This window comes from Paeniglutamicibacter sp. GQ140, from assembly GCF_059759235.1.
The window spans coordinates 115,343-230,685 of sequence record NZ_JCAXDW010000006.1 but is presented as its reverse complement, the minus strand read 5'-3'; the positions used below and the strand labels follow the sequence as shown (position 1 = coordinate 230,685).

94 protein-coding genes, 1 pseudogene and 1 riboswitch (2 of these 96 running past the window's edge) are annotated in these 115,343 nt (G+C 66.3%); of the genes and pseudogenes, 45 read left to right on the top strand and 50 right to left on the bottom strand.

The genetic code is table 11. From position 1 onward, the window contains the following. Positions 1-140: the 5' end (the start) of a DUF4126 domain-containing protein gene (locus tag AC6CHY_RS10985; protein ID WP_217390634.1), read on the bottom strand. Its footprint begins 451 nt before the window's first position; 140 of the gene's 591 nt are visible here — the first part of the coding sequence; it begins with the start codon at positions 138-140; its stop codon lies off the left edge, out of view. 194 nt (positions 141-334) lie between these two features. Further along, positions 335-1,060, bottom strand: coding sequence for a queuosine precursor transporter (locus tag AC6CHY_RS10980; RefSeq protein WP_217390633.1), 726 nt, complete (start codon positions 1,058-1,060; stop codon positions 335-337). A 291-nt stretch (positions 1,061-1,351) separates the two neighbouring features. Between AC6CHY_RS10980 and AC6CHY_RS10975 the strand changes: the two genes are divergently transcribed. From AC6CHY_RS10975 to AC6CHY_RS10955, 5 genes are all read left to right on the top strand, one after another. After that, entirely contained in the window at positions 1,352-1,999 is a 648-nt protein-coding gene (locus AC6CHY_RS10975; RefSeq protein ID WP_217390632.1) for a TetR/AcrR family transcriptional regulator, read from the top strand. A 179-nt stretch (positions 2,000-2,178) separates the two neighbouring features. Next, a complete protein-coding gene (locus AC6CHY_RS10970) occupies positions 2,179-2,835 on the top strand; it encodes a hypothetical protein (RefSeq protein ID WP_217390631.1) in 657 nt (218 codons plus the stop codon). A gap of 80 nt (positions 2,836-2,915) precedes the next feature. Next, positions 2,916-3,740 carry a bifunctional hydroxymethylpyrimidine kinase/phosphomethylpyrimidine kinase gene (thiD, locus tag AC6CHY_RS10965; RefSeq protein ID WP_217390630.1) on the top strand — a complete coding sequence of 275 codons (825 nt, stop codon included), beginning with the start codon at positions 2,916-2,918 and terminating at the stop codon, positions 3,738-3,740. Positions 3,741-4,206: 466 nt separating this feature from the next. After that, positions 4,207-7,494 (top strand): S8 family peptidase, encoded by a 3,288-nt coding sequence (locus AC6CHY_RS10960; protein ID WP_217390629.1) that lies wholly within the window; start codon positions 4,207-4,209, stop codon positions 7,492-7,494. A gap of 431 nt (positions 7,495-7,925) precedes the next feature. Continuing rightward, the gene (locus AC6CHY_RS10955) at positions 7,926-8,159 is read left to right on the top strand and encodes a hypothetical protein (protein ID WP_217390628.1); all 234 of its coding nucleotides are present in this window, start codon (positions 7,926-7,928) and stop codon (positions 8,157-8,159) included. 40 nt (positions 8,160-8,199) lie between these two features. Here AC6CHY_RS10955 and AC6CHY_RS10950 read toward each other — a convergent pair whose 3' ends face one another. Beyond that, complete coding sequence (locus tag AC6CHY_RS10950) at positions 8,200-9,207, bottom strand: glycoside hydrolase family 3 N-terminal domain-containing protein (protein WP_254456371.1); 1,008 nt, start codon at positions 9,205-9,207, stop codon at positions 8,200-8,202. A 520-nt stretch (positions 9,208-9,727) separates the two neighbouring features. Between AC6CHY_RS10950 and AC6CHY_RS10945 the strand changes: the two genes are divergently transcribed. Beyond that, on the top strand, positions 9,728-10,177 hold the full coding sequence (locus AC6CHY_RS10945) for a hypothetical protein (protein ID WP_498226720.1): 450 nt from the start codon (positions 9,728-9,730) through the stop codon (positions 10,175-10,177). Here AC6CHY_RS10945 and AC6CHY_RS10940 read toward each other — a convergent pair. The 7 genes from AC6CHY_RS10940 to AC6CHY_RS10910 all read right to left on the bottom strand — a co-directional run bounded on the left by AC6CHY_RS10940 (position 10,174) and on the right by AC6CHY_RS10910 (position 18,632). Continuing rightward, positions 10,174-11,448 (bottom strand): Y-family DNA polymerase, encoded by a 1,275-nt coding sequence (locus AC6CHY_RS10940; protein WP_217388744.1) that lies wholly within the window; start codon positions 11,446-11,448, stop codon positions 10,174-10,176. The two genes, AC6CHY_RS10945 and AC6CHY_RS10940, sit on opposite strands and share 4 nt — an antisense overlap. Positions 11,449-11,924: 476 nt before the next feature. Beyond that, entirely contained in the window at positions 11,925-12,272 is a 348-nt protein-coding gene (locus tag AC6CHY_RS10935) for a LexA family protein (RefSeq protein ID WP_254456049.1), read from the bottom strand. Between the two features lie 146 nt (positions 12,273-12,418). Then, on the bottom strand, positions 12,419-13,312 hold the full coding sequence (locus AC6CHY_RS10930; RefSeq protein WP_217388746.1) for a cytochrome c biogenesis CcdA family protein: 894 nt from the start codon (positions 13,310-13,312) through the stop codon (positions 12,419-12,421). 18 nt (positions 13,313-13,330) lie between these two features. Next, positions 13,331-14,068, bottom strand: coding sequence for a DsbA family protein (locus AC6CHY_RS10925; RefSeq protein ID WP_217388747.1), 738 nt, complete (start codon positions 14,066-14,068; stop codon positions 13,331-13,333). 279 nt (positions 14,069-14,347) lie between these two features. Next, positions 14,348-16,186: an SH3 domain-containing protein gene (locus AC6CHY_RS10920; RefSeq protein WP_217388748.1), complete on the bottom strand. Its 1,839-nt coding sequence runs from the start codon at positions 16,184-16,186 to the stop codon at positions 14,348-14,350. Between the two features lie 196 nt (positions 16,187-16,382). Then, a complete protein-coding gene (locus AC6CHY_RS10915) occupies positions 16,383-17,972 on the bottom strand; it encodes an AMP-binding protein (protein WP_498226755.1) in 1,590 nt (529 codons plus the stop codon). A 108-nt stretch (positions 17,973-18,080) separates the two neighbouring features. Continuing rightward, positions 18,081-18,632, bottom strand: coding sequence for a nucleoside deaminase (locus AC6CHY_RS10910; RefSeq protein ID WP_217388750.1), 552 nt, complete (start codon positions 18,630-18,632; stop codon positions 18,081-18,083). A gap of 113 nt (positions 18,633-18,745) precedes the next feature. Here AC6CHY_RS10910 and AC6CHY_RS10905 point away from each other — a divergent pair, with 113 nt between their 5' ends. Beyond that, complete coding sequence (locus AC6CHY_RS10905) at positions 18,746-19,375, top strand: uracil-DNA glycosylase family protein (RefSeq protein ID WP_217388751.1); 630 nt, start codon at positions 18,746-18,748, stop codon at positions 19,373-19,375. Beyond that, positions 19,372-20,226 (top strand): SDR family oxidoreductase, encoded by an 855-nt coding sequence (locus tag AC6CHY_RS10900; protein ID WP_217388752.1) that lies wholly within the window; start codon positions 19,372-19,374, stop codon positions 20,224-20,226. The genes AC6CHY_RS10905 and AC6CHY_RS10900 overlap by 4 nt, the downstream gene beginning before the upstream one ends. 383 nt (positions 20,227-20,609) lie before the next feature. Here the strand turns inward: AC6CHY_RS10900 and AC6CHY_RS10895 are convergent, their stop codons facing one another. Further along, positions 20,610-21,887, bottom strand: coding sequence for an NAD(P)/FAD-dependent oxidoreductase (locus AC6CHY_RS10895; RefSeq protein ID WP_498226719.1), 1,278 nt, complete (start codon positions 21,885-21,887; stop codon positions 20,610-20,612). 386 nt (positions 21,888-22,273) lie between these two features. Next, positions 22,274-22,693 carry a hypothetical protein gene (locus tag AC6CHY_RS10890; protein WP_217388754.1) on the bottom strand — a complete coding sequence of 140 codons (420 nt, stop codon included), beginning with the start codon at positions 22,691-22,693 and terminating at the stop codon, positions 22,274-22,276. A gap of 138 nt (positions 22,694-22,831) precedes the next feature. On the opposite strand from AC6CHY_RS10890, the gene AC6CHY_RS10885 reads away from it, so the two are divergent. Further along, positions 22,832-26,209 (top strand): DEAD/DEAH box helicase, encoded by a 3,378-nt coding sequence (locus AC6CHY_RS10885; RefSeq protein WP_217388755.1) that lies wholly within the window; start codon positions 22,832-22,834, stop codon positions 26,207-26,209. A 161-nt stretch (positions 26,210-26,370) separates the two neighbouring features. Continuing rightward, positions 26,371-27,450, top strand: a complete 1,080-nt coding sequence (locus tag AC6CHY_RS10880) for a hypothetical protein (protein WP_217388756.1) — start codon at positions 26,371-26,373, stop codon at positions 27,448-27,450. 86 nt (positions 27,451-27,536) lie between these two features. Here AC6CHY_RS10880 and AC6CHY_RS10875 read toward each other — a convergent pair whose 3' ends face one another. Beyond that, positions 27,537-28,160: a malonic semialdehyde reductase gene (locus tag AC6CHY_RS10875; protein ID WP_217388757.1), complete on the bottom strand. Its 624-nt coding sequence runs from the start codon at positions 28,158-28,160 to the stop codon at positions 27,537-27,539. Between the two features lie 446 nt (positions 28,161-28,606). Beyond that, positions 28,607-29,743 carry a sensor histidine kinase gene (locus tag AC6CHY_RS10870; protein WP_217388758.1) on the bottom strand — a complete coding sequence of 379 codons (1,137 nt, stop codon included), beginning with the start codon at positions 29,741-29,743 and terminating at the stop codon, positions 28,607-28,609. A 215-nt stretch (positions 29,744-29,958) separates the two neighbouring features. Here AC6CHY_RS10870 and AC6CHY_RS10865 point away from each other — a divergent pair, with 215 nt between their 5' ends. The 3 genes from AC6CHY_RS10865 (at position 29,959) to AC6CHY_RS10855 (ending at position 32,953) form a co-directional block, all read left to right on the top strand. Further along, the gene (locus tag AC6CHY_RS10865) at positions 29,959-30,216 is read left to right on the top strand and encodes a hypothetical protein (RefSeq protein ID WP_217388759.1); all 258 of its coding nucleotides are present in this window, start codon (positions 29,959-29,961) and stop codon (positions 30,214-30,216) included. 10 nt (positions 30,217-30,226) lie between these two features. Then, positions 30,227-30,898, top strand: coding sequence for a response regulator (locus AC6CHY_RS10860; protein WP_217388760.1), 672 nt, complete (start codon positions 30,227-30,229; stop codon positions 30,896-30,898). Positions 30,899-31,171: 273 nt separating this feature from the next. Continuing rightward, the gene (locus tag AC6CHY_RS10855) at positions 31,172-32,953 is read left to right on the top strand and encodes a BCCT family transporter (protein WP_217388761.1); all 1,782 of its coding nucleotides are present in this window, start codon (positions 31,172-31,174) and stop codon (positions 32,951-32,953) included. 262 nt (positions 32,954-33,215) lie between these two features. On the opposite strand, the gene AC6CHY_RS10850 is transcribed toward AC6CHY_RS10855, so the two are convergent. After that, complete coding sequence (locus tag AC6CHY_RS10850; protein ID WP_217388762.1) at positions 33,216-34,469, bottom strand: APC family permease; 1,254 nt, start codon at positions 34,467-34,469, stop codon at positions 33,216-33,218. A gap of 218 nt (positions 34,470-34,687) precedes the next feature. On the opposite strand from AC6CHY_RS10850, the gene AC6CHY_RS10845 reads away from it, so the two are divergent. Both AC6CHY_RS10845 and AC6CHY_RS10840 read left to right on the top strand, forming a co-directional pair. Continuing rightward, positions 34,688-35,935 (top strand): exonuclease domain-containing protein, encoded by a 1,248-nt coding sequence (locus AC6CHY_RS10845; protein ID WP_217388763.1) that lies wholly within the window; start codon positions 34,688-34,690, stop codon positions 35,933-35,935. Between the two features lie 122 nt (positions 35,936-36,057). Beyond that, positions 36,058-37,302, top strand: coding sequence for a hypothetical protein (locus tag AC6CHY_RS10840; protein ID WP_498226718.1), 1,245 nt, complete (start codon positions 36,058-36,060; stop codon positions 37,300-37,302). Positions 37,303-37,400: 98 nt separating this feature from the next. On the opposite strand, the gene lhgD is transcribed toward AC6CHY_RS10840, so the two are convergent. Together lhgD and AC6CHY_RS10830 are read right to left on the bottom strand one after the other, a co-directional pair. After that, positions 37,401-38,600, bottom strand: coding sequence for an L-2-hydroxyglutarate dehydrogenase (lhgD, locus tag AC6CHY_RS10835; protein ID WP_217388765.1), 1,200 nt, complete (start codon positions 38,598-38,600; stop codon positions 37,401-37,403). 139 nt (positions 38,601-38,739) lie between these two features. Continuing rightward, positions 38,740-39,309 carry a histidine phosphatase family protein gene (locus AC6CHY_RS10830; protein WP_217388766.1) on the bottom strand — a complete coding sequence of 190 codons (570 nt, stop codon included), beginning with the start codon at positions 39,307-39,309 and terminating at the stop codon, positions 38,740-38,742. Positions 39,310-39,471: 162 nt separating this feature from the next. On the opposite strand from AC6CHY_RS10830, the gene AC6CHY_RS10825 reads away from it, so the two are divergent. The 3 genes from AC6CHY_RS10825 to AC6CHY_RS10815 all read left to right on the top strand — a co-directional run bounded on the left by AC6CHY_RS10825 (position 39,472) and on the right by AC6CHY_RS10815 (position 45,030). Continuing rightward, positions 39,472-40,632, top strand: coding sequence for a GAF domain-containing protein (locus tag AC6CHY_RS10825; RefSeq protein WP_254456040.1), 1,161 nt, complete (start codon positions 39,472-39,474; stop codon positions 40,630-40,632). Positions 40,633-40,728: 96 nt separating this feature from the next. Beyond that, positions 40,729-42,519, top strand: coding sequence for an NAD(P)-binding domain-containing protein (locus AC6CHY_RS10820; protein WP_498226717.1), 1,791 nt, complete (start codon positions 40,729-40,731; stop codon positions 42,517-42,519). Between the two features lie 60 nt (positions 42,520-42,579). After that, positions 42,580-45,030 carry a TOTE conflict system archaeo-eukaryotic primase domain-containing protein gene (locus AC6CHY_RS10815; RefSeq protein WP_498226716.1) on the top strand — a complete coding sequence of 817 codons (2,451 nt, stop codon included), beginning with the start codon at positions 42,580-42,582 and terminating at the stop codon, positions 45,028-45,030. Between the two features lie 153 nt (positions 45,031-45,183). Here AC6CHY_RS10815 and AC6CHY_RS10810 read toward each other — a convergent pair whose 3' ends face one another. From AC6CHY_RS10810 to AC6CHY_RS10795, 4 genes are all read right to left on the bottom strand, one after another. Beyond that, positions 45,184-46,257, bottom strand: a complete 1,074-nt coding sequence (locus AC6CHY_RS10810; protein ID WP_498226715.1) for a substrate-binding domain-containing protein — start codon at positions 46,255-46,257, stop codon at positions 45,184-45,186. A 66-nt stretch (positions 46,258-46,323) separates the two neighbouring features. Further along, the gene (locus tag AC6CHY_RS10805; protein ID WP_498226714.1) at positions 46,324-47,340 is read right to left on the bottom strand and encodes an ABC transporter permease; all 1,017 of its coding nucleotides are present in this window, start codon (positions 47,338-47,340) and stop codon (positions 46,324-46,326) included. Continuing rightward, positions 47,333-48,871: a sugar ABC transporter ATP-binding protein gene (locus AC6CHY_RS10800; protein ID WP_498226713.1), complete on the bottom strand. Its 1,539-nt coding sequence runs from the start codon at positions 48,869-48,871 to the stop codon at positions 47,333-47,335. The genes AC6CHY_RS10805 and AC6CHY_RS10800 overlap by 8 nt, the downstream gene beginning before the upstream one ends. After that, positions 48,868-49,908, bottom strand: coding sequence for an NAD(P)-dependent alcohol dehydrogenase (locus AC6CHY_RS10795; protein WP_498226712.1), 1,041 nt, complete (start codon positions 49,906-49,908; stop codon positions 48,868-48,870). The genes AC6CHY_RS10800 and AC6CHY_RS10795 overlap by 4 nt, the downstream gene beginning before the upstream one ends. Before the next feature lie 172 nt (positions 49,909-50,080). Between AC6CHY_RS10795 and AC6CHY_RS10790 the strand changes: the two genes are divergently transcribed. The 3 genes from AC6CHY_RS10790 to AC6CHY_RS10780 are packed head-to-tail and all read left to right on the top strand — an operon-like array spanning position 50,081 to position 53,131. Further along, a complete protein-coding gene (locus AC6CHY_RS10790; protein WP_498226711.1) occupies positions 50,081-51,025 on the top strand; it encodes a sugar-binding transcriptional regulator in 945 nt (314 codons plus the stop codon). Next, positions 51,022-52,410, top strand: coding sequence for a xylulokinase (gene xylB, locus AC6CHY_RS10785; RefSeq protein ID WP_498226710.1), 1,389 nt, complete (start codon positions 51,022-51,024; stop codon positions 52,408-52,410). The genes AC6CHY_RS10790 and xylB overlap by 4 nt, the downstream gene beginning before the upstream one ends. A gap of 19 nt (positions 52,411-52,429) precedes the next feature. After that, a complete protein-coding gene (locus AC6CHY_RS10780) occupies positions 52,430-53,131 on the top strand; it encodes an HAD-IA family hydrolase (RefSeq protein WP_498226709.1) in 702 nt (233 codons plus the stop codon). 100 nt (positions 53,132-53,231) lie between these two features. Here the strand turns inward: AC6CHY_RS10780 and AC6CHY_RS10775 are convergent, their stop codons facing one another. Continuing rightward, on the bottom strand, positions 53,232-54,569 hold the full coding sequence (locus AC6CHY_RS10775; protein WP_217388768.1) for an NAD(P)/FAD-dependent oxidoreductase: 1,338 nt from the start codon (positions 54,567-54,569) through the stop codon (positions 53,232-53,234). A gap of 177 nt (positions 54,570-54,746) precedes the next feature. Continuing rightward, on the bottom strand, positions 54,747-56,552 hold the full coding sequence (xsc, locus tag AC6CHY_RS10770; RefSeq protein WP_498226708.1) for a sulfoacetaldehyde acetyltransferase: 1,806 nt from the start codon (positions 56,550-56,552) through the stop codon (positions 54,747-54,749). Between the two features lie 191 nt (positions 56,553-56,743). Here xsc and AC6CHY_RS10765 point away from each other — a divergent pair, with 191 nt between their 5' ends. The 5 genes from AC6CHY_RS10765 (at position 56,744) to AC6CHY_RS10745 (ending at position 61,462) form a co-directional block, all read left to right on the top strand. Next, positions 56,744-57,583 (top strand): IclR family transcriptional regulator, encoded by an 840-nt coding sequence (locus AC6CHY_RS10765; protein WP_217388770.1) that lies wholly within the window; start codon positions 56,744-56,746, stop codon positions 57,581-57,583. Positions 57,584-57,588: 5 nt separating this feature from the next. Beyond that, positions 57,589-58,575, top strand: a complete 987-nt coding sequence (locus tag AC6CHY_RS10760) for an AAA family ATPase (RefSeq protein WP_498226707.1) — start codon at positions 57,589-57,591, stop codon at positions 58,573-58,575. Between the two features lie 17 nt (positions 58,576-58,592). Further along, on the top strand, positions 58,593-60,311 hold the full coding sequence (locus tag AC6CHY_RS10755; RefSeq protein WP_498226706.1) for a cobaltochelatase CobT-related protein: 1,719 nt from the start codon (positions 58,593-58,595) through the stop codon (positions 60,309-60,311). 162 nt (positions 60,312-60,473) lie between these two features. Then, complete coding sequence (locus AC6CHY_RS10750; protein WP_217388773.1) at positions 60,474-60,896, top strand: DUF1801 domain-containing protein; 423 nt, start codon at positions 60,474-60,476, stop codon at positions 60,894-60,896. A gap of 98 nt (positions 60,897-60,994) precedes the next feature. Next, positions 60,995-61,462 (top strand): 2'-5' RNA ligase family protein, encoded by a 468-nt coding sequence (locus tag AC6CHY_RS10745; protein ID WP_217388774.1) that lies wholly within the window; start codon positions 60,995-60,997, stop codon positions 61,460-61,462. A gap of 70 nt (positions 61,463-61,532) precedes the next feature. Here AC6CHY_RS10745 and AC6CHY_RS10740 read toward each other — a convergent pair whose 3' ends face one another. From AC6CHY_RS10740 to AC6CHY_RS10700, 9 genes are all read right to left on the bottom strand, one after another. Beyond that, positions 61,533-62,996 (bottom strand): protein adenylyltransferase SelO, encoded by a 1,464-nt coding sequence (locus AC6CHY_RS10740; protein ID WP_498226705.1) that lies wholly within the window; start codon positions 62,994-62,996, stop codon positions 61,533-61,535. A 213-nt stretch (positions 62,997-63,209) separates the two neighbouring features. Continuing rightward, positions 63,210-64,292 carry a YeiH family protein gene (locus tag AC6CHY_RS10735; protein ID WP_498226704.1) on the bottom strand — a complete coding sequence of 361 codons (1,083 nt, stop codon included), beginning with the start codon at positions 64,290-64,292 and terminating at the stop codon, positions 63,210-63,212. A 123-nt stretch (positions 64,293-64,415) separates the two neighbouring features. After that, a complete protein-coding gene (locus AC6CHY_RS10730) occupies positions 64,416-65,936 on the bottom strand; it encodes an APC family permease (RefSeq protein WP_498226703.1) in 1,521 nt (506 codons plus the stop codon). Positions 65,937-66,051: 115 nt separating this feature from the next. Further along, positions 66,052-67,065, bottom strand: coding sequence for a phosphotransacetylase (locus AC6CHY_RS10725; RefSeq protein ID WP_498226702.1), 1,014 nt, complete (start codon positions 67,063-67,065; stop codon positions 66,052-66,054). Between the two features lie 22 nt (positions 67,066-67,087). Continuing rightward, positions 67,088-68,482 carry an aspartate aminotransferase family protein gene (locus AC6CHY_RS10720; protein WP_498226701.1) on the bottom strand — a complete coding sequence of 465 codons (1,395 nt, stop codon included), beginning with the start codon at positions 68,480-68,482 and terminating at the stop codon, positions 67,088-67,090. Between the two features lie 165 nt (positions 68,483-68,647). Further along, on the bottom strand, positions 68,648-69,829 hold the full coding sequence (gene alr / locus AC6CHY_RS10715) for an alanine racemase (RefSeq protein ID WP_498226700.1): 1,182 nt from the start codon (positions 69,827-69,829) through the stop codon (positions 68,648-68,650). Between the two features lie 164 nt (positions 69,830-69,993). Beyond that, positions 69,994-71,439, bottom strand: a complete 1,446-nt coding sequence (gene pdxR, locus AC6CHY_RS10710; protein ID WP_498226699.1) for a MocR-like pyridoxine biosynthesis transcription factor PdxR — start codon at positions 71,437-71,439, stop codon at positions 69,994-69,996. 76 nt (positions 71,440-71,515) lie between these two features. Further along, positions 71,516-72,412, bottom strand: coding sequence for a universal stress protein (locus tag AC6CHY_RS10705; RefSeq protein ID WP_498226698.1), 897 nt, complete (start codon positions 72,410-72,412; stop codon positions 71,516-71,518). Positions 72,413-72,517: 105 nt separating this feature from the next. Further along, positions 72,518-73,891 (bottom strand): helix-turn-helix domain-containing protein, encoded by a 1,374-nt coding sequence (locus tag AC6CHY_RS10700; RefSeq protein ID WP_498226754.1) that lies wholly within the window; start codon positions 73,889-73,891, stop codon positions 72,518-72,520. 270 nt (positions 73,892-74,161) lie between these two features. On the opposite strand from AC6CHY_RS10700, the gene AC6CHY_RS10695 reads away from it, so the two are divergent. Further along, positions 74,162-74,959, top strand: coding sequence for a GNAT family N-acetyltransferase (locus AC6CHY_RS10695; RefSeq protein WP_498226697.1), 798 nt, complete (start codon positions 74,162-74,164; stop codon positions 74,957-74,959). A 22-nt stretch (positions 74,960-74,981) separates the two neighbouring features. On the opposite strand, the gene AC6CHY_RS10690 is transcribed toward AC6CHY_RS10695, so the two are convergent. Beyond that, positions 74,982-76,220, bottom strand: coding sequence for an acyl-CoA dehydrogenase family protein (locus AC6CHY_RS10690; RefSeq protein WP_498226696.1), 1,239 nt, complete (start codon positions 76,218-76,220; stop codon positions 74,982-74,984). A 550-nt stretch (positions 76,221-76,770) separates the two neighbouring features. On the opposite strand from AC6CHY_RS10690, the gene AC6CHY_RS10685 reads away from it, so the two are divergent. From AC6CHY_RS10685 to AC6CHY_RS10675, 3 genes are all read left to right on the top strand, one after another. Beyond that, positions 76,771-77,073 (top strand): hypothetical protein, encoded by a 303-nt coding sequence (locus tag AC6CHY_RS10685; RefSeq protein WP_498226695.1) that lies wholly within the window; start codon positions 76,771-76,773, stop codon positions 77,071-77,073. Positions 77,074-77,216: 143 nt separating this feature from the next. Further along, positions 77,217-78,395, top strand: a complete 1,179-nt coding sequence (locus AC6CHY_RS10680; protein ID WP_498226694.1) for an MFS transporter — start codon at positions 77,217-77,219, stop codon at positions 78,393-78,395. A gap of 263 nt (positions 78,396-78,658) precedes the next feature. Continuing rightward, positions 78,659-80,482, top strand: a complete 1,824-nt coding sequence (locus AC6CHY_RS10675; RefSeq protein ID WP_498226693.1) for a calcineurin-like phosphoesterase C-terminal domain-containing protein — start codon at positions 78,659-78,661, stop codon at positions 80,480-80,482. 116 nt (positions 80,483-80,598) lie between these two features. Here the strand turns inward: AC6CHY_RS10675 and AC6CHY_RS10670 are convergent, their stop codons facing one another. Then, on the bottom strand, positions 80,599-81,426 hold the full coding sequence (locus tag AC6CHY_RS10670) for a shikimate 5-dehydrogenase (RefSeq protein WP_498226692.1): 828 nt from the start codon (positions 81,424-81,426) through the stop codon (positions 80,599-80,601). Positions 81,427-82,010: 584 nt separating this feature from the next. Here AC6CHY_RS10670 and AC6CHY_RS10665 point away from each other — a divergent pair. Then, positions 82,011-83,759, top strand: coding sequence for a calcineurin-like phosphoesterase C-terminal domain-containing protein (locus tag AC6CHY_RS10665; RefSeq protein ID WP_498226691.1), 1,749 nt, complete (start codon positions 82,011-82,013; stop codon positions 83,757-83,759). 78 nt (positions 83,760-83,837) lie between these two features. Here AC6CHY_RS10665 and AC6CHY_RS10660 read toward each other — a convergent pair whose 3' ends face one another. Next, positions 83,838-84,518, bottom strand: coding sequence for a FadR/GntR family transcriptional regulator (locus AC6CHY_RS10660; RefSeq protein WP_498226690.1), 681 nt, complete (start codon positions 84,516-84,518; stop codon positions 83,838-83,840). Beyond that, positions 84,515-85,828: an MFS transporter gene (locus tag AC6CHY_RS10655; RefSeq protein ID WP_498226689.1), complete on the bottom strand. Its 1,314-nt coding sequence runs from the start codon at positions 85,826-85,828 to the stop codon at positions 84,515-84,517. The genes AC6CHY_RS10660 and AC6CHY_RS10655 overlap by 4 nt, the downstream gene beginning before the upstream one ends. A 208-nt stretch (positions 85,829-86,036) precedes the next feature. Between AC6CHY_RS10655 and AC6CHY_RS10650 the strand changes: the two genes are divergently transcribed. The 3 genes from AC6CHY_RS10650 to AC6CHY_RS10640 all read left to right on the top strand — a co-directional run bounded on the left by AC6CHY_RS10650 (position 86,037) and on the right by AC6CHY_RS10640 (position 89,375). Next, a complete protein-coding gene (locus tag AC6CHY_RS10650; protein WP_336245079.1) occupies positions 86,037-87,224 on the top strand; it encodes an MFS transporter in 1,188 nt (395 codons plus the stop codon). A 124-nt stretch (positions 87,225-87,348) separates the two neighbouring features. After that, positions 87,349-88,371: an LLM class flavin-dependent oxidoreductase gene (locus AC6CHY_RS10645; RefSeq protein ID WP_498226688.1), complete on the top strand. Its 1,023-nt coding sequence runs from the start codon at positions 87,349-87,351 to the stop codon at positions 88,369-88,371. A 173-nt stretch (positions 88,372-88,544) separates the two neighbouring features. Then, entirely contained in the window at positions 88,545-89,375 is an 831-nt protein-coding gene (locus tag AC6CHY_RS10640; RefSeq protein ID WP_217388793.1) for a hypothetical protein, read from the top strand. A gap of 96 nt (positions 89,376-89,471) precedes the next feature. Here AC6CHY_RS10640 and AC6CHY_RS10635 read toward each other — a convergent pair whose 3' ends face one another. After that, positions 89,472-89,699 carry a hypothetical protein gene (locus tag AC6CHY_RS10635; RefSeq protein ID WP_498226687.1) on the bottom strand — a complete coding sequence of 76 codons (228 nt, stop codon included), beginning with the start codon at positions 89,697-89,699 and terminating at the stop codon, positions 89,472-89,474. Between the two features lie 93 nt (positions 89,700-89,792). On the opposite strand from AC6CHY_RS10635, the gene AC6CHY_RS10630 reads away from it, so the two are divergent. Then, a complete protein-coding gene (locus tag AC6CHY_RS10630) occupies positions 89,793-90,782 on the top strand; it encodes an ArsR/SmtB family transcription factor (RefSeq protein ID WP_498226686.1) in 990 nt (329 codons plus the stop codon). A gap of 48 nt (positions 90,783-90,830) precedes the next feature. Beyond that, the gene (locus tag AC6CHY_RS10625) at positions 90,831-91,205 is read left to right on the top strand and encodes a PH domain-containing protein (RefSeq protein ID WP_217388796.1); all 375 of its coding nucleotides are present in this window, start codon (positions 90,831-90,833) and stop codon (positions 91,203-91,205) included. Between the two features lie 91 nt (positions 91,206-91,296). Here the strand turns inward: AC6CHY_RS10625 and cycA are convergent. The 9 genes and pseudogenes from cycA to AC6CHY_RS10580 form a co-directional block, all read right to left on the bottom strand. Then, a pseudogene (gene cycA, locus AC6CHY_RS10620) lies at positions 91,297-92,778 on the bottom strand (D-serine/D-alanine/glycine transporter). Between the two features lie 55 nt (positions 92,779-92,833). Beyond that, positions 92,834-93,040 (bottom strand): hypothetical protein, encoded by a 207-nt coding sequence (locus AC6CHY_RS10615; protein ID WP_217388797.1) that lies wholly within the window; start codon positions 93,038-93,040, stop codon positions 92,834-92,836. A 156-nt stretch (positions 93,041-93,196) separates the two neighbouring features. Then, a riboswitch (glycine riboswitch) is annotated at positions 93,197-93,294 on the bottom strand. Positions 93,295-93,454: 160 nt separating this feature from the next. Next, positions 93,455-93,856 (bottom strand): DUF5956 family protein, encoded by a 402-nt coding sequence (locus tag AC6CHY_RS10610; protein ID WP_498226685.1) that lies wholly within the window; start codon positions 93,854-93,856, stop codon positions 93,455-93,457. Between the two features lie 128 nt (positions 93,857-93,984). Beyond that, the gene (locus AC6CHY_RS10605; protein ID WP_498226684.1) at positions 93,985-95,109 is read right to left on the bottom strand and encodes a YkvI family membrane protein; all 1,125 of its coding nucleotides are present in this window, start codon (positions 95,107-95,109) and stop codon (positions 93,985-93,987) included. Between the two features lie 184 nt (positions 95,110-95,293). Beyond that, positions 95,294-95,644 (bottom strand): DsrE family protein, encoded by a 351-nt coding sequence (locus AC6CHY_RS10600; protein ID WP_498226683.1) that lies wholly within the window; start codon positions 95,642-95,644, stop codon positions 95,294-95,296. 63 nt (positions 95,645-95,707) lie between these two features. After that, positions 95,708-96,934 (bottom strand): glycerate kinase family protein, encoded by a 1,227-nt coding sequence (locus tag AC6CHY_RS10595; protein WP_498226682.1) that lies wholly within the window; start codon positions 96,932-96,934, stop codon positions 95,708-95,710. Positions 96,935-96,975: 41 nt separating this feature from the next. After that, positions 96,976-98,553, bottom strand: a complete 1,578-nt coding sequence (locus AC6CHY_RS10590; RefSeq protein ID WP_498226681.1) for an SLC13 family permease — start codon at positions 98,551-98,553, stop codon at positions 96,976-96,978. Further along, the gene (locus AC6CHY_RS10585; protein ID WP_264269879.1) at positions 98,550-100,067 is read right to left on the bottom strand and encodes a sensor histidine kinase; all 1,518 of its coding nucleotides are present in this window, start codon (positions 100,065-100,067) and stop codon (positions 98,550-98,552) included. Before AC6CHY_RS10585 ends, AC6CHY_RS10590 begins: the two co-directional genes overlap by 4 nt. Further along, on the bottom strand, positions 100,060-100,251 hold the full coding sequence (locus tag AC6CHY_RS10580) for a hypothetical protein (RefSeq protein WP_264269878.1): 192 nt from the start codon (positions 100,249-100,251) through the stop codon (positions 100,060-100,062). Before AC6CHY_RS10580 ends, AC6CHY_RS10585 begins: the two co-directional genes overlap by 8 nt. Positions 100,252-100,490: 239 nt before the next feature. Here AC6CHY_RS10580 and AC6CHY_RS10575 point away from each other — a divergent pair, with 239 nt between their 5' ends. The 4 genes from AC6CHY_RS10575 to AC6CHY_RS10560 all read left to right on the top strand — a co-directional run bounded on the left by AC6CHY_RS10575 (position 100,491) and on the right by AC6CHY_RS10560 (position 106,256). Next, positions 100,491-101,144 (top strand): dTMP kinase, encoded by a 654-nt coding sequence (locus AC6CHY_RS10575; RefSeq protein WP_498226680.1) that lies wholly within the window; start codon positions 100,491-100,493, stop codon positions 101,142-101,144. 393 nt (positions 101,145-101,537) lie between these two features. Beyond that, positions 101,538-102,839, top strand: a complete 1,302-nt coding sequence (gene aceA / locus AC6CHY_RS10570; RefSeq protein WP_498226679.1) for an isocitrate lyase — start codon at positions 101,538-101,540, stop codon at positions 102,837-102,839. 145 nt (positions 102,840-102,984) lie between these two features. Further along, positions 102,985-104,622 (top strand): malate synthase A, encoded by a 1,638-nt coding sequence (gene aceB, locus AC6CHY_RS10565; protein WP_217388805.1) that lies wholly within the window; start codon positions 102,985-102,987, stop codon positions 104,620-104,622. Between the two features lie 422 nt (positions 104,623-105,044). Continuing rightward, complete coding sequence (locus AC6CHY_RS10560) at positions 105,045-106,256, top strand: MFS transporter (protein ID WP_498226678.1); 1,212 nt, start codon at positions 105,045-105,047, stop codon at positions 106,254-106,256. On the opposite strand, the gene AC6CHY_RS10555 is transcribed toward AC6CHY_RS10560, so the two are convergent. Continuing rightward, positions 106,253-106,921 carry a YoaK family protein gene (locus AC6CHY_RS10555; RefSeq protein ID WP_498226677.1) on the bottom strand — a complete coding sequence of 223 codons (669 nt, stop codon included), beginning with the start codon at positions 106,919-106,921 and terminating at the stop codon, positions 106,253-106,255. The genes AC6CHY_RS10560 and AC6CHY_RS10555 overlap by 4 nt on opposite strands. 341 nt (positions 106,922-107,262) lie before the next feature. Between AC6CHY_RS10555 and AC6CHY_RS10550 the strand changes: the two genes are divergently transcribed. Further along, a complete protein-coding gene (locus tag AC6CHY_RS10550) occupies positions 107,263-108,627 on the top strand; it encodes an amino acid permease (protein ID WP_498226753.1) in 1,365 nt (454 codons plus the stop codon). A gap of 951 nt (positions 108,628-109,578) precedes the next feature. Further along, on the top strand, positions 109,579-110,286 hold the full coding sequence (locus AC6CHY_RS10545) for a DsbA family oxidoreductase (RefSeq protein WP_498226676.1): 708 nt from the start codon (positions 109,579-109,581) through the stop codon (positions 110,284-110,286). A 3-nt stretch (positions 110,287-110,289) separates the two neighbouring features. Here AC6CHY_RS10545 and AC6CHY_RS10540 read toward each other — a convergent pair whose 3' ends face one another. Both AC6CHY_RS10540 and AC6CHY_RS10535 read right to left on the bottom strand, forming a co-directional pair. Then, positions 110,290-110,985: a LytR C-terminal domain-containing protein gene (locus AC6CHY_RS10540; RefSeq protein ID WP_498226675.1), complete on the bottom strand. Its 696-nt coding sequence runs from the start codon at positions 110,983-110,985 to the stop codon at positions 110,290-110,292. A gap of 8 nt (positions 110,986-110,993) precedes the next feature. Then, positions 110,994-111,293, bottom strand: coding sequence for a type II toxin-antitoxin system VapB family antitoxin (locus tag AC6CHY_RS10535; protein WP_217388812.1), 300 nt, complete (start codon positions 111,291-111,293; stop codon positions 110,994-110,996). 180 nt (positions 111,294-111,473) lie between these two features. Between AC6CHY_RS10535 and AC6CHY_RS10530 the strand changes: the two genes are divergently transcribed. The 3 genes from AC6CHY_RS10530 (at position 111,474) to AC6CHY_RS10520 (ending at position 115,093) form a co-directional block, all read left to right on the top strand. After that, complete coding sequence (locus AC6CHY_RS10530; protein ID WP_217388813.1) at positions 111,474-112,499, top strand: isopenicillin N synthase family dioxygenase; 1,026 nt, start codon at positions 111,474-111,476, stop codon at positions 112,497-112,499. Positions 112,500-112,600: 101 nt separating this feature from the next. Next, positions 112,601-114,370 carry a sensor histidine kinase gene (locus AC6CHY_RS10525; RefSeq protein ID WP_498226674.1) on the top strand — a complete coding sequence of 590 codons (1,770 nt, stop codon included), beginning with the start codon at positions 112,601-112,603 and terminating at the stop codon, positions 114,368-114,370. Between the two features lie 324 nt (positions 114,371-114,694). Continuing rightward, positions 114,695-115,093, top strand: a complete 399-nt coding sequence (locus AC6CHY_RS10520; RefSeq protein WP_498226673.1) for an Hpt domain-containing protein — start codon at positions 114,695-114,697, stop codon at positions 115,091-115,093. On the opposite strand, the gene AC6CHY_RS10515 is transcribed toward AC6CHY_RS10520, so the two are convergent. After that, positions 115,090-115,343, bottom strand: the 3' end of a protein-coding gene (locus AC6CHY_RS10515) for a response regulator transcription factor (RefSeq protein WP_498226672.1). It continues 523 nt past the right edge of the window; the window shows 254 of its 777 coding nt (coding positions 524-777); its start codon lies beyond the right edge, outside the window; the stop codon is at positions 115,090-115,092. The two genes, AC6CHY_RS10520 and AC6CHY_RS10515, sit on opposite strands and share 4 nt — an antisense overlap.

Sequence of the window (115,343 nt, the reverse complement as noted above, 5' to 3'; positions counted from 1 at the left end):
CAGCCGTTGGAGAGCCAGCCCCAGCCGTCCGGCAGCGCCACCCACGAGGTGAAGCGGTTGAGCAGCCCCAGAACCAGCAGGGGGATGTATGCGTTCAGTCCCGCGGCCGAGCTCAGCCCGGCGGCCGTGAGTAGTTCCATGTGCCCAGACTAGGCCCAGCCGCGGTGCAAGTGCCGCAACGTGCCGGTGGCATTTTGGCCGAAGCTCCGCCGCGGAAAGGATGCGCACTGGGTCGCACAGCGCATCCACCCACGGGAAGGCATCGAAAGAGGCGGTGGCCCTTCGCCACGCACAGGCGAAGGGCCACCGCCCCCGAAAATGTTTTGCCGCGTGCCTACGCAGGGGTTCCCGGCGTCGCGGCCTGCAGCTCGTAGCTGGGCTCGCGGCGCTTGAACCAGCGGATGACAAGCGTTGTCACCGGCACGAAGAGGAACTCCACCGCCGTCTTGTAGACGAATCCGACCAGTACGTAGTTGGCGAACGTGGGCAGGTCCGTGATGCCGATGACGGTGGCGGCGATCGAACAGAAGATCAGCGTGTCGGCGAATTCGCCCACCCCGGTCGAGCCCATCAGGCGGCCCACCAGGCCGCGTTCGCCGAATCGTTCCTTCATCTTCACCAGGACCCAGGAGTTCAGGGTCTGCCCCACCAGGAAGCCGAGCAGCGAGGCCAGGACGATGAGCCAGACCGGGCCCAGCGTGCGTTCGAGGGCCGCCTGCCCGTCATACCATTCGGCCGCGGGCAGGTGGATCATGATCCAGAAACACAGCGTCGAGAAGGCCGCCAGCGCAAAGGTGGTGACGATGGCCCGCCGGGCAACCTTGAATCCGTAGACCTCGGAAATGACATCACCGAGGATGTAGGCCAGCGGGAAGAGGAAGAATCCGCCGTCGGTGACGATGGGGCCGAAGGTGACTCCCTTGGCCGCACCGACGTTGGAAAGGATGACCACGACGGCCATCAGTGCAAGCACGGTTGAAAAGTAGTGGCTCCCCGCAGACGCAAAAACGGCGCGCGATGCCTTCGGACGTTGTGTAGTTGAGGCGCTGTTTTCGCCCATGGTGATTCCCAATCGAAGAAGTGGTTCGCCAAGCCGATCCCGGAGCAACGATTTCCGCCGCGGTCGACGCATGGGGGGAAATCGGGGCCGTGGGGACCACTCGCTGTATTAGCACTTGAGATCCAAGTATCCCATGTCTTCCCGGCCGCCGTTTTGGCATTTTTGCATTCCCGGGGTCCTCCCGGGCGGTCCCGACCGGCATTTCACCGCCCACGGCCCGGAAATCGCAGTTTTGAACATGTTCAAAAATGGCTATGATGGACACTGACGCCGAGTGCGGAAGGGAGCGCCATGAGGAAGCCGACGGCAAAGAGCGCCCAGACCCGACAGCTGCTGCTGGACACGGCCATGGAGCTCTTCGCCACCAAGGGGTTCGCCGGGACCACGATGCGCTCAATTGCCACGGAATCCGGGCTTTCCCTGGGCAACGCCTACTACTATTTCGAGTCCAAGGACTCCATCGTCCACGAGCTGTTCCGGGAACTGCTCGAGGAGCACCGCGGGGCCACGTGGCCGCTGTTGGTGCCGGGAAACAACCTGGAGACGAACCTGCGCATTGCGCTGGACAAGGCCCTGGAAATCATGTCGCCTTTCCACGAGTTCGGGCCTGCGTTTATCCGCACGGCCTTCGCCGGATCCAACGCGGAACTCGGCCATGTCCAGCGAGCCCTCGAACTTGGCCTGTGGCGGCAGGTGGTGGCAGCCAGCAGGCCCCTGCCCCCGATGGCCATCCGCACGGATCTCCCCCAGCTGCTGTGGCTGATTCAACGGGGCATTTTCCTTTTCTGGGCGTATGACACCTCCCCCGGTGCCGGACGCAGCCATCGGCTCATCAAGAACGTCGCCCCGGTGGTCGCCCGTCTGGTCGTGCTCTCGCGCATGCCCGTTGTCCGCAGCATTCTCGATGACGTCCTATCACTGGTGCGCGCCGCGTCCTGACCCAAGCGGCCCCCGTATTGGCACACTGCCCAACGTGCCCCGGAATCCGCCGCCGCAGGCGTAGAGTCGGTCTTGACCCCTTGCGAGGGGCGCGAAAGCGCAACGGCCACCACGGATCGGCACGCTTTTGGCGTCCCAAGTCGTTTGTCCCTTGCCGTCCTTGGAACAGGAGCCGCCAGATGCCATTCGAGTCCACAAGCCTCCCCCCGTGGGTCCGCTCCTTTGCCCTGCTTCGCGACCGCACGGTCGTCCGTGACGAATCGGGACGACTGCAAAGCCGCTCCGAAGACGGAAGCAACCACGAAATCACCTGTGCCTGGCCCACGCCGGAGGGGCTCCCAGCCCTGCTGGGCGACCCCAACCTAACGGAGCACCGAGGACAAACGAGGCTGACATTCCTGGGCGCCCCCGACGAGGCGGTCGTCCGGGAACTTACCTCGCGGGGCTGGAGCCTGAGCGATCGGCGCGTACTGCTGGTCGCCCTGGCCAGCGACGTGGAGCAAGTGGTGTCGCTGCCGGAAACGGCAACCCTCTTCGAGGCCCCCATGGACGACTATGACGTGGTCGAAATTGCAGATTTCGATGCCCCGGCAGGCAGGGGACGGATCCGCTTCGGTGAGGGCTTTGCCCTGCTCGGCGATCCGAGCATCACCGCAACCTCGAACGTCGAGCAATTCCGTGCCGCGATCCTGGCGAACCTTGCTGCCATGGCGGACGGCCAGGGGCTGCCGGTCCTTTTCATGGTCACCAACGCGGACACCGCCGCCGGAACGCGCGCCGAGCGCGCAGCCGGCTGGTCCAACGCGACGCAACTGACCACCTTCACCAAGGCATAGTCTGCGCCCGGCCTGCCCGGCACGGGCCGTGCGCTCGCGTGCGGGTCGGCGGGTGCGGGAAACCACCCTAAAATGAATGCATGACTTCTGCCTCCACCGGGATCCGTCCCGCCGTTACCCTGACCATCGCCGGCTCCGAAGCAACCGGTGGCGCCGGCGCCCAGGCCGACCTCAAGACCTTCCAGGAACTGGGAACCTACGGGATCGTCGCATTGACCTGCATCGTCTCCTTCAATCCGAAGGACAACTGGAACCACCGCTTCGTGCCGGTCGAGGCGCAGGTGATCGCCGACCAGCTCGAGGCGATCCAGACCTGCTACGCCGACGACCTGAAGACCGTCAAGCTCGGCATGATGGGCTCGCCCGCCACCATCGACACGGTGGCGGCCGCGCTGAAGGACCAGGCATGGGACAACGTCGTGCTGGACCCGGTGCTGATCTGCAAGGGCCAGGAGCCGGGCCACGCCCTGGACACCGACGAGGCCCTGAAAACGAACCTGCTGCCGCTGGCCACATTCGTCACGCCCAACCACTTTGAGGCAGAGTCCCTCTCCGGGATGAGCATCAACAACGTCGAGGACCTGGCCGAGGCCGCCAAGAAGATCCACGCGATCTCCGGCGCGGCGGTGCTGGCCAAGGGCGGAATCCGCTTGGCCGGCAGCGAGGCCGTGGATGTGTTCTACGACGGCGAGACCCTCGAAGTGCTTTCGGCCCCGAAGGTCGGCGAAGTCGCCGTGTCGGGTGCCGGATGTTCGCTTGCCGCGGCCATCACCGCCGAGCTGGCCAAGGGCGAGACGCCGCTGCAGGCCGCACGCAACGCCAAGGCCTTTGTCACCGAGGGCATCAAGAACCGCGTTTCCTCCGCAGCCCCCTTCGACGCTTTGTGGCAGGGTGGCGCACGCTAGGGTTCAACGCCCCCACATTCGGTAAAACGCTGGTCCCGTGCACGCACGGGACCAGCGTTTATTGCGTTTTCCCCGGAAACGCTTCCGAAGCACAGGCACTCTGCCCGCGGGATGCTGCGGTGGCGTCCTTGCCCGATGCCAACCGCACCTTCCCGCGCGCAGTGCCGGCGCTACGGGCGGTGAGACTCCCCAAGAGATTCACCGACTGCACACAGGCTATCGATCGCTTCCGACACTTTGCCGCCGGGGCACGGAAACCTTACTGGTCACGGCGCCGCGGACGATGGGCAAGCCGGGCCGCGGGCCTTCCCGCCGGGTTTCAGGCAATTGCCAAGACATTTTTCGATAATTCTCAAACAACCCCTTGATATGTGCCGCGACTCACATAGTATGTGGCGTGGGACGGGCCCCGATAAGCGGTCAGGGGATTCTTCCCGCACCACTCTCACCTGAATCAAGGAGAACCATGTCCAACCCGCGTCGTCACAGACTTGCGCGGACGATCTTGGCTTCGGCCTCGGGGCTTGCCCTGGCCGTCACCATGTCCGTCCCTTCCCTTGCGGCACCTCCCACGATCGACCCTGCACCGGGTGCGGATTCGCCGTCCCTCGGCGGCCTTGCCCCCAAGGCACTGAAGAACCTGAAGGTCTCCGGGCCCCTGGCCCTGGCCAAGGGCGAGGTCTCCGTCTACGTGCAGTTCGAGGGCGAAGGCGCCTTCGAGGCCACCCAGCCGGACAGCGCCAAGGCCCCCCGCGGCAAATCGGTCAAGAACCCCGCCAAGGTCAAGGAAATCCGCGCCGGCATCACGGCCAAGGGCAAGGCCGCGGCCAAGGCCGCCAAGGCCGACGTCATATACACGACCACCAACTCCCTTCCGGGAGTGGCGCTGCGCGGGGACGCCGAGGCCTTGCGTGCCTTGGCCTCGCGCTCCGACGTCAAGAAGATCACCGCGATCGTGCCCAAGACGCAGGAGAACAAGAACGCCGACATCGACACCCGCGCCCTCGAGGCGTGGACCACGCTGCAGGAGACCGGCGAGGGTATCCGGATCGCGGTGCTGGACACCGGCATCGACTACACGCACGCCGGCTTCGGCGGCCCCGGCACGCTCCAGGCCTACACCGAGGCACAGTCCTCCAACGACCTGCCGGCCGCGGACTCCGGGCTCTACGACCCGGCCAAGTTCATCGGCGGCTGGGACCTGGTGGGCGACGACTACAACGCCGACCCGAGCGCACCCGACTACCAGCCGGTCCCACATCCCGATTCCAACCCGCTGGACTGCGCCGCGGCCGGACACGGCACCCACGTCGCCGGATCGGCCGCCGGCTTCGGAGTGAATGCCGACGGAACCACGTTCGACGGGGACTACACCACGCTCACCGCCGACGAGGTGGCGGGCATGCGCATCGGCCCGGGCAGCGCCCCCGAGGCCTCGCTCGTCGGCATCCGCGTCTTCGGCTGCGGCGGCTCCTCCGCCGTGGTCGGGCAGGCCCTGGACTTCGTCCTGGACCCCAACAACGACGGCAACTTCGATGACCGCGCCCAGGTCGTGAACATGTCACTCGGTTCGGACCACGCACCCGCGGACGACCCGGAAAACGACATCGTCAACGCACTGACGGATCTCGGCATCCTCTCGGTCGTGGCCTCCGGCAACGCCGGGGACGTCACCGACGTCGGCGGCTCGCCGGGCAACGCCCGCTCCTCGCTGACGGTGGCCAACTCCGTGGCATCCAGGGTCACCCTCGACGGCATCACCGTCAACGCACCGGCGGAAGCCGCAGGAAACGCCGCCGGCCAATACTCGGCCAACTTCAACTACACCGCAGCCGACCCGGCAACGCTGACCGGCGACGTCGTCATGGCACCGGAATCAAACGCCTTCGGCTGCTCCGCCTTCGAGCCCGGTTCCCTGACCGGCAAATGGGTCTGGCTGCAGTGGAGCGAGAACCTCGAGTTCCCCTGTGGCTCGGGCACCCGCTTCAACAACGCCGAGGCCGCAGGCGCCACCGGCGTCATCCTCGACTCCGAGGTCTCGGTCTTCGAGGCCGGCATCGCCGGCAACGCCACGATTCCGGGCGCCCAGTTCACCAAGGCCCACTCTGACCGGCTCCGCCCCTTCGCCGAGGCCGGAACGCTGAACCTCACCCTTGACCCGGCCCTGGTCGGCACGGCCGCGGCCGAATCCGGTCTCGGAGACACCCTGAATTCCTCCTCCTCGCGCGGCGTACACGGCTCGGAGGGCATCGTGAAGCCCGACGTCGCCGCCCCCGGAACACTCATCGGATCGGTCGGCGTCGGAACCGGCACCGGCCCGGCCGTCATGTCCGGCACCTCCATGGCAACCCCGCACACCGCGGGCATTGCCGCCCTGGTGGCGGGAAGCGGCGACTACACCGCACTGCAGGTCAAGTCGATCGTGATGAACACCGCGGCGGTGGACATCCTGGCCGCCAACGGCAAGGCCTACGGCCCCAACCGCGTCGGTTCCGGCCGGGTCGTGGCGGATGCCGCGATCAGCACGCCGGCCTACGCCTTTGCCACGGCAGACCCGGATCTGACCACCGTGGTCTTCGGGGTTGTCGAGGTGGACAAGACCAAGTACAAGGCGGCAAAGTCCATCACCGTGGTCAACAAGTCCGACGAGACCCAGACCTACAACGTGAAGTACGTCCCGGCCACCGAGATCCCGGGCGCGAGCTACAGCCTGGACCGCAGCAAGGTCACCCTCACGGCCGGGGCCAGCACCCAGGTCAAGGTCACCCTGAACGTGGATGCCCGCAAGTACGCCAAGACCATCGACCCGACCATGGACCGGACGCAGCTTGGCCTGCCGCGGGCCTGGGTCGCCGATGTCTCGGGCCGCGTGGAGCTGAGCAGCTCCAGCGCGCCGACGCTGCGCGTCCCGGTCCATGCGGCACCGAAGCTGGTGTCCGACATGGCGGCAAAGAGCATCAAGCTCGCCGCCGGCGCCACCTCCGGCACCATCGACCTTGCCGGCGATGACATCCGCGCAGGATCCGGCGACACCCAGGTGGTTTCGCTGGTTTCCGCCTTCGAGCACGGCGCCTCCTCGGACCGCCTGCCCGACAGCGCCGACGAGGTTCCCGGTGCCCGGGAGATGGACCTGCAGCACGTCGGTGCCGCCTCCACGGCACCCACTGCGGGAGCGGCCGACGGCCTGCTCAACTTCGGTGTCAGCACCTGGGGGAACTGGGCCCACCTGGCCGGCGCCACCGAGGTCGACATCGAGATCGACACCAACGGCGACGGGGTGGCCGACTTCGTCACCTTCAACACCTACGTCGACGAACTTGATGCCGACCTGGTGGCCACCTACAGCCTGCAGTCCTTCGAGCAGGTGGATCTGCAGCTGCTCAACGGGCTGACCGGTGATGTCGATTCCAACACCTTCGACACCAACGTGGCAGGCTTCCCGGTGTCCCTGGCGGCCCTGGGCCTGGAGGGGTCAAGCGCCCCGATTTCCTACCGCGTGAGCACGTATTCCTTCTACAACTCCGATGATTCCGGTGCCCTGGCCCCGGTGGACGAGACCGATTGGATCGGCTTCAATGCGATCGCCCCGGAATTGTCCTTCGCCGGTGCCGGAACCGTGTTTGCCGACCTCGACAAGAACAAGCTGACCGCCACCATCGCCTCGGCGACCACGGACGCCAAGGCACTGTTCCTGCACCTGCACAACGCCTCGGGCAACCGCGCCCAGGTGGTGGATGTCCAGGTGCGCAACTAACACGCAGTAACCATGCCGGGTGGAGACTCGGCACCCAGGGCGCGGTCCGGGGTTTGGGCAGTGGATTTCCTTTCACTCCCCTTCCCCCGGGCCGCGCCCTTCCGGTTGCCGGCGGTACCCGGGGCCAGGCTCGGACCCATTGATGATGTGCCGGTCTTCGAGGCCCTGCCCCGGCAGCTTCCCGCCGGTTCGGTGGCAGCCCACCGCGGCCCCGGAGTCGGCGCCCGGACGCACGTTTCCGGTCCCGACGAGCCATTGCCGGCCTTCAGCGTGACCAGGACGTTCATCGCCGCCGGCGTCCTGCGTGCCGTCGATGCCGGGCTGCTCACGCTCGCCGACCCTCTGGCCGCAAGCCAGGACCTTCCGGGGCCCCGTTCTCCACGCCCGCGGACCTGCTTGGCTTCGGAGACCCCTTTTCCGACTCCACCCCGTTGTTCAACTCGGCACTGTCCCCCGCCGCGCGCGCGGCGTTCCTGGACTCGGTTCCCGCCCCGGCGGCGGCGCCTTGGCGCGAACCACACTACGGTGCAGGGGTCATGGTCGACCGTCGGCTGCGGATCCGGGGCCACGGCGGTGCGGTACCGGCTACCGCGCTCATTTGTCCCGGCACCACGGACTTCAGCCCGGAATCCGCCCTGGTTTCCCTGTTGGGTTCGGCAGGCTGAGGGGCCCAGCCAACTGGCGGCTGGGCCTCTTGCCGCGCCTCTAGCGTTCTTCCTTGACCCGGAGCACGTGCAGCGCCGCGGCGTCGATAATGCGGGCAAACTCAGGGTCCTTGCCCGCCTTGGAATACAACGCACCGGCGATGGCCGGCATGTTTCCGGCGTCGACGCAGAGCATCATGGTTCCCCCGGCCTCGAAGAAGCGCACGGCACGGGTGCCATGGCCCCAGGGTCCCAGCTGCGCGGCGTCGCACAAGTCGTCCGAAACGATGATTCCGTTAAACCCGAGGTCCTCGCGCAGCATCCCGCGCATGATGGTCGAGGAGAACGGGGCAATGTTCTTGGCATCGATCTTGGAGTAGCGGGCGTTCGAGACCATCACCCAGTCGTTGCCGGCGGCGATGCCTTCACGGAACGGCTTGAGATAGGCGTCGTCCCTGGTGGTTTGGCTGTCGGTGACATCCTTTGCGACGTCGGTGTTCTTGGTGACGCGTCCGAGGCCCGGGAAATGCTTGATGACGGGGTCCACGCCTGCCGCCAGCATCCCGGCGGAGAAGGCCCGGGAAGCGGCCGAGACGGTCCGCGGGTTGTATCCGTATTCGCGTTTCCAGTAGCCGATCGGCCCGTTGGAGGGGGCGAAGGAGGCCGACGGTACGGTGTCGGCCACCGGGGCCAGATTGACGTTGATTCCCGCCGCGGCCAGTTCCTTGCCCCAGTCGGCGGCTCGCTCGCGCAGCGTCCCGGCGGCCCAGCCGCCCTGGGTCAGGGCGGCCGGCAACGAGGAGAAGCCGCTGCCCTTCAGGACCTGGACGGAACCGCCTTCCTGGTCCGTGGCCACGAACGGGTCAACGTCCGCCGACAAGGCCTTGGAGATGGTTGATTCGACCCGTTCAACTGCCGCCGCCGTGGCTTCGGTCCCGGCGCTGCTTCGGCCCTTCAGAAAGAAGTTCCCCAGCTCGTGGTCGGCGATGATCGCGCGGTCGGCCGCGCTGCTGCCGGTTGCCGGGAAGCCAACCATGAGGACTTGGCCGATTCTTTCCTTGAGGCCCATTGACGCGAGCGTTTTTTCGGCGGCGCCTTGCTCCGGTGTCGGTGTGGGCCGGGTGCTAGGTGCCGCCGACGATGGTTGGCTTGGGCCTGGGGCCGCCGATGGCGCCGGGGACGAAGAAGACGCGGTGCTTCCGGGCGCCGAAATGCCCGGGGTGCTTGTGGGGGCGGGCGCAGGGTTCGGGGCACAACCGGCCAACGCCAGAGCGGGAAGGAACACCAGCGGGAGTATCCTGCGGCGCAGGGAAGTCGTTGCTCGTGAATTGCTCATGGTGCGCAGCCTCTCTTCTCCAACATCTTCAGCGTGCCAGAAAAAAGGCGGGACGGGGCATTTGAACCCACAAATCGTGACGAGAACACTCGTCGCCTTCCGGGTCGGCGCGCTAGGGGCTAGTGATCCGGGTCCGGGCCGGGACATTCTCATGAAGAGTTCTTTCCGATGTTTGGCGCAGTTTCCTGGGTCCAACGCGAAGGTGTCGACGGGCAGGCCTATGCTGGGCACAGGACACTTCGAGGAGGAACCGATGGCATCAGACGCACTCCCAAGGACTACTCCGGCCGAAGGTACGCCACCGGCGGGCGATGCCCGCCGGCAGGCCCCGCAAGAACCCTTTGACACCGAGCCGGTGCCCGATGTCTGGCGAATGCCCTCCCGCGGCATTGAGTGGTGTGACTGCGGGCAGCATCATGACGTGGACCGGAAGATTGTGCTCGATTTTGCCGAGGCCGCGGTCGAAGACCGGGAATGGATGACCCACGACGAAGTTGTCGACACCGCCATGGATCTGTGGAACTACGAGTCGGTTTGCGAGTTCTTCTTCATGGCCATCCGCCGGTCGGCGAGCGCCGTGAACGGCGGACCCGCCCGGAAATACCGCTTTGAGCGCGGGCTGGAAATCGTGGCGTACTTTTCCAAGAGCTGGCAGGGGTGCCCGGAAGAAATTTGCTCCGTCGTGCGTGAACACCGGGGTTAAGCCTTCACCACCGGGATTTCCGCCCAGTCGGTGGTGAATTTGGGCGAGGAGTAATCCCTTTTCATTGACCAGCCCGGTTCCACCGCCAGTCCCCCGGAGCCCAGGCCAATGGACTTGTTCCCGAATCTTGCCTTGACCGCACCCAGTACGTCGCCGACGTGTTTTGCCGCGATGTCCTCCTCGAAGAGCGTGAAGGCGGCTTGTCCCGGTTCCGGTTGCAGCCCGGAGAGCACCACCCCGCCGCGTACGTATGAAGCGCCGGGCTGCATGATTTCACGCATGGCACCGACGGCCAGACGGGTGAGCAGGATCGGGTCCTGGGTCGGTGAGGGAAGTTTGAGCGTCACGGAGGGGAACGAGGCTTCCCCTCCGGCGAAGCGGCTCGTGCCGGCGGTGACGGTGAGCAAAGTGGCCCAGAGCCCGTCGGACATCAGCCTGGCCGCACCACGCTGGGCATAGATGGACATGACCTCGACCATGTCCTCGATGGTGGTCACGGGGCTGGAGAAGGACCGCGAGTACATGATTTGCTGTTTGTCGGCCCGTTCCTCGTTGTGGGGAATGCACGGGGTCCCGTTGAGTTCCAGGACCGTTCGCTGGAGCACTACGGAGAACTTCTTGCGGATCTCTGTCACGTCGGCCGCCTTGAGGTCGGCGATGGTGGAGATGCCCATGCCCGAAAGCCGTGCTCCGGTGCGGGCTCCGACACCCCACAGGTCGGTGACCGGAACCCGGGATTGGATGTCAGCGACCAGGCGCGGGTCCATTGAATCCATGGAACACACGCCTCCCAGGTGCGTGTTGTGCTTGGCCACGTGGTTGGCGAACTTCGCCAGGGTCTTGGTCGGTGCCACGCCCACGCAGACAGGAACCCCCACCCCTCGCCCGATGGCCGTGCGAATTCGCGTCGCGAGCTCCCCGAGCTGGTCGGGATTTCCCTGGACGCCGAGGAAGGACTCGTCAATGGAGTACACCTCCTGCCAGGTGCCAAAGCGCGAGAGCACCTCCATGACCCGGGCGCTCATGTCCCCGTAAAGTTCGTAGTTGCTCGAGCGCACGGCCATGCCGTGGCTTTGGATGAACTGCTTGACCTGGAAGAAGGGTGCACCGGTGGTGATTCCCAGTTCCTTGGCCTCCTGCGAGCGCGCCACCACGCAACCGTCGTTGTTGGACAGGACGACAACGGGCTTGCCGATGAGCTTCGGATCGAAGACCCGCTCGCAGGACACGTAGAAGTTGTTCACGTCCACCAGCGCAATCCGCTCCGTCATGGCGTCCCTTGGTGGTGCAGTCGCGAAACAACGGCCGATGGCACGCACGGTTCCACAAGCGGGACCCTCAAGTTCCCTGGTTCAGAGCGGCCGCCCGTAGGGATAGTCCACCCATTGCCCGGTTCCTTCCTCAGGGCATTCCCTTTCGGCGCCGTGGCGTACGCACCATGCGTCTGCGGGGTAGCGCCACCCTTGAAGCACCGCGTCGATCTTGACGTCTTGTTCTTCCCGGCCATCGGCGAATCGTGCATCGAACCGGATGCTCCTGTATCGGGTCCTGGGCCAGTGGCGCCGGCGCTTCCAGGAGGCACTGGCCCGAACGGCAACGGGCAGCTCCGGGTTTTCATCCCGTTCCTGCTGTGGCTTCATGTGGAGGGGTCCTCTTGTCGATGGCAGGGGTTATCCAGTGCGGCGATTTTCGTTCCCGGGTTTGTCGCAGCACCGGGGATTGCTGTCTGCAGATGCCGTTCCCGCGTTTACACATGGTGCAGGCAGCGGGTGACGACGCCCCAGATGGTGGTTTCCTCGGCGACGGCCTCGGCTTGCTCAACCGGTTCTTCGTCGCTGGACAGGACCGGGGTGCCCCGGCGGGAGACGAGCCGACGGATGACCAGTTCCCCGCCCTGGACGGCGATGACCACCGAACCGTCGCGCGGGGCCACGGCCCGGTCCACGATGACCTCGTCGCCGTGGCTGATCCCGGAAGATGCCATGGAATTGCCCGAGACCCGCATGAGGAAAGTCGAGGTCCTGTCCCTGATCAGCAGGCGGTTCAAATCTATTCCGCCGCCGTAGTAGTCTCTCGCCGGGGACGGGAAGCCCATGGCTTCGACCGCGCCGACCGGTCCCTGGGATTCCGGCGGCGGGGCGGGCGGCTGCGGCAAGTCAATTCCAAACACGGCCCCCACCTTTCGTAGAACATAGATTCGACTCCAAGCCTACCAGCGGAGGCCCCGGATCCGGAGTCTCGCTACTGTTTTTCGAAAGTGCCATTCCCGCGCGGGATCTCGCCGGCCTCGGCGTTCTTCACTGTTCCTGCAGACGCATGCCCGCCGGTGCGGCGCACTGCGGCACGGAGCCACCAGGCCAGCAGGAATGCGCCGACCAAGGCGGTCCAGGCCCACGATGGAACAGCTGCGTCCAGTTGCCTGCCCACGTTTTCCACCGCCGCAATCATGTTCCTGGGCAACAGCTCCGGAACGGCCGCCATGCCATTGGTGAAGATCATCAGCCACCCGACGACCACGGTAATCGCACCCATCAACAGGGAAGTCGTGTGCAGGCGCAACCTGCCGACCGTGAGCTGGCGTCCCCTCATCCAACCCACCGAGCGGTGGCCCAGCCTGCGGATCACCAAGGCAATCAACATGATCGGCAAGACCATCCCCACCCCGTAGAGCCCCAAGAGCGTCCCGCCCCGGGCCGGGCTCGAGGAGGTTAGCGCCAGGGTGAGGATCGCACCCAGCACCGGGCCGGTACAAAACCCTGCCACGCCGGAGACCGAACCCAGGACGAAGGTCCTGGCCAGGGACCCGACCGCGGGGCGGGGTTTGCCCGGCAGAAGCCGGGTGAAATCGATTCCGCCGCCCCCGGCTGTCAGCAGTCCCAGGGCAATGAGCACCCACCCGGCGCCGTTGAGCAACAGCCCGCGGTCGAGAACAATGGTTCCGCCCAGCCACCCCAGCCCCAGTCCGAGCGGTACCAGTGTGGCGAGCAAGCCAGCCAGGAAAGTGGTGCCCAAGCCCAGCAACCTAGCACGGGAGGTGGAGATGGTGGCGAAGAACGCGGGCAACAGCAATGCGTTGCAAGGGCTGAAGACCCCAAGCATTCCGCCAATCAGTGCGTATCCGAGCCCGACGTCCATCGTTTGCCCCGCCCTGGCCTAGCGGGCGAGTTCTTCGTCAATGGTTTGCACGAAGACTTCCAGCGGCTGGGCGCCGATCAACGGGCGGCCATTGACGATGAAGGTCGGGGTTCCGGTGACGCCCAGGGCGCCGGCCTCGTCGTGGTTCTTCTGCACCAGGGCCGCGGTGTCGGCGTGCGCCGCGTCTGCCGTGAATTGCTTGGCTTCGACTCCGATGCGCCCGGCCAATGCCGCAATGCCCTTGGCGGAGTAGTCTGCGTCCTTCGCGGTGGCCCCTTCGGCGAAGATCGCGTCATGGAATTCCTGGTACTTGCCCTGCTTGCCGGCCGCGACGGCCAGCTCCGCGCTCTGGCGCGAATTCTCACCGAAGAACATGATGTCGCGGTACTCAATGCGAAGCTGTCCCCCGGCCACGTACTTGTCCAGGAGGGTGGGCAACGATTCGGATGCCCACTTGGCGCAGTAGCCGCATTGGTAGTCGGAATAGGCGACCATGACAACCGGTGCCTCGAGCTCGCCGACCGCCGTGGGGTCATTTGCATCCCGCCGTTCCACGTTGATCCGCTGCTGGGCCTCCGCGGGTTCAGCCTGGACCGGGCTCGGGTCCTGCTGCGCAACAGCGGCCGCCGGGGACGCATCGCCCGGTGCGGCAATTTGCATGCCAATCACGATTCCCAGTCCCAGGGCCACCGGGATGGGGAGGATCCAAAACCACGGCAGTCTCGGCCGGGTGGGTGTTGCAGGGGATTCCGTCATGTCCGAGACACCGGTTCCTTCCCGGTCGGGCCCTCGTTTCCCCGTCATGGCCCGTCGTTCACTTGGGGCGGGACGGATTGACGGTGCGGATGATGGGCGGGGGTGGCTTCCTCCCTCGAACGTATCGAAGTGAGCGGCACTTGGCGAATTGGTGTCGGTGCATCATCGGCCGGCTCCCACTACAGGGCGCGGGCGGCACCCGGAAGGCAAATGTCCACGGTCCCATGGAACAGGTATTTTCCGTGATCCCGCTTCGAGGTCACCCGCCGCGGGCCAGGGTTATTTGTTGGCCCGGGAAGAGGAGATCTCCGCGTGGATGTGGTCCATGTGCCGCGTGGTGTCGTTCCATCCGCGGGAGGATGCCAGGTGCTTGCCCCAGCCGCTGGTTGAATACGGTCCCCACTGGCCGTCCTCGGCCAGCCACAGCTTGTCCCGCCAGATCAGGTAGCTGATCCCCATCCGCTCGTGGTTTTCCACCAGGTACTGGGCAATCCGGTCGCCGGCCTTGATGCCTGCGTCCGAGGAATAATCCTTGATCATGAAGTCCGCGGCCAGCCCCGAGCTGTGCCCGACGGAGCCGGCGCGCGAACCGCCTACGCTGCTGATGTCGTCCCCGAAGCGGTCCCTCACGTCGCTGATCATGGACCGGGTCATGGGCTGCAGCTCCTTCGGCTCCCGGTACTCGACGCTGGTCAGCAGCGTGTTCTTGATCCAGCCCGTTCCCTTCGACGACTTTACCTGCGACCATCCCTCGGCGGTCTGCACAAAGGCCATTTTTTGGTTCGCGGGGATGATGCCCAGGGTGCTGAAGGAGGTTGAGGGGCCGGTGCGTACGTTGGCGGCGTAGGCGGTCCACCGATACGAGGTGGAATTGCTGCTCGGCTCGCTGGTGGCCAGTGAAGAACTGGGAATCCAGCCGTGGCCGCTCGGTGTTTCGATGTAGGACCAGTTTCCGGAGCTCTTGATCAGCCGGACCCTGGTTCCGCCGGTTTGCACCGCCAGGCGGTTGGAGGAAAGCGAGGCCTCGGCATAAATCGGTTGGGTGCCGTCCACCCAGCGGTTGGCGCCGGCGACCGCGTTGGATTCGGGTGCCTGGCCGGAGACCTTCGTCAGGTAGTCGGAACTCACCCACCCGGTCCGCGAACCGGCCTTGACCTCCCACCAGGCACCGCTGGACTTCCCCGTCCGGGCGACCGCGGTGCCCTTGGGGAGGACCACCAGCGACCTGTAGTGGGTGCCGGGGTTTTCCCGGAGGTTCAGGTTCGCACTCGTTCGATGGGTCGCAACCGCCGTGGGGGCAGGGGCCGTAGGCGCCGTGCCGCTGGGCTTCGTCAAATAGTTGGAACTCACCCACCCGGTCCGCGATCCTGCCTTGACCTCCCACCAGACACCGCTGGATTTCCCCGTCCGGGCGACCGCGGTGTCCTTCGCGAGAACCACCAGCGACTTGGAGTGGGTGCCGGGAGCCTGCCGCAGGTTCAGGTTCGCACTCGTTCGATGGGTCGCAACCGCCGTGGGGGCAGGTGCCGTAGGCGTGGGCGCCGTGCCGTTGGACTTCGTCACATAGTTGGAACTCACCCACCCGGTCCGCGAACCTGCCTTCACCTCCCACCAAACACCGCTGGACTTCCCCGTCCGGGAGACCGCAGTGCCCTTCGCAAGAACCACCAGCGACTTGGAGTGGGTGCCGGGGTTTTCCCGCAGGTTCAGGTTCGCACTGGTTCGATAACCCGCAACCGTCTGGGGCGCGGGAGACTTGTCGGCGGTCTTCGCCAGATAAACGGAACTGACCCATCCGGTCCGCGAACCGGCCTTCACCTCCCACCAGACGCCCTTGGCATGCCCTGTTCGCGTGACCGCGGTGCCCTTCGTGAGCACGGCCAACGAGTCGTAATGGGCACCGGCGTGCTGCCGCAGGTTCAGGTTTGCGGTCGTTCGAAGGGTCGTGGTGGCTTGCGCGCGCGGGGCAACGGGCTTCTTCGCGACGACGAGATGCACCGGAGGCACCGCGGTGGGTATCGGCGCTGCCGTCACTGCGGGGGCAAGGCCACCCACGGCCATCGACGCACCGAACGTCGCCGCTGCTATCCGCAGGGAAAGTAGTGGTTGGGCGCTCATGGTGGTTACTCCTTCAACAGAGGAATTGACCCGTGAGACATCAATCCCTGTGGATAAGTACTCGCTTGGGTACACCCTATGTGGCTAGAGTTGCTAATGTCACGGGTGTGACAGTCGGGATTTAAAAAAACCGGCCGCCCCGGTGCCACTTTTACCGGGACGGCCGACTGCGGAAACGCGCCAACGCGCGGCTTCGCTAGGCGTTTTGCCGCAGCACGTTCTTTTGCACCTTGCCGGTGGAGGTGCGCGGCAAATCCTGTGGGAAGTGAATCGCCTTGGGAACCTTGAAGCCCGCCAGTTGCGTGCGGGCGTGGGCCTGCAGCGCCGCCGCGTCGATCTGCGAGCCGCTGGCCCGAATCACGTAGGCCACCGGGGTTTCGCCCCATTTTTCGTGCGGCACGCCGATCACGGCCACGTCAAGGACCTCCGGGTGGCTGGCGAAGGCCTGCTCCACCTCGATGGTCGAGATGTTCTCCCCGCCGGAAATGATGATGTCCTTGGCGCGGTCCTTGAGCTGGATGTATCCGTCGGGGTGCATGACGCCCAGGTCCCCGGTGTGGAACCAGCCGCCGGCGAATGCTGCGGCGGTGGCTTCCTCGTCCCGGTAGTAGCCGATCATGACGTTGTTGCCGCGCAGCACGATTTCCCCCATGGTTTCCCCGTCCGCGGGCACGTCGTTCATCTCTGCGTCCACGATGCGCGCCGATTCGGCCTGGACCATGCCCACGCCCTGCCGGGCGACCTTTTGGGATTTTTCCTCGTCGTCCAGTTCGTCCCAGGCGTCCTGCTGTTCGCAGATCGTATAGGGCCCGTAGACCTCGGTGAGGCCGTAGACGTGGACGACCTCGATGCCGAGTTTTTGCAGCTTCCGGATGATCGCCGGCGAGGGCGGGGCCCCGGCGGTGGTGATCCTGAGGCCGCGTTCCAAAACATGGGCACGGGCCGAGTCGGCGATGATGGAGCAAACGGTCGGGGCGCCGCACAGGTGCGTGACGCCGAATTCGTCGATCGCGTCCCACACCGATTCCTCGCGCACCGCGCGCAGGCACAGGTGCGTTCCGCCGGCGGCGGTCACCGCCCACGGCGTGCACCAGCCGTTGCAATGGAACATCGGCAGGGTCCAGAGGTAGCGGGTGCGGGCGTCAAAGCCCTGATGGAAGGCCTCCCCCAGCGAGTTCAGGTAGCTGCCGCGGTGCGAATACAGCACCCCCTTGGGCTTGCCGGTGGTTCCCGAGGTGTAGTTCAGCGTGATCGGCGCCCGCTCGTCGGCAACCGCGTAGCCGATCTCAGCCCCGGTGCCCCCGGCAATGAACTGCGCGTACGTTCCGTCCACCGCAACCTCGGGCCGGGTGCCGGTGAATTCGGTGTCCTGGATCTCAAGGAGCGCCTCAAGGGTCGGGACCTCTGCGCGCAGCGCCGCCGCGGCGCCGAGCAGCTCCGAGTCGGCAAAGAGCAGTTTCGCGGCCGAGTGCTCCATGATGTAGCCGAGCTCGCGGGCCGACAACCGGGTGTTCAAGGCCACGAGTACGCCCCCGGCCAACGGGACGGCATAGTGGGCGATGAGCATCTCGGGAATGTTCGGTGCCAACACCGCGACGCGGTCCCCTGGCGCAATGCGTGTGGCCAGCGCCTTGGCGAATTGCTGCACCTCCGCCCCGAATTGCGCATACGTGTAGGTTCGCGCCCCGTGCACGACGGCTTCCTTGCCCGGGTACACCTCCACCGAACGCTGCAGGAATCGCAGGGGCGTCAGTTCCGAGTGGTTGGCCAGTGGTTGCACGCCCATGTGGTCCTCATTCCGGTCTTCATCGATTTCCCCGGTCGCAGCTGCCATGGCGGCGTGTGACGCGGGCGACATTTGCCAGGCAACAGACTAAGGTTTCGGAACCAAGTTTCACAATCCGACACCGGGTTCCACCGTTTGTGTCGTTTCCCCTGCACCTTTGGCGGGAGCGGGTCGGCTCCGCGATTCCTGGAAGGCCTGGAAGTGCAGGTAGCGGATTCGCGGCACCAGCTCCTCGGCCGGCCCGTCTACCTGGAGGCCGGGCACCACCATGTTCACGGGCAATGCGGCCAAGGGCCCGGGAGCCACACCCCATTCCCGGTGCCAGGAATCAAGCATGGCCGCCGAGGCGGCGAAGACCACTCGGCCCAGCCCGGCCCAGCCGTGGGCTCCGGCACACATCGGGCAGTGCTCCCCGGAGGTGTAGACCGTGGCCGCGGCCCGGCGCTCCGGCTCCAAGTTCCCCAGGGCCCACTGCGCAATGGCCAGCTCGGGGTGCGCGGTGGAATCACCGCCTGCAACGTGGTTCCTGCCCTCGTACAGGACCTCGCCGTCGGCGTCGACCAGGATGGACCCGAAGGGCTCGTCGCCCGCCTCGAGGCCCTCCTCGGCAAGCTCAACACAGCGGGTCAAGTGGTCAATGTCCAGGCGCGTCAATCCCATGTGCCCATCATGCGACACGGTCGCGGGATTGCCCACCCCGGCATGCCGGTGAAGGGCGGAATGCGCGCGGCTGGTAATCGGCGTAGGCTCAACGGGAGGGCGAAAGGTGAATAATGAGCCAATCCGAGTACTTTGAAGAACAGTTGAGCAAGGTGGAGGACGATTCCGTCGCCGAACTCACGGCACTATGTCGCAAGCTGCAGGACCAGCAGCCCGGTTCCCGGGTTCCGCTCATCGACCCGGTGCACGACGTGGATGAGGCTCGGGTTATCTCGCTCCAAATCGCGCCGGGCCCCGGATCGTCTTCGGGTTTCCTGTCCCTGCGCAACGACGATCCCACCGCGGCACGACTCGCTGCAGTCTATGAGGCTGCCGGGTTGGAGCCGCGTTTTGGCATCCCGTGGAACGTCTTTCCGTGGGAGTTGCCCGATGGCGGCACCAAGCTGACCCCTGACCAGGTGAAGGCCGGGATCCGACCGCTCAAGGAGCTCATGCGCATCGCGTACCGCACCTCGGCGATCGTGGCCCACGGGACCGAGGCCAAGCGCCTGGTCCAGGCCTGGATCAAGGCCGGCGGCCAGCAGGTCATCAACCAGCGCGGCATCAAGATCTATGAAGTGCGCTCCACCGCGGACCGTGCCTTCCTGGGTTCGGCCGAAAAGCAGCAGGCGTGGTTCGACGAAATGGTTGCGGCCTACGCCGACGCCATGGCGCGGGCCGGATTGCGTCCAGCCGCCAAATGAAGGTCCTCGTTCTCGGTGCCGGGGATCTCGGCACCGAGGCGGGCCTGCGCTTCCGGGCCGCCGGTCACCACGTCACCGCGTGGCGCCGACGGCCCGAAGTGCTGCCCACTGACTTTGCCACCCGCCGGGTCGACCTGTCGGATGACGCCATCGCGTTGCCGGCGATTGACCCCGACACCGACATCGTCGTGTTCACCCCCGCGGCGCCCGAGCGCAGCGAAGCCGCCTACCGCCGCACCTATCTGGATGCGGCACGGCGCGCGTTCGACGCCCTGGCGCGCGACGGGGTTTCCCCCCGGCGCTTCCTGCTGGTCTCCTCCACCGCCGTCTACGGCGATGCCGCCGGGGGCTGGGTCGACGAGGACACCGCGATATCCCCCGGCACGGCAACCGCCCGGATCCTGGCCGAGACCGAGGAACTGGTGCGCGCAAGCGCCGCAACGCCCGTCATCCTGCGCCTGTCCGGCATCTACGGGCCGGGCCGCAACCACTTGATCACCCAGGTGCGCAGCGGCAACGCCCGCACCCCGGAGAAAACGGTGTGGACCAACCGGATCCACCGCGACGACGCGGCCGCAGCCATCGTGCACCTGTGCACGATGGACCCCACGCCCGCGCAGCTATATCTGGGTGTCGACCATGAGCCGGCGGGCCTGGCCGAGGTCCAGGAATTCCTCGCCGAAAGCCTCGGCGTACCCCGCCCCGGGACCGGTGCCGCCCGGGTGAATCGCGGCGGCGACAGGCGGTTGTCCAATGCCCGCCTGCTCTCCACCGGCTTTGAGTTCACGTTCCCGACCTACCGCGAAGGCTACGCGAGCGTGCTTGCGGGCCAAGGCGTGCGCCACCCCTGAGCCGAATTCGGACGCCGTCGACACCCGGGCATCGATGCCCGGGGAATCGCTGACTGCACCAGAAATGGTCCACGCGCGGGGCGTCATTGGCGCCGCCGTCGCTGTCTGTCGCCTGGCCGGTGGTGTCCGTGTTTTGCCCGACCGTCGGGCGCGCAGGCAGGCCAGCTGGCGCCCCCCCCCCTGCGGTGCCGGGCGCCTCGCTCGCCATGTGGCTGGTGACCGTTCCGGGGCCACCGCGTTCAGCAGGATTCAGGCCTCGGCTCCTTGCCCTCAGGCCTTCCCTATTGGCCAGTCTGCCCCGCTCACGCCGGAACCCCGGCGGTCGGTGCGGGGCCGAGCCCGCACCGACCGCCGGGGTTCCGATGGTTTTGCCGCTTGCGGGACTAGAAGCCCTTGCGCAGGGGGTCGAAGTGGCGTGCCACGGAAGGCTTTTCCTTGCCGAGGATGCCTGCGGCGATCAGCTTTCCGGTCAGCGGGCCCAGGGCCACGCCCCACATGCCATGTCCGCCGCCGACGTGCACGCGCGGGGAACGGGTGGCGCCGACCAGCGGCATGCCGTCGGCGGTGCAGGGGCGACCGCCGACCCACTCCTCCTTGCGGTTTTCCCAGTTGATGCCCTTGTAGACCGGGGCGGCCGCGGCCACGATGGCCTCGATGCGCTTGGGCTCCAGCGGGTGGTTGGCGTCGCGGAATTCCATGGTCCCGGCGATGCGGAACCGGTCCCCGAGCGGGGTGCAGGCCACGCGCTGGGACGGGAAGTAGATCGGGTGGGTCGGCATGACCTCGGGCTGGACCGTGAAGGAGTAGCCGCGGCCGGCCTGGACGACGACGTTCACGCCGAACTTCTTGGTCAGGTCGTTCAGCCAGGCGCCGGTGGCCATGACCACGTGGTCGGCAGTGATCGAGCGTCCCTCGGAACCGATGACGGTGACGGAGCTTCCGTTGTCGCGAATGTCGGTGACGTTGAAGGACCCGACGATGTCGCCGCCGCGCGCGATCACTGACTCGGCCAGCGAATCCATGTACTTCGGCGGGTTCAGGAAGCGCTGGTTCTTGATGGCCACGCCGGCAGCCACGTCATCGGAAAGGGTCGGCTCGATGGCGCGCAGTTCGTCGCCGGTGAGCAGGTCGAACTCGACGTTGCCACCGGTCTTGCGGATCATGTCGAACTCGTGGAGCAAGCCCTCGCGGTCCTTGAGGGTCTTGAATCCGGTCAGGAACGGGTCGGCGGGCTTGGTCTTCTCGAGAACGCCCGGTCCTGCATTGGTGCCTTCGGCGATCTCGTCGAACGCATCCAGGCCGGTGGTGCCCAGTTCCGAGTAGATGCGCATGGCTTCCTGCCACTTCTTCGGGGTGCTGTGCCAGGTGAACCCGATCAGGAAGCGGAGCAGCTTGGCATTGGCCTTCAGCGGAATATACAACGGGGAGGCCGGATCCATCATCATTTTCAGCCCGCTGGAGAAGATGGAGGGCTCGGCGATCGGCAGGGTCAGCGCCGGGGTCAGCCATCCGGCATTTCCCCACGAGGCGCCGGAGGCAACGCCACCGCGGTCGACCACCGTGACCTTGACGCCTTCTTCCTGCAGGTACCAGGCAGCGGACAGCCCGACAAACCCGGCGCCGACGATTACAACATGCTCAGGCGTCGCTGCGCTGGCCATGGTTCACACTCCGTTCAAGAATTTCCAACTCTGGATCTCAACTTTGGCGTTGAATGCCACGCGAAGCAACGGGACTTCACTTTTCATCGGTGACGCAGGCCACTACACGCCATGGATTGCATTAAATGCGGCCGATTGAGAACTATTCCGTTTTTTCTGCCCCAAGCCTTGGCGAGTGCGGGTTTCTGACCCGTCAGCAGGGGTAAGCCGTGCCTACATCCTCGATCGAATCGATCCTCTGGGCAAGGGCCAAGGCCGAGACCGGGGCGAATCCGTGTACATCGACTCCGACGTTGATGCCCCGGCCCGAGGCCAGGAAGGCGCCGTGAACATGCCCGTGCAGCAGCCATTGCCCCTCGTCAGGCAGGCGGAATTGCGAATAGCGGTCATCGCCGTGCGACCCCCCGGTACGGGAAGTGGCTCAGCAGCACCTTGCGCCCCTGCGCGTTCTCCCCGGTGGCCGGAAGCTTCACCCGGGCGAATGCGCCGACACTGGCAAAGCCCGCATCAAGAAATCTCTTCACGTACTTTTCCGCCCCGATCCTGCCGGGCCAGCAGGCGTCATGGGTACCCGCAACGAGGTGCTCGGTGCCTTGGAGCTCCGAGACGATTTCAAGCCCGCGGGCCTTGTCGCCCAACGCCCAGTCCCCCAGCACCCACACGGTGTCCGCCGGTGCCACGGCAAGATTCCACCTCCGGATGAGTTCAACGTCCATTTCAGCGCTGTCGGCAAAGGGCCGGCTGCAGGTCTCGATGATGCGCCCATGGCCGAAGTGCGTGTCCGCCGTGAACCAGGTTTTCCGCATGCCTGTCCCTACCTTCCTCGACCACCCGCCGGTCGGGCCGGCGGGTCTCTCTCCGGCACCGCCCTGCGCATTCAGCCGACAGGTGCACAGTGGCCGTTTTGGCTCCGATGCATGGTCGGCCCCCTTTAGACTATTTCCATGCCTCCCGTTGCTCCAGTGCTTTCGTCGACCACGCTGATCCGGGAGCTTGTCGGCCCCCTCAGCCTTGACCGCGGAGCTGCCTACGCCACCCAGGGCAGGGTGCTGGACGTCAGCTGGGTGGCCCCGATGAGCATTGTGCGCGCCAGCGTCCTGGGATCGGGCGGCATGGTCTACCGCACCGCGGTCCACTCCCAGGTCCGCCACGGCTTCCTCATGCCCCAGCACGGGATTTGCACCTGCCCCGTCGGCGCAAATTGCAAGCACGCAGCCGCCGCCCTGTTGGCCTATATGTGGGATGAAACGAACTTCGAGGAACCCGATACCCGCGCCCCCTGGGAGCGCACACTGGACTCCCTGATGGGCGACGGCATCGCAGCACCCGACCAAACCGAGGAACGCAACCTGGGCGTCCAGTTCGAGCTCCGGCCCCGGACCCTTCACCGGTACCAGGCCGCGGCACTGCAGAAAATCAAGAACGGGGACATCCCGCATACCTCCAAGCTCGAACTGGTACTGCGCCCGGTCCAGCTCAACGACAAGGGCCGCTGGGTCTCCGGCAACCTTGCATGGCAGCACTTCCGCTACACCCGCGCCGGCGGCGTGCCCGTGCTGCCCTTCGACTACACCTACGACGCGGACCAGGTGGAATGGTTCTGCACCCTGCTGCAGCTGAACTCCTTTGCCGCCTGGAACGGAACGCACCTGTCCGCCGGTGACTTCCTCAGCTCGATGCTGTGGAACCACCTTGCCCAGGCCCCCGGACTGGGCATCGAGTTGCGCGGCCCGTCCGCAAAATCCGCGGTGAAGGTGCACGAGCCCGTCACCATCCGCACCGACGTCGCCTCCGAGGGCGGGAAGTTGCGGATCCGGCCCTCCCTCGACGTCCTGCCCCCTGACTTCAACACCGACTTTATCGGCGCAGTCTCCGACCACGGCGTCTTTTGGTGGGACGCCACCGAGGGGATGAAACACCTCAACCTGCACCTGGCACCGACCCGCGCCAAGATCCCGGCGCTGGTCACCGGCCTGCTCGGAACCGACAAGAAGGTCGTGATTCCGGCCAATGGCCGGGACAGCTTCGAACAGGAGTACCTGCCCAGGCTCGCCAAGGCCACCGAGCTCTCCTCCCTCGACCGCTCCGTCGAGGTGCCGATGTCGCTGGCGCCGAAGATGCAGCTTCGCATCAAGCACATCCTGAGCAGGCCGGAGACTTCGCGCAAACGCAAGGACGAATCGGCGGGCGTCCCCGGCCTCGAGCTGCGGTGGTGCTTTGCCTACGGCGACACCAAGGTCCCCCTTGTCGCAGCATCGGGCTCCGGCATCGAGCGCGACTCCAAGGCCGAATTTGCGCTCCAGCGCGAGGCCGGTGCGGCCCTGGCCGATTTCCCCGGAGCCCTGGGCACGGCCTTCGGCAGCAGCCAGTACCAGGTGCGGAACGACGACAGCCCCATTGTTATCTCCGGCGTCGACGCCGCACGCTTCACCGCCGCGGCGCTGCCGGCGCTCCAAGCGATGGAAAACCTGGAGGTGGCCATCGAGGGCGAGGCGCTGGACTACGAGGAGCTCACCGCCGACCCGCTGATCACCATCTCGGCCGGGAACACCGAAACCAACGACTGGTTCGACCTCGGCGTGGAGGTGCGGATCGACGGCAACAACGTCCCGTTCACCGAGCTCTTCCAGGCCCTGGCCCACGGCGACGAATACCTGATGCTCCCCGACGGCAAGTACTTCGCGCTCGACCGCCCGGAATACGAACAGCTGCGCCGGCTCATCGAGGAGGCCCGCGCCCTCTCGGACTCCACCAGCGATGGCACCATCCGGATTTCCAAGCACCAGGCCTCGCTCTGGGAAGACCTCAAGGACATAGCCACCAATGTCGAGGCCTCCGAGGCCTGGAAGGCCTCCTCCGAGGGATTGAGCAACATCCTCACGGTTGCCCACGCACCGCTGCCCGCCGGCATCGACGCCACCCTGCGCCCCTACCAGCGCGAGGGCTTCGAATGGCTCTCCTTCCTCTACGACAACGGGCTCGGCGGGGTGCTGGCCGATGACATGGGACTGGGCAAGACGCTGCAGACCCTGGCCCTGATCCAACATGCCAAGGACAACCACGATCCGGCCGCGGGCAAGATGCCGCCGTTCCTCGTGGTGGCCCCGACCTCCGTCGTCTCCAACTGGGAGGCCGAGGCCAAGCGCTTCGCCCCGGACCTGCGCAGCGTCTACATCACCGAGACGGTGCGCCGCGGCGGGGTCCCCGCCCACGAGATCGCCGCCGAGGTCGACATCGTCATCACCTCCTACGGACTGTTCCGCATCGACCAGGACGAGTACGCCGCCACCAGGTTCTCCGGGCTGATCCTGGACGAGGCGCAGTTCGTGAAGAACCCCGCCACGCAGGCATCCAAGCAGGCCCGCGACTTCCCGACGCCCTTCAAGCTCGCCATCACCGGCACACCCATGGAGAACAACCTCTCCGAGCTCTGGTCGATGTTTGCGATTGCCGCACCCGGACTCTTCCCCACGCTCAAGCGCTTCGACGAGACCTACCGCAAGCCCATCGAGAAGGACGGCGACAACGAGGCGCTGGGGCGCCTGCGGCGCCGGATCCGCCCGCTGATGCTGCGGCGCACCAAGGAACTGGTGGCCACCGACCTGCCCGAGAAGCAGGAACAGGTCCTGGAGCTGGAGCTGAACCCCAAGCACCGGGTCATCTACCAGCGCCACCTGCAGCGCGAGCGCCAGAAGGTGCTGGGCATGCTCGAGGACATGGACAAGAACCGCTTCGCGGTGTTCTCCTCACTGACCAAGCTGCGCCAGTTGGCCCTTGACGCCTCGCTCATCGACGACGAGTACGCCTCGGTTCCCAGCAGCAAGCTCGACGCCTTGCTCGAGCAGCTCGAGGACCTCACCGCCGAGGGCCACAACGCGCTGGTCTTCAGCCAGTTCACCTCGTTCCTGTCCAAGGCCAGCGACCGGCTCACCGCGGCGGGGATCGAGCATGCCTACCTGGACGGCTCGACGACCAAGCGCGCCAAGGTCATCGAGTCCTTCACCTCCGGCAAGGTCCAGGTGTTCCTGATTTCGCTGAAGGCCGGCGGATTCGGGCTGAACCTCACACAGGCCGACTATTGCTTCCTGATGGACCCGTGGTGGAACCCCGCCTCGGAGAACCAGGCGGTCGACCGCGCGCACCGCATCGGGCAGAAGCGCAACGTCATGGTCTACCGGATGGTTTCCAAGAACACCATCGAGGAAAAGGTCATGGCGCTGAAGGACAAGAAGGCCAAGCTCTTCACCGCGGTGCTCGATGACGATGCTGCCTTCGCCTCCGCGATCAGCGCCGACGACGTGCGCTCGCTCTTTGCGGAGTAAGCCTGCACCGGCGGAAAGAATTTTCCACAGCATCCACGGATTTCCAAGCATCAAAGGGGGACGACACCAATATGTCGAAATCGAAGCCTGCCAGCAACAAGTCGCGCGGAGGGCACCCCGCCCGTAGTTCGGGCGCGGGCGCATCCAAGTTTGAGAACCAAGTGCGTACCGCGATGCGTCCGTATCTGGCCCAGTTGCGTGCCTTCTTCAACCAGCGTCACGACGCGGCCGACACGGAGGCCGGCATCGAAGGGCTCGTGACCCTGCTGACCGTCCACTCGCGGCTGCGCGGCAAGGTTGCGGCATCCGAACTCGACCACGAGGCGCTGGCAATCCAGTTCGGGGACCTGCGCGCCATCGGTGACGAGGTTGCCGTTGCCTGCGCCTCAATGCTGCGGGAATTCGTGCTATTCCTGGCCGAAAGTGGCCGCTGGTCCGGCTCCGTGGAGGGATTCAAGTCGGTCTTCGACTTGATTTCCGCCCAGGGCGGCGAGTCCCCCGTGGTGGTCCCCGAGCTTGATGAAGCCGGCGCGGATTCCCGCTGGGCCAAGTTGCCCATGGTTTCCACCGCTCGGGCATTGCTGGCCTGGGTTGGCGAGGGCCGCGAAGTGCGGCCGGATGGCTCATTGTTGGATGCGGACCTGGTCGCGGCCGCCGCGGCCGTGGGCCTCAAGGTCCAGCACGACCCCGGGGCCGAGGCCGTGCGGCTGCCTTGGGAACCGGAGGCCGAAGCCGCTGTCGCCACCCTCGCGCAGCTGCCAAAGCTGGATGCCTACTGGAATGCGTTGTTGCGGGCCGGCCTGCTGACCAACCAGCGGGGCAAGGCGGTGCCGACCCCGGTGGTGAGCGAGGCGCTGCATGCCGATTCGGGGTTCAGCGCCCGCGGAGTGAAGGACCTGATTGCCGAAGGGCTCTACGCCCACATCCTGCTCCATGCGGTGGGACCCGAGAACGACAACACCGTGACGCAAATGGCTGCCGCGTTGCTGGGCAAGGCCGGATCGGCGAATCCCCCGCGCACCGAAGTCGCGTTCGCGGTTCCTGCCCCCGGGGAGCTTGAGCCGGAGCAAGCCCATCTGCAGCCGCTCTTTGCAAGGACCGTCCCCGCTGCCGAGTCGCTGCTCCGCGCCGCGGAATCCGAGGGACTGGTCCGCATCGGCAAGCACGTTCGGGTGCCGCGCGTCTTGCGTGCTCCCCTGGAACGTGCGCTGACACGGGTGGCCGAGGAAATCCTGGCCTAGTCTTTCCGCTTAAGACGCCGTTGGGTGGGGACGTGCCATGCACGTCCCCACCCAACGGCGAATTGCTATTTGGAAATGGAGGCGACCTAGATGCTGGTTGTTGCCGTTTCGATGTCGAGGCGCGGCAGACGGTCGAACCAGGGGTTCTCGCCCGGGGTGCCCACGTTGACGATCAGGAAGGCGTGGTTGGCGGTGTCCGCGTTGATGACGGTGTCCACGCCGGCGGCGTTGAAGCCGCCCATGGGCCCGGCGTGCAGGCCGGCGGCGCGGACGGCCATGATGAAGTAGCCGGCCTGCATCCAGGCGTTGTTCTTGGCGACTTCGGCGCGCATGGCCGCATCTTCGTCAAACATTGCCTTGCGTTCGGATGCGTGGGGGAAGAACACCGGGAACTGCTCGTGCCAGTCGGCGTCGTAGCTCAACACGGCCAGTGCGGGGGCGGCCAGGGACTTGGGCCGGTTCATTTCCATCATCTGGGCGACGACTGCCTCGCGGGCCTCGGCACTCTTGATCCAGGTAATGCGCAACGGCTGGTTGTTCATCATCGTCGGACCCATTTTGGTGAGCTCGTAGATGGCGTCCAGGGTCTCGTCGGAGACGGTCTCGTCCGAGAAGGTGTTGGCGGTTCGCGCTTCAAGGAATAGCTTGTCGGCGGTTTCTGCATCGATCGACAGTTGTTCGTACACGGTCGAGGCGGTCTCTACGCTCATGCGGGGGTGTGCTCCTTGCGGCTTGTCAGTGGTTACCTACTAGGGCAAAACCACCACGGCCGGCGGCGACATTCCCCGCCGTCCCGTGAGCCGCATCACGGGAGATGGCCCGGAAAGCCCGCAAGGGGGCCTTTCGTGCCTAAACATCAGCACGCCCGACGACGCCGATGGTGGCTACTCTTGGGGTAGTAGCGACCGCGGAATCTTGATTATCAAATGCTCCTTGGGGGAAAGCATTTGACGCGATTCCTGATGCTGACCAACTTGGGGGCTTGGTCTGCGGGGCTGGCGTCGTCCGGCGTGCTGGAAATGAGTCCCTGAAACGCCACTCGCAAAACGCTCCGAGAACTCATCAATCGGCTATGCAGCCGATGTAGTACCTACTGTATCCATGAGAGCAGTCGCTCCACATTAGACCTTTGACCATACTTGGTGAGGTAGCCTCACTAATGATCGGAAGGTTCGGATACTTCCTCGGGAGACTTCTGGCCCCCGTCGATGATGGCGGCCGGCAGCTCGGCGCGAACCACCCAGTCGCCGCGGACGCGCTTGGCAGAGAGGGTCCCCCCGAACGCCGCCATGCGGTCTGACATGCCCACGATTCCGGAGCTGTGCCCACCACTGTCAAACCCCTGGTCCACAACGTGTCGGGGCAACTTGTTGGCGACTTCCAGCCACACCCTGTCACCGACGACGAGGGCCTCAATGCGGCACGACGCATCCCGTTCGGCGTGCTTGACGATGTTCGTCGTGGATTCCTGCAGGACCCGGTAAAGTGCGGCCTGGGCAGACTGGGGCAAGCCGGCAAGCTTCGGGTCGGCCATGGTCTTCGTTGGATGGCCAAGGTCGACCAATCTCTCGGCAAAGATTTCAACGCCAATGAGAATTTCCAGGCTACTGGCAGCATTCTCCGCAGGATCGACGAGCGAGCCGTCCACACGGGTCGTCGGACCGTCGGATCGCAGCACATTGAGCATGACGCGCAGGTCCTGGAGGGCCTCTTTCGACGTGGCGCCGATGACCTTGAGCGCGGCCTGGGCAACCGCCGGGTCCCCGGAAAAGCCGGCAGCCTTGGCCTGCATGGAAATCACCGTGATGTCATGGGCGACGATATCGTGCAGGTCCCTGGCAATGGCCTTGCGCTCGGCTTCGACGGCTTCCTGCTGCTTGCGGCGCAGCTCCTCAATGCGTTTCCTGTCGGCTTCGCGCTGTTCCTGGTACTTCCGCGCGAAAAGGGCTACGAGGTAAGCGGCGGCGACCAAGGGAATGATGATGATCAAGAAGCCCACGTCGTAGGACCTGACGACGACGATCAGGATTGGCCACAGGCCAGTGATGCATAGATACCGGAACGAGAACTTACGAGTCTCCGTCAGGGTAACTATTCCAACCAAGAGAGGAACAATAAGAAGCGCGACCAAATAGGCGCCGGTGAAAGCCGCCAGCGTCATTGCCACGATGGAAACAAAGACCGCATATCGCGTGCGAACCCACAAAAGTCCGAGCGCAAGAGCGAAAGCCGCATTGACGAAGACTTCGATTGCACGATCATGGAACTTTACGGGATCGGACTCACTGATCAAGCTGACAATGTCCGTAATTAGCAATAACGCGACAACGCCGCTCGCAACTAGGAGAATCTTCCTCCCCAATGTGGAGGAAGATTGCTCACTAGTAGCGTCGGGGGCAGAAACGAATCGGTTCACCGATCCATTCTCACCCATAGAGAGGACTCATTCTTTTGAGTCCCCCTTTCTACCTAGGGCATGCTGCACCGAAGTATCGGCACAGCCAGTCGTTGAACGCATCTGAAGCGCCAGCAGGTGAAGCAACTGGCATTGAGCTGCCCTGGGACAGAGAACCGGGAGCCGTGGCTGCCTGGGCAGGAATGGCGGCCGGCAGCAACAAGGCAGCGGACATGGTAACAGCGGCGAAAATACGAGTTTTGCGAGTCATGAGGCCTATTCTTGCATCTATTTCATTAAGTCAACAGATACTTTTAGTGAAACTTTTGAAGTCGGTCAGCCCCTGCGCCGATTTCGCCAAAGGTCACTAGACTCGAAACCGTGACTGATATCCAAGTTCTCGTGGTTGATAACGAACCCCTCATGCGTCAAGCCCTCAAAATAATTCTTGAAGCCGCCCCGGGGTTCCACTGGCTTGGGGACGCGACAAACGGCATAGAAGCCGTGGATTTCTGCGCGGGCAACAGCCCTGACGTCATACTCATGGACATGCAGATGCCTCGCATGGACGGGGTTGAAGCGACCGCAATCATCACCACGAACTACCCGGATATTGGCGTGCTGGCCATAACCGCGTTCTCCTCGGAAGAATATTTGGTCCCGGCCCTACGCGCCGGGGCCGCTGGGTACTTGGTCAAGGACGCAGAACCCACGGAAATCCTTGCTGCAATTCGGGCGGTGCACGACGGCAGCGCCGCCATTTCGGCGTCGGTATCGCAGGACCTCATCCGCGCAGTCCGAAATGGCTACGACATTAAACCGACTAGCGCTAGCCGACAGAGCCCCATGCCCTTGTCCGAACGAGAATTGGAAGTCCTGCAACTGCTCGCTCGAGGTTATAACAATCCGGAAATTGCTGCCGAGTTGCATGTCTCCGAGGCCACCGTCAAGGCCCATCTGAGCCGTGTGATGGCAAAATTTGGCGTCCGGGACAGGGTTCAGGCCCTAATCCGAGCAGCACAGTACGGCCTTGTCGAACTACATATGGATTGACCGCCGGGCCACCCCCTTCCAATCGACCCGATTGGGTCCTCGCAGCCGGCACGTGGACCTTGGTCGACGACCTCCCTTGAACGACACTGTCTTTCCCCGCCGAACGTTGGCTTGACGTCTGGACCGAACAGTGGAGGCCTGTACCGCGAATGGCGAAAACTTGTATGTTTTAGTAAATGGTGTCGCTTTCACGGATCGGCAATCATTTGCAAACTAGGTGGGAATACCCACCTTTTTTGCTAATCGCCCCCGCCTATCGAATAGGCTCGGAAAATGACAACTGAACTGACGAAGGCGAGCGCAACCCCCAGGGTTCACCGATGGGTCTTTTGGCCCGCGGCCATCATCATCATTGTTTTTGCCACCTTCGCGATGACCATGCCAAGCCTTGCCGAGGCAGTCTTCGCTTCCGTCCAGTCCAAGATCATTGGCTACTTCAATTGGTACTACGTCCTGATCGCCACAGGTTTTGTGGTGTTTAGCCTCTGGCTCGGGTTTGGGAAGTTTGGCGAAATCAAGCTCGGCAAGGACGACGACGAGCCGGAGTTTTCCCTCGGTTCATGGTTCTCGCTGCTCTTTGCCGCCGGCATGGGCATCGGGCTGGTTTTCTACGGCGTCTCCGAGCCGCTGAGCCACTTCGCCTCCCCCAAGCCCGGCGCTTCGGGTTCTCCTGCAGAGCTCGCCCAACAGGCCCAGGCCCAAACATTCCTGCACTGGGGCGTCCATGCCTGGTCGATCTACGTGGTCATCGGTTTGGCACTGGCCTACGCGATTCATCGACGTGGCCGACCCATTTCGATCCGGTGGACCCTTGAGCCACTGCTGGGCCGCAAGGTCCATGGCGGACTCGGAAACCTCATTGACGTCGTCGCCCTGGTTGGAACGATCTTCGGCGTGGCAACCTCCTTGGGGTTGGGCGTCCTGCAGATCAGCGCGGGCCTGCAAAGCGCCGGATTGATCCAGGCCTCACAGTTCATCGACCTCGTCATCATCGCAGTGGTCACTGCATTGGTGCTCTTCTCCGTGCTTTCGGGAGTCGGAAAGGGCATGAAGTGGCTCTCGAACACCAACCTGATCCTGGCCGGTGTGATGGTGGTCTTCCTGCTGATAGTAGGACCGACGCAGTTCCTGCTGAGAAACTTCGTGCAGTCGGTCGGCAACTACCTGCAGAACTTCCTCGCGATGTCCTTCAACGTCAGCGCCTTCACCGGCACCGAGGGTGAGATCTGGCAAGGCACGTGGACCACGTTCTACTGGGGCTGGTGGATTTCCTGGGCCCCGTTCGTGGGAATCTTCATTGCCCGGATTTCGCGGGGGCGCACGGTACGCCAGTTTGTTGCCGGCGTCATTCTGGTCCCCACAGTTGTCACGATGATCTGGTTCTCCGTCCTGGGCGGGATCGCCCTGCATGGCCAGCTGGAGGGCACGGGGAATCTTATCGCCCCGGACCGTTCAATTGACACCGAGGGCGCACTATTCGCCATGCTCGATCAATTGCCCGCCGGCTCCGTGCTGACGGTGGGTGCGATCATCATGATCGTCATCTTCTTCGTCACCTCTGCCGACTCGGGTGCTCTGGTCATGGGGATGATTGCCACCGGCGGGGACGTGGAGCCGAAGAACTGGATCCGCATCTTCTTCACGCTGGCGACTTCCCTCTTGGCAGCTTCCCTGTTGCTCTCCGGTGGCCTTGAGGCACTCAAGACGGCAGCGATCATTATTGCCTTGCCCTTCAGCCTCGTGCTGATCCTAATCTGTTGGGCGACGTATCGGGCGTTCTCTCGTGAAGTGAAAGTCTACGAAAAGGCTCGACGAATGGCGTTCGTCGACCACATCGGCGATTTCTACGGCCTGGAAGTCGAAGCCCCGAACCAGGATTCACAGCTGATCAATCTGCGGAACTTCACTGCGCGGCTGCGGCGGGCCGTTCCGACAGCACACCGAGCCGATCCCCGGGTTTCTGCAGGCCGGGTACGCACGGAAGCGGCCCCTGACGCTGGTGGGCCAGGAATCGATGGCAGCCAACCAGAGCAGCCGCCGAGCGGCACCAGCTAGCCGTCTCGGCCTTTGCAAATTCGAGGTGTTGGGTTCCCATCCATGGATGGGAACCCAACACCTAGAATGCGTTTCAAGTCATGCAGCGGGCGGCTGCGGGTATCTACTGCCCTTGCTGATAGGCAACACCCGACAGCTCATTGCAGATGTCTTTGAACCTTGCCTATGCATCCCTTGCCGTCTGCCCTTCACAGTCTCCCCTGCCGTGCAGGCACATGCCACAGGTCCCCCGGCCTTGCGCCCTCTGGGCAAAGATCGGCCGTCAGGAACCGACGCGCAGCCGAACGGCGCGATAGCCGAGGCCCACCGCAAACATGACCAGTCCCCCGATGACCGCGCTGGGCGGAAGCGTGGCAACGAGCACGACGCAGCCAATGGCCCCGGCTATGCCCAACCAGACAGGGCTCAGACGCTCGTCCCGCGGCTGCTTGACCGCCGCGATGTTGGCGATCAGGTAGTAGACCAGCACGCCGAACGAGGAGAATCCGATGGCAGTTCGCAGGTCGAAGAACATGATCAGCAAAACCACCGCGACACCGACGGCCAACTCGGCGCGGTGCGGCGTGGCGAACCTCGGGTGGATGGCAGCCAAGGGATGGGGCAGGTCGTGCTCCCGTGCCATGGCCATTGCAGTGCGTCCGATTCCCGCGATCAACGCAAGCAACGCCCCGAGGGATGCCAACGCCGCGGCGATCTGGACCAGCGGCAGGGCCCAGGAATCCCCCAGTGCGGTCGCCAGCGGCTTGGCGCTCTGCGCAACGCCGCCGGCGCCCAGGACAGTGAGGAGCACCAGGGCGACCGCCGTGTAGAGCACCACGACTATGCCCAGTCCGATCGCAATGGCACGGGGAATACTCTTTGTCGGGTTCCGCACTTCCTCGCCCAGGGTCGCGATGCGTGCATATCCGGCGAAGGCGAAGAACAGCAGCCCTGCTCCCTGCAGGACGCCGAGGAGGCCCATGCTGTCCCCTGCCGCATAGGCCGGTGGCACATGGGTGCCGGCCAGGATCACCACCAAGACCACGGCCAGGAGCGCCAACACCGCGGTGACAATGACTCTTGCAGCGGCCGCGGTGCGTGTAACTCCCAGATAGTTGACTCCGACAAGCACCGCCACCGCCAGCGCGGCAACGGGCTTCACCCAGGGTTCGGGAACCGTGTATGTTGCGAAGGTCAATGCCATGGCCGCTGCCGAAGCCGTCTTGCCGACCACGAAACCCCAACCCGCGATGAAACCCGGCCACGGGCCGAGCACTTCGCGTCCGTAGGCATAGGTGCCGCCCGAGGTTGGGTAGCGTGCCGCGAGTTGGGCGCTGGACCGTGCGTTGGCGTATGCCAACGCAGCGGCCAAGAACAGGGACACCAGAAGGGCTGAACCGGCGGCGGAGGCCGCGGGGGTGAACGCGGAAAAGATCCCGGCTCCGATCATGGCACCCAGCCCGATCATGACGGCGTCTTTGGTGCCTAACCGACGTTGAAGGCTTGGACTCACTTCTTCTCCACTCAGGCTTCGCATTCTCAACTCTTACTCCATCGAGATTAACGTTGGGCGACGCCCCAACAACATCGGACGCGCCCATGCACGCGCTCCCGCCCCCGGAAACCTGCACGAACCCGGCGATTTCGGCGGCAAGGGTGGCTGTCCACAACACGTCGTTCTCCTGTACATGATCCAAGGGTGGTTCGCATAGTCTCAGAAGGGATCGTTGGATATGGCAAGATTCGGGGAATCGCATGGCGTTGGGACATTTCGCAGTAATTGACACGGAAACCACGGGACTTTTCCCGGGAAACCACGACCGCATTGCAGAGATTGCGGTGATTACGATGGACAGGTCCGGCACGATCCTGGATCGATGGGAGACATTGATCAACCCGGAGCGTGATCTGGGCAAGCAATCTATCCATGGGATTCGCGCCAAGGACATCCTTGGTGCGCCGCGCTTCGGCGACATTGCGCAGGAACTTGATTGGCGTCTTTCCGGAACCCTCGTTGTCGCCCACAACCTTCGCTTTGACGCGCGATTCCTCGGCGCCGAGTTCCATCGCGCGGGGCTTGCACTTCCTGGGTTCTTTCTACCCCGCGGACTGTGCACGATGCAGATGGCGCACGAGTATTTGCCCGGCGCCGGGCGTTCCCTGCAGGATTGCTGTGATTCATTCGGTATCGAGCTGCATCACGCCCACAGCGCCGGGGACGACGCCGAAGCCGCGGCGGTGCTTCTTTCCCGATACATGGAGCTGGACCCCGATCTTGGCGACTGGGACTTCCTGCTGTCGGAGGCCGCGACAACAGCTTGGCGGCCGTCTCCTCCGTCCGGACTTCTGGCACCGGCGCTTCGCTCATCCGCGGATTCCAGGGAGACGCACTTTGTTGAGCGTATTGTGGTTCGCCTGCCGGAAGTCTCCGGGCCCGTCGAGCATCAGGACTACTTGGCGCTGCTTGACCGGGCGCTGCTTGACCGATACCTTTCCGCCCACGAACAGTCAGCGCTGGTTGCCCTGGCCGATGAACTGGGAATCAGCCAGGCCACCGTCCGGGAATTGCACGCGCGCTATTTCGCTTCGGTGTCGGAAGTTGCATGGTCCGATGGCGTTCTCACCGATGAGGAACTCAATGACCTGACAACCATCGCGGAGGTGCTCTGCATTCCTGGCGAACAGCTCGAGGCCGTCTCCCAAAGGAGACAGGAAACGACACCGCATGTTCCTGGATCGGAGGCCGCCTCCACGGCGTTCCTGGAACCCGGCGACCTAATCGTGCTGACCGGAGACATGAGCCGGCCGCGTGACGCCATCGAAGCCGAGCTGGAATCAGCCGGGTTCAGGCCGCACGGAGCCGTAACAAAGAAGGTCAAACTTCTGGTGGCGGCCGATCCGGACAGCCTCTCGGGCAAGGCACGAAAGGCACGCTCCTACGGCATACCGGTCGTCGGCGAGGATTACCTCTGGGGCCGCCTGCTCCACATACCGGACAACTGACAGCGCTTCAGAAATATTCGCCAACTGTACTCTCGATCTGGGCTCGCTAGTATGCTCAAGTCATCAGCGGCGATGCCTTGGTTGCAGGCACCGCCAAGAGGCTCAAACTGTGCGGAAAAAAGATGTCTCCCAAAGATCCGAAATCAGCCGACAAGGTCGAACCGTCAACGGGCGAGGCGGCCGATTCATCAGTTGTGAGCATCGACCGGCTTCGGATCCGCCGCGAACTACCGCGCGTCCTCCCGGCGTTTGACGCGTGGTGCGAGGAACGTCGGTTCGATACCCATGGTTCCGAGCTCCGGGAACGGATCGTTGCCTTTCTGGAACACTATGCGCGCGTCAACAGCAGTCGTGAAATCACGTTCCTGAACCTTCCGGCGTTTGCGGCAACACTTGATGACTTGATGTTTGGCAAGAAGACCAACGATTTCCTGGAAATGACCCATGTCTTGGGTGCCTACCTTGAGTTCTTGCACGCCACGGGAACATGGACGGGCACCCATGAGGAATTCCAGCGGGTCGAAACCTACTTCAGCTGCTTCAACTTCCCCAAGTTCGAACCGGATTATTCCGCGATCCCCGAATTGCAAAGTGTCTTGATCAGGGTGCCGAGGCTCACCCGTGAAGAAGCCATGGCGGGGATCAAGGACCTGGCGCTCGCCGGCAGAGTGCAGTCCTTCTTGCGGTGGTTCGGTCCGAAGCGTGGAATTACAGGTGCGAAGATCTTGAACCGGAAGCATGTACAAGAGGCAGCCGCAGCCCTCGACATCCATGCTATTTATGACGATTCGCCGACACCCATAGGTGGACCGTCCAAAAACGGGCCGGTTCGGTTCAGATCGGCACGGAATGTGGCCCGGCTGGGCCTGTACTGGGATGCCCTGGTGGGTGCGGGACTCATCGAGTTGAGTGCCACTCGCGCCTACCCGAGCAAGGAGGCCATCGACTTCCTCGACGATCCTGCCGCAAATCTGGTCAATGTGGTCCGCCGCGTCGCGCAACAGATGTACCGAGCCGTATCGGTGGAAGTCGACGATCGCTACCTCGACCCGGAGATGGGTTACCTGACCCGCTATTTCCTGCTGGAGGCAGCCGTCGAACCGATCAGTGTCGAGGTTCTCAGGCACCCGATCCGCGGCCTGAACAACTTCGATCCGCGGGGAACCCCCGACACCATCGAGGTTGCCTGGCAAAACCTGGAGCAACTTCGCGATGAAGGGCTCGTGAGAATCGACGCAAAGCTCACGATCCCGCCGGTGTTATGCAAGCCGTTGGTTCTGGAGCTCGCGAACGCTTCCGTGGTCGAGTACACCTTCGAGGACCGAAATGACGAGGACCCTGAATTTACGGGGAATCCCCCGTCGTGAACCTGGCGGCCCCGGCTATTGGCCTTCGAACATTCTGGGGTTCCGCGGGTGGTCCCGTTGGCTGGCCATCGACGTGCGTCCATCCCGAGGCCGAGGGACTAAGGCTGGATACCCAGGTACCTTGAAAGCACATGCTCGGCAATCGCCATGGAGGAGGTTGCCGCCGGCGACGGGGCATTGCGCAGCACGGTGACCGGACCTACCTGGTCCACGGCAAAATCATCCAGCAAGGACCCGTCCCTGGCCCAAGCCTGGGCGCGGACGCCCGCGGTGGTCCGATGCGTCAGGTCCGAAGGCCTCAGCTCCGGGATGAAGGCCTGGGCCGCCTTGAAATACAACGGCTTGTAAACCGAGGCCGCGATTTCCTTTCCGCCCATTCTCCAGTGGTCCCTGGCCAGCTTTCCTGCCCCGGGCCAGCGCAAGGACTCCCAGGTATCGCGAACCGAAATCCTGCCCCAGGAGTATCCCTCGCGGGCCAGTGCAGGTACGGCGTTGGGCCCCACATGGATCTCGTCATAAACCCCCCGGGTGAAATGAACCCCGAGGAACGGAAAGGCCGGATCCGGAACAGGGTAGATCATGCCCCTGACCAGCTCATTTCGTTCAGGGGCCAACGACCAGTATTCGCCCCGAAATGGCAGGATCCGGGGCGAATCCGAGGCGCCCACCAACTTGGCGATCGTATCGGAATGCAGGCCGGCGCAAACCACCAGCCGGTCAAAGGCGTGCGTGGTTCCGGCGGTTGAGACCAGGCACGCGCCGGCGGAAGTTTGAACGGCCGTGACTTCCTGATTCAGCAGCACCCTGCCGCCGGCCTTCCGGATCTGGTTGGCCATTGTTTCGGCAATGGCCGCATAGTCGACCACGGCGGTATGCGGGGAATGCAGTGCTGCCACTCCCGCGGCATGCGGTTCGATGTCGCGCAGCCGCTCCACGGATAAGCGGGCCAGGCCGGGCACGGCATTGAACCGGGAGCGGCGTTCGATCTCGTCAAGACGAGGCACCTCGTCACCATTCAAGGCAACGACCAGTTTTCCGGTTTCCCGATACGGGAGGGAGTGTTCCCGGCAATACTCGCGAATCTGGGCACGACCCCTGGCACAGAGTTCGGCCTTGAGCGAGCCCGGTTGGTAGTACAGCCCGGCATGCACGACCCCGGAGTTGTGTCCGGTTTGGTGCGTGGCCACCCGTGCTTCCTTTTCCAGGACCGTGACGTCAAAATCCCCGGTGCGCGCCAAGGCCTGCGCAATGGCAAGTCCAACGATGCCGGCACCGACAATCCCGATTCGTTCAGTCATCGAATCGGCCGCTCCCCCGCGGCTCCGCGAATTTCACCCTGGCCTTCATCTTCGAATCGTCTCATGTTGCGATTCAGCTGACCACGGCGATTTGAAACAATTTCCCGGCAACGGCTGCGGCCGGCCGCGAGCGGGTCGGTTACTGGGCGAGCGGGGATCCAATCGTTTCCCCGTTGACGCTGCGAACCGTCCATGGACCGTCGACATTGTCGCTCAGCGAGACGGAGCCATTGAGAATGCTGTCGAATTGGACTCCGGCGAGCGCGGAGAGGGTGTAGCGGATGATCGTTCCGTGGCAAACGACGGCAACGTTCTTCCCCGGAAAATCGGCAGCGATCTGGTCGATTGCGGCACGGCCGCGGGCCACGACGGATTCCAGGGGCTCTATTCCGCCGCCGTCCTTGTTTGGCCACAGCTTTTCCCATTCGCCGTCCTGCATGCCCTCGGCCTGGCCGTAATCGCGCTCGATGAGCGCGTCATAGCTTCGTCCCAACTCGATGCCCAGGCCGGCGGCGATAATCTCTGCCGTTTCGCGCGCCCGGGACAGCGGGGAGCTCACGATCGCATCCCAGGTGTCCGTGCCCAGCACCGCCACGGCGTCGCGGGCCTGCTGGCGTCCCACGTCGTTGAGCGGGATGTCGCTGGAGCCCTGCAGGCGGCCTTCGGCGTTCCAGTTGGTTTGTCCATGGCGAATGAATCCGAGTCTCATTCCTCCATTCTCGTGTGTGCATGCCCGGACCGCCTACTTATGACTCCCGTTTCGGGAGGTTGTCGGCCACCCTCGAGGCACGGAGCGGTGGCGCCTCAATTGCCGGCCCTGTCCAAGGGCCCTGTTTCCGTGCGATCCTCTAATGGTTGAGAGGTGTGACACATGGGCGCATATCGGCTGGAAGCCGCACTGGCTGCATTCGAGGATCCGGCAGCCAAAGCCCGGTCCCTGGTGCCCCTGCACCGGACCTGGGCCAGCACCGAGACCATCCCCGGACCGGTGCGTCCCGTGGTGGCCCGCTCGTGGCAGCGGCAATCGCTGAAGAACCCGGCCATCCGGCCTTTGGGCTCCGAAGACATCGGAGACCGCAGGGAACGCGCGGCGGTGCTCTCCGGCCTGGTGCCGATGCTTGAGGACCGCCTGTTGCAATTGGCCGCGGATGCCGGCAACGAGCTGGTCATCAGCGATGACGAGGGGTACGTCCTGTGGGTTGCAGGGCCCTCCCCCATTCGCCGGCGCAGCGAGGACATCGGTTTTGTTGCCGGGGCGCGGTGGAGGGAATCCGACGTCGGCACCAACGGGCTGGGTGCCGCCATGGCCGAACGCACCCCGGTGCAGATTTTCGGCCCCGAGCACGCCCGGGAGGAACAACACACCTGGGTGTGCACCAGCGCCCCGATCATCGAGGAGCGCACCGGCCAGGTGCTTGGCGCCATCACGCTCTCCGGGTCCTACCGCACCGCCCATCCGCACACCCTGGCACTGGTCAGCGCAACCGCGCGGGAGGCAACCGGCTTGCTGGCCGCGCGGCACGACCGCGAGTTGCATCTGCTGGCGGGCTCGGTCCCCGCCCCGGCCGGCCGCCATGTGCTGGTCGATGCGCAGGGCTGGGTGGCGCATTCGGCGGGCTTCGGGGTGGGAACCCGCCTGCGGTTGCCCGGGACGCTGTGCGCGGGAGGTGCCTGGCTGCCCGAACTCGGGGCGGTGGTGGCCGCGGAGGTCCCCGGGGGTTGGCTGCTGCACGGCGGCAACCGCGACTCCGACGCCCGACTGGAATTGTCTCTCGCCCCCGCGCCGGTTGCCGTCGTCGTCCAGGACGGGCAGCGAACCGAGATCCGCCTCAGCGAGCGGCACGGGCAGATCCTGGCGCTGTTGGTTGCCAACCCCTCCGGCCTGGACGCACACGGCCTCATGGAGCGGCTTCCAGGGGTCACCACCACCGTCACTGTGCGTGCCGAGCTGTCGCGGCTGCGCGCCAGGCTCGGCGGCCTGGTTGAGTCCAGGCCCTACCGCCTCGGCCTGCCGGCCGGCTTCAGCGCCTGAGGCCGCCAGGCGTTGCAACCTCTTGCAACCCTCGCGGAACTGTGACCCAGCTCATAGCATCATCTCCATCGCAACACGCTTTCGAAGGAGACGGACATGACTGAAGACAACGCCGGCACCGTGGCAGGGCAATGGCTCGGCGAGCTGGAACGTGCACTGGAGGCAGGCAACACCGAAGCGGCGGCTGCCCTCTTCGGCGAGGAATCCTACTGGCGGGACCTGTCCGCGCTGACCTGGAACCTGCACACCTCCGAGGGCCGGGAACAGATCAAGGACATGCTCGACGGGGTCGGGCCCGACGCCTGGCCGCGGAACCTGGCCGTGGTCTCCGCCACCGAGGGCGACGGCGTGATCGAGGCCTGGTACACCTTCACCAACAAGTCGATCGACGGCAAGGGGCTGCTGCGGCTGCGCGACGGCAAGTGCTGGACGCTGCTCTCCACCGCGCAGGGCCTGCGCGAGTTCCCCGAACCCGCGGGGGCGCTGCGCGAACGCGGGGCTGACCACGGGTCGGAGATGTCAAGCGAGAACTGGCTGGACAAGCGCACCCGCCGCGAGGCGGAATTCGGCATCGCCGAACAGCCCTACGTGCTGGTCATCGGCGGCGGCCAGGGCGGCATCGGCCTCGCCGCCCGGCTCAAGCGCCTGGGCGTCCCGGCGCTGGTCATCGACAAGCACCCCCGCCCGGGCGACCAGTGGCGATCGCGCTACCACTCGCTGTGCCTGCACGACCCCGTCTGGTACGACCACATGCCCTACATCCCGTTCCCCGACCACTGGCCGGTGTTCACCCCCAAGGACAAGATGGGCGACTGGCTGGAGCACTACACCCGGCTCATGGAGCTCGACTACTGGTCCAACACCGAGGCCACCTCCGCCACCCACGACCCGGACACCGGCACCTGGACGGTCCGGCTCATCCGGGAGGGCCGGGAACACACGCTGAATCCCGCGCACGTGGTCATCGCCACCGGCATGTCCGGGATCCCCAACATCCCTTCCTTCGAGGGCAGCGACGCGTTCGCCGGGGAACAGCACCACTCCTCCACGCACCCCGGGGGCGAGGCGTACCGCGGCAAGGACGTGGTGGTCATCGGCGCCAACAACTCCGCCCACGACATCTGCGCGGACCTGGTGCACAACGGCGCCAGGCCCGTGATGGTGCAGCGCTCCAGCACCCACATCGTGCGCTCGGAGTCCCTGATGAACACCGTGCTGGGCCCGTTGTACTCGGAGGAGGCGCTGGCCAACGGCATCGACCACGAGACCGCCGACCTGATCTTCGCCTCCATCCCCTACAAGGTGCTGCCCGAATTCCACCGCCCCGCCTTCGAGAAGATCCGCGCCGACGACGCGGACTTCTACCAGGGGCTCGCCGACGCCGGGTTCGACCTGGACTTCGGCGACGACGACTCCGGGCTGTTCCTGAAGTACCTGCGCCGCGGCTCGGGCTACTACATCAACATCGGCGCCTCCGAACTGGTCGCCGACGGGTCCATCGCCCTGGCCCACGGCGACGTGGCGCACCTGACCGAGGACTCGGTGGTGCTCACCGACGGCACGGTGCTGCCGGCTGACGCGGTGGTCTATGCCACCGGCTACGGGTCCATGAACGGCTGGGCGGCCAAGCTCATTTCCCAGGACGTGGCCGATGCGGTGGGCAAGTGCTGGGGCCTGGGCTCGGAGACCACCAAGGACCCGGGCCCGTGGCAGGGCGAGCTGCGCAACATGTGGAAGCCGACGCGGCAGGAAAACCTGTGGTTCCACGGCGGGAACCTGCACCAGTCCCGGCACTATTCCAAGTACCTGGCGCTGCAGCTCAAGGCAAGATTCGAGGGAATCGACACCCCGGTCTACGCGCTGGCCGAAACGCACCACACCTCCTGAAGACGGTCCCGGTGCCCCGATTTCCCGCGGATTGTCGGGGTACCGGGGCACAATGGTGGTGTGAGCCCCACGCAACGCGATCCAGCCCAGCCGGAGTTGCCGCTGGATGTTGAATCGGTCCAGGGCGCGGCACCGGCCGACACCCACGCCCACGACGGCTCCCGGGAAGCTGCCGGCGTGCGGCGCGAGCTTGAGCAACTGCGCATCGACAACGCCCGGCTGCGCAAGCTGTTGTCCCTGGGTGTTTCCGAGGCGCGGGCGGCGGCCCCGGCCCAGGGGGAACTCGCGCTGCGCCCCTCGGGCCCGGTCACCGCCGGTTCCCCGGAAGCCGAGAAGATCCGGCTCTACATGGATCTGTTCCGCACCCGCACCGACGTCTTTGCGCTGCGCTGGGAAAATGCGGCCGAGGGAAAGGCCGGCTGGGTGCCGGCGGTTCCCGGGGGCTGGCGCAAGTGGATGGACCGGGAATCCGCCGCCTACACGAAGTTGACCCCGAGCGAGGTCGAGGGCCACCTGCGGGGCAGGCAGCACATCGGGCTCTACCCGTTGACGGCGCGGGACACCTGTTTCTTTGTGGCCGCCGACTTTGACGGGGACGCCGCGATGCTCGATGCGCTGGCCTACCTCAAGGCCGCGCGCCACCGGAACATCCCCGCCGCCCTGGAGGTCTCCCAGTCCGGGCGCGGCGCGCATGTGTGGATCTTCTTCGCCCAGGAGGTTCCGGCCGAGTCCGCGCGGGGGCTGGCCAGCGCGCTGCTTCACGAGGCCATGGGTATCAGGGGCTCGATGTCGCTGCGCAGCTATGACCGGCTCTTCCCCTCCCAGGACAGGCACACCGGCAAGGGCATGGGCAACCTGATCGCCGCCCCGCTCAGTGGAAAGCGCCGCCGGCACGGGACCACGCTCTTCCTCGACACGGCAACGCTGGAACCCTATGAGGACCAGTGGGCCTATCTCTCCGGCCTCGGGCGGGTGAGCGCGGGCGAGTTGAAGTCCCTGTTGCGGGCCCTGCCGGCACCCGTCACCGGGCGCATGACGCGCCTGGAGGTGCCGGTCTCCTCCAAGATCTCCCCCCGCCCGGCACCCTTGGTCAACGCGGTGATCGGTGCCCGCATCACGCTGCGTTCCACGGACCTGGGCCCTGCCATGGTCACCGCGCTGAAGCACGCGGCGGCCCTGCCCAACCCCGACTTCCACGAGCGCCAGCGGCAGCGGCGCTCCACCTGGGGCATCCCGCGCTTCCTCACCAGCTACGACGAAACCCTCGAGGGCGACCTCATCCTGCCCCGCGGGCTGCTGCCCATGCTGGAAAAGCTGGTGGAAACCGCCGGCAGCCGCCTCCTGCTCACCGACAACCGCGTCGCCGGCGAGCCCGGGGATTTCGCCTTCACCGCAACCCTGCACCCCGAGCAGCAGCGGGCGTTCAACGCGCTGCGGGCCCGCACCCACGCGGTGCTGGTCGCGGCACCGGGCAGCGGGAAGACCGTCATGGCCTGTGCCCTGATCGCGGCAAAATCGGTCTCCACCCTGGTGCTGGTGGACCGCAAGGCGCTGGCGGACCAGTGGCGCGGAGAGATCCTCACGTTCCTCGGCGAGAAATCCGGCCAGATCGGCGGCGGTAAGTCCAAGACCACCGGCCGCATCGACGTGGCGCTGCTGCCCACCCTGGCCCGGCGCAAGAACGTCGCCGAGCTGACCGCCGGGTATGGGTTCGTGGTCGTGGACGAGTGCCACCACGTGCCGGCCGCCGCCTTCAGCCAGGTCTTGAACCAGATCCCCGCGCGCTCCTGGCTGGGGCTCACGGCCACCCCGTACCGGCGCGACGGGCTGGAGGAGCTGATCTTCCACCAACTGGGCACCTTCACGCATGAATTCGCCGCGCCGCGCCACGGGGAACTGCCCCAGGGCGCCGCCGAACACCCCGCCCCGGCCCTGCGGCTGCGCCTCCACGACACCGCGTTCGACTTTGCCGGGGACATCGACCCGAGCGCGCCCGGCGGCATCGCGCAGATCTACAAGGTGCTGATCGAGGACGGGGCACGCCTGGCACAGGTCGTCGGCGACGTCGCCGAGGCCCACGCGCAGGGCCGGCAGATCCTGGTCCTTTCCACCTGGAAGCGCCACCTGCAGCTGCTCGCCGACGGGCTGCGGGCCGCCGGGCTCGATCCCATCGAGCTCACCGGCTCGCTGAAGACCGGGGAACGGCGCGAGGCGATCGCCCGGATCAACTCCGCCCCGGCCGACGAGCCCCTGCTGGTGCTGGGCACCGGGTCGCTGATCGGCGAGGGCTTTGACTGCCCGCGGCTTGACACCCTGTTTTTGGCCGCGCCGGTTTCCTTCAAGGGCCGGCTCGTCCAGTATGCGGGTCGCGTTACCCGCCCGTACCCGGGCAAGGATACAGCGGTGGTGCACGACTACATCGATGTGCTGACCCCGGTGATCGCCCGTGCCTACGACAAGCGCTCCGCCGGATACCGGGAGCTGGGGTTCGATCCGGTGCCGACCGACTAACACGATTCAATCTCGGTTACCGCGCCGGTGGCGGGATGCCTGACCCGGCCGCGGCAAAGAGCCCGGTGATGACAATTCCCTCATTTAAATACTGTTGGCGGCTGCACGGCTAGTGGCCGTCCAACCGCCAACAGCGTCTTTGTCGCGCTAAGGCTAATTGTCCTGTCCGGGCAGGCCCTCGAAGGCGACGTTGCCGGTCTTGAGGTTTTCGGTGACGAGTTCGGGAAGCTGTTCAAGGAACGTCTTCCGCTCGGTCACGACGTTCTTCATCGCTGCTTCGACGTTGTCCTTAGTGATGGCCGGCATCATGTATACGGGCTTGGAGTTGACGGCCTCGCCCTTGGCCAGGTTTACTGCCACGGCCAGTCCGGCAGCCATTTCCACGGTTCCGTGCTGCAGCGAGGTGCCGATGAAATCGCCGTTCTTGACTGCCTTCAGGCCGTCTTCAATGCCGTCGATGCCGACGATCGGCACATCACTGATTCCCGCTTCCTTCAGGGCCTGGAGCGCGCCGAGGCCCATGTCGTCGTTCTGCGAGATCACGCCGTCGATGTCATCGCCGAATGCCGAGATCCAGTTCTTCATCTTGTTGACCGCTTCGTCGCGCTTCCAGTTGGCGGTGTCCTTCGCCAGGACCTTCACGTCCGGGTATTTGGCCAGAACCGAGTCGATGCCGGCACCGCGGTCGATCTCACCTGATCCGCCCAACGGACCCTGCAGGATCACGACGTTGCCCTTGCCTCCCAGCTCGTCCATCATCATCTGGGCTTCCTGCGCACCGGCGGCGTTGTCGTCGGGCTGGACCGAGCCGTCAAGGTCCTCGTTTTTCAGCGAAGCGTTGACGTCGACAAAGGGAATTCCGGCAGCCTTGGCCGCGGCAACCTGCGGTTGCAGCGAGCCCGCCTGAACCGGGTTGACCAGAATCGCGTCCACCTGCTGGTTGACGAACTGGTCGACCTGGTTCGCCTGGGTGTTGACGTCGAGGTTGGCCGAGTTCCAGAGGATCTTGATGTTGTTGGCAGCGGCGTACGCCTCGATTCCTTCCTTGCCCTGGGTTACGAACGAGGACATGTCGTAGACGCTGACGCCAACAGTGACTTGGCCGTCGTCGGAGCCCGTCGCGCCGGCTGCGGCGTTCGGGTCCCCGGCGCCGCAGCCGGCGAGGATGAGCGATGCGACTCCGAGCGCCAGCGCGCCTGTGGTGAGCTTCTTGAAAGGACGGATCATCGTTGACACTCCTGCATAAGGGGGGATTGAATTCAATTGAAAAGAGGGTGGTGCTGCGTACGTGGGCTATTTGCGGTGCTTGGAGGCCCAGACGTCGACGGCCACTGCCGCGACGATCAGAATGCCCTTGATGACGTCCTGCCAGTAGGCAGGGACCACCAATAGGTCGAATCCGTTGTTCAGCGTTTGGATGAGCAGCAGGCCCAGGGCCGTGCCCCAAATGCTGCCGCGTCCACCCATGAGCGAGGCACCGCCGATGACTACGGCGGCGATGGCGTCAAGCTCGTATCCGGAGCCGAGGTTCGGTGCCCCGGAAATCACGCGCGAGGCGATCATGATGCCGGAAAGCCCGGCTAGCACCCCACTGATGGCGTAGACGCTGAGCAGGACCCTGGAGCTCTTGACGCCGGCGATCTCCGCGGCCAGGCGGTTGCCGCCCACCGCGTAGACCCGCATGCCATACGCGGTGCGCTTCATGACGATGGCAAGCCCAACGATGCTGACGATCATGAGGATCACTGGAATCTTGACGCCGAGGATCGCGGTATTTGCGAATGTCCCGAAACCAGCCGGAAGCCCATTGATCGGGGCGCCGTTGCCGATAACGTACGCAATGCCGGAAGCCAGGGTCATCATGCCCAGCGTGGCGATGAAGGGCGGAACCTTCATGTACGCCACGACCAGCCCGTTGACCAGCCCCGCCAACAGACCCACCAGCACGGCGACCACCAGGGCAAGCCATATCTGGTCGGGGTTGGCCTTGGCAGTCAGGGCCCCGGCCATGGCGCTGGCGGCTATCACGCTTCCTACGGACAGGTCGATACCACCGGTGAGGATAACCAGTGTCTGGCCCAACGCAATCAGCGCAAACGGGGCGGCCGCGACCAGGATAGTGACCAGGTTCTCCGGGGTTCCGAAGCGTGCGCTGCGGTAGAGGAAGAACATGATTACCAGCACCATCACGACGACCATGGCGTTGTCGATCAGCAGTTGCCGGAACCAGGGCCCGCTGAAACGGGCCGGGCCCAGCGCGGTCGCGGGAGCCGCTTCCGCCGGTGCGGCGACCGTGGCTGGCTTAGTCATTTTCATTCAGGGAGTCCTTCTCGGAGTCGGCTTCCTGCCCGGAGGCAAGTCTAAAAATGCGGTCTTGGATATCGGGGTCGGACAGTTCCTCGCGGGCGATCTCGGCCGCGAAGGCACCCTCGCGCATCACGATGGTTCGGTGGGTAAGTGCGAGGATCTCCGGCATGTCGGAGGACGCCATGACCACTGCCATGCCGGCCTGGGCAAGGTCAGTGATGATCCGGTAGATCTCGTTGCGGGCGCCCACGTCCACGCCTCGCGTCGGTTCGTCAAGCAACAGCACGTCCACCTTGCCGGTGAGCCAGCGACCCAGGACGACTTTTTGCTGATTGCCGCCGGAGAGGGTTTCCACCGACTGCCCCAGGGTGCGGCGGCGCAGCCGCAGCGAATCCATGACCTCGGTCGCCGTTTGCTGGCGGGATTTCCCGTGCAGCCAACCCGCCGTGGAAAACGCGGAAAGCCGGGGCAGGATCGTGTTGTCCAGGATCGACATACCCATGACCGCTCCAGCGGCCTTGCGGTCTTCGGGCACCAACGCCATGCCGGCAACGATCGATGCAGCGGGATTGGCGGTGCGAACCTGCATGCCGGACACGCTGACGGTTCCGGCGCTTCGGGCGCGCATGCCGAAAATCGTTTCCATCAGCTCGGTGCGCCCGGCACCAACCAGACCGGCCAAACCCAGGATTTCCCCGCGCCGCACGCTTAGGCTGACCGGGGCGCTGTCGCCGACGCCGATGTCGCGGACATCCAGGACCACTTCGTCGGAGTGCGGGTGGACCTCGGGGAACAGGTCCTCGAGTTCACGTCCGATCATGGCCCGCACGATCCCGTCGTCGGAGATCTGCCCAATGGGCTGGTCCTCGACCAAATTGCCGTCGCGCAACACGATCACGCGGTCGGCCATCGCACGGATTTCCTCCATCTTGTGCGTGGTGAACAGCAGGGCGACGCCTTCAGCGCGCAGTTGGTGGACGACCAGGGCCAGGCGGGCCACTTCCTTTTCCGCGATGGCGCTCGTCGGCTCATCGAGCAGCAGAACCTTGGCCCCGCGGGTGGTCGCCTTGGCAATTTCGATGATCTGCCGGATGCCCACGGGCAGCGAACCCATCTGGGCTTCCGGTGCGATGTCCAAACCGAATTTCGCGAGCATCGTGCGGGCCTCGGCCCTCATGGCTCGTCTCCGGAGGAATCCGCCCCGGCGCAATTCACGGCCGATGAACAGGTTCTCGTACACCGTCATGTCCGGGATGGATGCCAGCTCCTGCGGCACGATGGCCACCCCGAGCTGGTTGGCGGCCTGCGGGTTGCCCACCGGCAGCTGCGCACCGGCTACCTCGACGCTTCCGCTGTCCGCGCGGTACTGGCCGGAGGCGATCTTCATGAGCGTAGACTTGCCCGCGCCGTTTTCACCGGCCAATGCCGTGACGGTGCCAGGTTCCAGCGTCAGGCTGATTCCATTGAGCACCGGGACGCCGGCAAAGCCCTTGTGGATGTCGAGACATCCCAAGGCCCCGGCGGCCGCGCTCACGCCCCGTTCCCGGGACGGATCATGGTCTTCAGGCTCGTGGAGGCCGTGGAGGTAACCAGCGCGGTCTCGACCTCGCCGAGGCCGTAACTACCCGTCACAAGCGAATCCAGGTCGACCCGCCCGGTGCGCACCAGATTGATCGCAGTGGGCCAGGTGTTGGCGTAGCGGAAGATGCCCGTCACGACGAGTTCCCGGTTCTGGATCAGCGGGATCGGTAAGGCGATTTCGTCGGCACCCATGCCCACCAGTACCGCGACGCCGGCCGGGGCCAGGGCTTCGAGCCCGGCACGCACAGCCGGGGTGGCCCCCGAGCATTCGAGCAGCACGTCCACGCCGAGGCCGCGCAATTCGGCGTCGTCGCCGATCGCATCCAGCGCGCGGTCGGCGCCGAATTTGAGTGCCTGCGCGCGGCGGTCCGCGTCGATGTCACTGATGATGACCTCGGTGGCGCCGAAGGCGCGGGCGACCTGCACGGCAATGATGCCGATCGGGCCGGCCCCGGTTACGAGCACCCGCGATCCTGCGGAAATCCCGGCCTTGCGTGCCGCGGCGATACCCACGGACAGCGGTTCCATCAGGGCCGCGGCATCGTCGCTGATGCTGTCGGGAACTTCGAAGGCGAAGTGCGACTGGATGGTGACGTATTCAGCGAATGCCCCGTCGATCGGAGGCGTCGCGTAGAACTCCATGTGCGGGCAGAGGTTGTAAGCCCCGGCAAGACTTTGCTTGCTGGTGGGCGACGGACGCTGGGGCTCGATGGAGACGCGCTCCCCGATGCGGCCCGGGTCGATACTGGCGCCTACGGCGACGATGACGCCGCCGGCCTCATGGCCAAGCACCATGGGCGATTCGACCACGAAGTCGCCGATGCGGCCTTCCTGGAAGTAGTGGACGTCGGATCCGCAGATACCCACCGAGCCGACGCGCACCAGGACTTCATCGTGGGCCGGAACGGGCACTGGACGCTTCTCGACAACGACCTCGCCCGCGCGGCGCAGGACGCTGGCGCGCATTTCGGTGGGCAGTGGTTCGCGCATGGTTATGCTTCCTTCTTCTGGTTGCTTCGACGGCGCTTCGCCCGCGATGGGTGCGGCGGTGGACCGTGACGACAGGCACAAGTATGTCCCATAGATATACACATGTGCAAACAGTGTGCTCATGTGAGCACGATACGATAGGCTGGGAATCCACCCCCCTCAAGGAGAACCATTGGCATCCATTGGCCCCGACGAACTCGTTCGCCTAGCGCACATTGCCCGCGAACACTACATCGTCGGCAAGACACGCGTTGAAATAGCCGAAGAGCTGGGCCTGAGCCGCTTCAAGGTCGGACGACTTCTCGACGACGCCGTGAAGTCGGGGATAGTCACCTTCGAGATTTCCGTCCCCGGCCCGATCGATGTGGAGCGCTCACTTGAACTGCAGCGGCGGTACGGACTCAAGCGCGCAGTCGTCGTGCGGACCCCGACAGACTCCCCGGATGCCGTCCAAGCGGAACTCGGCCGGGTCGGAGCCGACCTGCTTGCAGAGATCTCCACGGCAGAGGATGTCATCGGCATGACGGCGGGCCGCACCCTGGGCCAGCTAGCCCGTTCCCTCGGCACGCTGTCCGCCAGCGAGGTGGTTCAGCTGGCCGGGGTCGCCGGCCCCATGCAGGCAACGGGCGTGGAAGTCATCCGCCGCGTGGGCGAAGCGTCGAAGTCGCGTGGCTGGACGATCTATGCTCCGCTCGTCGCCTCCGACCCGGAAGCCGCCGCCGCCATTCGACGCCAGCATGACGTGCAGCAAACCATGAGCCAATTCGGCAGGGTCACGTTGGCGTTGGTCGCCATCGGCAGCTGGTCCCCGCCGGACTCCCAGTTCCATGACAACCCCGCACTCACTGACGCCGACCATGCCATGTTGCTGGAACGCGGAGTCCAGGCCGATATCGGGTCGATCCTCATCGACCGCAACGGCAGACCGGTGGACTCCCTCCAGGACCGTTGTATCGCCATCGAAGCGGCCGGGTTGCGCGCCATACCAGAAGTGATCGGCGTGGCCGGCGGCGCCCTGAAATCCGATGCGGTGCGCGCCGCCCTGGCATCCGGACTCATTGACTCACTGGTCACCGACCTCGCACTTGCCACTCGACTACTGGAGAACCACGCATGAGCCGCACCGTCGTCGCAGGAATCGATTCCTCCACCCAGAGCACCAAGGTGTTGCGCGTAGACGCCGAAACCGGCGAGATCCTAAGCAAGACCTCCGCACCCCACCCGGACGGCACCAGCATCGACCCGGAGCGCTGGTGGGAAGCCCTGCAGTCGCAAGGAAGCCTCGACGACGTGGCCGCGTTGTCGGTCAGCGCGCAGCAACACGGCATGGTTGCACTGGACGCTGACGGCATACCCGTGCACGACGCCCTGCTGTGGAACGACACCCGCTCCGCCCCGCAGGCCAAGGCCTTGCGCGAAAAACTGGGAGCCGACTTCTGGGCTAGGGAGATCGGAATCGTCCCGGTCCCGTCCTTCACCGTGACCAAGCTGGCCTGGCTGGCCGAAAGCCATCCGGAACTTGCCAAGCGTGTTCATCAGGTCCTGCTGCCCCACGACTGGCTGACCTGGCGCATCGCCGGGTGCCCGGCAGTTTCGACCACTGACCGCAGCGACGCCTCGGGTACCGGATACTACTCCGTCCCCGAAGGGCGCTACCGCGAAGACATCCTGCGCCTTGCCTTCGGCCACGTCCCCGAGCTTCCCAGGGTCCTTGCCCCGGCCGAGGCCGCAGGAAGAACGTCCTCGGGAGCATTGATCGCCGCTGGATGCGGGGACAACGCCGGAGCAGCGCTCGGCCTGAGCCTGGTCCCAGGCGAAGTGGTGGTGAGCATCGGCACCAGCGGCACGGTCTTTGCCCCGTCTGCCGCCCGCATCCAGGACGCCAGCGGGGCGGTGGCCGGTTTCGCCGATGCCACGGGCGCCAACCTTCCGTTATTGGCCACGATCAATGCTGCCCGCACGCTGGCGGCCAGCGCCCGAATTCTCAACGTCGACCTGAACAGGTTTGACGAGCTGGCTTCAGCGGGCGCCCCAGACGCCGGGGGCCTGACCCTGATCCCGTATCTGGACGGCGAACGGACCCCCGACCTGCCACACGCAACAGGGACGATGACGGGACTGACCCGCGCCAACCTGACTCCCGAAAACATGGCTCGAGCCTCTGTATTGGGATTGCTGTGTACCCTTTCGGACGCGCTGGACCGACTCAGGGCCCAGGGCGTTTCGGCCGAGCGGGTGGTGCTGATAGGCGGAGGCTCGATGTCCCGTTCGGTACGGCGGGCCGCCGCCGAGATCTTTGCCGCGGAAGTGGTGGTTCCGCCTTCGGCCGAGTACGTAGCGCTGGGTGCCGCACGCCAGGCAGCCTGGGCGTTAAGCGGCAAGTCCGCACCCCCAGTCTGGTCCCGTTCCACCGAGGAAACTTATGAACCGAAGGCCGCCGCCTGGGCTGCCGAGGTCCGCGGACGATTCACCGCCGCACGCCTCGCCACATATGGCATCTAGCATTTCCGAAAGGAACCACATGACAGACACCGCACCACAACACGCCGACGCTCGAGCGGCAGCCGGATTCACCGTTGACGCGATCCTCTTCGACCTCGACGGAACGCTGATCGATTCGACGATCGCCACCGAACGTGCCTGGACCACCTGGGGTGCGCAGATGGGCTTGTCCGGCTACACGCACACGCTCCACGGACTCACAGCCCAAAGCCTAGTTGGCAGGCTCATCGAAGAACCGCGGCATGCCGAGGCGCTCGAGCTGATCACCCGCCTTGAAGTCGAGGACACGCACGGAATCCACGTCAAGGACGGGATCCGCCGGATGCTCGCGAGCATCCCGGAGGACCGCTGGACCATCGTGACCTCTTGCACCGGAGAGTTGGCTGCTGCCCGCATGGCAGCCGCCGAGCTCGAGCACCCGGCGCACATGGTCACCGCCGACCAGGTCTCCACGGGCAAGCCCTCCCCCGAAGGATTCTTGCTGGCGGCCCGCCGTCTGGGCGTTGACATACGTCGCTGCCTCGTGGTCGAGGATGCCCCGGCCGGCCTCAGCGCGGGTCGGGCGGCCGGCGCACAAACGCTAGCGGTGACCGGTACCTATTGCGCGGATGCGCTCAGCGCCGACGCCATCGTGGCAAGCCTTGACCGGTTGGACATCTCCACCACCGCTGAGGGGTCGTTGCTGGTGTCCATCGGCGGCCGCTCCCTGACCACGGAGTAACGCCACGGCGCCACCTACCTCGTGGGCGCGGCGGGGGCGTGGCGTGGACCCTCTTAGGTTTCCACACCGCGCCGCCGCCGTCGTTGCGCCGGGTCGCGACCTAGCGCAACGGGTTGAAGTGCCGCATGACGGCCGGGGTCGATCCCCCGGTGATCGAGGCGGCAAGCATCTTGCCGGTCAGCGGGCCCAGCGCCACGCCCCACATGCCGTGGCCTCCGGCCACGTGCACGCGCGGGGAGCGGGTGGCGCCGATGAGCGGCAGGCCGTCGGTGGTGCAGGGCCGCGACCCTACCCATTCCTCCTGGCGGTCCTCCCAGTTGATGCCGGTGAACAGCGGGGAGGCGGCCGCCACGATGGCCTCGATTCGCTTGGGCTCCAGCGGGTGGTCCGCGTCGCGGAACTCCATGGTCCCCGCCACCCGGAACCTGTCCCCCAGCGGGGTGCAGGCCACGCGCTGGGCGGGGAAGTAGATCGGGTGGGTCGGCATGACCTCGGGGACCACGGTGAAGGAGTAGCCGCGCCCGGCCTGCACCACGCGCCTGACGCCGAACTTCCGCGCCAGCTTGCCCAGCCAGGCGCCGGTGGCAATGACCACCGCATCGGCGCCCTGGATCCGGCCCTGTCCGTCCACGACCTCGACGCCGTGGGCGTGTTCGCGGACGTCGGCCACCTCGAAGTCGGTGACGATTTCTCCGCCGCGGGCAATGACCGAATCGGCCAGGGAGTCCATGAACTTGGGCGGGTTGATGAAACGCTGGTGGTGGATCGCGACGCCGGCCTTGACCCCGTCGCCCAAGGTGGGCTCCATGGCCCGGATGTCCTCGGCGCCCAGCAGGTCGAATTCGACCTCGCCGCCGGAGGCGCGGATGCCCTCGAATTCATGGAGCAGCCCGTCTCGGTCCTTGAGGCTCTTGAAGCCGGTCAGGAAGGGCTCGGCCGGCCGGGTGGGTTCCACCACGCCGGTGCCCAGGGTGGCGGTGCCGCCGTCGTTGCCCGGGGCGCCGGGCCCGTTGACCGAGCCAGCCTTGCCGATCCTGCCGATGGAACTGGCCTCGGAGATCTCGTCGAAGGCGTCCAACCCGGTGGTCCCGATCTCGCTGAAGACCGCCATGGCCTCGCGCCACTTGCCCGGGGTGCAATGCCGGGCGAAGCCCAGCAGGAAGCGGATCAGCGAGGGCTTGGCGGAGAGCGGAATGTAAAGCGGGGAGGCCGGGTCGAACATGGTCTTCAGGCCATAGGTGAGCACCGAGGGTTCGCTCAGCGGAAGCGTCAGCGCCGGGGTGAGCCACCCCGCGTTGCCCCAGGAGGAACCCGCGGCCACGCCGTCGCGGTCCAGCACGGTGACCTTGACCCCGCGTTCCTGCAGGTACCAGGCCGTGGACAGGCCCACCATGCCCGCACCGATGACAACCACGTGTTCCGGACTCGTTGTGCTCATTTCACGCTCCATTCTCTTGCTTGCCGCGCCCCCGGGGCGGACGTCGCTGTCCGCGGGGTGCCCGGCCGAATTGCCGATGTTCAATGTCTGGGGGTGGCCGGGAGTGCGCCGGAGGGTGTGCCCACCCTCCGGCGCACTCCCCCCGGCCACGGGGGTTCGTGCGGATGGAACTGCGGTTTAGACGTAGTCCTTGTACTTCTCCAGGTGGCGGACCGGGGTGGAGAGCGCGTCGCGGCGGAACGGGTCGCCCAGTTCGCGGGTGCACATGATCTCGATGACGGTGGTCTTGCCGTCGACCATCTGGTTGTTCAGGGCTTCCTTGAGTGCCGACCCGACGTTTTCCAGCTTGTCCACGACGATGCCCTCGGCACCCATGCTGCGGGCCATCTCGGCGAAGGACTCGCCGTTGTCCAGCTCTCCGGCGATGAATCGGCGGTTGTAGAACTCGACCTGGTTCTTCTTCTCCGCTCCCCACTGGCGGTTGCGGAAGACGATCGCGGTGACCGGCAGGTCGTGGCGGACCGCGGTGAGGACCTCGCCCATGCTCATGGCCCAGGCGCCGTCGCCTGCGTAGGCGATGGCCGGGCGGTGCGGCGCCGCGGCCTTGGCACCGATCATGGTCGGCAGTGCGTAGCCGCAGTTGCCGAAGGACATGGGCGCGAAGAAGCTTCGCGGCTTCTCGAAGCGCAGGTAGCTGTGCGCCACGGAGTTGATGTTGCCGATGTCGGTGGAGATCATGACGTCTTCCGGCATGGCCTTCTCCAGTTCGCGCAGCACCTGGCGCGGGTGCAGCCAGTTGCCCTCTTCACCTTCTGCCTCGGCGATCACGTCGAGTGAGTACTCGTCCTGCTCGTGGGTCCACTCGGAGAGCTCCTGCTCCCAGGCTTCCTTTTCGGCCTTGATGTTCGCTGCGCGTTCGGCCTTGGTCGCATCCGATGCCAGTTCGATGCCCTCGAGGCGCTTGGAGAGCTCAATGGCAACCGCCTTGGCATCTCCGGTGATTCCGACCGCAATCTTCTTCACCAGTCCGAGCTTGGTGTGGTCCGCATCGATCTGGATGATCTTGGCCTCGGTCGGCCAGTAGGCCTGGCCGTACTGCGGCAGGGTGCCGAACGGGCCAAGCCGGGTACCCAGCGCGATCACGACATCCGCCTGGGAGATGAGCTTCATGCCGGCCTTGGATCCCTGGTAGCCCAGCGGGCCCGCCCAAAGCGGGTGGCTGGCCGGGAAGGAGTCGTTGTGCTGGTAGCTGTTGACCACCGGTGCGCCGAGGCGCTCGGCCAGGGCCTTGGCTTCCTCGACGCCGTCTGCCATGACCACGCCGCCGCCGGAGACTATGACAGGGTTCTTGGCGGTCTTGAGCAACTCGATGGCCTCGTCGAGGGACTTGGTGCCGCCGGCGCCGCGGTCGACGCGGCGCGGGGCGGGGATCTCGGTGATGGACTCGCCGTAGAAGTAGTCGCGTGGGATGTTCAGCTGGGTCGGGCCGTTTTCGCTCATCGCGCGGTCGAAGCAGCGGGCGGTGAATTCGGCCATGCGGTTCGGGTGCGTGACGTGGCCCTGGTACTTGGTGAATTCCTGGAACATCGGCAGTTGGTTGGCCTCCTGGAAACCGCCCAGGCCGATGGTGTTGGTTCCGGCCTCCGGGGTGATGATCACGACCGGGCTGTGGGCCCAATAGGCGGCGGCGATGCCGGTGACGCAGTTGGAAATGCCCGGGCCGTTCTGCCCGATGACCACGCCGTGGCGGCCGGAGGCGCGGGCATAGCCGTCGGCCATGTGGGCGGCGCCCTGTTCGTGCACGACGGGCACCAGGCGGATGCCTGCCGGGGCGAAGATGTCCATGGCGTCCATGAAGGCAGAGCCCATGATGCCGAAGATGTCGGTGACATCGTTGGACACCAGTGTCTCAACGAAGGCTTCCGACGACGTCATCTTCTGCGCGCCCTTGACGACCTCGCGGGATGTGGCCTTTTCAGTCATTACTAGTCTCCTTCGGGGATCAAGACGTCGCGGTCACGCAAAGTCTCAAAAAATGATTCAAACTGCTCCCAAAAACGGGATTGGTGTCAAAGCTATGCGACACAGCTCACATCCGTCAAGCCTCTATTCCATTTATTCTTCGTCCTGATACGATTTAATGAAACTTCGCACATCGGCAGATTGGATCGATCATGGAAAATCTCACGGAACCGGATCTCGGGCCCGCGGGCGCTGTCCAGGGGGAGACACCGGCCCTGCGCCTCTTCGCCCTGCTTGAGCTGATCACCACGCGCGACCAGCTCTTCACCCTGCAGTCGCTGGTGGACCAGACCGGCCTGCCCAAGCCCACGCTGCACCGCATGCTCCAGCAGCTCGAGGGCGCCAATCTGCTCACGCGGCAGTCCGACGGCCGGCACTACGGCACCGGTTCGCGCATGCGCCGCATGGCGGAGGACGTGCTGCTCAACGACACCCGGCACGGCACCCGGCACGCCATCCTTCGGGGGCTGGTCGACGAGATCGGCGAGAGCTGCAACATCACCGCGCTGTCCGGAAACGAGGTCATCTATCTTGACCGCGTCGAGACCAACGAGCCCCTGCGTGTGCACCTGGGGCCCGGTTCCCGGGTTCCGGTGCATTGCTCGGCCAGCGGAAAGCTGATCCTTGCCCAGTTCGGGCCCACCCAGCGCGAACGCGTCCTGGCCACCGGGCCGCTGCAGCGCTTCACGGCCCACACGCTGACGGACAAGGCGGAAATCGAGGCCGAATTGGCCCGGATCCGGATCGACGGCTACGCCGAGGACCGCCAGGAATACCTGGACGGGCTGGTCTGCCTCGCCGTGCTGGTTCCCAACCCTGCGGGGCGCTCGAACCTCTGCGTCGCGGTACAGGCGCCCATGATGCGCAAGAGCTCGGCCGACCTGCTCAAGCTGCTGCCCGCGCTGCGCCGGGCCGCCGAGAGCATTTCGCGCATCGAGGACCATGCGGACTTGGGTTCCCCCGAGTCCGAGCCCATGGCGGTGGGGTGGTGAGGCAGATGAACCATGAAGCCGCCGCCCTCCCGCAGCAGGAGCTGGTCCCGGTCCGCGAGATCTTCGGCATCGACAGCGGCCTGCGGGTCCCCCGATTCACCGAAACCTCCGAGCACGTCCCCGCCCTCGACCCCGCCTACCGATTCAACCCGGATGTCACCCTGGCCATCCTGGCCGGCTTCACCCACAACAGCCGCGTCATGATCCAGGGCCTGCACGGCACGGGAAAGTCCACACACATCGAGCAGGTCGCCGCCCGGCTGAACTGGCCGCTGATGCGGGTGAACCTCGACGGGCACATCAGCCGCCTGGACCTGGTCGGCAAGGACACCGTGGTGATCCAGGACGGCTCCCCGGCCACCAGGTTCCAGGAGGGGGTAGTCCCCTGGGCCATGGTCCAGCCCATGGCCCTGGTCTTCGACGAGTACGACGCGGGGCGGCCCGATGTCATGTTCGTGATCCAGCGGCTGCTCGAGCGCGACGGCGGATTCACCCTGCCGGACCAGAACCGCGTCATCCGCCCGCACCCGCACTTCCGGCTCTTTGCCACGGCAAACACCGTCGGACTGGGAAACCTCAACGGCCTCTACCACGGGGTGCAGCGCCTGAACCACGCCCAGCTGGACCGCTGGAACATCGTCGCCGCCCTCGACTACCTTCCGGTGGACGAGGAGGTCGCGATCGTTGCCGCCCGCGTCCCAGCACTGGCGGCAACCCCGGCAGGGGCGGACCTGATCCGGTCGATGGTGGAGGTTGCGAACCTGACGCGCGCCGGCTTCGCCGCCGGGGACATCTCCACCCTGATGTCGCCCCGCACGGTGATCACCTGGGCGGAAAATGTCTCCATCTTCCGCGATCCCGCGCTGGCCTTCCGGCTCTCCTTCGTCAACAAGTGCGACGAGGCAGAGCGCTTCATCGTCTCCGAGTACTACCAGCGCGCCCTGGCCACCGAACTCGACGAGTCCTACGCGCTCGTTCCCGTCGGGGCCTAGGACAGACCCGGCACCCCGTGAGTGCAGCCCAGGCCACTGAACGCCGCGCCCAGGAAATCAGGGAGCTGTGCGCCGCGTCCCTGCGTGCCCTCGGCGCCGATCCGCGGCTTGAATTGCTCGGTTCCCGCCCCTACCGCGGCACCGACGTGCTTCCGTTCAATGCCCCGCACCTCTATCCGCCGGCAGCGGGGGCAGCCTTCGAGTCGTTTCGCGGCGCCGCCGACGGGATGGCCCTGCGTGCGCTGCATTCGGACACCGCCGCGCATCTGGCCCTGCTCCCGCATTCCCCCAGCGCCCGGCTGGTTTTTGAGGTGCTGGAACAATTCCGCTGCGAATCCCTGGCCACCCTGCCCGGGGTCACCGCCAACCTCCGGGCCCGGCACGTCGCCTGGTCCAAGGAATACCTTGCCTCCGGCCTCACCGAAACCGCCCTGGGCATCCTCCTCTACACGATCTTCCAGGTGACCCGCTCGCGGATCAGCGGCGAGCCGGTGGTCCACGAATCCGAGGACCTGATCGAGGCGACCCGCGCGAACCTGTCCTCGACCCTCGGCCCGCTGCTCCCCGCGCTTCGCCGTCACAAGCACAGCCAGGCCGACTTCGCCCCCCACGCACTGCTGGTCGCCGATCTCGTCGCCGAGGCCGTCAGTGCCCTGGAGTCCCGGGCACCGGCCCGCACAACGGCCAAGGCCAGGCAATCGACGGCACCCGACTTCTCCCTGCTGGTTGACGTCGAGCACGATGCCGCGGCCATCGGGGCCCTGGGAACCGGAACCAGCAGTACGCTGGCCACGGCCGCAAACGGCTACACGGTCTTCACGCGTGCCCATGACAAGGTGTCCCCGGCCACCGCGCTGGTGCGCGGGGAGCTGTTGCGCGGCTACCGCGAACGCATCGCCGAGCGGGTGCGCACGGAGGCGGTGAATGTGGCGATGCTGGCCCGGAAACTCCAGGGACTGCTCTGCGTTCCGGAGCGCTCCGGCCACGATTCCGGCGCGGAGGAAGGGCTGCTCGACGCAACCCGGCTGGGCCAGCTCATTGCCTCCCCCACCGAGCGGCGGCTTTTCAAGACCGAGCGGTTCGAACCCTCCGCCGCGGCGACGCTGACGTTCCTGGTGGACTGCTCCGGCTCGATGAAGGAACACTCGGAGGGACTTGCTGCATTCCTTGACGTGTTGGTGCGGGCGCTGGAGCGCATCGACGTGCCCTGCGAGGTGCTCGGCTACACCACCGGGGCGTGGAATGGCGGCCGGGCGCTGAAGGACTGGCGCCGCGCGGGAAGCCCGCAGCACCCCGGGCGGCTCAACGAGCTCAGCCACCTGGTCTTCAAGGATGCAGCGACCCCGTGGCGCACCGGGCGCCTGGGGCTTGCCGCCATGCTCAAGTCGACCCTGTATCGCGAGGGCATTGACGGGGAGGCCGTGCGCTGGGCGCTGGGCCGCCTTGAGGCCGGAAGCGAAGGGCGGAGGATCCTGGTGGTGGTCTCCGACGGCAGTCCCGCGGATGGTGCCACGGCAAACGCCAACGACGAAAACTACCTGCAGCACGATCTCGCAAACGTGCTCCACGAGGCCGAGGCGGCCGGTCGGGCAACTGTCGTCGGGCTGGGCCTGGGGCTGGACATGAGCCCCTATTTCAGGCGCAGCACCATCCTGGATGCGCAACGGCTGGGCGGTTCGGAAACAGTGCGTGACCTCCTGGTCCTGCTGGAACATTCGCTGCGCGCCACGCGCTGATCGCGCGAGAACCAAGCAACGCGCACCGGCCAACGCCACCACTCTCCACGGCCGGCGGCCTTGGGTGCCTGGCCGCCGCGGTCCGGGGGGGGCGCCGGCACTGGGGGTCTTCACCGGGCCGGCGGTACGCTGGGGTTGTCCACCACCATCGCGAGGAGACCCATGGCAGCGAAGCCGCCCGCAATGTCACCGTCGGACCTTCCTGTTGCCCAGGTGCTTGACCGGACCACGGGGCCACGTCGCGCCGAGGCCGAGGAACTGCTCGAGCTGCTCGGCGAGATCAGCGGCGAGCAGCCCGTCGTGTGGGCGGGCCGCATCATCGGCTTCGGAGAGTACGAGTACCGCTACGAGAGCGGACGCGGGGGACGCTCCCCCGTGCTCGCCTTCGCGCCGGGCCCGACGAAGCACACGATCTACCTCGTCAACGATTTTTCACAGCGCTGGCCCGACCTGATGGCCCGGCTCGGCAAGCACCGTGCCAGCAAGGTTTGCCTGTACCTCACACGGTTGACCGGGGTGGATCGCAGCGCACTGCGCCAACTTCTGGAACACTCACTCGCCGAGACCCGGCCCCCGGGGCGCTGAACACCGGAAGATCCCCAACGGCCGCGGCGCTCGGAACAGGAACCGGCCACGGGCTGCCTGCCCGTGGTCCCGCCGTGGCCATGGACCTATCCTGAACCATGGGTGTCTACGTTCTTGTTGCCTTTGTCGTTCCGGCGCGGGCCGGCTTGGTCTTCCCCCGGTCCGGCTGGCCGCTGCATATCACCCTGGTTCGCTTCGACACGCGGGAAAGCGCCGAGGTCGTACGCGCCCGGCTCGATGGCGTGCTGCCGGCGCGGCTGGGCTTTGGCGTGCGCGTGGGCCCGGACGCGCAGTTCGGCCGCGACGGGTCGGTGCCGGTCTCGCTGGTGGAACCGGAGCCGGCCCTGCAGCGGCTTCACACCGCCGCGCTGGAGGCCCTGGGAGAGCAGGTCCACCTGCCCGGGGCACGGCACAACGGCCCGAATTACCGCCCGCACGTCACCCATGCCGACACCCGCCTGCGGCCCGGGGACCGGGTCCAGATCCGGCAGGCAGCGCTGGTGGACATGCGTCCGGACAATGATCCTCGGCTGCGGCGGGTACTGGCCGTCTGGGAACCGGCGTAGAACAGGATCCGCCGCGGCCCGACGCCACGGCATTGAGCCGGGGCATGACCGGTATGGTCCGCCTTCAGGCTCAGGTTCCGCAGAACGTCCGGTAGGGGCCGAAGCCCTCCGGGGCCGCGGCGGCGAACCGCTCGAGGCCGGGACGCTCCTGGAAGGGTGCCGTGAGCGCTGCCAGAAGTTGCGAGAACGGCTCCTGGTCGCCGTCGACGGCGGCAGCGAGCGCCTCCTCGACGAGGTGGTTTCGCGGGATGTAGACGGGGTTTCTCCGGTCCATCAGGTCCGCGTCCGGTTCCAGTGCCCGCCAGCGCTGCGCCCAGGCGTCGAACGCTGCCGGGGAGGGGAACATGGAGCGCGCGGACCCGGCGTCACCCCGCGCGGCCCTGCCCAGGCTCAGGAAAAAGGACGTGTAGTCCACGCGGCCTTCCTGCAGGAGGGTGAACAATTCCCCGGTGAGTGAGGTGGCTGATTCATCGTCGAGACCGTCGGCCAGGCCGAGCTTGGCTTTCATTCCGTCCAGCCACGCGGCGCTGTACCGGGTGTGGAAGGTGCCGAGGGATTCCTGTGCCAGGGCAACGGCCTGCTCCTGGTCCTCGTGGAAGAGGGGCAGGAGTGATTCCGCGAGTCGGGCGAGGTTCCACTGCGCCACGAGCGGCTGGTTGCCGTAGGCGTAGCGCCCGGTTTCGTCGATCGAGCTGTAGACCGTGGCCGGATCGAAGACGTCCATGAAGGCGCACGGGCCGTAGTCGATGCCCTCCCCCGAGATGGTCATGTTGTCCGTGTTCATGACGCCGTGGATGAACCCCACCAGCATCCATTGGGCCACCAGCGCTGCCTGTGCCGCGAGCACCGCCTCGAACAGGGCGAGATAGGGGTTCTGCGCCTCCGCCGCTCCGGGATGGTGGCGCGCGATCGCATGGTCTGCCAGTCGACGCAGCAGGGCCTCGTCGTCCATGGCCCGGGCATATTGGAAGCTTCCCACCCTCAAGTGGCTACTTGCCACCCGGGTCAGCACCGCTCCGGGCAACATGGTCTCGCGGCTCACCGGCAGTCCAGTCGCCACCACGGCCAGGGAGCGCGTGGTGGGAATGCCCAAGGCGTGCATCGCCTCGCTGATGAGGTATTCACGGAGCATCGGGCCGAGGGTGGCAAGGCCGTCACCGCGGCGGGCAAACGGCGTGCGCCCCGAGCCCTTAAGATGGATGTCCCGCAGGCGGCCCTCGGCATCGGCGATCTCGCCGAGCAGGAGCGCCCGGCCATCGCCCAGACGCGGCGAGTAGGAGCCGAACTGGTGGCCGGCATAGCCCTGCGCCACCGGGGTGGCACCACTGGGCAGCGCGGTGCCGATCAGCAGCCCCAGTCCCTCGGCATTGCCCAGGGACACGGGGTCAAGGCCCAGCTCGGCGGCCAGCGGCCCGTTGAGCACGACCAGTCGCGGATCCGGAGCCTGTCCGGCCTGCCACGGAACGGCCAGCTCGGGAAGTTCACGGGCAAATTGGCCGTCCAGGATGACGGTTGATGTTGCGTCGACGCTCATCTTTCAAGGGTACCTTCGACATCTGGCCGCAGGTGCGGAAAGACCGATGGTTGCCACCACCGAGCGCTGTGCCCAATGCGGCCCCCGGGCGCTCGGCAACGGCGCGCCACCACACCGGAAAACGGGGAAGGACGCCCCCGCCGGCAAACCGAGCCGACGCACGCGCCCTTGCCTCCCTGTCCCCGCGGCGTGGATCGAGCCGCAGCCCGTGCCCTACATCTGCAGCAACAGGACTCCCGCGTAGCCGAGTCCGGCAATCAGTGCCCAGGAGCTCAGCGCCATAAGCAGGGAGGCACCCCTCGAGGCAAAGAGCTGGCGGATCCGCACCGCCGAGCCCAGGCCGAAGAGCGCGGCGGCCAGGACCACGTCCTGCACGATTGTCGCCACCTCCAGAACTTCCACCGGCACGTCGAAGATCGAGCGCACCGCCACCAACGCCACGAAGCCGATGATGAACAGCGGGACGATCGGTGGCAGCTTCAGCCCCTCTTCCCCGCCGTCCGCCCGGCCCTTGCGCCTGCCGATGATGCCTGCGGCGGCGACCATCGGGGCCAGCGTCAGCACGCGGGTGAGCTTGATGACGATGGCGATGGCCAGTGCCGAGGTTCCTGCGGTCTGCGCGGTGGCCACGACCTGTCCGACGTCGTGCACCGAGGCGCCGACCCATTGGCCGAAGGCCTCCGGGCCCAGGCCCAGCGGACCTGCGAGCAACGGCAGCACGGCAATGGCCAGCGTTCCGCACAGGGTCACCAGCGCCACAGGGATCACGGTGTCTTCGTCCCGCGACCTGCGCACCGCGCTCATCGCGCCGATGGCCGAGGCGCCGCAAATGGAGAAGCCGGTGGCGACCAGCAGCGGCTGGTCCCCGGGAAGCCGGAACGCCTTGCCCAGCAGATAGGTCCCGCCGAAGGCCAGCAGCACGATCAGCACCACCACCCCGAAGGTCGCCCAGCCCAGCTCCAGCACGTCGACGATGCTCAGTTTCAGCCCCAGCAGCACGATGCCTGCGCGCATGAGTTTCTTCCCGGCGAATCCCAGCCCCTTCTTCCAGGGACCTTCCACCAACCTGCCGGTCCCCGGGAGGTTGGCGGCCAGGATGCCCAGCACCACGGCCGTGGTCATCACCGGGATCGAGGGCACAAGCAGGTGGACCAGGAAGGACAGCGGGACCACCACGGCGCAGGCCGCCAATCCTGCCCAATGGCTGGAGATCCCGGCCCGGATGCGTCCGGAGGGCGCCGCGGAACCGGTCTCGACCGGGGGCTGCACGTCAGGCTCGTGTGTTTGATGCACCATGAAGGTGGCTCCTTCGAAAATTTCCTTGCCGCGGTGCGGCCGCGGGCCCCGGGTTCCTGCCGCCGGGACCTGCGGCCGCACCGCGCACAAGGTGTTGGGTACGGTTCCTATTCTGCCCTCTTGTCAGGCTCCCGGCGTCGCCGCCCGGCTCCCGGACTTGAGCTTGGTGCCGTCCGGGCGCGGGGCCCCGAGCACCAGGATGTCGACCTGCTCGTCGGACAGGGTCTTGTTGTGCCTGCGGCGCATCAGGAAGAACACGACGCCCAGCAGGGTCCAGACGGCCAGCGCCGTCATGGATTCCTTGCCCAGCATGCCCGGGGACCCGGGGACGAGCAGCAGCGCCATGAAGACCAAGGCGGTGATGGCGCCCAGCGCACTGAGCACCTTCTTGGAGGTCGAGCGGGTGCCTTCGAGGTCTCCGGGGCGCTCGATGGAGTTGGTCGGGCGGAAGATCTTGAACGCGCACAGGCAGGTATAGAGGTAGGCGACCGTCACACCCACCGCGGACATGTCAACGACCCAGGTCAGTGCCGCGCGGCCGAACCACGGGCTGACCAGGCAGATGGCTCCGACAAAGATGATCCCGATGTACGGGGTCTTGTACTTGGGGTGCAGGCGGGCGAACATCTTCGGGACCATCTGCGCCCGGCCCATGCCCAGCAGGATGCGGCTGGCCGAGACGTAGAAGCCGTTCAGGCCGGTGCTCACGCCCATGGTGATGCCGATGGTCAGCAGCAACATGCCCGCCCCGCCCATGACACCTGTCAATGCGTCCGCGGTGCCCCAGGCCGAATCCCCGGCGACCAGGGCTTCCCACGGTGCGGCCATGGCCACCGCGGCGATCATGGCGCAGTAGAGCAGTGCCGCGGCAAGCAGTGCCAGCACGATCAGGCGCATGGCCTTGGACGGCGGGAAGTCGAATTCCTCTGCCGCCTGCGGCACGTTGTCAAAGCCGATGAAGGCCCAAGGGGCAATGGCCACGATCGCGGCGATTGCGGCGATCGGGTTCACGTCCTTCGGGAAGGCGGGCAGCGCGTTGGAGAGGACCACCTGCGGGCTGGCGATGACGGCAACCAGGATGCAGGCGACGGCAATGAGCATGATGACGCAGGCGATGAACTGGATCTGTCCGGACAGTGCGGTGCCGCGGATGTTGAGGTAGGCAAAGACCGCCAGCGCCACCATCGAAATGACGACCTCCACCAGGTAGACGTCCCACCCGGCCACCGAGTACAGGTACCCCTGCTGGACGACGTCGGGCATGAGCTTGCGGAAGAGCAGTGCGAGCGCCGAGGCGTTCAGCGCCACGATGCAGGTGTAGCCCAGGGTCAGGTACCAGCCGCAGAAGAAGGCGTGGGTCCGCCCGAAGCCGACCAGGGCGAAGGCGAGCTCGCCGCCGGAGACCGGGAAGGACTTGATCAGGAAACCATAGCTGACGGCGATGAGCACCATCAGGGCGCCACCGATCATGAAGCCGGAGACCGCCCCGACCGGACCGCCCATGGCCAGCCAGTCGGTGGGGAGGATGAAGGCGCCCCAGCCCACCGCGGAGCCCAGGGCAATGGCCCAGACCCATCGTGCCTTGAGCGTCTTTTCCATGCGTTCGGGCTGCTCATGGCCGGAACCCGGCGATGCCGCTGCCATGGGAGTTACCACCGACTTATCTGTTGTGGCTTTCATTTTAACCTCGTTCTCGGGTGGTGGCGGCGATGCCACCGCTTGCGAAGACCTGTCACCCCGGAAGGGGCTGACCGGTGGGTCAAGATTTTTGGGACTGCATCATGCTGATGAGTGAAACGTTGACGATGTCCGCGACGCTGGCGCCGCGGGACAGGTCGTTGACCGGGGCGGCCAGCCCCTGCAGGATCGGCCCGTAGGCCTGTGCCCCGGCGAGCCGCTGGGTGATCTTGTACCCGATGTTTCCGGCCGCCAGGTTGGGAAAGATGAAGACGTTTGCGTGTCCGGCCACCGTTGAGCCCGGGGCCTTGGATGCGGCAACCGATTCCAGCAATGCGGCGTCGAATTGCAGTTCCCCGTCGATGCTCAGCGTTGGTTCGGCCGCCCGGGCCAGGGCGGTGGCCGCGCGGACCGTGGAAACGGTTTCGTGCTCCGCGGACCCGGCGGTGGAAAAGGAGAGCATGGCGACCGCGGGCTCCTCGCCGGTGAGGATCCCGAAGGTCCGTGCCGTGGCGCGGGCGATGTCCGCCAGTTGCCCGGCGTCGGGGGTCGGGATGACGGCGCAGTCGCCGTATCCCACATAGCGCCCGTCGGCCAGCCGCATCAGGAAGGAGGAGGAGATGGTGCCGTTGCCCGGGTCCGTGCCCACCACGCGCAGTGCCGCACGCAGCACGTCGGCGGTGGGGCGGGTGGCCCCGGCGACGGCGGCCGCGGCCAGTCCCGCCGGGACCGCCGCGACCGCCAGGAACAGCGGGTCCTCCATCCACCCGGCGGTCTTGGCGGGGCCGAGGCCCGCGACCCTGTCCGCCAGGTGGGCACCGGCGGCGCCCTCGCGCAGCTCGGCCACGTCCATGACCGTGGTCGCACCGGTGAGCGTGACGCCCTCCCGGACCGCCATCGCCTTGATGCGCTCGTGCCCGCCGACCAGGATGGCGGGCACGCCGATCTCGTTGAGCACGCCGGCGGCGGCGATGGCCCGCGGATCATGCCCATCGGCAAGGATGACAGGTCCGCGGGAGCCGGCGGCGGGGCCGGCCAGGAATCGGGCCAGGATGTTTTCGTCGACGCCCGCGGGTCTCACCGTTGCAATGGTCATGGGACGGTTTCCTCCCCGGTTCCTAGACCGCGGCCAGGGTGACGGCCGGCGACTTGAGGTAGCTGTCGGCGGCGCCCATCACGTGGTCGACCTTCTCCAGCAGGTCGTCGAGCACGTCCTGGTCCGCGACCAGCGGCGGGGAAAGCACCAGCATGGTGGCACCGCGGTTGTCCGGGCGGGTGATCAGGTTGACCTCGCGCATGGCCTTGGGCATGACCCGGGTCAGCAGGTCCTTGGATTCCTCGGCCGTGAGTTCGCGCCCGGTTTCCCGGTTGCCGGTGAGCTCGATGGCGTAGAAGAACCCCGTCCCGCGGTATTCCTTGATGCTGGTGTGCGCCGAGACGATCTTGTCCAGGCCGTTCTGGAAGTACGGCTCCAGGCTCCGGACGTTGCCGACGACATCCTCTTCCTTGAGCGCCGTCATGTTGGCCACCGCCACCGCGGTGGAGACCGGGTGGCCTCCCCAGGTGGCCCCGTGGGTGAACATGCCGGCCAGCGGCGAGGCAAGCATGGCGTCGGCCAGCGGCTTGCGGATGATGACCCCGCCCAGCGGCGCGTAGCCGGAGGTGGAGCCCTTGGCGAAGGTGATCAGGTCCGGGACCACGCCGTACTTGATGCTGCCGAACCACTCGCCGAGGCGACCGAAGCCGGTGATGACCTCGTCGGCAACCAGCAGGATGCCGTGCTCGTCGCAAATGGAGCGCAGTTCCTGCCAGTAGCCTGCCGGCGGGACCAGCGCGCCGCGGGAGTTCTGCACCGGCTCGGCGAAGAGCGCGGCGATGGTGTGGGCGCCTTCGCGGGCGATCACCTCGCGGATGGCCTTGATGGAGGGCAGGTCCGCGGCGGAGCCGCCCTCGGGGACGACCTCGCCGAGGGTGTTGGGAACGTGGAAGACCCCTGGCATCAGGGTGCCGAAGGCCTCCTTGTAGGCGGGGATCCCGGTGACGGCCAGGGCTCCGAGGGTGGTGCCGTGGTAGGCCATGTTGCGGGCGATGATCTTGGTGCGCTCGGGTTCGCCCTGGCCGCGGTGGTACTGGCGGGCGAACTTGATGGCCGACTCGACGGCCTCGGATCCGGAGTTCACGAAGAACACGACGTCGAGGTCGCCCGGGGCCAGCCCGGCGATGAGGGTGGCGGCGTCGACCGCGGCCGGGTGGGCCGAACCCCAGTTGGTCCAGTAGGCCAGACGCGACATCTGCTCGTACGCGGCCTTCGGGATGTCCTGCCGGCCGTGGCCGATGTTGGCGCAGAAGAGCCCGGCCAGCCCGTCGAGGAACTTGTTGCCGTCCTCGTCGAAGAGGTAGCTTCCCTCGCCCCGGGTGATGATCGGCAGGTTCGGGTCGTTCCACACCTGGCCTGCGGTGAAGTGCGGGTAGAGATGCCGCTGTGCACGATTGCGGATATCTGAGTTGGTCACGAGACCCCTCCATTCAAAGTTTTCCTGTCAGGGCCCCGGGTGTCTTCTCGACCCGGGGATCCCCGCACCATCCGACGATGCGGTGTGGTGTGTATCACTCTGCCCCTGTGCTGGGCCCTTTCCCAGACCCAAATTGGCGTCACTTTCTAGGTACCAGATGCGCCCCTACACGTAGATCCGCGGCACCCTGGTCCCCACGCGCGTCAGCACCTCGTAGGGAATGGTCCCGGAGGCCTGCGCCCACTGCTCGACATGCGGCTCCCCGGCGTCCCCGGGGCCGAAGAGCAACGCGGCGTCGCCGCGTGCGACGTCGTCGTCGGCCACGTCGATGACGAACTGGTCCATGCAGACCCGGCCCAGCACCCGGTAGCGCCCGGCCCCGACCTGGACGGGGCCGGCGGAGCTTGCGCTGCGGAAGACCCCGTCGGCATAGCCCAGCGGGACGACCGCCAGCGTCGTCTCGCGCTGCGTGGATTCGGTGTGCCCGTAGGAGATCCCGGCGCCGGCCGGGGCGCGCTTGGTCTGCACCACCGCCGCGCCCAGGGTCATGGCCGGGCGCAGCGCCGGGCAGGTGCCGCGCTCCGAAACCGGCAGCGGGTTCACCCCGTAGACGGCGATGCCGGTCCTGACCACGTCGAAGTGGGCCTCCGGGGTCGCGAGCGTGGCGGCGGAGTTGGCGATGTGGCACAGCCCCGGGTCCAGCCCGAGGGACCGCGCCGCGTCGATGGCCTGCCTGAAGACCCGCAGCTGCGCCGCCACCGAGGGGTGTCCGGGCTCGTCGGCGCAGGCCAGGTGGGACCAGATGCCAGCCACCCGGATCCGGCCGGCGACCTCCAGCTCCCGGGCCGCGGTGCACAGCGCGGGCCAGTCCCCGATGGTGGCCCCGCCGCGCCACATGCCGGTGTCGATCTTCAGGTGGATCCGGGCCGCCGCCCCGGCGTCCTCCGCGGCGGCGGCGATTTCCCGCAGCTGCGCCACCGAATACGCGGCAAGCTCGATGTCCTCGGCGATGGCCCGGGCATAGGGGGCGCCGGGGGCGGCCAGCCAGGAAAAGAGCGGGGCGCCGATTCCCGCGGCGCGCAGCGCGAAGGCTTCCTCGAGCACCGCGGTGCCGAGGTAGTCCGCTCCGCCGGCCAGGGCGGCGCGGGCAGCGGGCACGATGCCGTGGCCGTAGCCGTCGGCCTTGAGCACCGCCAGCAGCCTGGCGCCGTCGGCGACCTTGCGCAGCGCCCGCACGTTGGCGGTGATGGCAGCGGTTTCAATGTAGGCGGCCCGTTGCGGCACCGTCCCGGGTGCGGCCAGCGGGCCCGGTGCGTGGTTGTTTTCGAGCGTGCCGGAGAGATTCATGGCGACTTCCTTGTCGTGGGGCTGGGCGCCGGGGCGCGTGCACCGGCGATCGCGCGGCGAGGTGCCCGCGTTAGGTTCTACTGTTGTGCAGGGACGCCGCGGGGCACAGATCCAGATCGGGTGGGGTTCAATGGGTCCACCGGCCGGGCGGGAGGGGGACGGCGCTAGCCGGCGAGCCTGGCGATGACGCGGCCCAGCTCCCTGATGCCCGGGCGGATGGCCTCGAGCTTGATGGCGGCAAAGCCCAGGCGGAAGTGGTTGCGGTTGGCGCCGGGGTCATCGAAGAAGACGTCCCCGCGCTCGATGACGACCCCGGCCTCCAGCGCCCGGGCCGCCAATTGCACGCAGTCCAGGTCCGCGGGGCCGGTGATCCAGACGCTGACCCCGCCCGGGGGCGCCACGACCTTCCAGGGCACGAATTCCTCCAGCGCCTCGGTGAGCACCTGCCACTTGCGCTGCAGTTGGGTGCGGCGCCGCGAGATGGTGCGGTGGTACTGGCCCGATTCGATCAGCAGCGCCATGGCGCGCTGCGGATGGCCGGGGATGTGCCGGATCTTGTAGCGCCGCTGGTTGCGCAACTCGGTGATCAGCTCCGCCTCCGCGACCAGGTAGCCCATGCGCAGCCCGGGGGCCAGGAACTTGGTGAAGGACCCCAGGTAGATCACGTGCCCGGAGTTCGGCAGGGCCTTCAGCGCCGGGGTGGGCTTGCCGCGGTAGCGGAACTCGGAATCGTAGTCGTCCTCGATGACCAGCGCGCCGGCCTCGCGGGTCCCGGCCAGGATCTGCTGGCGCCGGCTGCCCGAGAGGGTGACGTTGGTGGGGCTGTGGTGGCTGGGCGTGAGGTAGAGCAGGTCCAGGTCCCCGAACCGCTCCGGAGGCACCAGCCCGTGGTCGTCAACCGCCAGCGGACGCAGCGTGGCCCCGGTGCGCGCGAAGGTGTGCCGGGCATCGACGTACCCGGGGTTCTCCACCCCGACCACGGTGTCGCGACCCATCATGGTCTGCGCCAGCAGGTCCAGGCCCTGCTGGGAACCGGCGGTGATCAGGATGTTTTCCGGCCCCGCCTGGATGCCGCGGGCCGGCAGGACCCGCTTGCACAGCACCTCGACCAGGTACGGGTCGTCCTCGTCCACCGAGTCGCGCAGCGAATAGAACAGGTGCGGTGGATCCAGGGCGTCGCGCAGCGCCCGCGACCAGGCCAGGCGCGGGAAGTCCCGCTCGTCGACCTGCCCCGCCACGAACGGGTAGGGGTAGGTGGACCAGTTGCGGACCTTGGTGATCTCGGGCATGCCGGCGTCCTCGCGCGGGCGGATGTGCCGGGACCAGTCGACGGACGTCCCCTCGGCCGTGGCGGTGGCGCCGTCGAGTGCGCGGTTGTGCAGCATCCGGGTGTTGATGAAGTAGCCGCGCCGCGAGCGGGACTCGATCATGCCCGAGGCCAGCAGTTCCTGGTACGCGGAGTTGACGGTGTTGCGCGAGAGCCCCAGTTCGCGGGCCAGGTCGCGCGAGGAGGGCAGCGGCTGCTCGGGCACCAGGGTGCCGACGAGGATCTGGTGTTCCAGCGCCTGCCGCAGCTGCCGGTAGAGCGGCTCGCCGGACTCCGTCGACACCGCAATGGGCGTCCGCACCCCGTCGCGCGCTTCCGGCCGAGGCCGCCGGGTTTCCCGGTTCGCGGGGGGCCGGGCCCTAGACGTGCCCATGGTTGGCGCCCGCCGGGACCTGGATATGGAAGCGCGGGACGACCACGATGGGCACCGGCAGGGCGCGCAGCATCTTGTTCGCGGTGGATCCCAGGAAGATCCGGCTCCGCTCCGCCAGCCGGCTGGAGCCAAGCAGGACGATCTCGGACTCGTCCCAGTCGAGGGCGTCGACGGCGGCTTCGGTCGAGCGGCCCTGGGCGACGTCGGCGGTGACGATCGTCCGGTTCCGCACGCCCGCGACGGCCGTCTCCAGGGTTTGCCGGGCGTGGGCGCGCGCCGCCTCGATGCGGTCACCGTGGTGCTTCTCGCCGTCCATGGCCACCAGGGAGACCAGCCGCAGCGGAACGTGGCGGATGGCGGCGGAGTCCACCGCTGCCTCCAGCACCGAATCCGCCCCGGCGCGGGTGCCCAGGGCACAGGTGATGCGGGTGATTTCCCGGGGCGGGAGGTAGCCCGAGGGCGCCAAGGCCACCGGAACCGGCGAGGAATGCAGCAGGGCGTTGGCCACGGAGCCCACGGTGAACCGGCGCAGCGGCCCGGTGCTGGCGGCACCCACCACCACCAGGTCCGCCTTGAACGCCGCCACCGCCTCGAGCAGGCCCTCGGCCATCGAGGCGGCAAAGCGGATGTGGGTCCGCGCCACCATGCTGGAGGGCACGAGCGCCAACGCCCGGTCCATCCATTTTTGGGCGGCCTGCTGGAGGAACTCCTGGTACACGCGCTCGTTGCGGGTGGCGGCCTGGGCAGGCGGGACGCCGGGGATGATGTGGACCAGCTCGATCTCGGCGCCCAGGGGTGCGGCCAAGGACCGGGAGAGCGCCAGGGCCAGCGAGATGGCCTCGCGGCCGCGCTTGTCCTCGGTGCATCCAACGACATACCTCATGGCGTGGGTTCCCCCTTTACTGGGAGTCGGTGCGGGATGTTCACCTCATGACTACCAGTTCACGCGGCGGGGGCGGAAAGAATGACGCCCCTGTGACGCGGCGCACTATTTTTCCATCGAGTGCTGCGCCAGGAAGGAATACACTTCGGTCTCGTCCACGCCCGGGAAGGCCCCCTGCGGCATGGCGGCCAACAGGTGCGTCTGGGCACGGGCACTGGGCCAGGCCTGCCCCGCCCACTGCCGTTGCAGCTCCAGCGGCGGGCGGCGGCAGCACGATTCGTCCGGGCAGGTGGAGGTCGAGCGCTCGGTGGTGTCGCGCCCGCGGAACCACTTCACGTGCACGTAGGGAACCCCGATGCTCAGCGAGAACTTGCCGGTGTTTGAACGCTCGGTCCGCGCGGTGCACCAGAAGGTGCCGGCGACCGTGTCGGTGTACTGGTTGTAGGCGCTGAACTGGTCTGCCACGTCGAAGACCTCGCGGCTGGTCCAGTACCTGCACACCGACTGGCCCTCGATGGCGCCCATGTGGTCCATCGGGAAGTTCACGCCGTCATTCTCGTAGGCCTTGTGGATGATGCCCGATTCGTGGACCTTCTGGAAATGCACGGTGATGCCCAGGTGTTCGGTGGCCAGGTTGGTGAAGCGGTGCGCGGCGGTCTCGTAGGAGACGGCGAAGGCGTCCCGGATGTCCTCGACGGCCAGCTCGCGGGCGCTCTTGGCGCGCTGCAGGAATTCCACCGTGGCCTTTTCCGGCATCATCAGGGAGGCGGCAAAGTAGTTGGTGGCCACGCGTTGGCGCAGGAACTCGGCGTAGTCGCCCGGGGTGGCATGGCCCAGCACGTGGTGGCCGAAGGCCTGGAGCAGCACCGAGCGGGTGGAATGTTCCGAGCGCTGGGACTGGGTGAGGTAGACCCGCATGTTCTTCAGGTCGGTGACCGAGCGGGTGGAGTGCGGTAGGTCCGAGACGTTGTGCAGGGAAAAGCCCAGGTGCGAGGCGATGTCGGCGACCTGGTGGTGCGAGAGCGGGCCGGACGCATGGCCGATGGCCTTGAGCACGCGAGCGGCCTCCTTCTCGATCGCCGGGAAGTAGTTGTTGCGCGCCTTCATCTCGCCGCGCAGTTCCGCGTTGGCGCGGCGGGCCTCTTCGGGCGTGGCCGACTGCTCGTTGAGCCGCCGCTCCAGCTCGCCCTGCAACCCGACCAGGGATTCGAGCACGTCCATGGGCAGGCGGGAGGAGATGCGCACCTTGGGCAGTCCGAGGGATTGGTAGAGCGGACCGCGCTGGGCGCGTTCCAGCTCGATTTCCAGGGCTGCGCGCCGGGTGGGCGGCGCGGCGCCGAGCAGCTCGTCCAGCCCGACCCCGAAGATCGCGGCCAGGGACTTGAGCATGCTGAGCTTGGGCTCGCGCTTGCCGTTTTCCATCAGCGACAGCTGGCTGGGCGCGGTCCCGACGGCCTCGGAGAGGTCATCGAGGGTCATCGACTTGGCCTTGCGCAGGTGGCGAATCCGCCGGCCGAGGGAAATGATGTCCAGTTGCTCGGCGTCCTCCGGCGACAGTGCGCTCTTTTCCGGCGTAGCGGGCCGGCTCCATGTGGGGGTGCTCACGTTTTCAGGGTACGCGAAGAAGTAAAGATCTTCCCAGCACTTTGTCCGATCAGAAGGATCCGGAAACGCCAAACATGCGTTTCGGGCAATTTCCAGGTTCGTGGTCTTCGCCCGGGGTTGCGCCGAATACGCGCCGCTGACAGCATGAAACCGGTGACCGACCACGCGAAGTACCTCAAGGCCTACGACGACCAGCTCCGCACCGACGCCGAAACGCCCAGCGCGATCCGGGTCGCGAGGCTGGAGACCCTGCGGCTGGTGACGTTCGCCGGCGGGCGCGGCTTCATCACGTACCGGGATCTGGGATCCCTTGACGAAGACGGGGTCACCGCACTCGTTGGCCGGGCGCTGGACCATTACCGCAAGGATCCGAAAATCGCCGGCGTCGAGTGGAAGAGCCGGGGACACGACCATGCGCCGGGGTTGCACGAGGCGCTGCTGGCCCATGGATTCCTGCCCGGGGAAACCGAATCGATCATGATCGGAGCCCCGGAGGGGTTATGCGCCGACGTCCCGACCCCGGCCGGGGTGGGACTGCGGCGGATCACCGGCGAAGCTGATGTTCGCGCCATGTGCACGATGGTCGAGGCGGCATTCGGCAACCCCGCCAACACCCGGCTGGCCGATGCCCTTCTTAACCGCCTGGCCCTCAACGACGGCATGGAGCTGTGGGTGGCCGAGACCGATGGGCGCATTGTCGGCGCAGGCAGGCTCGAGCCCGTGCCGGACTCCGACTTCGTGGGCATCTGGGGCGGCGCCACCCTCGCGGCCTACCGCGGGCGCGGCATCTACCGCGCCCTGACGGCGGCACGAGCGCGGTCGGCGCTGACCCAGGGCAAGAAGCTGGTCCACAGCGACTCGACGGAGTACTCGCGGCCCATCCTCGAACGCTCCGGCCTGCTCAAGGTCTCGACAACCACCCCCTATAACTGGTCGCGCTGAGCCGGCAGGCCACTCCTCCCGACTACGCCTTTTTCGAGGCCCCGATGGCCCAGACCCGCGGCAGGGCCACGCCGTTGACGGCGCTGTCGCCCACCAGCCGGGCCTTGTAGACCCAGGGGTTGTGGTTGCCGGCGGTGCGGGCATTGCGCCAGTGGCGATCAAGGTTCTTGGTAGTACTGGTGGCCGAGGCGGCCAGGGCGTCAAAGGCGTGGGTCACCGCGTTGAGCACCAACGGGGTGAGCGCCACCTGCGCCTGGGCCGAGGCCAATTCCGCGGCATCGTTGGCTTCCTCGTCCTCTTGCCCGGTGACGTCGCCGGTGTGGATCCCGACGGCGGTATCGTGGGCGCGCTGCAGGGAGGCGGCCACACGCTCCACCGCGCCTGCAGCGACGAATGCCGCGGCGGACACCTCGCCGACGATTTGCAGCAGCTGCGGGTCCTGGCCCGCCACCTCGGCCGCCGCGTGGCTGAAGGTGCGCTTGCGTGCGGCCAGCTCGGCGGCGAACTCGCGTTCAACGGCGCGCGCAGTTCCCGCCAGCACCGCGAGCAGCACCTCCTGGTAGAAGGCGGTCTGGTACTTGAACCGGGTGTCGAATTCGATGAGGTTCTCGGGGGCAACCACAGCGTTGGTGAATGTGGAGGTTCCGGTGCCGGTGGTGCGCTGGCCGAAGCCGTCCCAGTCGTCCTCGAGCCGCACGCCGGGCTGGTGGGCGTTGACGGCCGCAATGACCCGGGTGCCGGTGTCGGCACGCTGCGCGTAGGTGTCGATCCAGTCGGCGTAGATCGACCCGGTCGAGTAGTACTTGGCCCCGTTGACCACGAACCCGCCGTTGCCGTCCGGAGTGACCTTGGTGTTCACCTCCCCCACGGTGACGGTCCCGACCTCCGTCCAGGAGTTGCCGACCAGCTCGCCGGCGGCAAAGCGCGCCAACCAAATGTCGCGATTCTCGCCGGGTGCGGCGACCAGCCGGTCCTCCACAAAGGCGAAGTGCGCACGGAGCGCCTGGGTGATGTTGGGGTCGGCTGCAGCCAGTTCGGTGAGCAGTTCGAAGAGCTCCGGAAGCGTGGCACCTGCCCCGCCGTGGGACTCGGGCACGCGGACCGCCCCGAACCCGGCGGCGGCCAGCGCCGCCACCTGTTCGCGGGGTAGCGACTGGGTGCGATCGCGTTCCGAGGCACCGGCGGCGATGTCGGCGAAGAGCGGGGCGAAGCGGGCCGAGAGCTGCTCGAGCCGGCTGCGGGTCAGGGACGTCGTGGTCATGTGTTGGCTCCTGGTGGTGTCGACGAATGGATGGAAATGGATCGGGTCGGCCGCGGAAAGCGACCCCTCACCTATTTCGGCGGGCAAGGACTGCGCGAAGCCGCTTCCCGTCGGACATGCAGGGCCGTCGGAATCGCGAAGCCTCCATCGTTCCTGGCCGAAGCACTATCCACGGATTGCTCCGTGGACTTGCTGCGGCGTCAACAAGCCAGGTCTCTCGGCCGCTCTGGATGGGTACCCGTTGAGTCAAACAGCCGACATGATCGGGCGGAACCCGGATGTCACATGAGGACCAAGTACCGACGCCCAAGGTCACACTGGGGATTTCCCGCGGCGCGGGTCCGGACCCCAGGGGATATTCGCCAGGGCAACGCGTCATCGACGGCAAGAAACCTTTATCTTTCGACACGAACTTGGAACGGGGCCGAGCAGGTGCACCGAATGTCGGGCCCCTGGGAAGGGCAGTCCGACAGCCAAAACATCTTGCCGGATTTCATGCCACGGACCCCAGAAGAAAACTAGAATTGAGGTACGGACAAAGGACCCGGTGATGACGATGAAAAAGATGTTCCCCCGCCCGGAAGGCGCCCAGGGCAGGACCTCACGGATGGGTCCTGCCGCCCTGCACGGTTCGGCGTCAAGCCCCGGCCTTCCAAATCTCGCGGGTGCCCAGATCCCCGGTCCCGGCACCAGGCACCTGCTTTACGGCGAGGACGGCCGGCTGTCCGACGCGGCCGCCGACCCCTGGGAGCTTGAGGGACATTTGGGGTCCCGCGGCGGGCTTCGCCGTTTCCTGGGGCGCTTCCTCGGTCGCTCGGCGCGCCGCCAGGAATCCGATCCGATGAATCCCTGACCCATCGGTCAACGCAGGCGCAGGAAACCACTTCCGTGGTTCCTGCGCCTGATGCTCCCACGGCCATGTCACGAAAGCCTCCCCAGCCCTCCAGGTCTGGTTACATGTAGCAAGGGAACGAGTGTGAGGGGGCGAGCGCCTACGTGGCCAAGGAATCCACCGGCGCGGCCGGGACGATACCCGACCCGGTGCTTCGATCCATTGGCTTTCTGGCATTTTTTGACCGCTTCGCCACCCCTCCGATGCTCGTCGCCCTGACCACGTTCACCGAACTGACCCTTGCCCAGGCAGTCCAGTTGGTTGCCGCCTATTCGCTGTTCTACGCGCTCGGGCAGCCATTGTGGGGCTTGCTCAGCGACCGGTTCGGCCGGCTGACGGTGCTGCGGCTCGCCTTGGCCGGTGCCGCGGTCGGCGCCGTCACGAGCGCCCTATTCGTTGCCTACGGGCCGCTGCTCATGGTCCGGGCATTCACGGGCTTCATGTTCGGTGCCCTCTACCCGACCCTGCTCACGCTGCTGGGCGACACCCGGAAGGGGACCGACCGCGCACGGGGGCTCTCTGACCTGCAAATCTATTCCTCGCTGGGGGCAACCCTCGCCACTTTGGGCGCCGGAGCCGTTGCAACCTTTGTCGATTGGCGTCTGGTCTTCGGGCTTCCCGCGCTCGGGGCCGCGGCAATTCTCGCTGCGTTGGCAAGGGTGCGAGTACCGCCGGCGGTGCGCGGTCGATTCCGGCTGCGGCTGGCCTTCACCCGCGCGGCGGTTGGCCTCTATGCCATTGCCATGCTGGAAGGCATGGTGCTGCTCGGCACCCTGACCTACATCGTGCCGGCGCTCCAGCACGCCGGCGTGGGGATCGGCTTGGCCGGGCTGTTGGCCACCGGCTATGCCGTCGGGGTGATAGTCGGTGCCCGCGCGATGAAGACCCTGGTGCACCATTTCTCCCGGACCCGGCTGATCTGTGCCGGGGGCTCGGTACTGGCGCTGGCCTGCGGGATCTCCATGCTGTGGCCCGTCCCGGCGGCGGTCACCGCCACTGCGACCCTGATCGGGGTGGCCAACGCCGTCATGCATTCGTCCATGCAGGGCTGGGCAACCGACGTGTCACCACGGGCCCGCGCGACAACGGTATCGATGTTCGCCGCATCGCTGTTCCTGGGCGGATCGCTGGGAAATTTCGCCACCGCCGCGCTCGCCGAGACCGGTTCCTTTGCCGTCATCTTCGGATTCGGCCTGCTGGCCAGCGCGGTGCTGACAATCGCCGCGACGACCGCCCATGCCGGATGGAGCCGCGGCCACGCGGATCCCGCAACCCGGGGATAGCCGCCACGACGCTTTCGGGTGTACCGCCCGTGCCACGTTACCCGGCGGTCCCCACCGGCCCGTGGTCGTTGCCGTTTCGGAACCGACGCCGGAACACCGGGGAAACATTGCCCGCGACCTCGTTCACCAACCTGTGGGCGAGTCTTTGCCGACAGGCCCCCTGCCCGGACCCCAATCCCGGTGTCCCATTCACCCGGGCTTGGAATGTTGGAGGTGCCCACGAAAAGGTCGGCAGGTATTCCCCCCATACCCGGAGGTACGTCGTGCAGTCGTTCACCAAACCACCCAAGAAGCATTCATTGCGCCCCATCGGGCTCACCGCCGGAACCCTGGCCCTTCTGGCCGCGGCAGCCCTGGTCGCTCCCGCCGCCAGCGCCGCACCGGCGGCCGGCGATTGGGACGCGGCCGCCTACCGCGGCGCCGTCGATGTCGTGAAGTCGGCAGGCGACACCGCCGGGCAGGCCATCGATGGAGTCGTCTTCGATGACACAAACAAGAACTCCAGGCAGGACGCCAACGAGCGCGGCGTCAACGGCGTGACCGTGTCAAACGGGCGCGACGTCACCAAGACCGATTCGAAGGGCCGCTACGAGCTGCCTGCCTTCGACAACATGAGCGTGTTCGTCACCCAGCCGCGCGGCTACCAGGTGCCGGTCGACGAAAACAACGTCGCCCAGTTCTCCTACCACCACCTGCCCGCAGGTTCCCCGGAGCTGAAGTTCGGAGGCATCGCCCCGACCGGCGCCCTGCCCGAGGCAGTGAACTTCCCGCTGGCCAAGAGCAAGCTGACCCAATCCCCCGAGCAGCACTGCCTGATCGGCGGCGACATCCAGACCTACAATCAGGACGAGGTCGAATACGCCCGCAACGGCGCCTTCGCCGACCTGGCCCAGCGCACCGACTACGAGGGCTGCGGCGCCCTGTTCATTGGAGACGTGGTCGGCGACGACCTTTCCTTCTACCCGCAGACCCGCGAGCTGGCCAGCGTCCTGAACGGCCCGGCGCGCTTCCTGCCCGGCAACCACGACCTGGACTTCGACTCGACCACCAGCGAGCACGCGTTCGACACCTTCAAGGCCAACCTCGGCCCGGAGTACTACTCCTACGACGCCGGCAAGGCCCACGTGGTTGCGCTTAACACCGTCGAGTACCCGACCAAGCAGCCCGCCGCGAAGGGCGACTACACCGGTTCCCTGGACGAGCAGCAGCTCCAGTGGCTGCGCAACGACATCGCTCAGGTGCCGATGAACAAGGTCATCGTGCTGGCCGCGCACATCCCGCTGCTTGACTTCGCCGACCAGGGAAGCGCCAAGCACCAGGTCAAGCAGGTCGCCGAGATCTACGAACTGCTGAAGGGCCGCGAGGTCGTGGCATTGGGCGGACACACCCACAGCATCGAGAACATGCGCGAGGGCGACAAGCTCGAGGGCTGGAACGACATCTTCGGCATCGACGGCCTGCCCTTCACCCACATCACCGCCGGCGCGATCTCCGGTGACTGGTACTCGGGACGCGACGGCGAGAGCGGCTACCCGCTCGCCCTGCAGCGCGACGGCGGACGCCCGGGCGTGCTGACCCTTGACATCAAGAACACCGATGTCGTCGAGCGCTTCACCGTCCGCGGCGAAGAGGACTCCGTGCAGATGGCCCTGGGGCTGAACACCCCTGCCTACCGCGACTGGTACGCCGCGAACCTTTCCAACAAGGGCAAAGCCCCCGAGTTCGAGAACCCGCTGTCCGTGCCGAAGGCCGACCTGGCCAACAACACGTGGCTGACCACCAACTTCTGGATGGGTTCCACCGGCTCGACCGTCAAGGTGAGCATCGACGGCGCGGCATCCACCGAAGCGACCCGCACCCAGGCAATGGAAGGCGAAGCCCCGCTGGTCGGCGCCGAGTACTCCGACCCGGTGGCAGTGGCCGAGCAGCTGGTCAACGGCGGCAGCGTCGCTGACCGCTCCATGCACCTGTGGCGCCTGGAACTGCCCTCCGGCCTCGCCGTCGGCGAACACACCGCGGAGGTCACCGCGACCGACGTGCACGGCCGCGAATTCACGCAGACCCTGACCTTCGAGGTCACCGAGTAGCATCCCGCTTCACACATTCCAGCGCACTGGCGGTGCGTCGCGGCTTTCGGGCCGCGGCGCACCGCCGTCGTTTGTTCGGCTGCCCCGCGGCCGTGCCCGGTGGCACACGGTCGATGTCAGGGGCGTTGTGTCTGTGCCAGCATGAACTCCCGTGCCGCGCGAGCCTGCTCCGCGGTCGGCCTTATGCCGGTGTAGAGCACGAATTGCTCCAGGGCCTGCAGTGCCGCAACATCGGTGCCTGTCACGACCGGCTTCCCGGCGGTGCGCGCCGCGCGAATCAGCGGCGTTTCCGCCGGGACGGACACGACGTCGAACACCGCCTGCGCGGCGGCCACCTGTTCCGGCGGGAACGGCATCTGGTCCGCCTCGGGGCCGCCGGCCATCCCAATGGGGGTGACGTTGACCAAAAGCTCCGCACCGTCGAAGGTCTCCGACGCCCAGGTGAACCCGTAAGTCTCGGCCAGTTTCCGTCCCGCCGCCTCGTTGCGGGCCACCACCACCACGTTTTGGAAGCCGACGTGCCGCAGCGCCGCCACCACCGCCTTGGCCATTCCGCCGGAGCCCCTGACCACGGTCCGCAGGGTCGCGGGAAGCTGGTGGACCCTCAGCAGCTCGACCACCGCCGAAAAATCGGTGTTGTGGGCCGTGAGGACGCCGTTTTCATTGACGATGGTGTTCACCGACTCGATGGCCGCGGCGGAGGGCGCCAAATGGTCAACGAGCGGAATCACAGCTTCCTTGTAAGGCATGGAAACGGCGGCACCCCGGATGCCCAGACCACGGATCCCGGCGACGGCCTGGGCCAGGTCGGTGGGGGCGAATGCCTTGTAGATCCAGTTCAGGCCCAATTGCCCGTACAGGTGGTTGTGGAAAAGTGTCCCGTTGTTGCTGGGTCGCGCCGCCAACGAAATACAGAGCGTCATGTCCTTGTTCAAAATCGGCATGAGCTCAGTCTATTCGGCGGCCACGGACCAAGTTTCTGGACGTCCAGAAAAACGGTCCGGAGGCAACGGCCGGCCCCGAACGGGAATCCGAACAGCAAACGGCGAGCGCTGACGGCGAAGAACACCAACGCCGGTGAGGCCCGGATAGCCGCCGGCCGCGCTCGCTGCCATCGTCGGGTGGTCCGCGCGGAAACGCCACCAGGCCGAACCCGCCCCCGCGCAATGGCGGGCCTCGGAGGCGCACGGCACCAGATCCTGCCCGGGTACCGTCGTCATGGCCTTCCGGCCGGCTGCGGCCCCCGGTGCCTGCCCATGGTCGTTTACGACAGGACAATGACGCCGGTACCGCACGTGAATTTCTTGCCTGGTCTTGTTATTCCGCCGTTTAGCGAGTCTTCACGAGCCTGACCTCCTGCCGGTCCGCGATGGCGGCCTTCCATTCACCGGAGTTTGGAAGGTTGGTGGCGGTCGGCCAACCAGCCGGCCGGTTTTCCCCACACCGGAGGTAAGTCATGCCCTCGTCCACCCAACCGCCGAAAAAACTCCGCGCTCGGCCGCTCGGCATCATCGCAGGAACCGCTGCCGTGCTCGTTGCTGGCACCCTGCTGTCCTCGTCCGCCGGAGCAGCGCCCGCCCAGGGCGACTGGGACGCAAATGCCTACCGCGGCTCCGTTGACGTTGTTGAATCCAACGGCGCCAACAACCAGGATGCCCTCAGTGGCGTCGTTTTCGACGACGCGAACAAGAACTCCGTTCTTGACGGCAACGAACGGGGCCTCAAGGGCGTGGCCGTATCCAACGGGCGCGATATCGCCACGACCGATCCGAACGGCCGCTACGAGCTTCCGGCCTTTGAGAACATGACGGTCTTCGTCACCCAGCCCCGCGGTTACCAGGTTCCGGTCGATGAGCACAATGTCGCCCAGTTCTTCTACAACCACCTGCCCGCAGGCTCCCCGAAGCTGAAGTTCGGCGGGATCGCACCCACCGGTGCCCTGCCGGAGGCGGTGAATTTCCCGCTGGCCCAAAGCAATCTCACCCAGTCCCCCGAGCAGCACTGCGCCATCGGCGCCGATATCCAGACGTACAACCAGAAGGAGGTCGAATTCGCCCGCAACGGCGTATTCGCGGACCTCGCCGAACGCCAGGACTACGCGGGCTGCGGGGCGCTCTTCATCGGGGACGTGGTCGGCGACGATCTTTCGGTCTTCACCCAGACCCGCGAACTGACTTCCATGCTCAACGGCCCGGCACGGTTCCTGCCCGGCAGCCATGACCTGGACTTCGATGCGCTCGACGGCGAGCACGAATTCGACTCGTACCGAGCCCAGTTCGGTCCGGAGTACTACTCCTACGACGCCGGCAAGGCGCATGTGGTGGCCCTGAGCAACATCGAATACCCGACGAAGGTGCCCGCAAAGAAGGGCGACTACACCTACGGGCTCGGCGAGCGCCAGCTCGAATGGTTGCGCTCCGACATCGCGAAAATTCCCAAGAACAAGGTGATCGTGCTGGCCGGCCATAGCCCGCTGCTCGAGTTCTACTACAGCAACTCCCACACGACGAAGCAGCTGCAGGAGATCTACGAGATCCTTGAGGGCCGCGAGGTCGTCTCGCTGGGCGGGCACACGCACATGGCGGAAAACCTGCGCAAGGGCGACTTGATGGCCGGATGGCGCGACGAAGTCGGCGAGGCCGGCCTGCCATTCACGCACCTGACCGTGCCCGCAGTGTCGGGCCATTGGTACGGCGGCCGGGTCCTCGAAAAGGGTTACCCGACGTCCGTCCAGCGTGACGGCACCCCGCCCGGCGTGCTGACCCTCGACATCAAGAACACGGAGGTCACGGAACGGCTCACCATCCGCGGTGGCAACGGCTCCGAGCAGATGTCGGTGGGCCTGAACACCCCGAAGTACCGGGCCTGGTACGCAGAGAACATCTCCGTGCCGCGCGGGTCGGCTCCGGAGCTGGAAAGCCCGTCGGCGGTTTCCCAGGCCGATCTGGCGGGCCGGACCTGGCTGACGACCAACTTCTGGATGGGTTCGACCGGTTCCACGGTCGAGGTCGAAATCGACGGCGGCGAGCCGCTGGTTGCGTCGCGGACCCAGCAGCTGCGTGGCGAGACCCCACTGGTCGGCTCCGAGTACTCCGATCCCGTTGCCATCGCCGAGCAGTTCGTCCACGGCGGCGGCTTGGCCGACAGGTCAATGCACCTGTGGCGCCTGGCGCTGCCCGCCGGCCTCGCCGTCGGCGAGCACACCGCCGAGGTCACCGCAACCGACGTGCACGGCCGCGAATTCACCGAAACCCTGGACTTCGAGGTCACCGAGTAGCTCCCGGGTTCACCCGTTCACACACACCGACGGTGCGTCACGGCCTTGCGGCCGCGGCGCACCGCCGGCGTTTTGCGACTACCTCCCGGACATCCAGCCCATGCAATAGTCAAGGTTCGCGATAACGGTGCGCACCGCGGCCTCGCCGTCCCCCGCCTCGATCGCCTCGACCAGCTCCTCATGACCGGTGGCCAGGCAACCGTCAAACCCGGCCTCGAGCCGCTGGACCATCTTGGTCCCGTGGAAGACGTCGCCGAAGCTTTCGTAAAGCTCGTGAAGCAGCGTGTTCCCCGAGGCCTCCGCCACGCGCAAGTGGAATTCCCAGTCCGCAGCCGACCAGGCCGCGTAGTCCCCGGATTCCCAGGACTCGCGCCGTCGCGCCAGAAGCGAGCGGAGTTCGGCGACCACTGCGGTGTCGGCCGAGCCCGCGGCGAGCCTGGCGGCCTGCGTGTCCAGGGCGAAGCGCACCTGGAGCACGTCCTCGTCCGCGTGTTCGCGAAAGACCCGCTGTGCGGTGCCGCTGATCTCGCTGGTGGCCCTCACGTAGGTCCCGTCCCCGCGCAGCACCTCGAACAATCCGGCATGGGCCAACGCCTTGATCGCCTCGCGCAAGGTTCCGCGGGAGACCCCGAATTCGGCAATGAGCTCGGGTTCGGACGGGATTTTCTCCCCAACGCCCCAGCGGCCCGACGCGACGGCGTCGCGCAGCCGGGCAACAACCTCGTCGGCCAACGGCGGCCTCACCCCGGGGACGCTCATGCCCGCACCTCCACGGGGACGTTCGACTTCCGCCCGATTCCGCCCAGACGGTACCCCAGGACAAACTGCACCAAGGTGATTCCGACGAGGATCACCAGCGGAACCGTCCAGGACCCCAGTACACCCTGCAACAGGCCGAGCCCGAACGGCCCGGCGGCGGCCACCAGGTAACCGACCGATTGGGCAAGGGTCGACAGTGCAGTGGTTTCGGCTGCGCTCTCACCGCTTCGGCTGATCATCAGCATCAACAGCGGGAAGATGCCGAGCCCCATCCCGGTGAGGATCGCCGGGATCACCGAGAACGCGACAGGGAGCAACAGCAGGGAGGTGAACCCGGCGACGGCGCACCCGCAAGTCAGGATGAAGGCGCCGCGCAACAGCCGCGGCTTCGAGGCCATCCACAGCATGAGCAATACGGTGGGGATGCTGACCGCCTGCACCAGGCCCAACATGAAGCCCGCGGTGGCAGCGTCCGATCCGCGCGAGATGAGGATGTGCGGCAGCCAGCTCAACAGCGTGTACACCAGCATCGACTGCACGGCGAAGGTCGAGGTGAACAGCAGGCCCCTGCGGGTGGCCAGCATGGGCCACGGGGAGACGTGTGGTCCCGCGGGTCCGACGGTGCGGCTCCCCCGGATGGCCAGCGGCAGGAAGACCAGCAACGCGAGTGCCGCGGGGATCGCCCAGGCAGCAAGCCCGAGCGTCGGCGAGCCCAAGCGCGCGGCGACCGGCACGCTCAGGGCAGCGGCGGTGGTTGCGCCCACCGACATGGTGACGGTGTAGGTGGCGGTCATGGCCGCGGACCTGTTTGCGTGGTGCTCCCGGATGAAGGAGGGCATGGCCACGTTGCAGATGGCCAGCCCGGACATGCCGAGCACGGTGCCGGCCAGCAGCAGCCAGGTGGACTCGAAGGCACGCACGGCCAGGCCCAGGGTAAGCAGCAGCAGGGCCAGCCCGATCGCCCGTTCGAGTCCGGTGTGCTTGACCAGCCAGGCGGTGCCGGCCCCGGCGAATGCAAAGCAGAGCACCGGGATTGTGGGCAGCAGCGAGGCCACGACGGTTCCGTAGCCCAGCAGTTGTTCGAGGTCGTGGAAGAGCGGCGCCGCGGAGGCAATCGCCGCGCGCAGGTTCAGGCCGACCAGGACCACCGCGGCCACCGTCAACGCCCCGATGACCCAGCGCTTTCGCGTCGCGGGCACGGGTCCGGCCGCCGGCGCGCCTGCGGCTGACTCGACCCCTGCCAATGCGCCGGCGGCATCTTCGATGGCCTGCGGTGGAAGGGGCGGGTGCCGGGTGGTCTCTGAACTCATGATTAAACATTAGACGTCTGATGTTTGTTACGGCGAATCCCGTGGCCTTAACCACGGACCGGTTCGGCCGTCGAAGGCTCCGATAGGCTGGCTGCGGGACCTTGGCGCGCATTGGCCACAGCGTCCCGCAAACCAAAAGGAGCCCGCCACGCATCGCCACCCAGCACTGCCCGCGGCACTGCCGTGGGTCATCGCCGGCATCGTGGTCGTGGCGTTGAGCCTGCGCGCGCCAATCATCGCGCCCACCGCGGTGATCACGGACATCACCTCCGACACCGGGCTGACGGCCGTCGGGGCAGGCCTGCTGACCGGGCTGCCGGTGCTGCTGTTCGCGCTCGCAACCCCGCTGGCCACGCGGAGCATCCGCCGCTTCGGCCCGGAGACCACGATCATCCTGTGCCTGGCCGGAGTGCTTGCCGGAACCGTTCTGCGCTCTCTCGGCCCGGCCTCGGTGGTGCTGGCAGGAACCGTGCTGATCGGCGCCGCCATGACCCTGGGGAACATCGCCGTCCCCGTCCTGATCCGCCGGGACGTGCCCTTCAAAAGAATCTCCGCCGTCACCGGCGCCTACTCGGCCACCATGAACATCGGATCCATGGCCACGCTGCTGGGCACCGCGCCGCTGGCAGCACTGCTTGGCTGGCGCTGGGCAATCGCGGCCTGGGGGCTGGTGACGGCCGCCGGGCTGGCCTACTGGCTGTTGCGCCAACGCCGGGCGCGCCAGGTGGCCGCCCCCGGGCCCGCACCCGAGGCACCCCGCGAATCCACGGCCGGAAGCTCCCGCATCGGCCCCGGGGCGACCGCGGCCACGGTACGCACTTCCACGGACCGGGCGCACTTCCGGCGCGTCGTCGCCCTGCTGGTGCTGGCCTTCTGCGGCCAGTCTGCCGCCTACTACGCCACCACCGCCTGGCTGCCCCTGCTGCTCTCCGACACCCGGGGGTTGGCCCCGACCTCCTCCGGCGCAACTGCCTCGCTGTTCCAGATCGCCGCCGTCATCGGGGCGTTCGGGGTGCCGCTGCTGGCCGCGAGGACAAGACTTTGGATAGCCACCGCCGTCGTCGCCCTGTGCTGGGTCACCCTGCCGATCGGTCTCCTGGCTGCCCCCGAGGCCTTCGTGCTCTGGGCCGTCATCGGCGGCATTGCGCAGGGCGGCGGGTTCACCGCAATCTTCTCGATCATCCCCCGCGTCGCCCACAACAATGCCGACACTGCCTCCGCCTCCGCCCGGATCCAGGCCGGCGGCTACCTCGCCGCGACCTGCGCACCGCCGCTGGCCGGCTGGCTCAACAGCAGCACCGGGTCCTGGACCGCGCCGCTGTTCCTGGTGCTCGCGGCGACCCTCGCCTTCACTGTCGGGTCGTTGTTGGCCGTGCGGCTCGCGGACCGGCGCTGACCCCCGGCACCCGACGCCAAGAGGCTCCACACCACCTCGGCCTGCACCCAGCGTTGCCTGTCAGTCCCCCATTCCCGGACCTCCATGAGGAATACAAACCGCGCCCGCCGCGTTGGCCACCCGTGTGAAGAACATCGGATTCCTGTCATTTGGCCATTGGACCGACCACCAGCAGTCGGGCACCCGCAGCGCGTCGGACGCACTGCTGCAGGCGATCGACCTTGCGGTTGCCGCCGAGGAGCTCGGCGCCGACGGCGCCTACTTCCGCGTCCACCACTTCGCCCAACAGCATGCCTCCCCGTTCCCGCTGCTTGCCGCGATCGGGGCGCGGACCAGCCGCATCGAGATCGGCACCGGCGTCATCGACATGCGCTATGAGAACCCGCTCTACATGGCGGAGGATGCCGGCGCGGCCGACCTGATCTCGGGCGGGCGGCTGCAACTGGGCATCAGCAGGGGTTCACCCGAGCAGGTCATCGACGGATGGCGCCACTTCGGCTTCTCCCCCGCCGAGGGCGAGTCCGATGCGGACATGGGCCGGCGGCACACCGAACGCCTGCTCGAGGTGCTCACGGGCGAGAGCTTCGCGGAACCGAACCCCCGTCCGATGTTTCCGAACCCTCCGGGCCTGCTCCGCGTGGAGCCGTACTCGGCCGGCCTGCGCGAGCGCATTTGGTGGGGCTCCGGCTCGAATGCCACCGCCGTGTGGGCGGCGAAGCTGGGCATGAACCTGCAAAGCTCCACGCTCAAGGACGACGAGAGCGGCAAGCCGTTCCACGTGCAGCAGGCCGAGCAGATCGAGCTCTACCGCCAGACCTGGAAGGAAGCGGGGCACACCCGCGAGCCGCGGGTCTCGGTCAGCCGCAGCATTTTCGCGCTGACGGAAGAGCGCGACTGGCAGTACTTCGGCCGCGACCGCCACAGCTCGGACCAGGTGGGCAACATCGATGCCAAGACCCGCGCGGTCTTCGGCAAGTCCTACGCCGGGGAACCCGACGAGCTCGTTGCGAAGTTGGCCGAGGACGAGGCGATCGCCGCCGCCGACACCCTGCTGCTCACGGTCCCGAACCAGCTCGGCGTCGAGTACAACGCGCACGTCATCGACGCGATCCTGACGCACGTGGCACCGGAGCTCGGCTGGCGCTAACCCCCTGGCCCCACGGCCCCGTGCCGGCGAAGGTGCGCGAGCGGAACAGGTTTTCCGCACGCGCACCTTCCTCTTTCCAAGTCCGTAAGGCCTTCACGGGAGGCAGGTTCCGCCTCCGCGCGCCGACTGGCCAAACGGCTCCACCCAATGCACAATCAGGCATGGCTGCAAACATGAATACCATCCAGGGGCTATCACAGGGCCAGGAAACACTGCGTTACCTGCGGCTCATGCTGCTGGTCGTCCCGTTGCTCCTTGTGGTTGCCATCCTTGTCTACGGGCTGACGACCGGGCGGGTCGAGGACTCGATCAGCTCCTACTACCTCGGGCCCGCCAGGGACCTCTTCGTCGCGATGCTGGTGACCATCGGAGTCTTGCTGGTCGTCTACAAGGGCCCGCCGCTGGAGAATTACGCGCTCAACCTCGCCGGCTTTTACGCGGTGTTCGTGGCCCTCGTGCCCACCCGACTGGACGAAACCCTCGCCGGGCTCGCGCCCGCCGATCGCGAGGCGCTGGTTCGCTCCATTCAGGTCGCCGTCATTGCGGTGGTTGTCGTTGCGGCGGTCTTCATGTGGCTCGACTGGAAGACCATGACCTGGGCACCGGCGATTCTGCTGCAAAGCGGGTGGACGCGGGCCCTGACAATGGCGAGCTCGGTCCTGCTGGCGGGATTCCTGGCGCTGCTGGCGTGGCGGACGTGGGAGGGCAAGGAGTTCGTGGGCGTCCACCTTGCTGCAACGCTGCTGCTGATCGGCAGCATGGCCATCGCGATCGCCAGTCACCTGGGCAGCGACCGACTGGGAAGCACCGACACCAGTGGCGGGCGCGGGCGCCACTATGGCGGGCTGCTGGTCCTCATGGTTCTCGGTGTCGTCGCGTGGCCGGTGCTCTCGGCCGTCGGGATCAGGCAGGCGGCCTTTCTGGTCGAATGGTATGAGATCGCGTTGTTTGCCTACTTCTGGTATCTCGAATCACGGAGGATGTGGACTCCGGACGCCGAGTAGCTCAGAGGCCGATGGCGGCAGCCGGAGCAGCGCTTCCCGCGCAGCCGGATAGCCGATCGCCGCGAAATCCCCGCCGGGGGACGAGCGCGGTTCGGTTCAGAACCGCCCGGCGACGACCTGGGAAAGCTGGATCCAGGCGCGCTCGCGGTTCTCGCGCAGCTGCTCCTCCTGCAGCGGCGAGGTGCGCCAGAGCGTGGCGGCCATGCGGTGCCGCGGCGCGGCATGTGCAGCGGTTCGCGCCGCCCGCCTGCGGGCCAGGTGCCTGCCCTTGGCAGGATTGTCGAAGAGTGGTCGGGCAGTGAATGTATCGGTTGAGATGCTCATGCGTCCATCCTGAAACCGCCGGCGCCGATCGGCCACCATTCGGGTATTTCCGAATCCTTACCCCGGGACGTCCGCGAGCCTAGACTGATTGACATGCAGATCAGCCTGTCGGCCGAGGACCTGACCCGGGTGCGATTCACCATCTCGCCCCTGTGGGAAACGGTCACCAGCGTGCGTGCCCTCCAGCTGGGCACCCGGATGCACCGACCCTGGATCAGCGATGCCACCAGACGCATTCTTGCCTCGCGCGATCCGCAGAAACAGGACCATCTGCGGTTGCTGACCACGTTGATCCGCCCCACCGGCTACATCGCCGATTCCCTCACCCCCACTCCCCTGCGGCAGGACACCTTCGAGGCGGGCCTCGCCGCGGTTGGCGCCGTTCCTCCGGAGTTGTGGGTCCGCGACCTCGACTACCTGTTCGCAACCGGGTTGGAAGAAAACCGCATGAAAACGGTGCGGGCAATCCGTGACGATCCGCTATCCGAAATCGCGCGCATCGTTGCGGCCCTGCGCTGGTACTGGGAAACCGCCGTTGAGCCGTTCTGGCCGCGACTGCGCGCCATGCTGCTGGCGGACCTCGACTACAGGCTGGCCCTGCTGGCCGAGCACGGAATCCACCAGGTCTTCAACACCTTGCACCCCAATGTGCGCCTGACGCCCGACGGCATCGAGGTCACCGCCAACTGCGACGGCAGCCACCACGCCTCCCCGGGCAACGGGCTGATCCTGGTTCCCAGCGCATTCGTCTGGCCGCGCACCCTGGTGCTGGACGTCGATCCGTTTGTCCCCACGCTGACCTACGCCCCGCGCGGCGTCGGCCGGCTCTGGGAAAACACCCGCGAGGTCAAGGACTCCCCGGTGGCACAGCTGCTCGGGCACACCCGGGCACAGATCCTGGCCCAGCTCGACCTGCCCATGACCACCACCCAGCTGGCCTGCGTCCTGGACCTGGCCGCGGGAACCGTCAACGGGCACCTGAAAGTGATGGCCGCCTCCGGTCTAACCGACACCATCCGTGCGGGCCGCGAGGTCTTCTACCGGCGCGCCGACCTGGGCGAGGACCTGCTCGCCCGCGCGTAGCCCCGCCGCAACGCCCTCACTGTCCCCGCGGCTGGGTAGGGTCGGGTCATGATCGATTTCAACAACGCCTCCGTGTTCAAGCTCAGCCCCTGCAACCCCGAGGACGTCGCGGGGGAGGTGACTCCCCTCTTTGTCCAGGGCGAGGAGCTGCTGGCCGCCTTCAAGGGCGTGCGCGACTACGTGGTTTTCACCAACAAGCGGCTCGTCGCGGTGAACATCCAGGGCCTCACGGGCAAGAAGCGCGACTACACGTCGCTGCCGTATTCCAAGGTCCAGTCGTTCTCCGTGGAAACCGCCGGAACCTTCGATCTCGACGCCGAGCTGGATTTGTGGTTCAGCGGCCTGGGCAAGGTCCGCCTGGAGTTCAAGGGAAAGGTGGACGTGCGCGCCCTCTCGCAGCTCGTCGCCTCCCACGTCCTCTAAGCCAACAACAGCCGGAAAGGCCTCGGGGCCACCCTTTTGGGGGCGGCCCCGAGGCCTTTCCGGCTAAGCTGGCGCCCGGTGGCGCCCGGCGTCATCGCCCGGCAGGCTCCTTCAGCTCCGCCTCGACGGTCGGGCCGGCGTTGAACGACGCGACGAGCATGCGCTCCTGGGCGACCTTGGCTCCGTGCATGGCACGCAGCTCGGCGTGCTTCGGCTTGCTGCGCAGGATCGCGTAGCCGATCCCCAGTCCCACAAACCAGATCGGGGTGAAGAGCAACGCGGAGAAGGTGTCGGCCTGCGTGGTCAATGCCCAGAGGATGAAGCCGAAGAAGGCCAGCACCACGTAGGGCATGAACGTTCCGCCGGGCATCTTGAACTTGCTGGCCGCGTGCAGTTGCGGGCGGCGCTTGCGGTAGACCAGGTAGCTGATCAGGATGATCGACCAGACGAACATGAAGCACAGGGCCGAGATGGTCGTGACCAGGGTGAACGCCTCGGCCACGCCGCCCTCTGCGTAAAGCAGCGCCACGCCGGCGAGCAGGAACATGCAGGAGAACAGCAGCGCGTTGCGTGGGACCTTGGTGCGGGAGAGCTTCGCGAAACCCTTGGGGGCGTCGCCTTCCTCGGCCAGCCCGTGCATCATGCGGGAGGTCGAGTAGATCCCTGAATTCGCGCTGGAGGTCGCGGAGGTGAGCACCACGAAGTTGATCACGCCTGCCGCACCGGCCAGGCCGGCCATGGCGAACATGCCCACGAAGGGGGATTCCGCGGCGCTGAACAGCTTCCACGGCTGCACCGCCATGAGGATGACCAGGGCACCGACGTAGAAGAAGAGGATGCGGACCGGGATGGAGTTGATCGCCTTGGGCAGGGTCTTCTCCGGGTCCTTGGTCTCGGCGGCGGTGGTGCCCACCAGCTCGATGCCGACGAATGCGAACACGGCGATCTGGAAGCCGGCGACGAAGCCCATGAAGCCGGTCGGGAACATCCCGCCGTCGCTCCAGAGGTTCGCGAAGGAGGCGGTGGCGCCGTTGTTTTCGAATCCGGTGATGATCATGACCAGGCCGACGACGATCAGTGCGCCGATGGCGACGATCTTGACCAGGGCGAACCAGAACTCGGTTTCGCCGAAGTTCTTAACGCTCGGCAAGTTGAGCGCCACGAGCAGCAGGATGCAGGCCACGGCGGGGATCCACAGCGGCAGGTCCTTCCACCAGAACGCCACATAGTGGGAGATCGCCACGACGTCGGCGATGCCGGTGACCACCCAGCAGAACCAGTAGGTCCAGCCGGTGAAGAATGCGGCCCACGGGCCCAGGATGTCCCCGGCGAAGTCGGAGAAGTTCTTTTAGTTGGTGTTGCTCAGCAGCAATTCGCCCATCGCGCGCATCACGAAGAAAAGCATGAAGCCGATGATCATGTACACGAAGATGACAGACGGCCCGGCCACCGCAATGGTCTTTCCGGAGCCCATGAACAGGCCGGTGCCGATGGCCCCGCCGATCGCGATCAGTTGGATGTGGCGGTTGGAGAGCCCACGTTCGAGGTGGGGCGCGGAACTGTTCTTGCTCATGCTGTTGCCTTCCAGATTGGTGCCGGTGCTTCGGTGGCGTGCCATTGACGACTCCCTAACGGATGTCGCCGACGGTGGCGAGGCCCTGGAGTGGGGCCTTCACGGTGTTCTCCGAGGCAACCATTCCCAAGCCGGCGCACTTACAGGAGGGCCATTCGGCGCGGCGCACGGCAAGCCGGTGATTCCGCTGCGCGGATTCACGGGACAGGCCGGCGGGCGCGCCGAAGGGCGACCGGGCAGTGGCGTGGGTGGTTGGCGTCATGGAGGAACTCCCGAATCGAGCGCGGCACAGGCCGCACTGTTCTTGGATCCTCCCCAATCTGTTGACGTACCTGAGAGTTTCCATCCCGGCCCGCAAGGGGTCGGGACTTGCTCCTTCGGTGAGCACGAACGTAACCGTGCTTCTTTCCAGATTCGCCTCTTCGTGGCGGTACGGGTGCCTGAGAGTTTCCTGGGGAGGAATTGCTCCTACGGCGCCCGTCCATGGTGTGAACGGGACTCTCCCGCCACGCGTCAACGGCGATGTTTGTGATTGCAGTCATAACTTACGTCGCACGCGCGTGTGGTGCAACTCACAAGACTTTTGTGTCGCGGCGTCCCGAAAAAATGTCGCGCACCCCTAAAAGGGGCACGCCCGGCGGTCGGGTGGCATCCGCGGGGCGCCAGTGGCGGCCGATCAGCTGTTGGAGTACAAAACCTGCAGCGCCGCATGCAGGCCGTTGCGGCGCCCCACCGGGCCTGGCTTCGCCTGGCGCAATGGCTCGGCTTCGTCCAGCGCGTCCCAGAATCCCTCGGTGGGCATGGATGGCGGCGGGACAATGAACCAGCAGTGGGCCAGCGGATCAGCGGGGCCGGGGATCCCCGCATCGGACAGGCACGCGGCGATCTGCCTGGAGTTCTCGCCGGATTCCGCTTGAATCGCCGGCCCCGCCTCGCGCGGAAGGCGGTAGACGGCGTCGGGCACGCCGAGTTCCAGGATGCCGGCGACGGCGAGGAATCCGAAGCCGCTGCGGGGCACCTCGACGGCACCGGGTGGCGGATCGGCCACGGGAACCGATTCCCAGTCAACGCCGTTCATGCTTCCTCCTCGATCGCATGGCCGGCACTCGCGCCGGCCCGCGCGGCCAGCCTAACCGACGCGAGACGGCCGCGATAGGCCAAGGGCGCGGACCGGCGCCGTTTAACGCAGCGGACGACCGTGCCGGGTCACAGCGGCTGGCGCCGCACCAGGCGCGTTCCGGTCTTGACCAGCATCAGGACCAGCAACAGGATTCCCACGTAACCGTTGACCACGTAGACGATGTTGACCATTTGGGAAAAGGGCAAGACGAGGCCGATCACGGTGCCGATGACGGCCAGGGCGATGGTCAGGTACTTGAAGCGCGGCGTCTTGTCGGCGAAGAAACGCGAGGAGACTGTCCACAGCAGTGGCACCGCTGTCGTGTAGATGCCCGCAAGGATCATCACGGAGATCCCTGCGGCAAGCACCGGACTTACGTCGCTGGCCAGCACCAGCATCGGGATCTCGGTCCCGCCAACCTCGGCGATGTTGGCGAGGAGGCCGAGCCCGACGACGATGCAGGCAACCGAGAAGGCGATCGATCCCGCCAGCGCCCCGGAGGACGCTTCCCTGCGGCTGCGGGCGGTCTTGCCGAGCGCGGTCAGGAAGGCAGCGAGCCACAGCATGCAGAAACCGACGTAGGACAGGCCCGCCATGAACCAGTTCGTGGAGGCCTGCGTCAGCTCCATCCCGGCCAGCAGGGCATTGCCCTCGGCGACCCCGCCCGGGTTGCGGAGGATCCCCAACAGCCCCAGTGCGATCGCGACCACGACGATCAGCGGGCCGATCTTGCCGATGACATCGACCAGCGACTTGAGCCCGAACCAGACGCTGATGCCGACGACCACCGCCAGTCCGATGCCGCCGGCGTAGCGCGAGAGCCCATAGTGCTCCTCGAAGACGGCGCCGGCTCCGGCGACCATCACCGTGAAGCTCAGGAAGACGAACAGGATGGAGAAGAAGTCGAAGAACGTCCCCAGGTGCTTGCCGCAGTAGTAGTGGAAGATCATCGAGGGCCGCTCGAATTTCTTCGCCTGTCCGACCACGAAGAATTCGACGGCCACATACGTCATGAGCACCAGGACCAACAGCCCGGTGCCAAAGACCCCCCAGTAACCGTAGGACGTGAAGTACTGCAGGATCTCCTGGCCGGTGGCGAAGCCGGAACCGATGAGAAACGCGATGATTGCACCGGCGTAGGTGAGGACGCGCAGGACGCTCACCTTCTCGACGGTGTCCAGGTGCGCCCTGGTGAATGCCTTTTGCGCCATGCCTTGTGCGTCTCCCGAAAGTTACCGACGCCGGTGAACGCACGTCAACTCCTGATATATCAATACCCAACGAACGATATGTTTGATATGTGATGCAGTCAACACTTTTAGGAAAGATGACGCGGGTCACGATGCCTCGGCGGAACCTTTCAGCAGCCGGGAGCACCGCGGACCACGGCAATTTTCAAATCCTCACGTAGGCGGCCCCCGCGAACTGAGCGCTGGCCAGGTGGGCGACCGCGGCCGGCACCGGGCGCACGCCCGGGGCGAGCACGTCCGCGGCCACCCCGGCCGCACGCATGCTGTTTTGGCAGGCGGAGACCTCGATGTCCCCCTCGGACGCCAGCTGGGCAATATCCGCGTCCAAGCTCGGGCCGGCGGCCAGCTGGGCCACGCAGGGGCCCTGGACGACGACCTCGATGGCCGCATCCGGCAATTCGGCGCGGGCATTGCGGGCGATCCGGGTGGCGGCGGCAAGATCCGGGAAATCCCCGGTTCCGGGTCCGGCGAAGTGCAGCAGCAGTCTTTGGGTCACGGGCGGACTCCTTCGTGGTTGGTGGTGCCCCAGCCTAGCGAATGCCGGGCCGCAGGCGGGGGGCTACCAGGCGTCGCGCGGGCTCAGCCGGGCCGCCGCCATGGATGCACCCAGGATGATGGTGCGCATGAAGCGCTCGGCCGCCTCGATGAGCAGGCGTTCCCCGTCGTCCACGGCCTCCTGCAGCGTCATCGGGATCGGGACGATGGAGGCGATTGCGTCGATCCCGATGTCGTGGACGTCGCGGCAGCCCTTGCCCAGCGTCCCGGCCAGCGCCACCACGGGCACCCCGTGCAGCGCCGCGCGGCGGGCGACCTCGGCGGGGACCTTGCCCCGGGGCGTCTGGAAGTCGATGGCCCCCTCGGCGGTGATCACCAGGTCCGCGCCGCGCAGCAGCCCGTCCAGGTCGATGCCGGCCAGGCCGGAGTCCAGGATCGCCTCGAAGCGCGGCATCAGCACCGCACCGAGGGAGGCAAGCCCGGCGCCCAGCCCGCCGGAAGCGCCGGATCCCGGGGCGTTCGCGAAGTCGGTGTCCCGGGCGGAGTCCAGGGCATCGCGGCGCAGCACCGCCGCCCAGTGCTCGAATCCGGCGGACATGGCCTCGACCTGCTCGGGGGTGGCGCCCTTCTGCGGGCCGAAGACTCGGGCCACCCCGCGCTTTCCGGTGAGCACGTTGTGCTGGTTCAGGGCCAGGGTGATTTCCACGGTGCCCGCGGCAATGGCCGGGTGCAGCCCGGCCAAATCCAGCCGGTCGATGCGCGACAGGTGGTTGCCGCCGGCCGGGACCTCGCGCCCGGCGGCGTCAAGGATCCGCACGCCGAGTCCCTGCAGCGCGCCCATGCCGCCGTCGGAGGTTCCGGAGTCGCCGCAGCCGACGAGCACCTTCTGCGCGCCGGCATCGATCGCCGCGGCGATGAGTTCGCCGACGCCGCGGCTGGTGGTCACCCCGGGGTCGCGCTGCTCGCGCGGGACCAGGCGCAGCCCGGCTGCCGCGGCCATCTCGACCACGGCGGTGCCGGCGGCCTCGCCCCCGAGCATCGCGTAGTGGGAATCGACGGGTTCCCCGACGGGGCCGGTGACCCGGGCCGGGACCAGCCTGCCGCCGGTGGCGCAGGCGAGGGTCTCGGCGGTGCCTTCCCCTCCGTCGGCGATCGGGACGGCCTTGACCACCGCGCCGGGCAGGGCGCGGCGGACACCGGCGCCGATGGCCTGGGCGACGGCGGCGGCATCGAGGGATTCCTTGAATCCGGAGGGGGCAACGAGGATGCGGCGGGGCAGGGCGTTGGACATGGTGGTTCCTTAACTATTGGGGAAGGTATGGGGGTGTGTGGCTAGAGGAAGAGCGGCAGGCCCATGGCCGGCCAGATCCAGAGGGCGAAGACCAGCACCAGGGCGACCATGACCGGGCCCAGCACTGCGCTGAGCCGCAGCAGGTCCGCGGGCTCGTAGGTCTCCACGCCCTCGATGTCGGAGAACAGGTTGACGGGCTTCGCGCTGCTGGTCAGCGTGTGGCAGAAGCCGGCCGCGGCGGTGGAGGCGAACGCGATCGCGACCGCGTTGACCCCCAGGCCCGGGGCCAGGGAGACGACCAGCGGGATCAGCACCGCGGAGCGGGCCGAGCGCGACTGGATGACCAGGTGGGCAGCTGCGGACATGGACACCACCAGCACCGTGAACACCCACGGTGCTGCGGCGCCCAGCGAGTCGACCGGGGCCAGCACGCTGCGCGCCAGCCAGGCCGCCGCCCCGGTGCCGACCAGCGCGGTGCCCAGGGTCAGCGTGGCGGCCATGAAGATGAGCATCGACCAGGGCACTGCCTTCAGCGCCTTGGCCAGGGGCACGGAGCCGAAGCCCGGGCTTGCAACCAGCAGCGAGCCGAGCAGGGCAACGATGGCGGGGTGCAGGTGGTGCAGCGGCTCGGTGCACCAGAGGACCACAACGCCGGAGACCAGCAGGGCCGAACGGGACTGGGCGACCGTCAGCGGCCCGGACAGCGGAACCGGCGAGTGTTCCTGCAGCTGCCCGATGCCCACGGCCAGCGGCAGCCGCCGGTCCCCGGGGCGGGTGAAGAGCCGGAGCACCAGCTCGGCACACAGGTGCGAGGAGACGAAGGCCAGCGGCAGCCCGTAGAGCAGCCAGCCGGCGAAGGAGAAGCCCGCATAGCCGGAAGCGGTGAGGATCTGGCTGGTGATCAGGTGTGCCCCGGCGCCCAGGTAGGAGGCGACCGCGGAGAGCAGGATGACCGAGGGGAACACCAGGGAGAGGGCCAGCACCACCCGGCGGCGCTCGTGCAGGGCGCGGGCCAGGGCGATGAACACCGGGATGGCCAGGGCCGCCCGGCCGGAGGTGGAGGGCACCGCGAACGCGGTGGCGACCAGCACCCCGGTCGTGAGGTGGACCAGCTGCCGGGGGCTTCGGGCACCGGCAACGATGTAGGCGGCCGCCCGCGTGGCCAGACCGGTGGCGGTGATGCCCGCGGCAATCACGAACGCCGCCAGCAGCAGCCAGATGGTGTCCTCGCCGAGCGAGGCGAAAAGCACGTCCTCGGGTAGCACTCCCATCAGCACCAGCACCAGTGCGGCACCGAGCGCGACGTAGGTGTCACCTACCGGGGAAAAGATCCACAGCCAGATCGCGACGGCGAAGACCGCCAGCGTCAGCGCGCCGTGGGCCGGCAGCGCGTTTCCGGCCCCGGTGGCCGGGCCGAAGGCGCTGACGGCGCACCAAGTCAGGAACACGGCCAGCAGCGCGGCGGTGAGCAGGCCAGAGATCCGGTGGCAGTTCCAGCGCATGGGCCGGGGGCGGGCCGCGGGGGCCGACTCCGGTGCGGCCGGGGCTGCCGTTGCATGGCGGAACCGGCTCGGGGCGGCGGTGCCGGCCCGGGTCTCGGCGGTGTCGGTGGACTTCATGATTCCTCCCCCAGCGTGGTGGCGATCCGGTCGGCGAACGCGTCGTCGGCGCCGCGGGCGGGCGCCAGGGCGTCGAGGGGCACGGTGAGCCCGAAGCGGGTCTGGGCCCCGTCCCCGGATTCGACCCAGGCGATGCCCCGGTGGGCCTCGGCAACGGCCTTGACCACGGCCAGGCCAAGGCCCATGCCGGGGTCCGAGCCCTCGGTGCTGCGGTAGCTTTCAAGCAACGCGCGGGCCCGCTCGGGGTCCAGCGGCGGGCCCGGGTTGGCGACCCAGAAGCTGGCGGCGCCGTCGGCGACCGAGGATCCGATGCCGATGGTGTCCCCCGGGGAAGTGTGCGCCACGGCGTTGTCAACGAGCTGGCGCACCGCATCGGCGATGCGGGCGGCATCCAGCCACGCCTCGGCCCGGCCCGTCTCCTCGATCCGGAAGTGCCTCCCGGGGTGGGTGCCGGGCTTGGACGCCTCGGCGGCAACGTCAGCGGTCACCTCTGAGACCGGGACACGGGCGGGCTTCACGAAGCCCGGATTCCCGCTTTGGGCCAGCACGTCGAGGTCTGCGAGCGTTTGTCCCATCCGGGCGATCAGCTGCTGGGCGCCGCAGGCGATGCGGGCGCGCTCGGCCCCCGGCATATCCCCGTCGACCAGGTCGCGCAGTGCCGCGGCAAGCAGGCGCTGGGGTTCGTTGAGGTGTTCGCGGGCCTCGGCGATGAAGTGGCGCTGCGCCAGGTGCGAGCCCTCGATGCGGTCGAGCATGGCGTTGAGCGTCTCGGCCAGACGGGCCAGGTCGTCCCTGCCCTGAACCGGGATACGCGCGGAGAGGTCGTGGGCGGTGATTGACTCGGCGGTTTCACGCACGGTGCGGATTGGCCGCATGATCTGCCGGGCGACCAGCCAGGCGATCCCGGCGGTCAGCGCCAGCCCGCCCACCGCGACGCCGAAGAGCAGCACTGCCTGCCGGTTTGCCTCTTCCTGCGCTGCCCCGGTGAACTGGGCGACAAGAAGGTGCGCCCGGCGTTCCGGCGCGATGGTGGCCGGTTCGCCGGCGGCAACGGCCTCGGCCTTGCCCCAGCGCACCGTCCCGTGGGCACTTTCGTAGACCCCGGCGGTCTGCGCATCGCGCAGGATCCGGTCCACCAGGGCGGCGTCGCCGGCCAGGATGTCGCCGGAGCCATCGGCCAGGCCCTGCGCGGCCAGCACCCTGCCGCCGGCCACCCCGACGATCGCCTCGCCGGCCAGCGGCTGCTGCCGGGCAAGATAGCGCTCCATCAGCGCTTCCATCGAGGTGAAGGGCCGCGCGGTGCGCGGGTCCAGTCCCTCGGCGGCGAAAGTGCGGAATTCCTCGATTTCCTGCACGACTCCCACGTTGGCGGCCTCGGCAACCTGTCCCGACATGACCGAGCGCATGGTCACGGTGACCGCGAGCAGTGCCAGGGCGGTGGTCAGCACGATCCAGCCAACGATCCTCCAGCGCGCCGACACGGCCGAACCCTGCCGCTCCAGGTTCTCAGTCATCGCCATGTTCGTGCCCCCTGGACTGGGCCGGAGCGCTCGAGGTCGGCGGGGATGCCAGCTCGACGACGATGGGATGCTGATGCGGCAGCGGAGGGTTGGCGGTGTTGGCCAGCGCTTGGCTGGCGGTCGCCAGTCCGGCCGGAACGGCCAGGACGACGAGCAGGAGAAGAATGCGGCGGATCATGCTCCCAACATTAGAAATGCCTTGTGAGAGCAGGATGATGTAGCTGTGAGAGGCAAATGAGAGCGGTGCGGGGTCCCACCGGGGCGCTCCGGCTGGCGTGCCGGTGGGACCCCTCCGTCGCGGAAGCGGCGTCCATTCACAGGCAACGCACAGTGCGGGGTTGGCATCGATTCGGCCGGCCCGGCCGTTGAACCGGGTAGAGAACCCGGCCAACCGACCCCTGGAGCCTATTGCCAGCCATGTCCCCCGCAACGACCACGACAACCGACACGCTACCGAATCCGCGGCATGCCGATGCCCACGCGAACGAACAGTCGCGCCCCCGGACCGTGGTGTTGCTGGGTATCGACGGGGCGGGCAAGACCACGGTCGGGACAACGCTCGCGGCCGAGCTCCAGGCATCCGGGACGCAGGCGCAACTAGTGCGCAACCCGGCCGGACGCCGCTGGATGTCACGCGCGGCCGGACGCTTCGGAACCGCACTGACGCCGGCGTGGGCAAATCGCCTGGAATCGGTCGTGCGCCTCGCCAACGTCCTGGCCTCCCACGCCCGGGCCTCGGGATTTGCCGGCACCACCGTCATGGATCGCCACGTGGCGTGCCAGCTGGTGCTGCGCTCGGTCCGCGGACTGCCCCAGGGGGTCCTGCTGCCGTGGCTGCTCTCCCGACTGCCGGAACCGGATGCGGTCATCCTGATTGATGTCCCCGCCGAGGTCGCCCACGCCAGGATCCTTGCGCGCGGGGAGGACAGCGAAACCCTTTCCTATTTGCGGTCGGCGCGCGAGGCTTATCTGGAGATTGCGTTGGCCAGGGGCTGGCATATCATCGACGGCACCGGCACGCCGCGGCAGGTGGCCGCCAAAACGCGGCGGGCCGCGACAGGCAACGACTGAGACCGCTTCACCGGCCGCACCCCGGCATGGACGGGCCCTAGCGGCCCCGGGTGGCATTGCTTCCCTCAGAACATGCACGAATGGCATGGCGCCCGCCAGCCTGTTTGCCCATCAACAAATGGCAGGTTCTTGCCGTCCCTCGAATATCGCCGGCTTCTTCGGCGTCTTCCACCCGCGCCCGTGGCATTTTTCGTTTAACGGCCCCGATTGGTGTGCGCGATGCCACAAATTTAGATTTCGCGAAGAAACGCAAATCTTTCCATCAATACCCTCTAGCTGGCTCTGGAAAAGTGCGGAAATGTAGTTCCTACGCAGAAAGAACGCCGGAACAACCTACCGGGATCACGAAGACGATCCAGGCCCGGCAACCGGCAATCCAGCAAGGAGAAGGCAATGACCGAGCAAAGCTCAACCGAGAACCGCATCGCAGCAATCGAAGAGGATTGGGCAAGCAACCCGCGATGGTCCGGCACCACTCGTGATTACTCGGCAGCCGACGTCGTCAAGCTCCAGGGCTCCGTGCAGGAAGAGCACACTCTGGCCAAGCGCGGCTCGCAGAAGCTCTGGAAGCAGCTCACCGAGGAAGCGCCGTCCGGCGGATACACCAACGCATTGGGCGCCCTGACCGGCAACCAGGCAGTGCAGCAGGTCAAGGCCGGCCTCCGCGCCATCTACCTTTCCGGCTGGCAGGTCGCCGCAGACGCCAACCTCTCCGGCCAGACCTACCCGGACCAGTCCCTCTACCCGGCCAACTCGGTTCCGCAGGTGGTGCGCCGCATCAACAACGCACTGCTTCGCGCCGACCAGATCGAGCACGCAGAGGGCATCAAGTCCGTCGAGGATTGGCTCGTCCCGATCGTGGCCGACGCGGAAGCCGGTTTCGGCGGCCCGCTGAACGCCTACGAATTGATGAAGTCGATGATTTCCTCCGGCGCCTCCGGCGTCCACTGGGAAGACCAGCTCGCTTCGGAAAAGAAGTGCGGCCACCTCGGCGGCAAGGTCCTCATTCCGACCCAGCAGCACGTTCGCACCCTGAACGCCGCCCGCCTGGCAGCCGACGTCGCCGGCACCCCGTCGGTCGTCATCGCCCGCACCGACGCCGAGGCAGCCACCCTGATCACCTCGGACGTCGATGACCGCGACAAGCCGTTCATCACCGGCGAGCGCACCGCCGAAGGCTTCTACAAGGTCACCAACGGCATCGAACCGTGCATCGCCCGGGCCAAGGCCTACGCACCGTACTCCGACCTCATCTGGATGGAGACCGGGACCCCGGACCTGGAACTGGCCCGCAAGTTCGCCGAGGCGGTCAAGGCCGACTTCCCGGACCAGATGCTCTCCTACAACTGCTCCCCTTCCTTCAACTGGAAGAAGCACCTGGACGATGCAACGATCGCCAAGTTCCAGCGCGAACTCGGCGCCATGGGCTTCACCTTCCAGTTCATCACCCTCGCCGGCTTCCACGCCCTGAACCACTCGATGTTCAACCTCGCCCACGGCTACGCCCGTGACGGCATGAGCGCCTACGTCGAACTCCAGGAAGCGGAATTCGCCTCCGAGGCACGCGGCTACACAGCCACCAAGCACCAGCGCGAAGTCGGCACCGGCTACTTCGACGACATCGCCACCGTGCTGAACCCGAACGCCTCGACCCTGGCCCTGGCCGGATCCACCGAAGCCGGACAGTTCCACTAGATATCCCCGGGCGGTTTCCCGCCCTCGGCACCGGTGGGGCCGACCAACCACGGTCGGCCCCACCGGGCCACACCCCGCCTTGGCCCACCGGCATCAAGGCACACTTCCCACCCACACACTTTTGATTCAAGAAGGAGTCACAGCCATGAACGATCCAATCACCCTGAACGGTATTACTTTGGTCGCTGCCCCAGTCCGCCGGCAGGAAGAGATCCTCACGCCCCAGGCGCTGGACTTCTTGGCGCAGCTCCACAAGGCCTTCGACGGACGCCGTGCGGAACTCATGCAGACCCGCCAGCTCAACCGCGCGCGGATCGCCAACGGCTCGGACCCGAAGTTCCGCCCGGAGACCAAGTCCATCCGCGACGACGCGTCCTGGAAGGTTGCACCCATCGCCCCCGGGCTGGAGGACCGCCGCGTGGAAATCACCGGCCCCACCGACCGCAAGATGGCCATCAACGCCCTGAACTCCGGCGCCAAGGTCTGGCTGGCCGACCTCGAGGACTCCTCCACGCCCACCTGGTCCAACGTCATCAACGGTCAGCTGAACCTGCGCGCGGTGCTGGACCGCGCCATCGATTTCACCTCTCCCGAGGGCAAGGAATACAAGCTGTCCGGTGAGAAGCTCACCGACCTGCCCACCATCGTGGTCCGCCCGCGCGGTTGGCACCTGCCGGAGAAGAACCTCCTGGTTGCCGGCAAGCCGGTCTCCGGTGCGTTGGTCGACTTCGGACTGCACTTCTTCCACAACGCCCAGCGCCTGATCTCCCAGGGCCGCGGACCGTACTTCTACCTGCCGAAAATCGAAAACCACCTGGAGGCGCGCCTCTGGAACGACGTCTTCGTCCTGGCGCAGGACCTGGTGGGCATCCCGCAGGGCACCATCCGCGCCACGGTGCTCATCGAGACCATTACCGCTGCCTTCGAAATGGAGGAGATCCTCTACGAGCTGCGCGATCACGCCTCCGGGCTGAACGCCGGCCGCTGGGACTACATCTTCTCCATCATCAAGAACTTCCGCTCCCGCGGCCCGCGCTTCGTGCTCCCGGATCGCGGCATGGTGACCATGACGGCCCCGTTCATGCGCTCCTACACCGAGCAGCTGGTCCGTGCCTGCCACCGACGCGGCGCCATGGCCATCGGCGGCATGGCTGCCTTCATCCCCAACCGCAAGGACGAGGCAATCAACGCGGTGGCCTTCGAGAAGGTCCGCGCCGACAAGACCCGTGAGGCCAACGACGGCTTCGACGGCTCGTGGGTGGCACACCCGGACCTGGTTCCGGTGGCCCGCGAGGTCTTCGACTCGGTCCTGGGCCGCAACCCCAACCAGCGTGAGCGGACCCGCGAGGACGTCATCCCCGACGACAAGGAGCTGCTGAACATCGCCGGCACCGAGGGCAAGATCACCGAGGACGGCATCCGCAACAACATCGAGGTAGGCATCCGCTACATGGAAGCCTGGCTGCGCGGCAACGGCGCCGTGGCCATACACAACCTCATGGAGGATGCCGCGACCGCCGAGATCTCGCGTTCGCAAATCTGGCAGTGGATCCAACAGGCAGCCATTACCGACACCGGTGAACTGGTTTCCCGCTCCTGGGTCGAGTCGATGACCGAGGAGGAATTCGAGAAGCTCTCCCGCTTCGAGGGTGACCGCTTCGAGGATGCCCGCGAGATCTTCGAGGCATGCGCCCTGCGTGAGGATTTCCCGACCTTCCTCACCGTCCAGGCGTACAACCGCTACCTGCGCGAGGCCAAGTCACTGGAAAAGGCCGCAGCGTAACTGATCTTCGGTGGCGGGGTCGAGGGGCCAGCGCAATGACGCGACCACCCCTTGGATCCCGCCACCAGGAATCAACCACATGGATTTCGACCTTCCCCAAGTCAACGGAGAAGGCCACCGAATAATTGATCTTCGGTGACGGGGTCGAGGGGCCAGCGCAATGACGCGACCACCCCTTGGATCCCGCCACCAAGAATCAACCTCACAGACTTCGATCGTCCCCACCGGCAGAGCTGTCTCAGGCGGGGACGATCGTTATTTAATGTCGCGGCCATCCAAAAGTGGTTCATCCCTCCCCCTGTTGTCGGCAATGGCACCGCTGCCGACGTCGCCAAATGCCGAATTCGGCTCGTTCGACGAACGATAATGGGAGATGGGTCCGCCTCGGGGCCGGACGCAGTAGAACCCCCAAAAGGAGCCAGGTGAGCCAGCCACACGATCCGCCAACGAAACTCTTCACACGGGATTTCCTGCTCGCCGCCGTCGCCAACCTCTTTATTTCCATGGTCTTCTACCTGTTGATGACCTCCATGGCGCTGTATGCGGTGGACAGGTTCCAGGCCTCCGACAGCGCCGCGGGGCTGGCCTCGGGCGCCTTCGTCATCGGTTCGGTCGTTGCCCGGCTCTTTGCCGGAAAAATGCTGCAGGTCATGGGACGAAAACGGCTTGCCGTCCTCGCCCTCGGCCTCTTTGCCCTGTCTTCAGTCTTCTACCTCCTCAGCAGCACGTTGTTGCTTCTGCTCATCGTGCGCCTGGTCCATGGCATGGCTTTCGGCATGGCCAACACCGCCATTGCCACCGCCGTCCAGTCGCTCATTCCCCAAGCGCGGCGCAGCGAGGGAACCGGCTACTTCGGGTTGTCCACCACGCTGTCCACCGCTGTTGGACCGTTCCTGGCGGTACTGCTTGCCGGCAGCGGCAACTACACCTCCGTCTTCGTGTTCTGCACCATCTTCTCGGCTTCGGCGTTGCTCTTCACGCTGCTGGTCCGCATGCCCGAACCGCAGCGCCCCACCCACCTCTCCACGGCACATGCCCGGCGCGGCAGCTTCATCCGTTCCATCATCAGCCCGGCGGCACTTCCCATCTCCTTGGTCATCCTGGTCTGCGGCATCGCCTATTCGGGCATCATTTCGTTCCTGGCCCCGTTCCTGATCTCGAAGTCCATGACGGAGGCGGCCAGCTGGTTCTTCATGGTCTACGCCGTCACCGTGCTTTTATCCCGGCTCTTTGCCGGACGCATCCAGGACCGCCGCGGCGACAACGCCATCATGTACCCCCTGCTGGTGGTGTTTGCCCTGGGCATGGCTGCGCTTGCATTCGACCCGAGCAGCCTGACCGTGGCTTCCGCCGCGGCCTTGACTGGTTTCGGCTTCGGCGCCTTGATGCCCTGCGCCCAGGCCATCGCCGTGTCCTCGGTGCCACCGGCCGAACTGGGGGTGGCAACCTCAACGTTCTTCCTGATGCTTGATGTCGGGATCGGCTTCGGGCCCGTGGCGCTGGGCCTGCTCATCCCGCACCTGGGATACACCGGCATGTTCGGAAGCCTCGCCGTACTTGCGGTGCTCGGCATCGTCCTCTACTTCCAGGTGCATGGGCGCCACGCCCGCGGGAATCGTCCAGGGGCAATCTAGCGCGGGATCCCGAAGATCCGGCCCGGGCTGTCGCGCACGAAGGCGACGACCGTCCAGGCCACCAGGGCCACAGCGGCGAGCCACAGCACCGGAAGGCCCACCTGGAGGTAGAGGAAGGCGCCGACCAAGGAGCCGAGCGTGATCATCGCCCAGAGCGCGCCGTACGGCAGCCAGGCCCACTTGGGGCCGCCGGCCAGGGCCGCGGCGAGGTGCTGCCCCATCTTCACCAGGGCGCCGGTCATGTAGGTCAACCCGACGCTGACCTCGCCGCGGCGCGTGTATGTCGCGTTGATCGCCCCCATGGACATGGCCATCAGCACGGCGGTCCATGCCCCGCCGGCCGATCCCAGCGTGGTGAGGGCCGAGGCCAGCAGGAACGCCGAGGACACCGAGAGCACCGCCCCGCGCCGGTGCACCGAGGGGACCTGGCTGGCCAGGCTCGCCGCGACGACTCCCAGCACGAAACCGAGCACCAGGCCCATGGCCAACCCCCACTGCAGCAGGTTTCCCTCCGCCAGTCCTGCGCTCGAGCGGGTCGAGTTGCCGCTCATGAAAGAGACAAAGTACCCGCCGAAGTGGATGAACGCCACGCCGTCCACGAACCCGGCGATTGCCGTCAATCCACTGGCATAGGCAATCCCCCGCCATCCCAATGAGCGTGCCACGTAGCTTCTCCCCCATCCGCGCCCGGGCGAAGCGGCGCTCCGCCCGGGGCACCGTCTCGATTGCCGGTGCCGGATGCCCCTGGAAATCGGCACCCGGTTCCGTTCCCAGTCTAGTGAGCAGGCCAAACGGCGCACTTACCGCCCGCGCGGGCGCGGTCCCCGGTTCGCCGGCAGTGGCTGCGGGCCACGCACCGTCGGCAGGTGATACGTGCCACGGGATCATGGCCGAATCATTCCCGCGACTTACCATTGAATGACCCCCTTCCTACCAAAGGTTTGTTTTCGTGCCCCAATTTGCCCAGGCGCTTGCCCGCGGACTCAACGTCCGCCACGTCCGGTTCATGGCCCTCGGTTCGGCCATCGGTACCGGCCTGTTCTACGGTTCCGCATCGGCCATCCAGGCCGCGGGACCGGCGGTCCTGCTGGCCTACATGATCGGCGGCGCTGCCGTTTTCATGGTGATGCGCGCGCTGGGTGAGATGGCGGTTCGCCACCCGGTCTCCGGTTCATTCGGCCAGTACGCTTCCAAGTACCTCGGCCCCTTCGCCGGGTTCATCACCGGCTGGACGTTCGCCTTCGAGATGGCGATCGTGGCGATTGCGGACGTCACCGCATTCGGCATCTACATGGGCTTCTGGTTCCCGGACGTCCCCCGCTGGATCTGGATCCTGGCCGTGGTCTTCTTCATCGCCGCGCTGAACCTGATGGAGGTCAAGGTCTTTGGCGAGACCGAGTTCTGGCTTTCCCTGATCAAGGTCTCGGCGATCATCGCGATGATCGCCGGCGGTGTGCTGATCGTGCTTTTCGGCTTCGGGCTTCCCGCCGAGGCGAACCCCGGCATCGGCACCATGCTTGCAGCAGGAGGGTTTTTCCCCAACGGTTTCTGGGGCCTGTTGGCTTCCTTCTCGATCGTGATGTTTGCCTTTGGCGGCATCGAGACCATTGGCATCACCGCCGGCGAGGCAGAGAACCCCAAGTCAGTGGTGCCCAAGGCGATCAACACCGTGCCGGTGCGCATCCTGCTCTTCTACGTCTGCACCCTGGGCATCCTGATGATGATCTACCCGTGGAACCAGGTCGGTTCCGAGGGCAGCCCCTTCGTGCAGATCTTCGACAACCTGGGCATTCCCGCGGCGGCACACATCCTCAATGCGGTGGTCATCACCGCAGCCATCTCGGCGATCAACTCCGACATCTTTGGTGCCGGGCGCATGATGTTCGGGCTGTCCCAGCAGGGCCACGCCCCCGCCTCGTTCGCCAAGATCTCCCGCAATGGGGTCCCCTGGATGACGGTGCTGACCATGGGCATCGTGCTGCTGGCCGGAGTGGTGCTCAACGCACTGCTGCCCGAGTCGTTGTTCCTGATCATTGCCTCGATCGCCACCTTCGCCACCGTGTGGGTGTGGGTGATGATCCTGCTCTCGCACATCTCCATGAAGCGGACCATTGCGCGCGAGAACCTCCAGGCCTCCGAGTTCCCCTCCCCCTGGTGGCCCGCGGCGTCCTATGCCGCGCTGGCATTCATGGGCTTTGTGATCGTGCTGCTGGGCATCATCCCCGCGACCCGCGTCGCCCTGGTGGTCGGGGTTGTCTGGATCGCGCTCCTGTTTGTCGCCTACAAGGTCTGGGTCCGCGCCAAGGGCCACGAGCGCGCCGAGTTGGTCGACGAAACCGGGCGCGACTACGTTCCCGCCGAAACGCGATAGCCGGGCCAATCCCACCGGCATCCCGATGACAGGACCCCCGGCCGCTTCTGCGGCTCGGGGGTCCTGTCATGTTTCGTCCCATGCCGCCATTGGCATGGAGCACCATATGCAGCCGGCTAGCGATCGGGCTTCGACACCAAGGCCCGCCTGCACGATGCGGGACATAAATCGGCGGAAGAACGCACCCTTGCGCCTGTCGTCCGCAGTCGTCCCGTGGACGATTTCCCTAGCCCTTGGTCCACTGGCCGCGGGTGGCCACATACGATGCCGTTGCGCAGGGATCGGGCGCGTCGTCCACTGCCTTGCACGCGCGCACCCGGAAGCCGTCGGCTCCCGGTTGCCAGCTGTAGATGAGACCGTAGGAGGCGTTGGAGAATCTGGCGCGGTTGCCGTAGCCACAGACGTTTTGGGTAAACCGCGTCCACACGGTGTCGGGCGCGTTGTTGCGGACTGCCTGTGCCTGGTAGTAAACGCAGTGGCCGTCCCTGGCGTCATCCGTTAGATACAGGTTGTAGCCGAAGTGGCGGTTATCGTCTTTTCACACCTTGCCACTGCTCTTGGCCCATGAATTGTCCATCGAGTAGGTTTCGTATGCCTGGGCCGGGGTGGCCAAGGTCAGTGACGCCAGAACAAGTGCTGCGGCGGCCGCGAATCCGCGGAATATGTGTTTTATGGTGTTCCTCAACTTTTCGACATTGAAGGGTTTCGGATGGGTTCTGACGCGAGCGAGACTACCAGCGGGCATCATCCCAGCGGTAGGTCTAACTCGTAGATTTATTTAATCCGTTCGCCCACAAATCCGCCGTCAAGCCATTCCCCAAGGCCGGCAGAACCCGTCGTTTCCGGACGGTAGTGGCCGTCCCCCGCCGCAAGGGATCACATCGGTTCCCGCGTTACGCGGGGAATACGCACCCCGGGCTCGCTGTTGCCCAAGACATGACTGAAACCCGCTTGAGCGTTGATATTTTTTCCGACATTGCCTGCCCGTGGTGCTTCATCGGCAAGCGCCGCTTCGAAACGGCACTGGCCGCCCTGCCCTTCGGCGAAAAGGTCGATGTGAAGTGGCATGCGTTCCAGCTGGATCCGTCGCTGCCCGAGCATTTCGAGGGCAGCGAAATCGATTACCTTTCCCAGGTAAAGGGAATGCCCAGCGAACAGGTGGTCGGCATGCTCGAGCACGTCACGACCCAGGCCGCCGGCGAGGGCCTAAAGTACGACTTCGATGCCCTACACGTTGCCAACTCATTCACCGCGCTGCGTCTGCTTGCCCTGGCCAAGGAACGCGGCCTCGGCAACGAGATGAAGGAAGCGCTGCTTTCGGCCCACTTTGAGCAGGGCGTCAACACCGGCAACAGCGATGCCCTGCAGGGCATCGCCGATACCGTGGGCCTGGACCCGGCGGAAACGGCCGAGGTGCTCGCCGGCGACAAGTATGCCGACTCGGTGCGGGCCGACGGCGTCCGCGCCCGCGAGCTGGGCGTCAGCGGCGTGCCGTTTTTCGTCCTGGACAACAAATACGGGATTTCCGGTGCCCAGCCCTCGGAGGTATTTGAGCAGGCGCTGAGCCAGGTCTGGAAGGAAATCGGCGGCGAGAACCTGCAGTTGCTCGGAACGCCGTCTGCCGACGGCGCGGTCTGCGGCCCCGAAGGCTGCAACTGACGCCTAGTTCTCCTTCGCATCCGTCGACGGTTCCGGCTTGGCCGGGGCCGTCGACGGTTTTGCGCCTGCCTTTGGCTTCGGCGGGGTGCAGCCGAGTTTTCCCGGCTTCTTGTTGACGGAGCCCTCCTTGACCAGGTCCTTGTACTTGGTGCCGATGACCACGTCCACGGTCTTCCCCGGGCGCTTTGCATCGTAGACATAGGTCAGGCCCTTGATGTGCCGCTGCAGCGTCATGGCCTGGGCGTAGCCATCGGGTCCGGAGGTCACCGCCCCGACCACCTGCACGTTGGACAGGTTTGCGTTGCCCACCTCGCCCACCTTGAATCCGTGTTTTTTCAGTTTCGTCGCGGTGGCCCCCGCCAGTCCGTAGATCTGGGTGGCGTTCAGGACGTTCACCGTCATCTTGCCCGGGTCGACGTAGTTGAATTTCCTGGTGGGGCATGCCTCGTTCACGGCAACGGGAGCCTCGGCAACCGGTTTGGGCTCAAGGGCGTCGATGACGAGGGTGCGCGTGTTGACCAGGTAGGCCAGGACAAGGGCGGCGGCCAGCATCAGGACCACGAAGATCAGGATGACGCCATGGCGGATGCGCCGTCGGCGCTTGATCCGGTCCTCCGTGGTGAACTCGGGGCTCGCCAACTCGTCTTCGGAGATGATGTGGTGCCCGTGCCAATCGTTCGGGTCCTTGCTGCGTGCCAACCTGTCCCCTAGTCTTCCAACACGAGCACACGTGCGTGCAGGATTGAACGCTGGTGCAGGGCCGTGCGGACGGCGCGGTGCAATCCGTCTTCCAGGTAGCGGGTACCCTTCCATTGCACAACGTGCGGGAAAAGGTCGCCGAAGAACGTCGAGTCCTCGGCGAGCAGTGCCGCAAGGTCCAGGGTGCTCTTGGTGGTCACCAGCTCGTCCAGTCGCACTTGCATGGGCGCGACGGAGGCCCAGTCCTTGGGAGTCACGTAACCGTGTTCCGGATATGGCCGGGAATCGCCGACAGATTTGAAGATCACTTGACCAGCTTAGGAAACTTCGAGCACCTATTGGGGCGATTGGCCGATATTTGTGCGCGTCGCGCCTCGGGTACGTGACCCTGGGGCCCGCGTCAAGGGGTAGGACGCATGGATTCACAGTACGGAACGTGAAGTAACTTTCGCTGTCACAAACCGGCCACCCGGGTGCATTCTTGAACCATGAGTACAGTTCTCACCACCGTTCCGGTCCTAGACATGTCTACCGCACGTCGCGCCGATGGCACTTTTGATGAAGACTTCATTACTGCATTGCGTGACGCGGCCCACCGTGTGGGCTTCTTCCAGATCACCGGCTTTGGCGCCGGCCCGGGCACGACACAGAACCTGCTCAAGACCCTGGCCGATTTCTTCGCCCTCCCCGTGGAACAGAAGCTGAAGCTGGACAACCGCACCTCGCCCCAGTTTCGCGGCTACACCCGGCTGGGGGCCGAAATCACCCGCGGCCGTGCCGACTCGCGCGAACAAATTGATTACGGACCCGAACGCGAGGTCCTCACCGACGTCCCCGCCGACGCGCCCTACCTGAACCTGCAGGGGCCGAACCAGTGGCCGGAGGATTTCCCGCGGCTGGAATCTGCGGCCATGGACTGGGCAAACCTGATGAACAAGGTGGGGGCCGAGCTGCTCTCGGCCCTGGCCGTGGGCCTGGGCCTCCCGGAGGAGTACTTCGATGAGCCGTTCGCGCAGAGCCCGGCGTGGATGGGCAAGCTCGTGCATTACGTCGGCGGCGGCATCGTCCCCGAGGCGGGCACCCAGGGCGTCGGTGCCCACGCGGACTACGGTTTCATCACCCTCCTGCTGCAGGATGCCGTGGGCGGCCTTGAGGTCAAGCCCTACGGCCAGGACGAGTGGATCTCCGTGGATCCGATCGAAGGCGCGCTCGTGGTCAACATCGGTGAAATGCTCGAGGTCGCGACCAACGGCTACCTGATGGCCACCATTCACCGGGTCATCGCTCCCCCGGCCGGCGTGGACCGCTACTCGGTGCCTTTCTTCTACTCGCCCCGCCTGGATTCGGTCATCGGCACCGTGCCGCTGCCGGAGAAACTCGCTGCCGATGCCCGCGGCGTCTCCGACGACCCGCACAACCCCATGTTGGCGTCCTACGGCGCCAACGTCCTGAAGGGCTGGCTGCGCGCCCACCCGCAAACCGCCAAGGCGCACTACCCAAATCTGGTGAAGTAGCGCGTCCGCCCACGGGGCGGGGTAGGGCGGTCCTGGGACCGTCTTGCCCGCCCCGTGGCATTTCGATGCTGATCAGGCAATCAGTCACTAAGCTGGTGTCCATGAGCGCCGCACGAACGGGCAACCAGCACCATGCAATTGGTAGGTTGTCGTCGTTATTCCCCCGCATCATCACCAAGGGAGTGCCATTTTCCCAGTTGCCCTTGCGTCGAAAGGTCGGGTGGTCGCAGGCGCCGATGCTCATCGCCGTGGCCACCGCATGCCTGCTGGCACTCGTCACTTCCCCGACGGAGATCTTCGGGGACCGGCTCTTCGTTGCCGGGGTGCTGCTGACGCTTCTCAACAGCGTTCTGGCGTGGACCATCCCGTGGAAGTCCATCGGGCCGGAGCAAACGTATCTGGTCATTCCGGCCTTGGGACTGATTTCGGCCACCTTGATGGCTACTGGCGCCTACCCGTGGCTCAACGGGGTGTCCCTGCTGATTGCCTTCCCGGTCTTTTGGTTTGCGTGGTCGGGTTTTGTCCCGCGGCTGACGCTCGTGCTCTCTTTCCTGGTGCCGCTGGCGGCCATCTGGCTGCAACTCTGGCACCGCGGCATCCCGTTCTCCCTGGACGCCATGGCCAAGCCCCTGCTAATCCCGCTGACCATTCTCGCCCTGGCCACGACCACCGTCATTGTCGAGCACAACTCCGCGCTGGCGGAACGACAGCTGCGAGCCACGCTGGCCACCAGCCGACGCCAAACCCGCCTCCTCAATGCGGTGCTGAACGCGGCCAACGTCGGCGTTGTGGTGGTGGACCGCGACGGCCACGACCTGTTCATGAACGATGTCCAGCGCTTCCAGCACCGCCACGCCACCCCGCCCGGAATCCCGGACCCCGATGAGTCCCAGCTTCTCGTTCGTGCCGTATCCGGAGCCTACGAGCCGATACCGGAATTGCTGGACCCCGAGTACCGGCCGGTCGTCCGTTCCATTCGCCAAGAGGAATTCACCGACGAGCTGTTTGCCCTGGGCCCGCTCGACGACCCGATGTACCTCTCGACCTCTGCCCGCTCGTTCTTTAACGAGGACGGTGAATACGACGGGGCCGTGACCATGTTCAAGAACATCACGCCGCTCATCGAAGCCTCAAAGACCAGGAACCGGTTCCTGGCCAACGTTAGCCATGAACTGCGCACTCCGCTGACCTCCATCCTCGGCTACCTCGAATTGCTCGAGGACGACCCGGGACTCACCGAGGACCAGCGGCAATCAATGGATGTCCTTTCCCGAAACACCGAGCGCCTGCTGCACATGGTCAACGATTTGCTCACCGCGGCGGCCGGCCAGCACCAGGTCAATATCGCCACCATCGACCTGGGCTCGGTTATCCACGGCCAGCTCCAATCCATGCGGCCGCGTGCAGCATCTGCCGGCATCGAGTTGATCGAGGGGAACATGTGCCACGAACCGGTGCTGGGCGATGCGCTGCGACTGGGCCAGGTGATCGACAACCTCGTCTCCAACGCCATCAAGTATTCCAGCGCCGGGGATTCCGTCACCGTGGACATGAACTGCAACAGCAAGGAAATCTCGGTGCGGGTGGCCGACACCGGGCGCGGCCTGTCCGCCACCGACGTGAAGGGCCTCTTCACCCGATTCTTCCGCTCGGAGGAGGCCCGACGTTCCGGGCTTCCGGGCGTCGGGCTTGGGTTGGCGATCAGCCATGAGCTAGTCGAGGCCCACGGCGGGCATATCGCGGTCGAAAGCGAACTGGGAGAGGGAACAACAATGACCGTCATCCTGCCGCGCAAGGATGCTGGCGGCGGCTCGAAGCCTTCCTCCCGGCGCCTCGGATTCCCGACAATGCATCCGGACTCGCGACGCTGACTGCTTGCGTTAAGGGCAAAGTGTGGGCTCCCGGTGCACCGGAAACCCACACTTTGCCTGGTTCGTCATGTCCACTCACGCCCCCATGAAGCGAGTGAAGAACCCTGTATTGGCATCCGGTCTGGCCGCCTCCCCTCGTCTCGTCGGCGGAGACTGGTGGATTCACTTACCGGATAACGAACACTATTCCCTGCCGACATCAATTTTCCATCCAATCGAAAACAATATTGGCGCAGACTATCCTCAAGATTCCGCGGCATTCCTTGAGGCTCCCTTGAGCATATTTGGGGCCGGATCGTGAGCTTCGCACGTCATGATGATGTTATGAAACTGGAGCCCGTTTCCCCTGACGCCGCAGTGTGCGCGCAAACCCTGGGAAAGCTGTGCTCGGAAGTCGGGCCGGAGTCCGTCAACGAATTCATCGCCCAGTTTCGTTCGCTATGGCCCACGCGTATCGCACGGCTCAGAAAGGCGCTCGCGTCCAATGACGCGGCAGGTGGCGAGGATGCGGCACTCTCCTTGAAATCGGCGGCGACCATGGCCGGCGCCCACGACCTGGCAGCGCTGTCCGTCCAGCTGCACTCGGCATTCCGGGGTGGCGACACAACTCTCCAAGGCGAATTTATTTGCCGCATTGAGCATGCCGGCAACTCAATCCTGATGGTGTTGACCGAACCCGGCTTCGCCGAGCATGCCCTGGGTGCCTACCGTCAGTCCGTCTAGCGCCTAGCCACCGATCGGTACCCCACGCCGCGCACTGTTTCTATCCAGCGCGGTTCCTGGACGGAATCCCCCAGCTTGCGCCGAAGGTTCCCCACGTGCACCTCCACGGACCGCTCGTCCGCCGCCGAGACGAAAGTCCCGGCGTCCGAGTCCTCATCCCGCAGCCGCCTGACCAATTCGGATTTGGTGCGAATGTGCCCGCGGGCTCCCAGGAGCAAATCAAGCAGGGTGAACTCGGTCGGCGTGAGGT

Bases quoted from the DNA above. Each gene is read 5' to 3' on its own strand.
- AC6CHY_RS10960 (WP_217390629.1), top strand. From the start codon at position 4,207: ATGTCCAACCCGCGTCGTCACAGACTTGCGCGGACGATCTTGGCTTCG.
- AC6CHY_RS10590 (WP_498226681.1), bottom strand. From the start codon at position 98,553: ATGAAGTCCACCGACACCGCCGAGACCCGGGCCGGCACCGCCGCCCCG.
- AC6CHY_RS10615 (WP_217388797.1), bottom strand. From the start codon at position 93,040: ATGACGCCAACCACCCACGCCACTGCCCGGTCGCCCTTCGGCGCGCCC.
- AC6CHY_RS10550 (WP_498226753.1), top strand. From the start codon at position 107,263: ATGGCCCTCGGTTCGGCCATCGGTACCGGCCTGTTCTACGGTTCCGCA.
- AC6CHY_RS10920 (WP_217388748.1), bottom strand. From the start codon at position 16,186: ATGAGCGCCCAACCACTACTTTCCCTGCGGATAGCAGCGGCGACGTTC.
- AC6CHY_RS10875 (WP_217388757.1), bottom strand. From the start codon at position 28,160: ATGAGCGTAGAGACCGCCTCGACCGTGTACGAACAACTGTCGATCGAT.
- AC6CHY_RS10595 (WP_498226682.1), bottom strand. From the start codon at position 96,934: ATGTCCAACGCCCTGCCCCGCCGCATCCTCGTTGCCCCCTCCGGATTC.
- AC6CHY_RS10610 (WP_498226685.1), bottom strand. From the start codon at position 93,856: ATGAACGGCGTTGACTGGGAATCGGTTCCCGTGGCCGATCCGCCACCC.
- AC6CHY_RS10705 (WP_498226698.1), bottom strand. From the start codon at position 72,412: ATGAGGTATGTCGTTGGATGCACCGAGGACAAGCGCGGCCGCGAGGCC.
- AC6CHY_RS10775 (WP_217388768.1), bottom strand. From the start codon at position 54,569: ATGAGCACAACGAGTCCGGAACACGTGGTTGTCATCGGTGCGGGCATG.
- AC6CHY_RS10830 (WP_217388766.1), bottom strand. From the start codon at position 39,309: ATGAGACTCGGATTCATTCGCCATGGACAAACCAACTGGAACGCCGAA.
- AC6CHY_RS10575 (WP_498226680.1), top strand. From the start codon at position 100,491: ATGTCCCCCGCAACGACCACGACAACCGACACGCTACCGAATCCGCGG.
- AC6CHY_RS10805 (WP_498226714.1), bottom strand. From the start codon at position 47,340: ATGACTAAGCCAGCCACGGTCGCCGCACCGGCGGAAGCGGCTCCCGCG.
- AC6CHY_RS10725 (WP_498226702.1), bottom strand. From the start codon at position 67,065: ATGACCATTGCAACGGTGAGACCCGCGGGCGTCGACGAAAACATCCTG.
- AC6CHY_RS10840 (WP_498226718.1), top strand. From the start codon at position 36,058: ATGTCTCCCAAAGATCCGAAATCAGCCGACAAGGTCGAACCGTCAACG.
- AC6CHY_RS10520 (WP_498226673.1), top strand. From the start codon at position 114,695: ATGAAACTGGAGCCCGTTTCCCCTGACGCCGCAGTGTGCGCGCAAACC.
- xylB (WP_498226710.1), top strand. From the start codon at position 51,022: ATGAGCCGCACCGTCGTCGCAGGAATCGATTCCTCCACCCAGAGCACC.
- AC6CHY_RS10825 (WP_254456040.1), top strand. From the start codon at position 39,472: ATGGGCGCATATCGGCTGGAAGCCGCACTGGCTGCATTCGAGGATCCG.
- AC6CHY_RS10685 (WP_498226695.1), top strand. From the start codon at position 76,771: ATGACGATGAAAAAGATGTTCCCCCGCCCGGAAGGCGCCCAGGGCAGG.
- AC6CHY_RS10905 (WP_217388751.1), top strand. From the start codon at position 18,746: ATGAGCCAATCCGAGTACTTTGAAGAACAGTTGAGCAAGGTGGAGGAC.
- AC6CHY_RS10970 (WP_217390631.1), top strand. From the start codon at position 2,179: ATGCCATTCGAGTCCACAAGCCTCCCCCCGTGGGTCCGCTCCTTTGCC.
- AC6CHY_RS10845 (WP_217388763.1), top strand. From the start codon at position 34,688: ATGGCGTTGGGACATTTCGCAGTAATTGACACGGAAACCACGGGACTT.
- AC6CHY_RS10580 (WP_264269878.1), bottom strand. From the start codon at position 100,251: ATGATCCGCCGCATTCTTCTCCTGCTCGTCGTCCTGGCCGTTCCGGCC.
- AC6CHY_RS10780 (WP_498226709.1), top strand. From the start codon at position 52,430: ATGACAGACACCGCACCACAACACGCCGACGCTCGAGCGGCAGCCGGA.
- AC6CHY_RS10895 (WP_498226719.1), bottom strand. From the start codon at position 21,887: ATGGCCAGCGCAGCGACGCCTGAGCATGTTGTAATCGTCGGCGCCGGG.
- AC6CHY_RS10930 (WP_217388746.1), bottom strand. From the start codon at position 13,312: ATGGACGTCGGGCTCGGATACGCACTGATTGGCGGAATGCTTGGGGTC.
- AC6CHY_RS10640 (WP_217388793.1), top strand. From the start codon at position 88,545: ATGAATACCATCCAGGGGCTATCACAGGGCCAGGAAACACTGCGTTAC.
- AC6CHY_RS10630 (WP_498226686.1), top strand. From the start codon at position 89,793: ATGCAGATCAGCCTGTCGGCCGAGGACCTGACCCGGGTGCGATTCACC.
- aceB (WP_217388805.1), top strand. From the start codon at position 102,985: ATGAACGATCCAATCACCCTGAACGGTATTACTTTGGTCGCTGCCCCA.
- AC6CHY_RS10525 (WP_498226674.1), top strand. From the start codon at position 112,601: ATGAGCGCCGCACGAACGGGCAACCAGCACCATGCAATTGGTAGGTTG.
- AC6CHY_RS10950 (WP_254456371.1), bottom strand. From the start codon at position 9,207: ATGGGCCTCAAGGAAAGAATCGGCCAAGTCCTCATGGTTGGCTTCCCG.
- aceA (WP_498226679.1), top strand. From the start codon at position 101,538: ATGACCGAGCAAAGCTCAACCGAGAACCGCATCGCAGCAATCGAAGAG.
- AC6CHY_RS10530 (WP_217388813.1), top strand. From the start codon at position 111,474: ATGAGTACAGTTCTCACCACCGTTCCGGTCCTAGACATGTCTACCGCA.
- AC6CHY_RS10605 (WP_498226684.1), bottom strand. From the start codon at position 95,109: ATGGCGCAAAAGGCATTCACCAGGGCGCACCTGGACACCGTCGAGAAG.
- AC6CHY_RS10945 (WP_498226720.1), top strand. From the start codon at position 9,728: ATGGCATCAGACGCACTCCCAAGGACTACTCCGGCCGAAGGTACGCCA.
- AC6CHY_RS10730 (WP_498226703.1), bottom strand. From the start codon at position 65,936: ATGGCAGCGGCATCGCCGGGTTCCGGCCATGAGCAGCCCGAACGCATG.
- AC6CHY_RS10740 (WP_498226705.1), bottom strand. From the start codon at position 62,996: ATGAGCGTCGACGCAACATCAACCGTCATCCTGGACGGCCAATTTGCC.
- AC6CHY_RS10925 (WP_217388747.1), bottom strand. From the start codon at position 14,068: ATGACGGAATCCCCTGCAACACCCACCCGGCCGAGACTGCCGTGGTTT.
- AC6CHY_RS10915 (WP_498226755.1), bottom strand. From the start codon at position 17,972: ATGGGCGTGCAACCACTGGCCAACCACTCGGAACTGACGCCCCTGCGA.
- AC6CHY_RS10695 (WP_498226697.1), top strand. From the start codon at position 74,162: ATGAAACCGGTGACCGACCACGCGAAGTACCTCAAGGCCTACGACGAC.
- AC6CHY_RS10750 (WP_217388773.1), top strand. From the start codon at position 60,474: ATGGCAGCGAAGCCGCCCGCAATGTCACCGTCGGACCTTCCTGTTGCC.
- AC6CHY_RS10735 (WP_498226704.1), bottom strand. From the start codon at position 64,292: ATGGTGCATCAAACACACGAGCCTGACGTGCAGCCCCCGGTCGAGACC.
- lhgD (WP_217388765.1), bottom strand. From the start codon at position 38,600: ATGACTGAACGAATCGGGATTGTCGGTGCCGGCATCGTTGGACTTGCC.
- AC6CHY_RS10625 (WP_217388796.1), top strand. From the start codon at position 90,831: ATGATCGATTTCAACAACGCCTCCGTGTTCAAGCTCAGCCCCTGCAAC.
- AC6CHY_RS10660 (WP_498226690.1), bottom strand. From the start codon at position 84,518: ATGAGCGTCCCCGGGGTGAGGCCGCCGTTGGCCGACGAGGTTGTTGCC.
- AC6CHY_RS10855 (WP_217388761.1), top strand. From the start codon at position 31,172: ATGACAACTGAACTGACGAAGGCGAGCGCAACCCCCAGGGTTCACCGA.
- xsc (WP_498226708.1), bottom strand. From the start codon at position 56,552: ATGACTGAAAAGGCCACATCCCGCGAGGTCGTCAAGGGCGCGCAGAAG.
- AC6CHY_RS10745 (WP_217388774.1), top strand. From the start codon at position 60,995: ATGGGTGTCTACGTTCTTGTTGCCTTTGTCGTTCCGGCGCGGGCCGGC.
- AC6CHY_RS10910 (WP_217388750.1), bottom strand. From the start codon at position 18,632: ATGGGATTGACGCGCCTGGACATTGACCACTTGACCCGCTGTGTTGAG.
- thiD (WP_217390630.1), top strand. From the start codon at position 2,916: ATGACTTCTGCCTCCACCGGGATCCGTCCCGCCGTTACCCTGACCATC.
- AC6CHY_RS10690 (WP_498226696.1), bottom strand. From the start codon at position 76,220: ATGACCACGACGTCCCTGACCCGCAGCCGGCTCGAGCAGCTCTCGGCC.
- AC6CHY_RS10820 (WP_498226717.1), top strand. From the start codon at position 40,729: ATGACTGAAGACAACGCCGGCACCGTGGCAGGGCAATGGCTCGGCGAG.
- AC6CHY_RS10670 (WP_498226692.1), bottom strand. From the start codon at position 81,426: ATGCCGATTTTGAACAAGGACATGACGCTCTGTATTTCGTTGGCGGCG.
- AC6CHY_RS10890 (WP_217388754.1), bottom strand. From the start codon at position 22,693: ATGCGGAAAACCTGGTTCACGGCGGACACGCACTTCGGCCATGGGCGC.
- AC6CHY_RS10850 (WP_217388762.1), bottom strand. From the start codon at position 34,469: ATGCGAAGCCTGAGTGGAGAAGAAGTGAGTCCAAGCCTTCAACGTCGG.
- AC6CHY_RS10810 (WP_498226715.1), bottom strand. From the start codon at position 46,257: ATGATCCGTCCTTTCAAGAAGCTCACCACAGGCGCGCTGGCGCTCGGA.
- AC6CHY_RS10885 (WP_217388755.1), top strand. From the start codon at position 22,832: ATGCCTCCCGTTGCTCCAGTGCTTTCGTCGACCACGCTGATCCGGGAG.
- AC6CHY_RS10940 (WP_217388744.1), bottom strand. From the start codon at position 11,448: ATGACGGAGCGGATTGCGCTGGTGGACGTGAACAACTTCTACGTGTCC.
- AC6CHY_RS10655 (WP_498226689.1), bottom strand. From the start codon at position 85,828: ATGAGTTCAGAGACCACCCGGCACCCGCCCCTTCCACCGCAGGCCATC.
- AC6CHY_RS10795 (WP_498226712.1), bottom strand. From the start codon at position 49,908: ATGCGCGAACCACTGCCCACCGAAATGCGCGCCAGCGTCCTGCGCCGC.
- AC6CHY_RS10760 (WP_498226707.1), top strand. From the start codon at position 57,589: ATGAACCATGAAGCCGCCGCCCTCCCGCAGCAGGAGCTGGTCCCGGTC.
- AC6CHY_RS10635 (WP_498226687.1), bottom strand. From the start codon at position 89,699: ATGAGCATCTCAACCGATACATTCACTGCCCGACCACTCTTCGACAAT.
- AC6CHY_RS10900 (WP_217388752.1), top strand. From the start codon at position 19,372: ATGAAGGTCCTCGTTCTCGGTGCCGGGGATCTCGGCACCGAGGCGGGC.
- AC6CHY_RS10975 (WP_217390632.1), top strand. From the start codon at position 1,352: ATGAGGAAGCCGACGGCAAAGAGCGCCCAGACCCGACAGCTGCTGCTG.
- AC6CHY_RS10700 (WP_498226754.1), bottom strand. From the start codon at position 73,891: ATGACCCTCGATGACCTCTCCGAGGCCGTCGGGACCGCGCCCAGCCAG.
- AC6CHY_RS10585 (WP_264269879.1), bottom strand. From the start codon at position 100,067: ATGACTGAGAACCTGGAGCGGCAGGGTTCGGCCGTGTCGGCGCGCTGG.
- AC6CHY_RS10765 (WP_217388770.1), top strand. From the start codon at position 56,744: ATGGAAAATCTCACGGAACCGGATCTCGGGCCCGCGGGCGCTGTCCAG.
- alr (WP_498226700.1), bottom strand. From the start codon at position 69,829: ATGAATCTCTCCGGCACGCTCGAAAACAACCACGCACCGGGCCCGCTG.
- AC6CHY_RS10980 (WP_217390633.1), bottom strand. From the start codon at position 1,060: ATGGGCGAAAACAGCGCCTCAACTACACAACGTCCGAAGGCATCGCGC.
- AC6CHY_RS10935 (WP_254456049.1), bottom strand. From the start codon at position 12,272: ATGGGCTTCCCGTCCCCGGCGAGAGACTACTACGGCGGCGGAATAGAT.